Source organism: Arthrobacter sp. StoSoilB19 (assembly GCF_019977275.1).
Lineage (GTDB): Bacteria > Actinomycetota > Actinomycetes > Actinomycetales > Micrococcaceae > Arthrobacter.
Window position 1 is genome coordinate 2,405,354 of record NZ_AP024650.1, and the last position, 113,888, is coordinate 2,519,241.

General features: G+C 66.2%; 109 protein-coding genes, 5 tRNA genes and 1 riboswitch (2 of these 115 running past the window's edge). Of the genes, 41 read left to right on the top strand and 73 right to left on the bottom strand.

From position 1 onward, the window contains the following. From LDO86_RS10990 to LDO86_RS11000, 3 genes are all read right to left on the bottom strand, one after another. On the bottom strand, positions 1-1,472 hold the 5' portion of the coding sequence (locus LDO86_RS10990; RefSeq protein WP_018769393.1) for a cation-transporting P-type ATPase. The gene continues 1,084 nt to the left of window position 1, outside the view; 1,472 of the gene's 2,556 nt are visible here — the first part of the coding sequence; its start codon is at positions 1,470-1,472; the stop codon falls past the left edge of the window. Beyond that, positions 1,469-1,930: a universal stress protein gene (locus tag LDO86_RS10995; RefSeq protein WP_026265787.1), complete on the bottom strand. Its 462-nt coding sequence runs from the start codon at positions 1,928-1,930 to the stop codon at positions 1,469-1,471. The genes LDO86_RS10990 and LDO86_RS10995 overlap by 4 nt, the downstream gene beginning before the upstream one ends. Before the next feature lie 106 nt (positions 1,931-2,036). Beyond that, entirely contained in the window at positions 2,037-3,968 is a 1,932-nt protein-coding gene (locus tag LDO86_RS11000) for a heavy metal translocating P-type ATPase (RefSeq protein WP_018769395.1), read from the bottom strand. Positions 3,969-4,151: 183 nt separating this feature from the next. Here LDO86_RS11000 and LDO86_RS11005 point away from each other — a divergent pair, with 183 nt between their 5' ends. From LDO86_RS11005 to LDO86_RS11015, 3 genes are all read left to right on the top strand, one after another. After that, a complete protein-coding gene (locus LDO86_RS11005; protein ID WP_018769396.1) occupies positions 4,152-4,604 on the top strand; it encodes a flavodoxin domain-containing protein in 453 nt (150 codons plus the stop codon). Positions 4,605-4,621: 17 nt separating this feature from the next. Next, positions 4,622-4,984 (top strand): DUF5655 domain-containing protein, encoded by a 363-nt coding sequence (locus LDO86_RS11010; RefSeq protein WP_018769397.1) that lies wholly within the window; start codon positions 4,622-4,624, stop codon positions 4,982-4,984. A gap of 64 nt (positions 4,985-5,048) precedes the next feature. Continuing rightward, a complete protein-coding gene (locus tag LDO86_RS11015; protein ID WP_018769398.1) occupies positions 5,049-5,519 on the top strand; it encodes a GyrI-like domain-containing protein in 471 nt (156 codons plus the stop codon). 40 nt (positions 5,520-5,559) lie between these two features. Here LDO86_RS11015 and LDO86_RS11020 read toward each other — a convergent pair whose 3' ends face one another. Next, positions 5,560-5,946, bottom strand: a complete 387-nt coding sequence (locus LDO86_RS11020; protein WP_018769399.1) for a hypothetical protein — start codon at positions 5,944-5,946, stop codon at positions 5,560-5,562. Positions 5,947-6,233: 287 nt separating this feature from the next. Between LDO86_RS11020 and LDO86_RS11025 the strand changes: the two genes are divergently transcribed. Further along, a complete protein-coding gene (locus LDO86_RS11025; protein WP_018769400.1) occupies positions 6,234-6,506 on the top strand; it encodes a DUF1508 domain-containing protein in 273 nt (90 codons plus the stop codon). Between the two features lie 33 nt (positions 6,507-6,539). On the opposite strand, the gene LDO86_RS11030 is transcribed toward LDO86_RS11025, so the two are convergent. Continuing rightward, a complete protein-coding gene (locus LDO86_RS11030) occupies positions 6,540-7,997 on the bottom strand; it encodes a DUF5129 domain-containing protein (protein WP_018769401.1) in 1,458 nt (485 codons plus the stop codon). Between the two features lie 26 nt (positions 7,998-8,023). Between LDO86_RS11030 and LDO86_RS11035 the strand changes: the two genes are divergently transcribed. The 6 genes from LDO86_RS11035 (at position 8,024) to LDO86_RS11060 (ending at position 12,763) form a co-directional block, all read left to right on the top strand. Then, positions 8,024-8,971 carry a universal stress protein gene (locus LDO86_RS11035; RefSeq protein ID WP_018769402.1) on the top strand — a complete coding sequence of 316 codons (948 nt, stop codon included), beginning with the start codon at positions 8,024-8,026 and terminating at the stop codon, positions 8,969-8,971. Positions 8,972-9,035: 64 nt separating this feature from the next. Beyond that, entirely contained in the window at positions 9,036-9,560 is a 525-nt protein-coding gene (locus tag LDO86_RS11040; protein WP_018769403.1) for a hypothetical protein, read from the top strand. Then, positions 9,557-9,748, top strand: coding sequence for a hypothetical protein (locus LDO86_RS11045; RefSeq protein WP_018769404.1), 192 nt, complete (start codon positions 9,557-9,559; stop codon positions 9,746-9,748). Before LDO86_RS11040 ends, LDO86_RS11045 begins: the two co-directional genes overlap by 4 nt. Positions 9,749-9,801: 53 nt before the next feature. Further along, a complete protein-coding gene (locus LDO86_RS11050; protein ID WP_224083981.1) occupies positions 9,802-10,671 on the top strand; it encodes an HNH endonuclease in 870 nt (289 codons plus the stop codon). A gap of 30 nt (positions 10,672-10,701) precedes the next feature. Then, positions 10,702-11,787, top strand: coding sequence for an alpha/beta hydrolase (locus LDO86_RS11055; protein WP_224083982.1), 1,086 nt, complete (start codon positions 10,702-10,704; stop codon positions 11,785-11,787). Positions 11,788-11,815: 28 nt separating this feature from the next. Continuing rightward, positions 11,816-12,763, top strand: coding sequence for an alpha/beta hydrolase (locus LDO86_RS11060; RefSeq protein WP_224083983.1), 948 nt, complete (start codon positions 11,816-11,818; stop codon positions 12,761-12,763). A 31-nt stretch (positions 12,764-12,794) separates the two neighbouring features. Here LDO86_RS11060 and LDO86_RS11065 read toward each other — a convergent pair whose 3' ends face one another. After that, entirely contained in the window at positions 12,795-12,947 is a 153-nt protein-coding gene (locus LDO86_RS11065; protein WP_224083984.1) for a hypothetical protein, read from the bottom strand. A 30-nt stretch (positions 12,948-12,977) separates the two neighbouring features. On the opposite strand from LDO86_RS11065, the gene LDO86_RS11070 reads away from it, so the two are divergent. From LDO86_RS11070 to LDO86_RS11085, 4 genes are all read left to right on the top strand, one after another. Continuing rightward, the gene (locus tag LDO86_RS11070; protein ID WP_224083985.1) at positions 12,978-13,682 is read left to right on the top strand and encodes a DUF2087 domain-containing protein; all 705 of its coding nucleotides are present in this window, start codon (positions 12,978-12,980) and stop codon (positions 13,680-13,682) included. A 72-nt stretch (positions 13,683-13,754) separates the two neighbouring features. Beyond that, positions 13,755-14,033: a YciI family protein gene (locus LDO86_RS11075; protein WP_018769410.1), complete on the top strand. Its 279-nt coding sequence runs from the start codon at positions 13,755-13,757 to the stop codon at positions 14,031-14,033. 69 nt (positions 14,034-14,102) lie between these two features. Beyond that, entirely contained in the window at positions 14,103-14,702 is a 600-nt protein-coding gene (locus LDO86_RS11080; RefSeq protein ID WP_018769411.1) for a TMEM175 family protein, read from the top strand. A gap of 158 nt (positions 14,703-14,860) precedes the next feature. Next, positions 14,861-15,424 (top strand): hypothetical protein, encoded by a 564-nt coding sequence (locus tag LDO86_RS11085; RefSeq protein ID WP_224083986.1) that lies wholly within the window; start codon positions 14,861-14,863, stop codon positions 15,422-15,424. Between the two features lie 92 nt (positions 15,425-15,516). Here LDO86_RS11085 and LDO86_RS11090 read toward each other — a convergent pair whose 3' ends face one another. Beyond that, positions 15,517-15,732: a hypothetical protein gene (locus LDO86_RS11090; RefSeq protein ID WP_018769413.1), complete on the bottom strand. Its 216-nt coding sequence runs from the start codon at positions 15,730-15,732 to the stop codon at positions 15,517-15,519. Between the two features lie 262 nt (positions 15,733-15,994). On the opposite strand from LDO86_RS11090, the gene LDO86_RS11095 reads away from it, so the two are divergent. Beyond that, positions 15,995-16,168, top strand: a complete 174-nt coding sequence (locus tag LDO86_RS11095; protein ID WP_018769414.1) for a CsbD family protein — start codon at positions 15,995-15,997, stop codon at positions 16,166-16,168. 283 nt (positions 16,169-16,451) lie between these two features. Further along, positions 16,452-16,628, top strand: a complete 177-nt coding sequence (locus LDO86_RS11100; RefSeq protein ID WP_018769415.1) for a hypothetical protein — start codon at positions 16,452-16,454, stop codon at positions 16,626-16,628. Between the two features lie 126 nt (positions 16,629-16,754). Here LDO86_RS11100 and LDO86_RS11105 read toward each other — a convergent pair whose 3' ends face one another. The 5 genes from LDO86_RS11105 to LDO86_RS11125 all read right to left on the bottom strand — a co-directional run bounded on the left by LDO86_RS11105 (position 16,755) and on the right by LDO86_RS11125 (position 21,508). Next, the gene (locus LDO86_RS11105; protein ID WP_018769416.1) at positions 16,755-17,492 is read right to left on the bottom strand and encodes a PspA/IM30 family protein; all 738 of its coding nucleotides are present in this window, start codon (positions 17,490-17,492) and stop codon (positions 16,755-16,757) included. 93 nt (positions 17,493-17,585) lie between these two features. Then, positions 17,586-18,818, bottom strand: a complete 1,233-nt coding sequence (locus LDO86_RS11110; protein WP_018769417.1) for an ABC transporter permease — start codon at positions 18,816-18,818, stop codon at positions 17,586-17,588. Positions 18,819-18,826: 8 nt separating this feature from the next. Beyond that, entirely contained in the window at positions 18,827-19,759 is a 933-nt protein-coding gene (locus tag LDO86_RS11115) for an ATP-binding cassette domain-containing protein (protein ID WP_026265790.1), read from the bottom strand. 68 nt (positions 19,760-19,827) lie between these two features. Continuing rightward, positions 19,828-20,637 (bottom strand): IclR family transcriptional regulator, encoded by an 810-nt coding sequence (locus LDO86_RS11120; RefSeq protein ID WP_018769419.1) that lies wholly within the window; start codon positions 20,635-20,637, stop codon positions 19,828-19,830. A gap of 37 nt (positions 20,638-20,674) precedes the next feature. Further along, on the bottom strand, positions 20,675-21,508 hold the full coding sequence (locus tag LDO86_RS11125; RefSeq protein WP_082581728.1) for an NAD(P)-dependent oxidoreductase: 834 nt from the start codon (positions 21,506-21,508) through the stop codon (positions 20,675-20,677). A gap of 99 nt (positions 21,509-21,607) precedes the next feature. Between LDO86_RS11125 and LDO86_RS11130 the strand changes: the two genes are divergently transcribed. The 6 genes from LDO86_RS11130 to LDO86_RS11155 all read left to right on the top strand — a co-directional run bounded on the left by LDO86_RS11130 (position 21,608) and on the right by LDO86_RS11155 (position 27,981). Continuing rightward, complete coding sequence (locus LDO86_RS11130) at positions 21,608-22,939, top strand: extracellular solute-binding protein (RefSeq protein ID WP_018769421.1); 1,332 nt, start codon at positions 21,608-21,610, stop codon at positions 22,937-22,939. Continuing rightward, positions 22,936-23,886, top strand: coding sequence for a sugar ABC transporter permease (locus LDO86_RS11135; protein WP_026265792.1), 951 nt, complete (start codon positions 22,936-22,938; stop codon positions 23,884-23,886). Before LDO86_RS11130 ends, LDO86_RS11135 begins: the two co-directional genes overlap by 4 nt. After that, complete coding sequence (locus LDO86_RS11140) at positions 23,883-24,794, top strand: carbohydrate ABC transporter permease (RefSeq protein ID WP_018769423.1); 912 nt, start codon at positions 23,883-23,885, stop codon at positions 24,792-24,794. Before LDO86_RS11135 ends, LDO86_RS11140 begins: the two co-directional genes overlap by 4 nt. A gap of 40 nt (positions 24,795-24,834) precedes the next feature. Beyond that, positions 24,835-26,124: a glucarate dehydratase family protein gene (locus LDO86_RS11145; protein ID WP_018769424.1), complete on the top strand. Its 1,290-nt coding sequence runs from the start codon at positions 24,835-24,837 to the stop codon at positions 26,122-26,124. A gap of 11 nt (positions 26,125-26,135) precedes the next feature. Next, positions 26,136-27,302 (top strand): hypothetical protein, encoded by a 1,167-nt coding sequence (locus tag LDO86_RS11150; protein ID WP_018769425.1) that lies wholly within the window; start codon positions 26,136-26,138, stop codon positions 27,300-27,302. Positions 27,303-27,426: 124 nt separating this feature from the next. Beyond that, positions 27,427-27,981, top strand: a complete 555-nt coding sequence (locus LDO86_RS11155; RefSeq protein ID WP_026265793.1) for a DUF3090 domain-containing protein — start codon at positions 27,427-27,429, stop codon at positions 27,979-27,981. A gap of 30 nt (positions 27,982-28,011) precedes the next feature. On the opposite strand, the gene LDO86_RS11160 is transcribed toward LDO86_RS11155, so the two are convergent. Then, the gene (locus tag LDO86_RS11160) at positions 28,012-28,410 is read right to left on the bottom strand and encodes a DUF4259 domain-containing protein (RefSeq protein WP_018769427.1); all 399 of its coding nucleotides are present in this window, start codon (positions 28,408-28,410) and stop codon (positions 28,012-28,014) included. 173 nt (positions 28,411-28,583) lie between these two features. Here LDO86_RS11160 and LDO86_RS11165 point away from each other — a divergent pair, with 173 nt between their 5' ends. Then, positions 28,584-30,086, top strand: coding sequence for an HNH endonuclease signature motif containing protein (locus tag LDO86_RS11165; protein ID WP_224083987.1), 1,503 nt, complete (start codon positions 28,584-28,586; stop codon positions 30,084-30,086). Between the two features lie 78 nt (positions 30,087-30,164). Here LDO86_RS11165 and nrdF read toward each other — a convergent pair whose 3' ends face one another. The 8 genes from nrdF to LDO86_RS11205 form a co-directional block, all read right to left on the bottom strand. Next, positions 30,165-31,139: a class 1b ribonucleoside-diphosphate reductase subunit beta gene (gene nrdF, locus LDO86_RS11170; RefSeq protein WP_018769429.1), complete on the bottom strand. Its 975-nt coding sequence runs from the start codon at positions 31,137-31,139 to the stop codon at positions 30,165-30,167. Between the two features lie 91 nt (positions 31,140-31,230). Continuing rightward, positions 31,231-33,351, bottom strand: coding sequence for a class 1b ribonucleoside-diphosphate reductase subunit alpha (nrdE, locus tag LDO86_RS11175; RefSeq protein WP_018769430.1), 2,121 nt, complete (start codon positions 33,349-33,351; stop codon positions 31,231-31,233). Between the two features lie 20 nt (positions 33,352-33,371). Next, on the bottom strand, positions 33,372-33,842 hold the full coding sequence (gene nrdI, locus LDO86_RS11180) for a class Ib ribonucleoside-diphosphate reductase assembly flavoprotein NrdI (RefSeq protein ID WP_018769431.1): 471 nt from the start codon (positions 33,840-33,842) through the stop codon (positions 33,372-33,374). 127 nt (positions 33,843-33,969) lie between these two features. Beyond that, on the bottom strand, positions 33,970-34,215 hold the full coding sequence (gene nrdH / locus LDO86_RS11185; protein WP_013601222.1) for a glutaredoxin-like protein NrdH: 246 nt from the start codon (positions 34,213-34,215) through the stop codon (positions 33,970-33,972). A 366-nt stretch (positions 34,216-34,581) separates the two neighbouring features. Next, a complete protein-coding gene (locus LDO86_RS11190; RefSeq protein WP_018769432.1) occupies positions 34,582-35,133 on the bottom strand; it encodes a TspO/MBR family protein in 552 nt (183 codons plus the stop codon). Between the two features lie 37 nt (positions 35,134-35,170). Beyond that, positions 35,171-36,547, bottom strand: coding sequence for a class I SAM-dependent methyltransferase (locus LDO86_RS11195; RefSeq protein ID WP_224083988.1), 1,377 nt, complete (start codon positions 36,545-36,547; stop codon positions 35,171-35,173). Then, the gene (locus LDO86_RS11200; protein WP_224083989.1) at positions 36,544-37,275 is read right to left on the bottom strand and encodes a DUF1365 domain-containing protein; all 732 of its coding nucleotides are present in this window, start codon (positions 37,273-37,275) and stop codon (positions 36,544-36,546) included. The genes LDO86_RS11195 and LDO86_RS11200 overlap by 4 nt, the downstream gene beginning before the upstream one ends. Next, positions 37,272-38,669, bottom strand: coding sequence for an FAD-dependent oxidoreductase (locus tag LDO86_RS11205; RefSeq protein ID WP_224083990.1), 1,398 nt, complete (start codon positions 38,667-38,669; stop codon positions 37,272-37,274). Before LDO86_RS11205 ends, LDO86_RS11200 begins: the two co-directional genes overlap by 4 nt. Positions 38,670-38,765: 96 nt before the next feature. Between LDO86_RS11205 and LDO86_RS11210 the strand changes: the two genes are divergently transcribed. Genes LDO86_RS11210 through LDO86_RS11220 form a run of 3 tightly spaced genes read left to right on the top strand, consistent with a single transcriptional unit; the run spans position 38,766 to position 41,000 of the window. Beyond that, complete coding sequence (locus tag LDO86_RS11210; protein WP_026265795.1) at positions 38,766-39,683, top strand: LysR family transcriptional regulator; 918 nt, start codon at positions 38,766-38,768, stop codon at positions 39,681-39,683. A gap of 45 nt (positions 39,684-39,728) precedes the next feature. Then, entirely contained in the window at positions 39,729-40,235 is a 507-nt protein-coding gene (locus LDO86_RS11215) for a DUF2004 domain-containing protein (RefSeq protein WP_018769437.1), read from the top strand. A 48-nt stretch (positions 40,236-40,283) separates the two neighbouring features. Beyond that, on the top strand, positions 40,284-41,000 hold the full coding sequence (locus LDO86_RS11220; protein WP_224083991.1) for a hypothetical protein: 717 nt from the start codon (positions 40,284-40,286) through the stop codon (positions 40,998-41,000). 27 nt (positions 41,001-41,027) lie between these two features. Here the strand turns inward: LDO86_RS11220 and metE are convergent, their stop codons facing one another. From metE to LDO86_RS11255, 7 genes are all read right to left on the bottom strand, one after another. Beyond that, positions 41,028-43,367: a 5-methyltetrahydropteroyltriglutamate--homocysteine S-methyltransferase gene (metE, locus tag LDO86_RS11225; RefSeq protein ID WP_224083992.1), complete on the bottom strand. Its 2,340-nt coding sequence runs from the start codon at positions 43,365-43,367 to the stop codon at positions 41,028-41,030. Positions 43,368-43,474: 107 nt separating this feature from the next. Then, complete coding sequence (locus LDO86_RS11230; RefSeq protein ID WP_018769440.1) at positions 43,475-44,440, bottom strand: methylenetetrahydrofolate reductase; 966 nt, start codon at positions 44,438-44,440, stop codon at positions 43,475-43,477. 331 nt (positions 44,441-44,771) lie between these two features. Next, entirely contained in the window at positions 44,772-45,488 is a 717-nt protein-coding gene (locus LDO86_RS11235; RefSeq protein ID WP_026265796.1) for a hypothetical protein, read from the bottom strand. Continuing rightward, a complete protein-coding gene (locus LDO86_RS11240; RefSeq protein ID WP_018769442.1) occupies positions 45,485-47,485 on the bottom strand; it encodes a VWA domain-containing protein in 2,001 nt (666 codons plus the stop codon). The genes LDO86_RS11235 and LDO86_RS11240 overlap by 4 nt, the downstream gene beginning before the upstream one ends. Continuing rightward, positions 47,485-47,964 (bottom strand): hypothetical protein, encoded by a 480-nt coding sequence (locus LDO86_RS11245; protein WP_018769443.1) that lies wholly within the window; start codon positions 47,962-47,964, stop codon positions 47,485-47,487. Before LDO86_RS11245 ends, LDO86_RS11240 begins: the two co-directional genes overlap by 1 nt. Next, positions 47,954-48,856: a DUF58 domain-containing protein gene (locus tag LDO86_RS11250; protein ID WP_018769444.1), complete on the bottom strand. Its 903-nt coding sequence runs from the start codon at positions 48,854-48,856 to the stop codon at positions 47,954-47,956. Before LDO86_RS11250 ends, LDO86_RS11245 begins: the two co-directional genes overlap by 11 nt. A gap of 6 nt (positions 48,857-48,862) precedes the next feature. Further along, positions 48,863-49,870 carry a MoxR family ATPase gene (locus LDO86_RS11255; RefSeq protein WP_018769445.1) on the bottom strand — a complete coding sequence of 336 codons (1,008 nt, stop codon included), beginning with the start codon at positions 49,868-49,870 and terminating at the stop codon, positions 48,863-48,865. A 139-nt stretch (positions 49,871-50,009) separates the two neighbouring features. On the opposite strand from LDO86_RS11255, the gene LDO86_RS11260 reads away from it, so the two are divergent. After that, complete coding sequence (locus tag LDO86_RS11260) at positions 50,010-50,213, top strand: hypothetical protein (RefSeq protein ID WP_223991855.1); 204 nt, start codon at positions 50,010-50,012, stop codon at positions 50,211-50,213. On the opposite strand, the gene LDO86_RS11265 is transcribed toward LDO86_RS11260, so the two are convergent. The 6 genes from LDO86_RS11265 to LDO86_RS11290 all read right to left on the bottom strand — a co-directional run bounded on the left by LDO86_RS11265 (position 50,210) and on the right by LDO86_RS11290 (position 57,045). Beyond that, positions 50,210-51,043, bottom strand: a complete 834-nt coding sequence (locus tag LDO86_RS11265) for a carbohydrate ABC transporter permease (protein ID WP_018769447.1) — start codon at positions 51,041-51,043, stop codon at positions 50,210-50,212. The two genes, LDO86_RS11260 and LDO86_RS11265, sit on opposite strands and share 4 nt — an antisense overlap. A gap of 74 nt (positions 51,044-51,117) precedes the next feature. After that, positions 51,118-51,999: a sugar ABC transporter permease gene (locus LDO86_RS11270; protein WP_018769448.1), complete on the bottom strand. Its 882-nt coding sequence runs from the start codon at positions 51,997-51,999 to the stop codon at positions 51,118-51,120. Between the two features lie 2 nt (positions 52,000-52,001). After that, positions 52,002-53,354, bottom strand: a complete 1,353-nt coding sequence (locus LDO86_RS11275) for an extracellular solute-binding protein (RefSeq protein WP_018769449.1) — start codon at positions 53,352-53,354, stop codon at positions 52,002-52,004. 8 nt (positions 53,355-53,362) lie between these two features. Next, positions 53,363-54,565, bottom strand: coding sequence for an ROK family transcriptional regulator (locus LDO86_RS11280; RefSeq protein WP_018769450.1), 1,203 nt, complete (start codon positions 54,563-54,565; stop codon positions 53,363-53,365). Between the two features lie 204 nt (positions 54,566-54,769). Further along, the gene (locus LDO86_RS11285; RefSeq protein ID WP_018769451.1) at positions 54,770-55,912 is read right to left on the bottom strand and encodes a class I SAM-dependent methyltransferase; all 1,143 of its coding nucleotides are present in this window, start codon (positions 55,910-55,912) and stop codon (positions 54,770-54,772) included. 50 nt (positions 55,913-55,962) lie between these two features. Then, positions 55,963-57,045, bottom strand: a complete 1,083-nt coding sequence (locus LDO86_RS11290) for an FAD-dependent oxidoreductase (protein ID WP_018769452.1) — start codon at positions 57,043-57,045, stop codon at positions 55,963-55,965. Between the two features lie 46 nt (positions 57,046-57,091). Here LDO86_RS11290 and LDO86_RS11295 point away from each other — a divergent pair, with 46 nt between their 5' ends. Next, positions 57,092-58,429: a class I SAM-dependent methyltransferase gene (locus LDO86_RS11295; protein WP_018769453.1), complete on the top strand. Its 1,338-nt coding sequence runs from the start codon at positions 57,092-57,094 to the stop codon at positions 58,427-58,429. Positions 58,430-58,528: 99 nt separating this feature from the next. Here the strand turns inward: LDO86_RS11295 and LDO86_RS11300 are convergent, their stop codons facing one another. From LDO86_RS11300 to LDO86_RS11370, 15 genes are all read right to left on the bottom strand, one after another. Further along, entirely contained in the window at positions 58,529-60,205 is a 1,677-nt protein-coding gene (locus LDO86_RS11300; RefSeq protein ID WP_018769454.1) for a sodium:solute symporter, read from the bottom strand. After that, on the bottom strand, positions 60,202-60,573 hold the full coding sequence (locus LDO86_RS11305; RefSeq protein WP_018769455.1) for a DUF3311 domain-containing protein: 372 nt from the start codon (positions 60,571-60,573) through the stop codon (positions 60,202-60,204). The genes LDO86_RS11300 and LDO86_RS11305 overlap by 4 nt, the downstream gene beginning before the upstream one ends. A gap of 225 nt (positions 60,574-60,798) precedes the next feature. Next, a tRNA-Ala gene (locus tag LDO86_RS11310) sits at positions 60,799-60,871 on the bottom strand. Between the two features lie 209 nt (positions 60,872-61,080). Further along, positions 61,081-61,153 (bottom strand) — tRNA-Ala (locus tag LDO86_RS11315). Positions 61,154-61,285: 132 nt separating this feature from the next. After that, positions 61,286-61,687: a ribosome silencing factor gene (rsfS, locus tag LDO86_RS11320; RefSeq protein WP_018769456.1), complete on the bottom strand. Its 402-nt coding sequence runs from the start codon at positions 61,685-61,687 to the stop codon at positions 61,286-61,288. A 38-nt stretch (positions 61,688-61,725) separates the two neighbouring features. Beyond that, positions 61,726-63,015, bottom strand: coding sequence for a hypothetical protein (locus tag LDO86_RS11325; RefSeq protein ID WP_018769457.1), 1,290 nt, complete (start codon positions 63,013-63,015; stop codon positions 61,726-61,728). Positions 63,016-63,022: 7 nt separating this feature from the next. After that, on the bottom strand, positions 63,023-63,640 hold the full coding sequence (gene nadD, locus LDO86_RS11330; protein ID WP_018769458.1) for a nicotinate-nucleotide adenylyltransferase: 618 nt from the start codon (positions 63,638-63,640) through the stop codon (positions 63,023-63,025). Positions 63,641-63,695: 55 nt separating this feature from the next. Continuing rightward, positions 63,696-63,935 (bottom strand): hypothetical protein, encoded by a 240-nt coding sequence (locus LDO86_RS11335; protein WP_018769459.1) that lies wholly within the window; start codon positions 63,933-63,935, stop codon positions 63,696-63,698. A gap of 79 nt (positions 63,936-64,014) precedes the next feature. After that, positions 64,015-65,379 (bottom strand): glutamate-5-semialdehyde dehydrogenase, encoded by a 1,365-nt coding sequence (locus LDO86_RS11340; RefSeq protein ID WP_018769460.1) that lies wholly within the window; start codon positions 65,377-65,379, stop codon positions 64,015-64,017. Positions 65,380-65,405: 26 nt separating this feature from the next. Next, the gene (gene proB, locus LDO86_RS11345; protein WP_018769461.1) at positions 65,406-66,542 is read right to left on the bottom strand and encodes a glutamate 5-kinase; all 1,137 of its coding nucleotides are present in this window, start codon (positions 66,540-66,542) and stop codon (positions 65,406-65,408) included. Positions 66,543-66,546: 4 nt separating this feature from the next. Next, positions 66,547-68,136 carry a GTPase ObgE gene (obgE, locus tag LDO86_RS11350; protein WP_018769462.1) on the bottom strand — a complete coding sequence of 530 codons (1,590 nt, stop codon included), beginning with the start codon at positions 68,134-68,136 and terminating at the stop codon, positions 66,547-66,549. A gap of 119 nt (positions 68,137-68,255) precedes the next feature. After that, complete coding sequence (gene rpmA / locus LDO86_RS11355; RefSeq protein WP_009372867.1) at positions 68,256-68,519, bottom strand: 50S ribosomal protein L27; 264 nt, start codon at positions 68,517-68,519, stop codon at positions 68,256-68,258. 61 nt (positions 68,520-68,580) lie between these two features. Next, on the bottom strand, positions 68,581-68,889 hold the full coding sequence (gene rplU, locus LDO86_RS11360) for a 50S ribosomal protein L21 (RefSeq protein ID WP_003803420.1): 309 nt from the start codon (positions 68,887-68,889) through the stop codon (positions 68,581-68,583). Between the two features lie 263 nt (positions 68,890-69,152). After that, a complete protein-coding gene (thiD, locus tag LDO86_RS11365) occupies positions 69,153-70,673 on the bottom strand; it encodes a bifunctional hydroxymethylpyrimidine kinase/phosphomethylpyrimidine kinase (protein ID WP_018769463.1) in 1,521 nt (506 codons plus the stop codon). A 7-nt stretch (positions 70,674-70,680) separates the two neighbouring features. Then, positions 70,681-70,778, bottom strand: a riboswitch (TPP riboswitch). Positions 70,779-70,926: 148 nt separating this feature from the next. Next, positions 70,927-74,382 carry a ribonuclease E/G gene (locus LDO86_RS11370; RefSeq protein ID WP_018769464.1) on the bottom strand — a complete coding sequence of 1,152 codons (3,456 nt, stop codon included), beginning with the start codon at positions 74,380-74,382 and terminating at the stop codon, positions 70,927-70,929. A 438-nt stretch (positions 74,383-74,820) separates the two neighbouring features. Between LDO86_RS11370 and LDO86_RS11375 the strand changes: the two genes are divergently transcribed. Further along, positions 74,821-75,489: a vitamin K epoxide reductase family protein gene (locus LDO86_RS11375; protein ID WP_018769465.1), complete on the top strand. Its 669-nt coding sequence runs from the start codon at positions 74,821-74,823 to the stop codon at positions 75,487-75,489. A gap of 63 nt (positions 75,490-75,552) precedes the next feature. Here LDO86_RS11375 and ndk read toward each other — a convergent pair whose 3' ends face one another. From ndk to ileS, 4 genes are all read right to left on the bottom strand, one after another. After that, positions 75,553-75,972, bottom strand: coding sequence for a nucleoside-diphosphate kinase (ndk, locus tag LDO86_RS11380; RefSeq protein WP_018769466.1), 420 nt, complete (start codon positions 75,970-75,972; stop codon positions 75,553-75,555). Between the two features lie 65 nt (positions 75,973-76,037). Beyond that, positions 76,038-76,499, bottom strand: coding sequence for a DUF4233 domain-containing protein (locus LDO86_RS11385; protein ID WP_026265799.1), 462 nt, complete (start codon positions 76,497-76,499; stop codon positions 76,038-76,040). A gap of 2 nt (positions 76,500-76,501) precedes the next feature. Next, positions 76,502-77,860 (bottom strand): folylpolyglutamate synthase/dihydrofolate synthase family protein, encoded by a 1,359-nt coding sequence (locus tag LDO86_RS11390; protein ID WP_018769468.1) that lies wholly within the window; start codon positions 77,858-77,860, stop codon positions 76,502-76,504. A 3-nt stretch (positions 77,861-77,863) separates the two neighbouring features. Beyond that, positions 77,864-81,181, bottom strand: coding sequence for an isoleucine--tRNA ligase (ileS, locus tag LDO86_RS11395; protein ID WP_018769469.1), 3,318 nt, complete (start codon positions 81,179-81,181; stop codon positions 77,864-77,866). 454 nt (positions 81,182-81,635) lie between these two features. On the opposite strand from ileS, the gene LDO86_RS11400 reads away from it, so the two are divergent. Further along, positions 81,636-82,670 (top strand): endonuclease/exonuclease/phosphatase family protein, encoded by a 1,035-nt coding sequence (locus tag LDO86_RS11400; protein ID WP_018769470.1) that lies wholly within the window; start codon positions 81,636-81,638, stop codon positions 82,668-82,670. A 36-nt stretch (positions 82,671-82,706) separates the two neighbouring features. Here the strand turns inward: LDO86_RS11400 and LDO86_RS11405 are convergent, their stop codons facing one another. Then, positions 82,707-83,465, bottom strand: a complete 759-nt coding sequence (locus tag LDO86_RS11405) for an SDR family oxidoreductase (protein ID WP_026265800.1) — start codon at positions 83,463-83,465, stop codon at positions 82,707-82,709. An 18-nt stretch (positions 83,466-83,483) separates the two neighbouring features. Further along, complete coding sequence (locus tag LDO86_RS11410) at positions 83,484-83,864, bottom strand: DUF488 domain-containing protein (RefSeq protein WP_018769472.1); 381 nt, start codon at positions 83,862-83,864, stop codon at positions 83,484-83,486. Between the two features lie 72 nt (positions 83,865-83,936). Between LDO86_RS11410 and valS the strand changes: the two genes are divergently transcribed. Then, positions 83,937-86,558 (top strand): valine--tRNA ligase, encoded by a 2,622-nt coding sequence (valS, locus tag LDO86_RS11415; RefSeq protein ID WP_018769473.1) that lies wholly within the window; start codon positions 83,937-83,939, stop codon positions 86,556-86,558. Between the two features lie 360 nt (positions 86,559-86,918). Here valS and LDO86_RS11420 read toward each other — a convergent pair whose 3' ends face one another. The 6 genes from LDO86_RS11420 to LDO86_RS11445 all read right to left on the bottom strand — a co-directional run bounded on the left by LDO86_RS11420 (position 86,919) and on the right by LDO86_RS11445 (position 92,106). After that, on the bottom strand, positions 86,919-87,533 hold the full coding sequence (locus LDO86_RS11420) for a DsbA family protein (protein ID WP_018769474.1): 615 nt from the start codon (positions 87,531-87,533) through the stop codon (positions 86,919-86,921). Between the two features lie 13 nt (positions 87,534-87,546). Further along, complete coding sequence (clpX, locus tag LDO86_RS11425; RefSeq protein ID WP_018769475.1) at positions 87,547-88,827, bottom strand: ATP-dependent Clp protease ATP-binding subunit ClpX; 1,281 nt, start codon at positions 88,825-88,827, stop codon at positions 87,547-87,549. Positions 88,828-89,004: 177 nt separating this feature from the next. Then, complete coding sequence (locus tag LDO86_RS11430) at positions 89,005-89,664, bottom strand: ATP-dependent Clp protease proteolytic subunit (protein ID WP_018769476.1); 660 nt, start codon at positions 89,662-89,664, stop codon at positions 89,005-89,007. Between the two features lie 36 nt (positions 89,665-89,700). Beyond that, positions 89,701-90,324, bottom strand: coding sequence for an ATP-dependent Clp protease proteolytic subunit (locus LDO86_RS11435; RefSeq protein WP_018769477.1), 624 nt, complete (start codon positions 90,322-90,324; stop codon positions 89,701-89,703). Positions 90,325-90,557: 233 nt separating this feature from the next. Further along, positions 90,558-91,952 (bottom strand): trigger factor, encoded by a 1,395-nt coding sequence (gene tig, locus LDO86_RS11440; RefSeq protein WP_018769478.1) that lies wholly within the window; start codon positions 91,950-91,952, stop codon positions 90,558-90,560. Between the two features lie 79 nt (positions 91,953-92,031). After that, a tRNA-Pro gene (locus LDO86_RS11445) sits at positions 92,032-92,106 on the bottom strand. A 131-nt stretch (positions 92,107-92,237) separates the two neighbouring features. Here LDO86_RS11445 and LDO86_RS11450 point away from each other — a divergent pair. Beyond that, positions 92,238-92,311, top strand: a tRNA-Gly gene (locus tag LDO86_RS11450). 51 nt (positions 92,312-92,362) lie between these two features. Here the strand turns inward: LDO86_RS11450 and LDO86_RS11455 are convergent. The 3 genes from LDO86_RS11455 to LDO86_RS11465 form a co-directional block, all read right to left on the bottom strand. Further along, positions 92,363-93,322, bottom strand: a complete 960-nt coding sequence (locus tag LDO86_RS11455; RefSeq protein WP_018769479.1) for a DNA-formamidopyrimidine glycosylase family protein — start codon at positions 93,320-93,322, stop codon at positions 92,363-92,365. Beyond that, complete coding sequence (locus LDO86_RS11460; RefSeq protein WP_018769480.1) at positions 93,322-93,816, bottom strand: ribose-5-phosphate isomerase; 495 nt, start codon at positions 93,814-93,816, stop codon at positions 93,322-93,324. The genes LDO86_RS11455 and LDO86_RS11460 overlap by 1 nt, the downstream gene beginning before the upstream one ends. A 69-nt stretch (positions 93,817-93,885) precedes the next feature. Further along, a complete protein-coding gene (locus LDO86_RS11465; protein ID WP_018769481.1) occupies positions 93,886-94,914 on the bottom strand; it encodes a hypothetical protein in 1,029 nt (342 codons plus the stop codon). 175 nt (positions 94,915-95,089) lie between these two features. Between LDO86_RS11465 and pepN the strand changes: the two genes are divergently transcribed. Beyond that, complete coding sequence (pepN, locus tag LDO86_RS11470) at positions 95,090-97,663, top strand: aminopeptidase N (RefSeq protein WP_018769482.1); 2,574 nt, start codon at positions 95,090-95,092, stop codon at positions 97,661-97,663. Then, positions 97,660-98,133, top strand: coding sequence for an OsmC family protein (locus LDO86_RS11475; protein ID WP_018769483.1), 474 nt, complete (start codon positions 97,660-97,662; stop codon positions 98,131-98,133). The genes pepN and LDO86_RS11475 overlap by 4 nt, the downstream gene beginning before the upstream one ends. Before the next feature lie 17 nt (positions 98,134-98,150). Here the strand turns inward: LDO86_RS11475 and LDO86_RS11480 are convergent, their stop codons facing one another. Then, on the bottom strand, positions 98,151-99,149 hold the full coding sequence (locus tag LDO86_RS11480) for an NAD-dependent epimerase/dehydratase family protein (protein WP_018769484.1): 999 nt from the start codon (positions 99,147-99,149) through the stop codon (positions 98,151-98,153). A gap of 67 nt (positions 99,150-99,216) precedes the next feature. Here LDO86_RS11480 and LDO86_RS11485 point away from each other — a divergent pair, with 67 nt between their 5' ends. Beyond that, entirely contained in the window at positions 99,217-99,900 is a 684-nt protein-coding gene (locus LDO86_RS11485) for a mechanosensitive ion channel domain-containing protein (protein ID WP_018769485.1), read from the top strand. A gap of 82 nt (positions 99,901-99,982) precedes the next feature. Continuing rightward, complete coding sequence (locus LDO86_RS11490; RefSeq protein ID WP_134164761.1) at positions 99,983-100,396, top strand: globin; 414 nt, start codon at positions 99,983-99,985, stop codon at positions 100,394-100,396. Positions 100,397-100,439: 43 nt separating this feature from the next. Here LDO86_RS11490 and LDO86_RS11495 read toward each other — a convergent pair whose 3' ends face one another. After that, positions 100,440-101,099: a hypothetical protein gene (locus LDO86_RS11495; RefSeq protein ID WP_018769487.1), complete on the bottom strand. Its 660-nt coding sequence runs from the start codon at positions 101,097-101,099 to the stop codon at positions 100,440-100,442. Between the two features lie 63 nt (positions 101,100-101,162). Between LDO86_RS11495 and LDO86_RS11500 the strand changes: the two genes are divergently transcribed. Next, positions 101,163-102,083, top strand: a complete 921-nt coding sequence (locus LDO86_RS11500; RefSeq protein ID WP_018769488.1) for an acyl-CoA thioesterase II — start codon at positions 101,163-101,165, stop codon at positions 102,081-102,083. 180 nt (positions 102,084-102,263) lie between these two features. On the opposite strand, the gene ettA is transcribed toward LDO86_RS11500, so the two are convergent. The 3 genes from ettA to LDO86_RS11515 all read right to left on the bottom strand — a co-directional run bounded on the left by ettA (position 102,264) and on the right by LDO86_RS11515 (position 105,343). Further along, entirely contained in the window at positions 102,264-103,946 is a 1,683-nt protein-coding gene (gene ettA, locus LDO86_RS11505; RefSeq protein ID WP_018769489.1) for an energy-dependent translational throttle protein EttA, read from the bottom strand. 61 nt (positions 103,947-104,007) lie between these two features. Continuing rightward, the gene (locus LDO86_RS11510; RefSeq protein WP_018769490.1) at positions 104,008-104,577 is read right to left on the bottom strand and encodes a hypothetical protein; all 570 of its coding nucleotides are present in this window, start codon (positions 104,575-104,577) and stop codon (positions 104,008-104,010) included. Positions 104,578-104,791: 214 nt separating this feature from the next. Then, a complete protein-coding gene (locus LDO86_RS11515) occupies positions 104,792-105,343 on the bottom strand; it encodes a single-stranded DNA-binding protein (protein ID WP_018769491.1) in 552 nt (183 codons plus the stop codon). Positions 105,344-105,549: 206 nt separating this feature from the next. Here LDO86_RS11515 and LDO86_RS11520 point away from each other — a divergent pair. Then, positions 105,550-105,622: transfer RNA gene (locus tag LDO86_RS11520), tRNA-Arg, on the top strand. 49 nt (positions 105,623-105,671) lie between these two features. Here LDO86_RS11520 and LDO86_RS11525 read toward each other — a convergent pair. After that, positions 105,672-106,898, bottom strand: a complete 1,227-nt coding sequence (locus tag LDO86_RS11525; RefSeq protein ID WP_018769492.1) for an ROK family protein — start codon at positions 106,896-106,898, stop codon at positions 105,672-105,674. A gap of 144 nt (positions 106,899-107,042) precedes the next feature. On the opposite strand from LDO86_RS11525, the gene xylA reads away from it, so the two are divergent. Both xylA and xylB read left to right on the top strand, forming a co-directional pair. Continuing rightward, positions 107,043-108,230, top strand: a complete 1,188-nt coding sequence (xylA, locus tag LDO86_RS11530) for a xylose isomerase (RefSeq protein WP_018769493.1) — start codon at positions 107,043-107,045, stop codon at positions 108,228-108,230. 3 nt (positions 108,231-108,233) lie between these two features. Beyond that, positions 108,234-109,667 (top strand): xylulokinase, encoded by a 1,434-nt coding sequence (xylB, locus tag LDO86_RS11535; protein WP_018769494.1) that lies wholly within the window; start codon positions 108,234-108,236, stop codon positions 109,665-109,667. Positions 109,668-109,793: 126 nt separating this feature from the next. On the opposite strand, the gene LDO86_RS11540 is transcribed toward xylB, so the two are convergent. The 3 genes from LDO86_RS11540 to LDO86_RS11550 are packed head-to-tail and all read right to left on the bottom strand — an operon-like array spanning position 109,794 to position 113,013. Beyond that, positions 109,794-110,633: a sugar phosphate isomerase/epimerase family protein gene (locus tag LDO86_RS11540; RefSeq protein ID WP_018769495.1), complete on the bottom strand. Its 840-nt coding sequence runs from the start codon at positions 110,631-110,633 to the stop codon at positions 109,794-109,796. After that, positions 110,630-111,844 (bottom strand): dihydrodipicolinate synthase family protein, encoded by a 1,215-nt coding sequence (locus LDO86_RS11545; protein ID WP_018769496.1) that lies wholly within the window; start codon positions 111,842-111,844, stop codon positions 110,630-110,632. The genes LDO86_RS11540 and LDO86_RS11545 overlap by 4 nt, the downstream gene beginning before the upstream one ends. Next, positions 111,844-113,013: a Gfo/Idh/MocA family oxidoreductase gene (locus LDO86_RS11550; protein ID WP_018769497.1), complete on the bottom strand. Its 1,170-nt coding sequence runs from the start codon at positions 113,011-113,013 to the stop codon at positions 111,844-111,846. Before LDO86_RS11550 ends, LDO86_RS11545 begins: the two co-directional genes overlap by 1 nt. Positions 113,014-113,181: 168 nt before the next feature. Between LDO86_RS11550 and LDO86_RS11555 the strand changes: the two genes are divergently transcribed. Further along, positions 113,182-113,888: the 5' portion of a LacI family DNA-binding transcriptional regulator gene (locus LDO86_RS11555; protein WP_018769498.1), read on the top strand. It continues 379 nt past the right edge of the window; only the first 707 of its 1,086 coding nucleotides appear in the window; the start codon lies at positions 113,182-113,184; the stop codon falls past the right edge of the window.

Genomic DNA, 113,888 nt, shown 5'->3' on the forward strand with positions numbered 1-113,888 from the left:
ATGACGTTGCCCACATCCGGCCGGGGCGGATCCTGCAGTCCGATCAGGCCCAGGAGTTCCATGTCCGTTTCAAGTTCTGCGGCAGGGCTGGTCTGCCAGGTTTCGGGTGCTCCCGCGAGACGCCGCCGTGCCACCGCAATGACGCGCAGGCCACGCGTTGCCATCACCTCTACCTGTTCCTTGACCTGACCCGGCACGGATTCACACAGTGGGAGCACGGTTTCGGGGGCACCCTTGCAAAACAGCTCGGGCCCCACAAGGGCAGACTCCCTGCGCCGCACCGGATCGAACGGCAGCCGGCGCGATGCCGCGGGCCCGGACCCGGCGCCTGTCAGCCGGCGGGCCAGCACGTCCACGGCAGCTTCCATCGGGTCACCCTGTGCACGCCACTGTCCATCGTGCAGCTCGGCCCTGCCCTGTGAAGCGGTGCGGGCGGCGAGCGCCGCCTGGGCCGCCCTGGCCGTTCCCCGGCCCTCGATGTGCGCGTCCGGGTCATACCCCTGGCCCGTCACATGGACGGCCCCTTCCAGGGTGAAGACCTCGACGGCGTTCATTCGGTTCTGCGTCAGGGTCCCGGTTTTGTCGGTGCAGATGAAGGTGGTTGAGCCCAGGGTTTCCACGGCTTCGAGGTTGCGGACCAGGCCGTTGCGGGACGCCATGCGCTGGGCACCCATGGCCAGGGACAGCGTGACAGTGGGCAGGAGCCCTTCCGGGACCAGGGCCACGGCCACGCCGATCGAGAACAGGAAGGAATCCCGCCACTGAAAGCCCACCAGCAGCGACGCCAGGAAGAAGACCGCTGCGATACCCAGCGCCATGCCCGCAGTGACGCGGACAATCCGCCGCAGTTCCAGGGACAGCGGCGTAGGGGGAGGAACCGCTCCGCTGGTGAGGGCGGCAATTCCGGCCAGCCTGGTCCTGGCTCCCGTGGCGGACACGGCGGCCTCTCCGTAGCCGTTAACCAGGAAGGTACCGCCCCACGCCGCGTCACCTGCGGCTTTCGGCACTGGCTCGCTTTCGCCCGTCAGCATGGATTCATCCATTTCGCAGGCCGATGCTGACAGCAGGACCATGTCTGCAGGCACACGGTCACCGGCACTGAGCAGCACCACGTCGTCAACCACCAGCTCGCTGGCGTGGACCTTGCGCACCGTCCCGTCCCGCCGCACCACCACGTCGGCGGGCAGCAGGCCGCGCAGCCTTGCGGCGGCATGCTGGGCGCGTTCCTGCTGGATGTGGGCGAACACCCCGTTGACAATGACGACGACGATGATCGCCACGGCCAGCTGCGGCATGTCCGCAACGAATGCCAGCGCGGCGGCGCACCACAGCATGAGGGCGAAGAAGTGCGTCATCTCCCCCCACAGCTTTCGCCATTGCGGGACGGGTTTCTCTGCCGGGAGCTGGTTGGGGCCCGCCTGCTTCAGGAGTTGCGCTGCCCGTTCGGAGCTCAGGCCCTCCGCAGTCCTCACACAGCGTCCGCCTCCTGGCCCACCAGGAGCACCGGGCAGGTGGAGTGGGCCGCGCATGCCTTGCTCACCGATCCCATGGACGACTTAAGCAGGCCGCCTTCGCCATGCCTTCCAACAACCAGCATCTGCGCGCGGCGGCTCTCCTCCACCAGCACTTTCGCCGGGGGGCCGAACTTGATGGTCACGTCGATGTTTTCGGGCCGTTCCCCGGAGAAGGCCCGGCCCAGGGCATCTTCGACCAGGCGCCCGGCGGCGTCCTCAAGCCTGGCGGTGAACTGCCGGTCCGCCCCTTCCAGGCGGGACATCACCAGGTAGTCCGGCATTCCGACGCATGAAATGACTTCCAGCCGCGTGCCCAGGCGGGCTGCCAGCGTGCCCGCATAGCGCAGGGCTGCGGAGGAGTATTCGGATCCGTCCACACCTACAATGACGGGTTTGGCCCCTGTTTCTGCGTTCATGGACACCACAATCCCGGCTGCGGGCGGCGCTGGGAAGGGCCAAAAGTCATGCCCGGCGGCCACACCACCTCCCGCTCCGGGCAGGCCTGGCGGAAGGAAGCCGGCATCAACCGCGTTGCCGTGCCTCGTCCGCTCCGCGCAATGCCCTGAGTCCGTTCAGGATGGTGGCCAGGTCAACCACCTCCTGCAGGAGGGCACCGGCAACAGCGGGAATGAAACCCGTCATGGCGATGGCCATCAGGATGAGGCTGAGCCCGATCCCAGTCCAGATACTTACCAGGGCCACAGCCACGGTCCGCTTTCCAATGGCCACGGCCAGGGCCACCTTGGACAGGTCATCGAGCATGATCACCACGTCCGCGGACTCGCTGGCCGCGGTGGCCCCCTTGGCACCCATCGCGATCCCAACGTCGGCGGCGGCAAGGACCGGGGCATCGTTGACGCCGTCACCCACCATCAGGACGGGTCGTTCCAGGATGGCCGCAACCGTGTTGACCTTGTCCTCCGGAAGGCATTCGGCCTGGACGTGGCTCATTCCCGCTTCCTCGGCGATGTGGGCAGCCGTCGCGTGGGCATCACCGGTCAGCAGCATGGTGTTCCGCACGCCCAGCCTGTGCAGGCGCGCCAGGGTGTCCACGGCGTTGCGGCGCAACGGGTCCTTCATGATCAGTGCACCCGCGTACTCGCCGTTGACCGCCACGTGGACTGCCAACTGGCCACTCTGGACTGCTGCTTCCCGGTATCCGCTGGCCGAACTGCGGATCAGGGCGGCTTTTCCCACCACCACCTGCTGGCCGTCGCAGACAGCTTCAACCCCGTGCGTGGCGTTTTCGGTCGCCTGCTGCACCTGCAGCAGTTCAATGTTCGCTGCCTTGGCGGCTTCGATCACGGATGCTGCCAGCACGTGGGAGGAATACTGCTCGGCGGAGGCCGCCAGCTGCAGGATCTTCCGGCTGCCAAGGGCTTCCCCCGGGCCCGGCGCCACCTGGATCCCGTCCAGGACCGGGCGGCCGGAGGTGAGTGTTCCAGTCTTGTCGAACACAGCTGTCTGCGCCTTGGCAAGCTGCTCCAGGCTTCTGGTGTTCTTGATGATGATGCCCTTGTGGGCGGCCTGGCTGGTTCCAGCCAGGAATGCCACCGGCGCTGCGATCAGGAGCGGGCACGGGGTGGCCACCACCAGCACCTGGGCAAAGCGGAGCGGCTCACCTGACAGGAACCAGCCGGCCCCGGCCATGGCCAGGGCGAGGAGGGTAAAGGGAACCGCGTAGCGGTCAGCGAGCCGGACTACCGGCGCACGGCTGTTGGACGCTTCCTCCACCAGGGCGATGATCCGGCTGTACTGGGAGTCAGCCGCGGTGGCCGCCGCCCGCATGCGGATGGCGGCCACGCCGTTCACCGAACCACTCAGCAGCAGCTCCCCCTTGCTACGCTCCACCGGCAGGCTCTCCCCCGTCAGCGATGATTCGTCCATGCTTGCTGAATCGGACAGGAGTTCGCCGTCAACAGGTACCAGCTCGGAGGGGCGGACCACCAGCACGTCCCCGGGCACCACCTCGCCTATCGGGGTGTCCTCCAGGACTGTGTCGGCACTTTCCCTGTGGGCAAAGCGGGGAGCCCGGTCCAGCAGGGACCGCAATTCACGCGCGGCGCGTCCCTGGGCAAAGTTTTCCAGTGCCTCCCCGCCGGTGAGCATCAGGATCACCACCAGGGCCGCGAGGTACTCACCCACGGCCACCGTGCTTGCAACCGCCATCAGGGCCAGCAGGTCGATGCCCCAGCGTCCCTCCCGCAATGACCGGACCATGCCGGCCGCCCGCGCCACCACGATGATGGCAGCGTAGGCCGAGGCGAGCACGCGGACCTGCAGTTCCAGCCCAAACTGCAGCAGCACCAGGGCGGCAAGGAGTACCAGGCAGGTCAGCGCGACGACGGGATACCGCCGGAGGAAGCCCCACACCTTCTGCACGGGCGAGCCGACGCGTTCCTCGACCTCAACGTTGCCGGCGGTTGCCGCAGGCGGGACGGCCTGCTTTCTCATTCAGGACACTTTCAACATGGGCGGTAGCGGTCCTCACACATAAAACTGAAGCTATCCTGATGCCGGCAGTACGGCTAGGGCATTAGGCCCCGGCCGGCGGCATGACCTTTGGCCCTGCCCCGCCGGCGGCCCCGGGAGCATGGTTGAGGGGCAACATGCCGCCTATCCGGACCGGGAGCCTCCATGAAAGCCGTCGTCCTCTATGACTCCGCGTATGGAAACACCGAGACCATCGCCGAGGCGATGGCATCGCGCCTGGGGCGGGACGCGGCCGCTGTTCACGTTGACGGTTTTGATGCCGACGCCCTGCACCCGGGTGACCTGCTCGTCGTCGGCAGCCCCATCAACGGCTGGAAGCCGACTGCCCGGATCACCGAAACGCTGGCAGACCTTGGGCGCCGGGGACTGGCCGGGGTGAAGGCAGCAGCCTTCGATACGAGGGTGAAGCTGTTCATCCACGGCGACGCTGCCAGGAAGATGACGAAGGCACTGACGGAGGCAGGTGCCAGCATCGTTGGCGGACCCATGGCTTTCTACGTCAAAGGCAGCGAGGGCCCGCTGGTCGACGGTGAGGCCGAGCGGGCGGCAGCCTGGGCCGCCGGACTTGCGGCCGGGGCGGGCAACGGTACTGCATAGGCGGGGACGCTGTTACTTTGCAGCCGTGGACGGTAGAGCGGTTCTTCGCCGGCGCTCCGGACGCCCTTGGGCTCTACCAGGCAGCGGAGCGGATGGCGGCGGAGCTGGGCCCCCATGAGGTCCGGGTCGGAAAGAGCCAAATCTCGTTCCGCCGGCGCCGGGGCTACGCCTACCTGTGGCGGCCCGGGGTCTACGTGAATTCCCCGGTTCCGCTGGTCCTATCCCTCGCGCTGCCGCGGAACCTGGGCTCGCCGCGCTTCAAGCAGGTCGTCCACCCGGCGAAAGGAACCTGGATGCACCATCTGGAGCTCACGGACAGTTCCCAACTCGATGCCGAGGTCCGCGGTTGGCTGCTCGAAGCGTATGAGGCTGCGGCCTGACTGGCATGCCCTTTAGAGTCCTATGGCCCTTTCACGTTGGCCGCGGGATGGCAAGGCTGGGGGCATGACTGAAAATGGCCAGCAGCCGCGAAAGATCCATGTCACCGAACAACCCGTCGCCGTGGTCCGTGAACGGGTTCCCATGGACGCTCTGACGAGCTTCTTCAGCCGGGCCTTCGGTGCGGTGATGGCCGCGGTGCAAACGCAGGGCGTCAGCCCGGCAGGACCGCCGTTCGCGCTTTACCACGGCATTCCCGGCGCCACGGTGGACGTCGAAGCCGGGTTCCCCGTCGCCGGGAACTTCCAGGGAACAGGCGAGGTGGCCCGCGGCGCGCTTCCCGATACTGACGCGTTCGAGGCCGTCCACACGGGCCCTTACGACACCCTCGGCAGCACGTACGATGCCATCCGCGAACGGATGGAAGCCGAGGGCGCTGCCCCTGCCGACACCATGTGGGAGTACTACCTGACCGATCCGGAGCAGCAGCCGGATCCGGCCACGTGGCAGACCAGGGTCATCTGGCCGGTGGACTGAGTCCGCCAGGGTTTCGGCCGCCCCGGGGCCTGGTCCTGCATTATCTTCCGGGGCCGCGACTGAAGGTGAGGTCCCAGGGCTGCACGCCGCGGCTGGTTTCGGACCACCCGTCGCGGGCCAGCTCCCGGCGGAGCTGGCTGAGGCTGGCCTGCATGCCGGGAGCCCACGCCTCTTCGGGAGGTGTCGGGTTCAGCGGCGGACCGGGAAACGTATCGCTGGCATAGAGCCGGCGTCCGTCCCCGGTCCTGGCCACAAACTGCAGTTGCGTCCGCCCGTACTGTGAGCCCAGCGTGTACAGGATCCGCGCCCACCACTTGCGCGATGCGGCGTCCTCCAGCTCTATCCGGAGCCGCTCCTCGGGACCGGGACCTGCGGATCCGGGAGCTGGTTTGCCTGGGCGGCCAGGTCGAGGTGCATCTGTCGTCATGTCGTCCTCCGGGAACCGCAACCATCGTGAACTACCCAGTCTTCCGCGGCCCGGCTTAATGGGACAGGGCCCTTCGGCACCGAGCTTCGGGGCATCCTGCCATCGGTAGCATCCCCGGAGCCGGCGATCAGGGTCTTTGGTCCCTAATAGCACGCCGCGGTCCTCTGAGATGGTGGTCTGGGCCGGAAGCACCACGCTGGGGTTGTGCATCCGGGTTTGCCGCGCCCGGTGTCGGCCGGCATGCAGCCTCATCAACGGAGGCGGGACGCTAGAGGAGAGCAAGGCTTATGGCAGGTACGTTCGAACTGTTTGTCGATGAAGATTCACAGATCCGGTTCCGGCTTGTGATGCCTGATGGACACGTACTGGCGGTATCCGGACAATTCGCGGACAAACGGGCGGCGGCCGCGGCCATCGAAGAGGTACGGGAATGTGCGGGAACCGGCCTGATCCGGGACATACCTTCACCGCCGCCGAACGTTGCCCGCAGCACCATCCCGCACGCGCGGCACGCGGTCCGGCGCGGGCCGCACAGGCTTGGCTCCCTGGGCGCCGCCTAGGGTGGAGGACGGCGGCGGCCAAAGCCCCGGTCATCAGAAGCTCGAGGAACTGCCCGAACCGGAGAAGCTTCCGCCGCTGCTGCCGTACCCTGTGGTGCTGCCGCCGCCCCTGGCGGAATTGACGCTGCTGACGCCCGTATTGAAGCCGGAGTTGAAGGTAGCCACGGAGAAAAACTGGTACGACGGGTACACCGTGCCCAGGATGCTCGGCTCATAGCTCCGCCGCCTGCGGTGGTCCAGGCCCTCGTGGGCCGTCTGCATCTGCTCGCGCATCAGCCGTGCCTCGCGCTCATTCCTGGCGAATCCCTGAATGACTGTTTCCGCATGGTTCTCCAGCAGCTCCGAGAGCCGCGACCGCGCCTCGTAGAGCCGGTCCAGCGCCTCTTCCGGCGTGATCCGGCCATCTGCCAGTTCCGAGGTCCAGCGTTCAATGTTCCGCAGGCTTTCGTCGCGGAAGGAACGAAGCGCCGAGGCGGTGGCCGAGTCCCCCTGCCCGTGGCGCTTGGCCAGGAGTTGCTCAAGGCCGGCCAGGTCCTTGCGGAACGGGGCAAGCTGCCGGTCCCAGGCGGTAGGCCATGTGTCGGCACGGTTCAACAGGGCGTTGCTGTCGGCGATGACATCATCCAGGGCATCCAGCTCGGCGGCGCTGTCCGCGAACTGGCGGGCAAGCTTGAGGTTTTTCCGCCTGCTGAGGGACCGTTTGGCCAGGGCGTGCACCTGGTTGGAGAGTTCCGTGGCGGCGGCATAGCGGGTCAGGAAGGTGCGGTGCTTCTCCAGGACCCTGCTGCCGTAGCGGGATGATTCGGGGATGGTGCCGGCGTTCAGTTCCGTGACGTCCAGGTCCATGCTGACGTTGGAGTAGCTCCGGTCCCCCCGTTCGATTTGTTTGCGGCAGGCAGCCCTGGTCGCCGCGCGCACCATCAACCACGCCGCTGCCCCAAGGGCCGCAAGTCCCCCGGTGACCCAGGCGGTGATCAGGAATGCGGCGGACCGGTACCAGGGCTGGTTGATGAGTTCGGCGGCACGGCGAATGCCGGCCACAGTACCGTCGGTCCACTGCGCGTCCCGGAACAGGTCCTTTGAGGCCTCCTGGATGTCGCTGCGCTGCTCGAGCGACACTTTCCGGTCCTCCCCCATATAGGTGCCCACGTGGCGGCCCACCGGGTCGAGCGCGAAAATGAACAGTCCATCGGCCCACTTCTGTCCGTCGGCGCTGATCCACTCAGGGTGCCTGGAGCGTGCGAACCTCAGGACCTCTTCATTGAGGTTGTCCTCAGCCTTTCCGTTGTAGGTAAAGACAGCAACACGGGTGGGCTCGTAAAACTGGATCCGTTCGACGGCGGGGACCAGCGTATTCCGGTCAAGCACCCCCGCTGTGTCCTCCACGATGACGACTGACGGGGACACGGCATCACTTGGGGCCGCAACCCCCAGCAGGGAGGCGGCCAGGACAAGCATGATCACCCCAATACGGCGCACCAGGGTGCCCATATGCCTCCCCGCTTCCTAGAATCAGGATGGATTCCTGGAATCAGGATGAAACCAAGGGGCAGGGCCGCCAAAGGGCCGAAGGTCCCGCCGGCGAGGATCGGTCTGATGAGGAGCGCAGCCAGGTGATGCAGGATGCGGGTTCGATTGTGGCCGGCTATGACGGTTCGGATGGAGCCGCGGCAGCCGTCCGGTGGGCGGCGCGCCACGCCCGTGCCACCAACTGCGCGCTTCATGTGGTGCATTGTTCCCTGTGGCAGCTGCTGACCAGGCACCTCGGTCCGGTTCCAGGTGTGTCAGGCAGCGGCCTTGAGCAGTCCGCCCAGGCCGTCCTGGAAGAAGGGGTCTCGCATGCTGCAGCGGAAGTTCCAGGGGTTCAGATCCGCGGCACCCTGCTCCACGGACTACCCGCACAGCTCTTGGCCGAAATTTCCGGCGGCAAGAGGATGCTCGTAGTCGGCAGCCGTGGCCTGGGCGGCTTCCTTGGCCTCCTGGTGGGATCCGTTAGCCTGGAACTGGCGGCCACCGCCACCTGCCCGGTGGCCGTGATCCGGGAGGACACCCATCCTGGCGGACCCGTCGTCGCCGCCGTCGATGCATCAGGTTCCCCCTCGGCACTGGAAGACGCGTGCGCCGTTGCTTCCGGGTGGCACGCACGCCTTACGGTGGTCCACGTCCATCACGAGCCCGCCGGCTACACGCGGCTGGACGGGAAGGAAGCAGCGGCTGATGCCCGGGAAGTTCTCGAATCCGCCGTGGACCGTGCACGAACCCTGGCGCCCAATATCTCCGTTGACGGCAGGATACTCACGGACAGTTCGGTCCCGCACGCCATCCTGCAAGCCGCCTCGGAAGCCCGGATAGTGGTGCTGGGTTCCCAGGGCCGCGGCATCCTCCGGGAGACCATCGGATCAACCGCCCACGCAGTACTGCACCACGCGCACGGGCCGGTCCTCATTTCCCGGCGCGGCGCATGATGGAGAAGGCCGCGGCAGGAGTGTCGGCCGGGCCACAGGCCGTACCTCCTCCTAAGCTGGTTCGGTGACCCCTGTTCCCTCCCCCGGCCCGCTGGACGTCGTCGTCCATTCGGGCCCGGCGGACTGGTGGGTCATCCTTGCCGGGCTTGGACCCCTGGCCGTTCTTATCGCAGCCCTGCTGGCCTTCTACATCAACTGGCGCACGCTTAAGCAACGCACTGCCGCGGACAAGACCGCGCTGGACCAAAAGCGCGAAGCGGACGCCGACGCCCTGCGGCAAAAGACCGAAGCGGACAGCCGGGCGGAATGGTGGCGCCGCACCCAGTGGGCGCTCGACCGGGCGTTGGACCCGGATGCAGGGACAAAGGCGCTGGGCCTGGCGACGCTGGAAGTCCTTGCCAGGAGCGAACTGGCCCGCACGGAGGAACTCGAGTTGTTCGACATCGCCTGGAAGAGTGTGTCCGGGGACGAGAACGGGGACGATGCCGACGCCGGCCCAGGGCAGGAGAGTGCCGTCGTGGACGGCCCGGACAACTTAGGCGAGAATGGAATGACGGATGAAGACAGTGCCAAGGAGGCTGGACCATGAGCGCAGCATCGCCTGAACACCGCCTTGTCCACACTCCCCGAACCGGTACCAAGCCCGCGGGCAAAAAACCCACGCCTGCCGAGCACCGGGTCCAGGTTGCCGCGGCCAGGCTGCGCGTCACGCTTGATGAACGGCTGGGGCGGGAAACGCCCGCCAAGACCAAGGCGCTGGCCAAGGAACCGATCTAAATCCCGCTGCGGGGGCTTGGGGATCGACGGCGAATGGCTGGGTTTGGTGGGCAGTGGCGGCAGTAATTCTTGGCTGCGACACGAACGGGCTGCACCGCTGGGACTACGGAGCCGTCGTCGCGCAGGTGGCGCAGTCCGGCAGGTTCCTGGACCGCTGGCGCGTCGGCTTCTGCCCTGACATCCGCCCGGGGACCGAAGCGTGGCTCCTGGTGCAAGGCGGCAATGATGCAGGCAGCGGCCTCATCGGTCACGGGTCGGTGGCATCGGAGCCCTACCAGGCCGCCGCAGGCGATGATTCCGATGCCAACGACTGGTTCATCGCAGTCGCTTTCGACGCACTGCTCCCGCTGGGCGAGCAAATACGCCCCGGGACCCTGCGGGAGGCCTTTCCCGGTGACCTCTGGGCCAAGGCGAACGGCCCCTCCCTGGTGACCTTGCCGCCGTCGTCCTGGCCTGTTCTGCAACGCTTGTGGAGGGAATACGGGCCCACGACGCCGGATCCCACCGAGGTGGTTGCCGGAACCTTTCCGCCGGGCGGCGTCAGCCATATCCAGGTGAACCGCTTTGAGCGGGACCCCGACGCCCGCCGGGCCTGCCTGGCCTTCCACGGCACGTCGTGCGCCGCCTGCGGCTTCTCCTTTGAGTCCGCTTACGGTGAGGCCGGTACAGGAGCGACAGCCGTGCACCACGTGGTGCCGCCGGCCATGATTGGCAGCGGATACCAGCTTGACCCCATCGCCGACCTCATTCCGCTTTGCCATAACTGCCACGCCGTGGCGCACGGGGCAAACCCGGCGCGGACGGTTTCCGAACTCCGGAGCATCATGTCGGCCGCCGGGCATGTGCGGGGTGAAGTGGTCACTGACCTGGCCCTTCAGGCCCAGGAGGACGCACGGCGGATCCTCGGGGGCGGCAAGACGTAGGGGCCAGCATTCGGGGATAAAATTGCAGGGATGACATTGGCTGCACGTTCCGGGGTGTTTCAGTCGGTCAGGAGCGCCCGGCCCCTGTTGCGCCGCGTACCCGTATGGACATGGCGCGTCCTGATGCGCGCCGTCAGTGCCCGGGAGCAGGCGCGGTTCAACACCGACCCAATCACGGCTGTGGCATATGTGCACGACATTGACTACGTGGGTGATGCCCTCCGCGCCCACCGCCTCGACGTTTTGACACCGCTGCAGCCGGCAGCTGACTCTCCTGGTACAGAGGCTGTGGCGGCGGAGCTGCTTCCCGTCTACGTTTACTTCCATGGTGGCGGGTGGACATCCGGTGACAAGGCAGCCCTGACCAAGTACTGCGCCAACCAGGCAGTGGGCGGGATGGTGGTGGTCAACGTCAACTACCGGCACGCGCCCCGGTTCGCCATGGGGCATGTGCTCGAGGATGCCAATGCCGCCCTGGCGTGGGTTGCCGCCAACATCGAGGGGTACGGCGGGAATCCCAAGAGGCTGATCCTGGGCGGGGACTCGGCCGGCGGACAGATCGCTGCCCTGCTGACCGCAGCCAGCTTGCGTTCCGAACTGGCGGCGCATTATGCCCTGCGGCCGGCAGTTCCCGCGGGACACCTGAAAGGGCTCGTCCAACACTGCAGCGCAGTGGATTTCTCGGTCTTCTTCGACAGCGGATTTGTCCTCAGCCTGAACTTCGTCCGTATGCTATTGCCGCCTGCATCCCGGGCAACGGCCGGTCCGGGAGCACGCAATGGCCGTAAGCGGCCCTCTCCACCACGGACCGTGGCGCGGCTGAGGAGCGCCGCGGGTTTCCTGTCCCCGATCGAGTGGCTGGACGGGACCCATCCGCCCGTGTTCCTCACCACGTCCGAGCGTGACTACTTCTACCGGGCTAACCTGAATTTCATCGAGCGCCTGCAACAACACGACGTTCCAGTGGATGCCCTGATCTACCCTTGGGACAGCCTCAACACCGAACACACCTGGCAACAGGATTACCGTTACCCCGAATCCCAGGAAGTCTACCGGCGCCTTCACGCGTTCGTCCGCGGTGTGGCTGAACGGTCCACCGGTCCTGCCCCTGAATAAATTCAAGGCACTGGACTATGTTGGGACCATGGCAGAGCTGGACCGGAACGGGTACGGGGTCGACCCCGAGGAGTTTGGCTCCGCCCTGGTGGACGCGGCCGCCTTGCTCGATGCGGAGCTGGGGGACGTTGACTGGTTCACTCCACCGCCGGGCGCTGTCCACCGATCCATTGATGTCCCCAGTGGCAGGCTCGCCGCCATGACGCTGGGCAATCCTGGCAATCCCAGCGTTGTGCTGGTGCCCGGAGCAACCGGTTCCAAAGAGGACTTCTCCCTCATGATGCCCGACCTGGCCAATGCCGGTTACTTCGCACTGAGCTACGATCTGGCGGGACAGTACCAGTCAGCGGCAGCGGGCCCCGGGAACCTGGTGCCGCCGCGCAAGCATTATGACTACCGGCTTTTCGTGGACGACTTCCTTGCAGTTCTGGAGACCACTTCCACCCCAGTCCATGTTGTGGGTTATTCCTTCGCGGGAATCATTGCCCAACTCGCCTTTGGGGAGCGGCCGGAGCTCTTCAGGTCCCTCACGTTGCTTAGCTGTCCGCCGGAGCCAGGCCAGAGTTTCAGGGGTGTGGGCCGCATCGGCCGGTTCAGCACGTGGGTGAACGGCCGGGTGGGTGCTGCCTTGCTGATCTGGGGCATCCGGAGCGGCAAGGTGGTGCACGTACCGGAGGGCAGGCGGCGGTTCGTCAACTACCGGTTCCGCTTCACCCGCCGCGCCTCGGTCCGGGACATCTATACGCTCATGCAGAACGTTCCGGATCTTCGGCAAACACTGGCGGAGGCGTCCCTTCCCAAGTTTGTGGCCGTGGGCGAACACGACCTGTGGCCGCTCCGGCTTCACCGCCTCTTCGCCCAGTCAATCCGGGCCCGGATCGGCGTCTACAGGGGTGGCCACAGCCCCAGCGAAACGTCGCCCCACGAATTCAGCCGCGACCTCCTGGCTCTTTATGCCAAGGCCGGGAAGCGGTAACCGACGGCCCGTGCTTGCGCCGCCACTGGGCTCATTCCCGCCGGCGGCGCAACGGAGGCTGGTCCCTGAACTCGACGCGGAACGTGACAAGGGACATCTCGAGCCGGCGTCGGAACGCGGACCAGCTGGCGAAGGGGCGCGCGGATACGCCCACCTTCAGCGTGGGATCGTAAATGACGTCCATGTCCGGCCGGAGTCGGTGTGAGATTCCCTCGTGGCGTTGAAGGCTGGTTTCGGCACGAGGTTATCGCCGGGCAGGGGACGGGAGACCTCGTCGGGCGTTGCGCCCCAGCTGCTTGTCCCCGGCGCCTGGGCTTCCTGGAACCAGGGCTCCGGCGCTACTATCTCCCAGCACGCCGCGACGCAGCGGCGTGGGCCAGCGGTTGAGGGGAGCGTGGACGTGGGCGGAGGCAGGGGAACGAGCGGCCCGCACTGGCGGCGTGTGCTGGCGACGCTTGGCAACAACGATGCCAGGACGGCGTACGCCCAAATCGTGCTTGGAGCTGCGGCGCCAGACGTACTGCCCAACGTGAAGGAACAGCGGCGAAACCGGGCCATCGATAGTCTGCTTGAGTCCGGACTCGTGGAACAGCACGCGCCCGGGCGGCTGGTGGCGGCCCAGACGATTTTTCGCGACCTTCTCGCCCAACAGCCCAAGCGTCAACCACAAATCGGGACAGATCGGTTCATGCGGCTTGGACGCATCGAAAGGTACCCGTCAAACTTGGCGCAACGGCGGGAACTCCTTGCCCGGATCGCGGACGAGGTCATGGCGCCCGGAGAACAACTCACTGAGAGGCAGGTCAACGAACGGCTTCTCAGTTACACGGACGACGTGGTGCTGCTGCGAAGGTACATGGTTGACTTCGGACTGCTGCAGCGAACCCCCTCGGGCTCCTCCTACACCCGCCACGTCTAGTTCCGCCAAGTGGGGTGCTCCTCACCGGATTCCTGCCGTGCCGCAGGTGCAGGAGGTGGTAAGTTCGGCCGCATGGAATGCGTCGTCATCTACACCGTCCGTGAAGGCATCGACCGCTCGCGTGTCATGGAGACGTACCCGCGCCACAAGGCCTACTACGAGGCGTTCCATGCGGAAGGCGGGGGGCTCGTGGCCCTGGGTCCATTCCAAACGGCTGACCCGGAGCTTAGTTCCATGGGCATTTTCACTTCCCGACAGGAGGCCGAGCGTTTCGTCGCTGCAGACCCCTTTATTACCGAGGGACTGGCCGAATGCCGGCTCTTGGAGTGGAACGCTGTACACCTCGGGTAGTGGCGCTCCATGGCGTGTCGCACGCAGCCACATAAGAAGTCGCAGAGTCACCCGAAGGAAGCATGCCCAATGAACAAGAACCGGCTGGAAGCGTTCAGCGACGGTGTCCTGGCGATCATCATCACCATCATGGTGCTGGAACTCCATACCCCGGAGGAACCAACGTGGGAAGGTGTGGCCAGCGTCCTGCCCACCCTCTTCAGCTACCTGTTGAGCTTCGTGTATGTCGGAATCTACTGGAACAACCACCACCACATGATCCATTTGGCGAGCCGCGTTAATGGGGCCATCCTGTGGGCCAACCTCCATCTGTTGTTCTGGCTGTCGCTGTTTCCTTTTACAACTCGATGGATGGATGAGTCCGGCTTCGCGCAGGTCCCTGTGCTGCTGTACGGGATCAACCTGCTGTGCGCAGCAATCGCATACTTCATCCTGGAGCGCCGCCTGATTGCTGCTCAAGGCAAGGACGGGGCCCTCGCCAGTGCTGTCGGCCGGGACTGGAAGGGCAAAGCTTCGCCGCTGATCTATCTCCTTGGCATTGCGCTAACCCCTGTCCAGCCCCTGCTCGGGCTCGCCGTTTACACCATCGTGGCCCTTATCTGGCTGGTGCCGGACCGCAGGGTCGAACACTTTGTAACCCGGTCACATCAGAATGGGGCCCACGATTAGCCCGATGGAGATTGGCGCCAGCATCGATGGCCGCCTCCACCATTGGAGCCTTAATACCTCCGTGGTGCGCCTTGCCGCCGAGAAGACGGCCGGGCCGGGTAGGCGAATTCCGCAGGGTCGTGGTTGATTTGAACCGCGGGCGTCGCCACCATGGAACCGTGGAAACGAAAGGCCTCCGTCGCCGGCTCGCCTTTCCCCTGTGCCTGCTGGTAACGGCAGCCGGCACGGCAGGGTGCTCCTATGACTACCCCGATCCGGCCCACGCCCCGGCAGCCGAAGCTGACCGCACGGCCGCACCTGAACCCTTCCGGATAACAGCATCCGCTACCCGTCCCACTGACCCCCTGGTCCTTCAGCGGGAGGCCAGAAACTACCAGGACCTGGACAGCCTTCTCCTGGCCGTGCCGGGGCCGGTTCTCCTTTTTCAAAAGGGTCCGCTGGACGGCCCCGGCAGGGGCTTTGGCACCACGGAAGAAGTCCCCGCGGCGGGCACGTACACGGTCACTGCTGCGTGCGTTGGTGCTGCCAACGCCAAAGTCTTCATCCGGCAGGAGAATCCCAAGGTCATACTCTGGCCCGTCGAGCTCACAGTGGATTGCCCAGGGTCCACGTCCCAAGTCATCACGCTTCAACAGGGCTACGTTTCAGCACACCTGTCCCTGCCCGCGCCGGGAGACGCACCCTGGACGGGAGCTGTTGCCGGAGTACGGGTGACCGGCTGAGGCTGTCACCCCTGCCCGCCGTCAGCATCCCCGGCCACCCCCGGGCGCCGATCCGTTCGGCCGGAGCGCTGCCCGGTGAGAGCTAAGCCTTGTCAGGCCATGGAGGCGCCTTTTATCTTCGAGCGGATGAAGTCGTGATCCTCACCGGAGACAAGCGCCTGCCCGTGCTGCCCTGTGGCCAGGTCCTCCCCGGTTTCCTTCGAGATCACCGCCGTGATGGTCCTGGGCAGCATCTGGCACCCCGGGTTGTCGATCAGCCATTTCTGCGTGGCAGGGTCAAGGCGGTCCCAACGGTCTTTGAGGTTCATTAGCGGGGCATCTCCGTGCTCGGTCCTGCAGAGCCACAACGCTCTGCAGACAGGCTTCGCCTGTCCCAACGCACCAGTAAACCCCGCCCTTCACCCGGAACACAGGGACCAAAGTCCCCACCTCAGGCGGGGCTTCCGGAACGCCTCCTTGTTGCCCGGCCGGTGCTGCTGTGGATACCCATCACTTGCCAACCCATTGGTAAGCATGCTTATTATGAGCGAAGCCGAATGCGAACGGCTGCCAACCAGAGGAGGAGACACCATGGGACTAGGCGACAAGATTGAAAACGCTGCCGAGAAAGCGGGCGGAAAAGGCAAGGAAGCTGCCGGTAACGCCACGGGCGATGACAGCCTGAAGGCGGAAGGCCAAGCGGACCAGGCCAAGGGCGATGTGAAGCAGGCCGGCGAAAAGGTCAAGGACGCATTCAAGCACTGACACCGTTTACGGGAAGGGCGCGCTCAGCGAACGGGGCGCGCCCTTCGTCGTGTCGGGGTGCACTCCAGCCACCCCTGATTGACCTGCGTGCTCGCCCCCTACGTGTTTGGTGCCGCCTGGCTTGCCCTGTTTATCACGGCCCGCCGGCTCCACTTGGCCAGCCGCGCACCGCCCCGAACCAGGCCGCCCCAGCTCCGACCCATGGGTGGCTTGTACAATCTTTCGGCTCTTCGGTGCGGAGTTGCTTCCGCAACTCCCAGTTGCGCCGTCCTAAACTTTGGCCATGCACCCCTTAGCGGCAATAGGGCTGGTTTTTCTCGCCGGGCTTGCCTGGTTGGGCACCGTCCTGACCCTGCTCGTTGCCTTGGCCAAAGCCCGACGCCGGCTGCCGGCTGACGTCGGGCAGGCAGCCCAGAGCGTGGAGACGCAAGGCTCCGCTGGCAGTGGGGCCATAACGTAAACGGCATGGCACATTGCTGCCGACGGCGACCTGTCGCCGGCCTGACGCGACCGCCCGGTATTACCTGGCGGCCGCGGCCCAGCAGTCAGCCATGCCCCGACGGTGGACCGGCGGGATCCCGGGGCTTCAAGGAGCCTGGGAGTCAATGGCCTTCCGGTCGATGGACTTGAGGGCGGCCAGACGTGCTTCCACTTCGGTCTGCTCTCCGAGGTCTTCCAGGGAGGCGAACTGGGCATCGAGGGATGAGGCTGCGAGTTCCTGCTGGCCGCGAACGGTGGCCTCTTGGCGTCGGATCCGCTCCTCATACCGCCCGATGGCCGACGTCGGATCACCGGCGTCCAGGGATTTGAGGGCATCGTGGATCCGGGACTGCGCGGCCGCCGTCCGGGATCTGGCTACCAGCTCGTTGCGCTTGGCCGTCAGCTCGTGCAGCTTGCCCTTCATCTGGTCGAGCCCACCCTTGAGCTTGTCGACCACTTCGTTCTGGGCCGCAAGCCCGGGTACGGCGTCTTTCACGAGCTTCTCGGCGGCCATCTGCCGCTGCAGGGCAACCTTGGCGAGGTTGTCGAACTTCTGCGCATCGGCGAGGTTGCCGGCGGACCGGAACTCGTCGCCCTTCCTGGACGCGGCCAGAGCCTTGCGGCCCCATTCGTTGGCGTCGGCGACGTTACGTTTGTGGTCCTCCTCCAGCATCCGGAGGTTGCCTATGGTCTGGGCGATCGCGGCCTCGGCTTCGCGGATATTCTCCGAGTAATCCCGGACCATCTGGTCCAGCATTTTCTGCGGATCCTCCGCGGAGTCCAGGAGGGCATTGAGGTTTGCCTTGGCCAACTGGGCCACGCGGGCGAAAATACTCTGCTTCACGGGATTCTTTCTATCAGTAGTGGAATTCGCATCCTATGTGTTCGGCACCGCAGGGGACCAGATTCCCTACGCTATGCCTGCCACCCGCCCCGCCTACTTGGTGGCCAGGTCGTGGCGGCGGAAGGTTCCGGCGATGGAGAGTTTCCGGCCGTATTCGATGGACCCGTACCGGAACAGGTGGACAGCCAGCCGCAGGATAATAAGGCCGACGACGAAGAGTTCGACGATGACGATGGCGGATTCAACTGGGTTCAGGGTGCCGAACCCGTTGCGGAGCAGGGCGGTCACCGGAGCGGTCAGCGGGAAGTAGGTGAAGATCTGCACGACCAGCGCGCCCGGGTTGGAGATGATCAGGCTGAATGTGTAGAAGGGGATAAACATCATGGCCACAAGCGGGCCGAAGACGGTCCCGGCTTCCTTGGCGGTCGGCATGATCGCCCCTATGGCCACCAGGACCCCGGTAAAGACGGCGAATCCACCCAGCGTGAGAAGGGCCCCTGTGATCATGGGGCCGGGTTCGAAGACCAGGGATGACAGGTCCACCTCGGGCAGGGCAAGGCGGTTCCGGAAAAACAGGTAGGCCAATCCGACCGGGGCCAGGAACACCAGGATCTGGACCAGGCCGACGGCGAACAGCGAGATGATCTTGCCGGTGATCAGGGTGGTTGGATTTAGGGTGGTCAGGATCATTTCAGTGACCCGGTTTTCCTTCTCCTCCAAGGTGGAATTCAGCATCTGGTTCGAAAGAAGGATCATCGAAAAATAGAAGATGACCAGGAACAGCAGTGGTGGAATGATCCCGCCGACGCCCGCGGCGGCCTTGCCGTCCTTGAATATTTCGGAGTCAAATTTTACGGTCCCGGTCAGGGCCGCCGTCAGCTGGGGTGAGCCGACTTGATGCTGGGCCGAGACCGCGAGCAGCTGCTTGGCCACGGCCTCGTACTTGTCGTTCTCAAACGTGCCTTTGTCCGCACCGTACACCTTCACCGGCTCTTTGGCCGGATCGGCAGGGTAGGCGAAGTATGCCTCCGAGGCGCCGTCCTTCACGGCAGCGATCGCGGCTTCGGGGCCGCTGGCAGTTGTTCCGCCGGCCAACTCGGCGGCAGACGCCATGATGATTCCAGAGGCGTCCGTGTACATGAAAGCGAACGTCGCACTCTTCTGGGCGGCGGCGCTGTCCTTTGTGCTGGCGTTGGACGCGTACACGAGGGCGAAGATAATGATAAGAATGACCGGCAGCGCCAGGGTTGCGATGACGAAGCCCCGTTTCTTGATGGTCCGGAAGAACTCGAACGCGATCACGGTCCCAAGGTTGTGCTGTCCCAATGCCCTGTTCAGCCTTCCGCCAGTTCGTGCTGTTCGCCGTACACCTTGATGAAGATCTCATCCAGGGAGATCCGGGCCGGCGTGAATGACCGGACCACGGCCCCGGCTTCGACCAGCTCGCGCAGCACCGCGGCCTCACTGGACCCGGGGCGCGGCGCCAGTTCGGCGACCCCGTCCACGTCGTCGACGACGTCGAACAGTGCCGATGCGGGCAACGGTCCGTCGTGGGTGACCCGGTAGACGGTGCCGCCGAACTCTTCCTGGACCTCTTCCACCGTCCCGTAAGCGTGGGAGACTCCGTCTTTGAGCAGGATTACCCGGTCACACAGCCGTTCGACTTCTTCCATCTGGTGGGTGACCATGATGACGGTGGCGCCGGCCCGCTTGTGCTCTTCGATAATGTCCATCAGCAGCCGCCGGTTCACGGGGTCAAAGCCCTTGGTCGGCTCGTCCAAAATAAGCAGTTCGGGATCGTTCATGATCGTCACGCCCAACTGGACCTTTTGCTGTTGGCCGCTGGAGAGCTTGTCCAACCGGGACTTTGCCTTGTCGGCCAGACCCACCCGCTCCAAATAGTGTCCGGACCAGGACCGGGCCGCGGCCTTGGACAGGCCCTTGAGCCGGCCGAAGTAGACCATGACATCCAGGACGTGTTCCTTTTTGTACAGGCCGCGCTCTTCCGGCAGGTATCCGAGACGGGCCCCGTCGCGGGGCTCAAAGGCTTTGCCCCCTATGTGCAGGATCCCCGCGGTGGGCTGGTAGATGCCCAGCAGCGCCCGCAAAGTGGTGGTCTTCCCGGATCCATTGGACCCCAGGAAACCGAACGTCTCCCCCGCGTGCACGTCGAAGGACAGATCCCGGATGACCGTGGTGTCCCCGAAGTCCATCCGGAAGTCCTGAATGTGCACCAGCGGCTCCTGCGCCGTGTCCCCCATCGTCATGGTTTCAGACTAGCGGTTACCGATCTGCTCGTGTCGCGCAAGTGCCCGGTTGGGCTCAGACTCCGGACCTACCGGATCCCCGCGGCACGAAGGGTCCGGGCCAGTTCACCTGCGGCTGAGTGGAGCGTCTCCACGGTTTTCGAGATGACGTCGTCTGTGGCAAGTTCCACCGGCATGGAGCAGCTCATGGCGTCCGTCCCGGGGATGCGGTACGGAACCACCACGCTAACGCAGCAAAGCCCCACCGTGTTTTGCTCCCACTCAATGGCATGGCCCGTCTTCCGGAACTCAGTCAGCTCGGCCTGAAGCGCCTCGAAATCAGGGACGCTGTTCGGGGTCAGCTGGGGATAGGGCCCGCCGCCAAGCCGCTGCCGGACCTCCGTATCCGTGTACTCGGAGAGGATGGCTTTGCCCAGGGCCGTCACTTGGGCCGGAAGCTTGCGCCCTACCCTTGAGGACAGCCGGCGCCGGTCTACAGCCTGCCGGGTTGCAAGATAGATGACGTCGGACCGGTCGATGCGGGCGTAGTGGGTAGTGAAGGTCGTGGCATTGCGGACCTTTTCCAGAATGGCCGAAACGTGTTCCATCACCGGATCCCTGTCCAGGTACGCCGTACCGCACAGCAGGGCATGCGTGCCGATCCTATAGGCGCCCTCCGGTGTTTGCTCGATCCAGTTGAGCTCCAGGAGCGTCAACAGCAGCCAGTGCAGGCTGGAACGGGGATACCCGGTCTGCTTGAAGATCTCGGCGGTGGTGAGCGGCTGCGGAGCGGACGCCAGGAGCTCAAGGATGGCGATGGTCCGCTCTGCGGACTTGACCAGTTTGACGTCGCCGGGCGCGTCCCCCCGCGTGCCGGCCTGTACATCCAGCGGTGCCATTACCGCTCCCCCTTTCGCCGCACCGGACTGCGGCAGCTCATTTCGCGGCCAGGTGCGGGTAGTTGTCCATACCTACCCTATGACCATCGCTGGCCCAAAACCCGCCAAGGAGTCCCGTTTCAGCGTTCCCCCCGGAAGTATCGACCTCATTGGCATAGAGCTCCGCGTCGTCCTGCGGGTCGTAGCCGATGCGCCGTCCTGCCTGGAGGTTCGCCCAGCCGCGGGTGTTGGCCGAGACAGCCCACACCACGTGATGGCCCGGGGCACCGAGGTCGTTCAGCGCCGCCTCCACGAGCCTGAACGAATCCGCCGGGGAAAGCCACGAACCAAGGGTCCTGGCGTTGCCCGGGCGCTGGCCGCCGGTACCTATCCGGGCACTGACCACTTTCATTCCGTACTTGTCCGCATACAGGCTGCCGAGCGCTTCCGCGGCCACTTTGCTGACCCCGTAGTACGTATCGGGCCGCGGCGGAAGTACAGCATCCGCCGCGGCATCAGCAAGGTCGTGGAAGCCCACGGCGTGCGTGGAACTGGCCAGCAATACGCGTTCGACGCCGTTGCGGCGGGCTGCTTCCAGCGTCACCTGGGTGCCGGTGATGTTGGTGGCAACGATTTCCTGCCAGGTCATTTCCCGGTGGAGTCCGCCCAGGTGGACAACCCCGGATGTGGCCCTGAGGGACGTGTTCATGAAATCTGGATCAGTTACGGATCCCACCAGGGCAACCTCGTTGGGACGCAAATTCCGGGCTTCCACCAGGTCCAGCAGCCGGACTTCATATCCGGCATCAGCAAGGTAGGGACGCAGCAACGTGGCCATCATGCCGGCACCACCCGTCATGGCGATCGCCTGTGCTTTCTGTGCTGCCGGCAAGTTTCCTCCAATGGTTGACAGCCTGTGATGCTAATCACACTCTCATGAAGTATGTTTCAGATGATAGCAGATGTTTATATATGTAAAAGGAGAATCAGAGTGGATTCGAAGCTCAAGGCACACTCCCGTGCGGCTCTGGCATTGGCGGTGACCTCAGCCACCCTGCTAACGGGCTGTGGCAGCGGGTCGTCCGCCCCTGCGGCCAAGGATGACGGCCAGCCCATCGAGGTCTGGGCGCGCGCCGGCACCGACGCCTCCACGACCTACGCGGCGCTGTTCAAGGAATTCACGGCAAAGACCGGTATCCCGGTCAACTTCCAGGGGGTGCCGGACCTGGACCAGCAACTACAGACCAGGGCGGCCTCCAAGAAGCTTCCGGATATCGTCATCAACGACTCCGCGGCTCTTGGCAACTACACTTCCCAGGGCTACCTGCAGAAACTGGACAAGTCAGCGGTGGACGGAGGCGACAAGATCTCCGACTCCCTGTGGAATGAGGCAGTGGGCCAGGACGGGGCTACTTACGGGGTCCCGTTCTCTCGCCAGACGATGGTGACCATGATCAGGAAGGACTGGCGCGAGAAGCTGGGTCTCCCCGTTCCCAAGACGCAGGAAGACCTCGCGGCGCTGGCCACCGCATTCGCTACACAGGACCCGGACGGAAATGGCCAGGCAGACACTTTCGGGATGACCGTTCCGGGATCCACCGAACGTGGATACCTGGGTTGGTGGGCCTCATCGTACCTTTGGCAGGACGGCGGCGCCTACCTGAAGGACAACGGCAACGGAAAGTACACCGCTTCCGCCGCAAGCAGTGAAAGCCAGAAAGGCGTCACCTGGATCAAGCAACAGTTCTGCACGCCCGGCAACACGCAGCCGGGCGTACTGACGGCGGCCACCAGCGCTGCGTCACCCTTTTTCCAGACCGGAAAGACCGGGATCATTCTCACCGGCCCCTACAACTTCTCCTCGTTTGATACGGCGCTGGGCAAAGACCGGTACGAAGTCATCGAAACTCCCAAGGGTTCGGTGGACAACACAGTCCTGGCCGAAGGCGAGAACATCTATGTCACTGCCACCAACGGCAAAAAGGACCAGACAAAGCAGGTTATCGACTACCTCGTGTCCGCCGACGGGCAAAAGGCGGGCATGACCGCCGGCAAGCAGCCGATTGTCCGCGTACCCGTCAATTCCGACGTCGATGCTGCCGCCGTCTACAACGATCCCCGGTGGACCGTCGTCCAGGACGCGCTGAAGAACTCGTCAAAGTCCTTCCCCTCGGCCATCAACTTCGTGCCGATCAAGCAGGCAGCCGCCGAATCCCTGAACAAGATCTTCTCGGACTGGGCGGCGGATAACGTGGCGTCCGGCCTTAAGGATCTCGACTCGGCCATCACCAACGAACTGACAAGCCAGAACGCCAAGTCATGACCGCAACACCAACGAAACCGGCAGGTGCCTTGACGGCGGAGCCGGAGTCAGCGCCACCGGCCCCCCGCAGCAAACGCCGCAACGGCAGACAGACCATGGCCATCTGGTTGTTCCTGGTGCCGGCCGCCGTCCTGGGCCTCTACTTCAAATTCATCCCCATGGCCGAAGGCATTCGGCTGAGCTTTTTCAAAGTGCAGCCGTTCCTGGGGGACGTTTTCGTCGGCTTCGACAACTATGTTGGCGTGCTGACGGATGCACGCTTCTTGGAGGCCCTCGGACACACTGTGGTCCTGGGCGTCACCCAGACCCTCGGCGCACTGGTGGTGGGCTTTCTTCTGGCCCTGCTCCTGGAAGGGCAGGCACGGTCACTGTGGATCCTCCGCACCACCATTTTCCTCCCTGTCGTCACGGCGCTGGCTGTGGTGGGCGAAATCTGGCGCCTGTTGTACTTCCCCACACCGGACGGACCCCTCAACAGCATCCTGGGCTGGCTAGGACTCGGCCCGCTGCAGTTCCTCAACGGTACGGACACGGCACTGTGGTCCATCGCCGTCGTCGGCATCTGGAGCGGCGCGCCCTACAACATGGTGATCATCCTCGCCGGGCTCACCGGGGTGGACCGCTCCCTATATGAGTCTGCGGGCGTGGACGGAGCCACGGTCTGGCAGCGACTGCGGTACATCACGCTGCCGGCCCTTCGTCCTTCACTGGTGACCGTCCTGACGTTGGCAGCCATCCGCAGCCTGCGCAGCTTCACGGAAGTGTACGTACTTACCGGAGGCGGCCCGGCCGGCTCAACAGAGGTGTGGATGACCCGCATGTATTCCCTGGGATTCCAGCGGAACGATATTGGCGTGGCCTCTGCCGCGGCAGTCCTGCTCCTGGTGGCCACCCTGCTCCTGACCGTTGGAACCCAGCTCCTGGCCAAAAGGAAGGCAGCACGATGAGCCAGACACTGACCCGAAAGAACTCCCGCACGGCCAGGCCGTCGTCCTCCGCCAGGTTCGACACGGCCCTGGGATGGTCGCCCCGTTTTGGACCCAACATGGTCCTGCGGATGCTGCTCTGCGCACTGGTGTTCTGCATTTTCGCCCTGCCGTTCCTGGCCATCATCTCCGGCGCTTTTGACCGGAACTCCAGCCCGACCGAGATTTCGCTGCTGCCCAAGACATTCACGCTCCAGAACTTCCAGGCAGCACAGCAGCAGGGTCTGTGGGGTTACCTGCTGAACTCCCTGGTGGTGGCCGGCGGAGGGCTCCTGCTCCAAATGACCGTTTCCGTGTTCGCCGCCTACAGCCTCAGCCGCAGGAAATTCCGGGGACAGGCCCTGGTCCTCCTGCTGGTCCTGATGACCATGATGCTCCCCGAGGAGATCATCGGCATCCCCCTGTCCCTGGTGTTGGGTGACCTCCCGCTGCTGGGCATCAGTTTGCGGGGAACCGTCCTTGCCGTCATCCTGCCGGTGGGCATCTGGGGCTTCTCCATCTTCATCATGAGCGAATTCATGAAGGAGATTCCCGCGGAAATCGAGGAGGCTGCCCGGCTTGACGGGGTGGGTGAGTTCCGCATGCTCTTCACCATCATCCTGCCTCTGTGCAAGCCGGCGCTGGGCGTCATCGGGATTTTCGGCTTCATGATGGTCTGGGACCAGTACCTCCTCCCCCTCATCGCGGCCAATGACCCCGGAGACTACACCCTGACCGTGGCGCTGGCGGTACTTCGCAACGACACCACAGTCGGACCCGGCGTGCTGCTGGCGGGTGCCCTGATGGCCATGATTCCCAGCCTCCTGGTGTACCTCTTCCTGCAAAGCTCCATGATCCGCGGCATCACCTCGGGCGCAACCAAGGGCTAGGGAAGGCCCGGCCTCCCCAACCCTCCACGAAAGAATTTCCATGAATATCAGCTCAATTGTTCCTGCCACCGCGGCACCCACCGCGGCAGACCTGACGATCAACGACATCACCATCACACCGATCGCCTTTTCCGATCCACCGCTCCTGAACGCCGTCGGCGTCCACGAGCCCTTGGTCCATAGGGTGGTCATTGAAGTCCGCACCGCCAACGGGCTCCTGGGCCTGGGCGAATGTGCCGGCGGCCAGAGCCGCCTGGACAACCTCGCCGCCGGCGCCAATGCCATCAAGGGCGTCAGTATCTTTGAAACCTCCACAATGGAGCGGCTCATCAACCAGGCGCTGGACCCAAATCTCTCTGCCTTTGAACGGGCTGCCGTCTTCTCCGCCTTCGAAGTCGCTGCCCTGGATATCCAGGGGCATGCAACGGGCAGGACCGTGAGCGAACTGCTCGGCGGCACTGTGCGGGACGAGGTCCCCTTCAGCGCCTACCTCTTCTACAAGTGGGCGGAACACCCTGCTCACGATGGACGCCCGGCCATTTCCGACGGCTGGGGCGAGGCGCTGGATCCGGAGGGCATCGTCCGGCAGGCTCGCCGGATGATCACCGAGTACGGATTCAAATCCATCAAACTCAAGGGCGGCGTCTTTCCACCCGCCCGTGAAATTGAAGCTATCCGGGCTTTGCGTGAAGCGTTCCCGGACCTTCCGCTCCGGCTGGACCCCAACACTGCCTGGACGGTGGAGACCTCGAAATGGGTGGCGGCCGAAACGAGCGGGCTGCTTGAGTACCTGGAAGATCCGACGCCGGGCCTGGAGGGAATGGGCCAGGTCGCGGCTGCTGCCCCCATGCCGCTTGCCACCAATATGTGCGTCGTGGCCTTCGACCACATCAAAAAGAGTGTGGAACTCGATTCCGTCCAGGTAATCCTCGGTGACCATCACTACTGGGGCGGCCTCCGCCACACCCGGGAACTGGGCACCATCTGCGAAACCTTCGGAATAGGATTGTCCATGCATTCCAATTCCCACCTTGGCATCAGCCTTGCTGCCATGGTCCACGTCGCCGCCGCAACGCCTGCCCTGACGTACGCCTGTGATACCCACTATCCCTGGAACGGGCACAACGACGTGGTCAAGCCCGGAGCCCTGAAGTTTGTGGACGGCAGCGTGCCGGTTCCCACCGGCACCGGCCTTGGCGTGGAGCTGAACCGGGAGAAACTGGCTGAACTCCACCAGCAGTACCTGGACGCCCGCATGACGGCGCGGGATGACACGGGCTACATGCAGCGTTTTGTCCCCGACTTCACGGCTGCCCTCCCCCGGTGGTAGGTCCGCAGGTGATGCAGGTTACCGGCTATCTCTATCCGTGGGATGTACTGGGCGACCCGAAGGCGGTGTCATGGGTCAGGGACACCGGCGTTGACCGCGTGGCGCTTGCGGCCGCATACCACTCGGTGCGGGCCGGAACCCCACGGCATCCCACCCGGCGCGTCGTGGACGCCCGGTCGGCAGCCCTCTACGTTCCGGAAGGCGGTGCTTTCGCAGGCCGGCAGCTGATACCCGGCAACGCGAGGGAATGGACCGGGACGGAGAACGGATTCGGCGAGGCCGCAGCGGCATTTCAGGCGGAGGGCCTTCCCGTGGACGCGTGGACGGTGCTGACCCACTCCAGCGCAGTGGGCGGAAACAGCCCCGGCCTCTGCGTACAAAATGCCTTCGACGAGGTCTACAGGTACGCGCTGTGCCCGTCGCAGCCTCAGGTCCGCTCCTACGCTGCGTCCCTGGTGCGCCAAGTCCTGGAGATGGGACAGCCGGATGGGTTGATCCTCGAAGCGGCGGGTCCGCTGGGTTTCAGCCACCAGAACCGGCATGAGAAGACCGAGGGAGCCGAGTACTCAACCTGGGTGCAGGCGCTGTTGTCGCTGTGCTTCTGCGATGCATGCGCCACCGGGTACGAGGCCCGCGGGTTGCCCGCCGCCGGGTATCAAAGCCGGGTCCGCTCTGCCGTCGCGCAGGCCGATGATGCCCGAATGACAGCTGCATTTGCGTCCGGGGCAGCGGCGTTCCTTCCCCTCCTGGAGGTACGGTGGGATGCCACGGCGATGCTGCTGGATGAGTGCTTGGCAGCGATCGAAGCCACCGGCTCCCGCCCCCGGCTGTCGCTGCACGCCACGCCGGACCCCTGGGCCACGGGGCCCTTCGTTCCGGTGGAGGCGCTCCGCAGGAGCAGGCTCTGGGGGCACCGGGGTGACCTCACCGCCGTCGTACCTTGCTGGGGCGAGCCCAGCGAAGGCGCCGTGACGGTCGAAGCCATGTTGGCCGCCGGCTTGCGGGTGGGTGCGTATGTCCTGGCGCTGCCGCCGAAGACGGCCGACGGCGGCAGGCTGGCAAGCGAGTGGCAGGTGCTTTGTGCAGCGGGAGCCAGGGAACTGCACGTGTATCACCTCGGGCTTGCCTCCTCCCGGCGCCTCTCCGCTGTTGCGGGAGGACTGATGAGTCTGCGCTGAGGGTTGGAAGCAGCCGGTGACGGCCATCGCCACGGGCACGATGGCGTCGATTGCCGGCCCCGACCAGGCCGGCGGCGGCGCAGGGAAGACGGCACACTAACCCTCATGTGCCTAAACTACTGACATGCCCACACGTGTTCACGAATTTGCCTGGCCTGACCGGGTCGTCATCGGCACCATTGGTGTTCCGGGGGCGCGAACGTTCTACCTGCAGGTACGTGCAGGTAGGCAAATTGTGAGCATCGCACTGGAGAAGCAGCAGTCTGCCCAGCTCGCCGAAAAGATTGACGAAATCCTCGACGAGCTCATCGCCCTTGACGGCAATCCCTTCAGTGTTCCCACGGGTACTCCCATCGAGCTCGTCGACAATGACCAGCTCGAGGCAGTCCAGGAGCAGTTCAGGGCCGGCGCCATGAGTTTGGGCTGGGACCCGACAACGGCGCAGATTGTGATAGAGGCCTACCCGATCATTGAAGTCGGTGCTGATGAAGACGTCGAATTGCTTGCTGGGAACGCCGCTGACGTGGCCGAAATGTTGCTGGTGCGGATGCCGGTGGGCACCGCCCGCGCATTCGCCAAACGGACCCGGGACGTAGTGGGTGCCGGGCGTCCGGCATGCCCGCTCTGCGGTTATCCCATGGACGCCGACGGGCATACCTGCACTCTTCCTGAAGTCTGATGCCAGGGAGCCTGGACGGTACTGGCGGGTCTACCGCAAAGCTGTCCGCAGCCGTTCCTTGAGGTCTTCAAGTGATTCACGCCATTCCGGTTCGTCAGCGTTGTCCCACAGTTCAGCAAGCTCGGACTTCTCCCCGGCAACCCGTTCAACTGCTTCCAGTGCCATCTCCACGTCTTCGGCGGTGACCTCTGCCCCGCGGGCAGCCACCCAGGTCGCCACGGTCTCCGGGAGATCGCCCAGCGGGTTGCCTTGGCTGGCGGAGGTCACTTCGGCGGCGGCGATAGCGACAGCCCCTTCGGGTGCCTCGACATACCTGTGACCTGCCTTCGCCAACGCCTGGCGCACGACGTCGACCCCTCCGGTCTCCAGCTCGTCCAGCCAGTCCAGCGCGTCGTCGTTCTCAAACGGCAGGTAGCCCCATGCACCCACGTGGTTCCCCTTCCGGTTAACGGCTAGTGGCTCCAATATGCCAGACCGCGCCGTTGCAGGTCATACACGCGGTGGATGCCTGCAAAGCTTTTCGAGAGTGCGTGCTGAAAGTGCGGTTGTTGGCGCGGAGTGGTGGCCCGCAAAATGTCACACCCCCCTTGGATGATGAGTACATGGGAAGCGAAGCGGTGGCAACGGCTTTTGAAGCGATCGACTTCTCGATTGCCCTGCTCCGCGCCGAGGTAGCTGAGTCCCGTAACGGGTTCCCCCAGCACGCCGACCCCCTGGCCGCCGTCGCTGATGGGTGCCTGGACATCCTTGCCGGGATTTCTCGAACCGAGGCCCGGGTCGCTGCGTTGAAGGCGGAGGCAACGGCCAGATACGCGGATTCCGCGCGATCCGCTGCGCCTCCTGACATGCCCGTCCAGGCGCTGGAAATGGCAATAGCGGCCGAGGTGGGCTGCGTACTGGCCATCGGCGATCGGGCTGCGGGCATGCTGTTGGAGCAATCCCATGCTTTGGCGACGTCCTTGCCACTCACCCTGGCAGCACTGCAGGCGGGAACTGTTTCGTGGCAACACGCCACGGTGATGGTGGACGAGACCGCCACCCTTGACCGCGACGCAGCGCGGGCACTTGAGGCGCACTTCCTCGACGCTGACGCGGCCAATTCTGCCCGCGGCTGCCCGGCCGGCGAGATGCCCGCCTTCCGGTTCCGGCGGAAGGCCAGGACTTGGCGCGAACGGCACCACCCGGACAGCATCGAAAAACGCCATGCTAAGGGAGCGCGGGACAGGTGCCTGGAATATGCCCCGGAGCAGGACGGCATGGCGCGGGTGTCTGCCTACCTGCCCGCGGACCAGGCGGCTGCGATCTGGAACCGCATTACTGCCATCGCCCGGGGCCTGCAAGGGCCCCACGAGGACCGGACGCTCACCCAGTTACGGGCAGACGTATTTGCGACGGCAGCCCTGCGAAGCGACAACGGCATCAGCAGCGGCGCGACTAAGGCCGGGGCACCCGGCATCGCCGATGTCCCTACGCCCCGGGCCGAGGTCCTGATCACCGTTCCCGTCTTCTCACTGCTGGGACTGACAGAGGAGCCGGCGATGCTGGACGGGTTCGGACCCATCCCTGCCTCCATGGCCCGGAATCTCCTAACCAATGGAGCGGATTCGTTCCATCGCGTGCTCATAGATCCACGGGACGGGGCCCCGTTGGAAATCGGCCGCACGAGCTACCGGCTGACGAAGGCCATGCGGAACTGGCTACGAATGCGCGACGGCAAATGCCCGTTCCCCGGGTGCAGTAACCAGTCCCTGGACAACGAAGCCGACCACCTCCTGGCCTGGCATCACGGCGGAACCACCGGGATCAGTAACCTGGGACAGCCCTGTCCCCGGCACCACAGACTCAAACACGCCAGCGGCTGGAGACCGACTCCCGCATCAGAGAATGAACCGCCCGGCTGGATTTCACCATCCGGGCGGAAATACAAAAGCGAACATCAGGACTGGGAACCACCTCACTGGCCGTGTTCGTTGGGGCAGCAAGCCACAGAACGGCAACATCCATATCCTCCTATGCCCACCGCGGTGAGGGGGACCGTGGACTATTTTCGGGAACCGCCATCTGCGGGAGAAGCATTCCTTCGTACCTACCTCGATGCCAAATGAACTGCCGGATATGGCAGCAAGGGACCCCGCACAAAACGTGCGGAGTCCCTTGCTGTCGGATCCTGAAAAGAAGAAAGTCTAGAAGTCCCAGTCCTCGTCTTCCGTGTTGACGGCCTTGCCGATGACATAGGACGAACCCGAGCCCGAGAAGAAGTCATGGTTCTCGTCAGCGTTCGGGGACAGGGCCGACAGGATGGCCGGGTTCACGTCGGTGACGGACGCCGGGAACATCGCCTCGTAGCCCAGGTTCATGAGGGCCTTGTTGGCGTTGTAGTGCAGGAACTTCTTGACGTCCTCGGCCAGGCCCACGCCGTCATAAAGGTCGTGGGTGTACTGGACCTCGTTTTCGTACAGCTCGAACAGCAGTTCGAACGTGTAGTCCTTGATCTCCTGGCGGCGTTCCTCGGAGACCTTTTCCAGGCCCTTCTGGAACTTGTAGCCGATGTAGTAACCGTGAACAGCTTCGTCACGGATGATCAGGCGGATCAGGTCGGCGGTGTTCGTCAGCTTGGCGCGGGAGGACCAGTACATGGGCAGGTAGAAGCCCGAGTAGAACAGGAAGCTTTCCAGCAGCGTGGAGGCCACCTTCCGCTTCAGCGGATCGTCACCCTGGTAGTAGTCCATGACGATCTGCGCCTTCTTCTGAAGGTTCTCGTTCTCGGTGGACCAGCGGAATGCCTCGTCGATCTCCTTGGTGGAAGCCAGGGTGGAGAAGATGGAGGAGTAGCTCTTGGCGTGCACTGACTCCATGAAGGCGATGTTCGTGTACACAGCCTCCTCGTGCGGAGTGAGGGCATCCGGAATCAGGGACACCGCACCGACCGTGCCCTGGATGGTGTCCAGCAGGGTCAAGCCGGTAAATACGCGCATGGTGAGCTGCTGCTCGGCCGGCGTCAGCGTGTTCCAGGACTGGACGTCGTTGGACAGCGGCACCTTTTCCGGCAGCCAGAAGTTGTTGACCAGGCGGTTCCAGACGTCGACGTCCTTGTCGTCCTGGATGCGGTTCCAGTTGATGGCCTCGACGTGGCTGAGCAGCTTGACCTTCTCGGTCATGTCATCCCCTATGCGTTGGGTGGGTTTTCTCTAAGTTAAAGCGTACGACGGCGGGCGGGCGCCCGCCGTCGTACTGTCGCGTTGGTTGAAGCTACAGCATGCAGCTGACGCAGCCCTCAACTTCGGTCCCTTCCAGCGCGAGCTGGCGGAGACGGATGTAGTAGATGGTCTTGATGCCCTTCTTCCAGGCGTAGATCTGGGCCTTGTTGATGTCGCGCGTGGTGGCGGTGTCCTTGAAGAACAGCGTCAGGGACAGGCCCTGGTCCACGTGCTGGGTGGCGGCGGCGTAGGTGTCGATGACCTTCTCGTAGCCGATCTCGTACGCATCCTGGTAGTACTCCAGGTTGTCGTTGGTGAGGTACGGCGCCGGGTAGTACACGCGGCCCAGCTTGCCTTCCTTGCGGATCTCAATCTTGGACGCCACCGGGTGGATCGAGGAGGTGGAGTTGTTGATGTAGGAGATCGAGCCCGTCGGCGGCACGGCCTGCAGGTTCTGGTTGTAGATGCCGTGCTCCATGACCGAAGCCTTCAGCGCGCGCCAGTCTTCCTGCGTGGGGATGTGCACGTTCTTGAAGAGCTCGCGGACCTTCTCGGTCTGCGGAACCCATTCCTGCTCCGTGTACTTGTCGAAAAACTCCCCCGACGCGTACTTGGACTTCTCGAAGCCGCCAAACGTCTGGCCGGTTTCGATGGCCAGCAGGTTGGAGGCGCGGACGGCGTGGTACACCACCGAGTAGAAGTAGATGTTGGTGAAGTCCAGGCCCTCTTCAGAGCCGTAGTGGACCCGCTCCCGCGCCAGGTAGCCGTGCAGGTTCATCTGGCCCAGGCCAATCGCGTGGCTCTGGTCGTTGCCCTTGGCGATGGACGGCACCGAGGTGATGTTGGACATGTCCGAGACAGCCGAGAGGGAACGGATGGCCGTCTCGATGGTCAGGCCGAAGTCCGGCGAGTCCATGGTCTTGGCGATGTTCAGTGAACCAAGGTTGCAGGAGATGTCCTTGCCGGTGTCGGCGTAGGACAGGTCATCGTTGTACGTGGTGGGCTGGGAAACCTGGAGGATCTCCGAGCACAGGTTGGACATGATGATCTTGCCGTCGATCGGGTTGGCCCGGTTCACGGTGTCCTCGAACATGATATACGGGTAGCCGGATTCGAACTGGATCTCGGCGAGGGTCTGGAAGAACTCGCGTGCCTTGATCTTGGTCTTCTTGATCCGGGAATCGTCAACCATCTCGTAGTACTTCTCGGTGACCGAGACGTCCGAGAACGGCATGCCATAGACGCGTTCGACGTCATAGGGCGAGAACAGGTACATGTCCTCGTCCTTCTTGGCCAGTTCGAACGTAATGTCCGGAATGACGACGCCCAGGGAGAGGGTCTTGATGCGGATTTTCTCGTCCGCGTTCTCGCGCTTGGTGTCCAGGAACCGGTAGATGTCCGGGTGGTGCGCGTGCAGGTACACGGCGCCGGCACCCTGTCGGGCACCGAGCTGGTTGGCGTAGGAGAAGCTGTCTTCGAGGAGCTTCATCACGGGAATGACGCCGGAGGACTGGTTCTCGATCTGCTTGATGGGCGCGCCCACCTCGCGGATGTTGGTCAGCGCGAAGGCCACTCCGCCGCCGCGCTTGGACAGCTGCAGGGCGGAGTTGATGGAGCGTCCGATCGACTCCATGTTGTCTTCGATGCGGAGAAGGAAGCAGGAGACCAGCTCGCCGCGCTGCTTCTTGCCCGCGTTCAGGAACGTGGGGGTGGCTGGCTGGAAACGGCCTTCGATGATTTCATCCACCATCTGCAGGGCCAGCTGCTCGTTGCCGCGCGCCAGGTGCAGTGCCACCATGCAGACGCGGTCCTCGTAGCGCTCCAGGAAGCGCTTGCCGTCGAACGTCTTCAACGTGTAGGAGGTGTAGAACTTGAAGGCACCCAGGAAGGTCTCGAAGCGGAACTTCTTCTTGTAGGCGCGGTTGAACAGCTCACGGATGAAGTTCATCGTGTACTGGTCCAGCGTCTCGCGCTCGTAGTACTGGTTCTTCACCAGGTAGTCGAGCTTCTCCTCCAGGTCATGGAAGAACACCGTGTTGTTGTTCACGTGCTGCAGGAAGTACTGGTGCGCGGCCTCGCGGTCGGCGCCGAACTGGATTTCGCCGTTGGGACCGTAGAGGTTCAACATGGCGTTCAGCTCGTGATAGCCCAGCCCCTTATACGCGGCGGGCATCTCAGGCTTCTGGGACCTGGTTACTTCTGTGTCTGCGACAGTCGTGTCCAAAACGTGTCCAATCCTTGGTTGACCCGGGTAACGTCTTCCGGCGTTCCCATAAGTTCGAATCGATAGAGGTGGGGTACGTGGCATTTGGCGGCGATGATGTCCCCGGCCATGCAGTAGTTGTCCCCGAAGTTTGTGTTTCCGGCGCCAATCACGCCGCGGAGCAGTTTCCTGTTCTGCGGGTTGTTGAGGAACCGGATGACCTGTTTGGGAACGGACCCCTCTCCCCCGGTGCCACCGTAGGTGGGCACCACCAGCACGAATGGCCGGGTAGCGAGGAGGGGTGCGTCCTTTGGATAGAGCGGGATCCGGGCAACCTCACGGCCTAGCTTCGCGACGAAGCGGCTGGTGTTCTCGGATGCTGATGAAAAGTAGATGAGCTGGCTGCCGGTGCGGACCGGTTCAGCCTGGTCCTGCGACCCGGCCGGCGGGGACACCTCCACGCGCTGAGCCGCGTGGATGGGAACAACCTGGTGAATTGGTAAGGCCTCGCGGTCATGCTGTGCTGCTGGTGCTGCCACGTGAGTCACCTCAGCTGGTTGCTGGTTGCCGGCAGGAGAAGCGGAACTCCTAAGCCACGGAGGAAACGGCGGAAAGTGCCAGTTCCTCGATCTTGTCGGGGCGGAAGCCGGACCAGTGGTCCTGGTCGGTGACCACAACGGGAGCCTGCATGTAGCCAAGTGCCTTCAGTCGCTCGAGTGCCTCGGCGTCCTGGGAGATGTCAACGCTCTGGTAGGTGATGCCCTTCTTGTCGAGCGCGCGGTAGGTGGCGTTGCACTGAACACAAGCAGGCTTCGTGTAAACCGTTACGGTCATTGTCCCTGTCCCCTTAGTTGAAATCTTGCTGGCCCGGTGTCCCCGTCCAGCTGTATGTAGATACTACATGTAGTGCAGACGCCTCTTTGGAACCCCAAGATGATGTATTACAAGTATGTCATTTAATGCACCGTTAATCCACAGGCAGGGGCGGGAAAAATGCCCGGAATCGCGGGTTTTTTGCGGGCTGGGTCCACACCCTGTGGAGTACTTAGCCACATTTAAAGGACCGCGTGTCGCACGGCTGCGGCGTGTCGCGCCCTGTTTCCTTCCGCATGAAAAGGGTCCGTGACCACTACATGTAGTGGTCACGGACCCGGGTTCCGCTCCCTGCGGCGAAGGTGTGTCCAGCTTGCCCGGGGTTTCCTACCGCTTGGCGGAGTTGAGGTTGGCGATGGAGGTGGACAACGCCGTGGCGAAGCCGCACCACGCCGCGTAGGGAGCCAGCGATACCCCGGCCGCACGGTTCAGCCGATAGGTGCGGCGCACCAGATCGGCGCTGCTGGCGGCGAGCAGGGCGGCCTCGGCCGCCGCAAGCCAGGGCCTGCGTGAGCGCCAGAAGAACCAGCTCCACGATGCATTGAGGACCAGGTTGGCAGCCAATGCACTCCGGTAGGCGCGGAGCTCCCGGCGGGAGCCCTTGCCACCCGGGTCGGATGTGCCGGCCGGGGTGGCAGCAGCCCGGTCCAGTTCAGCAGCCCGGTCCAGTTCAGCAGCCCGGTCCAGTGCGACGGCGGACGTCACCGCGAGGTCTGCATACAGGGCCGTCCATACCAGCGGGAAGGCGATGGCCGGCGGCTGCCAGTCAGGCTTGCGCAGCCGCAGGTACCAGCTGCCCTGCGGATCCGTAGCCACTCCGCCCGCGGCGGCTGTGGCAACCGTCGCCGCCGTCGTCCATGCAAGTGTTTTCAGTCTCATGGCCGGAACCTCCGATTCCCCTTGCTTCTGCCGAATGCTATAGCTGCGCCTCCCGGCGGTCCAGCACGATCTGCTGGACATCCAGGTAACCGGACTGGAAACCGGCGCGCGAGTAGCAGAGGTAGAACAGCCACATCCGCTGGAACACTGCATCGAAGCCGAGCTCCCCCACTTCCCGGGACCGGGAAAGGAACCGTTCCTCCCACAGCCGCAAGGTGGCGGCATAGTGGTCACCCATCCCCATGCGCTCCCTTACCCGAAGGGTGGTGTGCTGCTGGGTCACGCTCTCGATGGCACGGACGGACGGCAGGAACCCGCCGGGGAAGATGTACTTGTGCACCCAGGTGTAGGCGTTGCGGGTGGCCAGCATGCGACCGTGCGGCATGGTGATGGCCTGGATGGCCACCTTTCCGCCGGGTGCCAGCACGCGGTCGATGGTCTGGAAATAAATGGGCCAGTACTCGTACCCCACGGCCTCGATCATTTCCACCGAGACCACGGCGTCGTACTCGCCTTCCACCGCCCGGTAGTCCTGCAGGGCAACGGTCACGCGGTCCGCGAATCCGGCATCCTCAATGCGTTCCTGCGCCAGCGCCTGCTGCTCGCTGGACAGCGTGACGCTGTAGACCGTGGCGCCGCGGGCGGCGGCACGCAGGGCAAGCTCGCCCCAGCCGGTGCCGATTTCCAGCAGCCGCGTCCCCTCGCCCACGCCGGCCTTGTCCAGCAGCCGGTCGATCTTGGCCCGCTGGGCCTCGGCCAGGAACTCCCATGCAACGGTGGACAGCGGACCCGCCTTCTCCGGGAACAATGCCGAGGAGTAGCTCATGGTGGAATCCAGGAAGTTGAAGAACAGGTCGTTGGACAGGTCGTAGTGCCGGGAGATGTTGCTGCGGGTGTTTTGTTCGGCGTTGCGTTCCTGGCGGGGTGTCCGGGGCAGGTACAGCGAGCGCAGCTTCTGCAGCGGCATGGGGATCAGCGTGTCCACGGAGGCCGCGAAGACTTCGAGCAGCGCGGCGAGGTCCGAGGCTTCCCAGTCGCCGGCCATGAAGGATTCGCCCAGACCGATCAGGCCGTTGTGTCCGATCCGTGCCTCGAAGGCGTCGGGCCGCAGCATGGTCATCACGGGGGCCTCCGGACCGCCGGTTCCGAGCACGGCCCCGTCCGGATATTCGACGCGGAGCGGCAGCCGCTTGACCGCACCCCTGAACAGCAGGCCCGCTGTCCTGCCGGCCAGTCCGGCTTTCATGCCCGACGGCGGTTGGGCAACACCTGGCCACAGGTCGGGATTGATGATGGCGGGCGACGCCGGCACCCCGGTTGCGCCCCAGGCTGCGGGCACGTGTCCGGCGGATGGTCCGCCGGCCTTGCCTTCGACACGGCCTGCGGTGGTGCCGTTATCGTCCGTCATGGTCATTGAACTGCCTCCTGTGAAGTGTGGGGTGGTCTGGCAACGACGGGCAGGTGTCTTGCCCAGAGTTTAATGCCCTGTATCCGGATCAGGGCGGATACCAGCAGCGGCGCGGCAGGCACCGCGAAAGCCGCCGCCAGGATGTTCGAAACGGTGGCGGGGCGGCGCCGTCCGTCCATGGTGGCCACGAAGGGCCGGTGCCCCTCCCGCTCCAGGATGATTGATACGGCAAGCCTGTCCCCCGGGGCCGGGAGCTTCATCCGGTACTCGCCGTCGACGTCGTTGAAGGGTGACACGTAGAACGCCTTCGGCACCGAGGCCCGCCCGGAGGAATCGGTTCGCAGCAGGTAGCAGTGCCGCTCCCCGTAGGTGTTGTGGACTTCGGCCACCACGCACTGCAGTTCCCCGGTGGAGCGGTAGCACCAGAACAGGGTGAGCGGGTTGAAGACGTAGCCAAAAACCCTGGCACTGGTGAGCATGTGGATGGGTCCGCCGTCGGGCTCCACCCCCTGGGTGCGCAGGTAGCGCTCCACGTTGGCCCGAATGCTTGCGCCGGGATCGCCCAGGTGGTCTCCGGCGCGGAACACTGCCAGCGGCCGGAGCAGGAACGGCAGGCGCGGCATGTGGTCCAGGTCCACGAACCAGCTGTAGCTGCGGTAGGTGAACGCATTCTTCAAGGGGCTGCGCCGGACATGGGAGATGGACGTGCGGAAAATCGAGGCGTCCATGGTCATGCCCGTTCCGTGGACAGCAGTTCCCGCTCCCCCTCGCCGGAGGAGTTGCCCGGTTCATCCGCGCGTGCCTCCGGCCAGGTGCGGCCCAGTTTCTCGGCCGCCCGCACCCCGGAGAGGGCACCGTCCTCATGGAAGCCCCAGCCAAGGTAGGCCCCGGCGTAGGCGATCCGGTTGTTGCTCAGCGCGGCGATGGCCTGCTGGGCCTGGAGGGATTCCGGCGTGTATTGCGGATGTTCGTACACCATGCGCTCCAGCACGGTGGTGCCGGCAATCAGTTCCGACTCCCCCAGGCTCACCAGGTACGGCTTTCCGTCCACGGGATGCAGCCGCTGCAGCCGGGTCAGGTCGTAGCTCACCAGAACCTTGTCGGGTCGCGCGTCGCACGCCGGGAGCCGGTAGTTCCACGACGCCCTGGCGTTGTCCGCGGCAGGCAGGACTGCCGGGTCCCGGTGGAACACGGTGTGGTTCACCGAATACGGCATCCCGCCCAGCGCCTCCTTCTCTTCCGGTGTGGCGTCGGACAGGAACCAGAGAGCCTGCGCGGGATGGGTGGCGACCACAACGGCGTCAAACTCTTCCGGCCCGCTGGCCGTTACGAGCTCCACGCCGTCGGGCAGGCGCCGGATGGCAGTGACGGGCGTGTTGAGCCGGACGTCGGCAAGCGTGGCGGCGAGCTTTTCCACGTACCGGGCAGAGCCGCCGGTGACGGTACGCCACTGCGGCGAACCCTTGATCCCCAGCATGCCGTGGTGGCCCAGGAACGTGAAGAGGTACCGCGCGGGGTAGGCCAGGGCGGTGGTGGGGTCGCAGGACCAGACTGCACTGACCACGGGGGTCATGAAGTGGGAGATGAAGTAAGGGCTGAACTTCTCCCGTTCCAGGAACGCGCCAAGTGTCAGTTCCGGCACCGGCACCTCGCCGCTGACGGCCGACGGCGGCGCGGTCCTGAGCAACTCCCTCGCCTTCCGGTAGAAACGGGTCACCTCCAGCAGCATCAGCAGGTAACGGCCGCGGAGCAGGCTGGAGGGTTTGGCGATGATGCCGCGGGCGCCGTCCCGTGCCCCCGCGTATTCCAGCCCGCAGCCGTCGCAGCGGATCGACATGCTCATCTCGGAGTCCTGGGTCTCGACGCCGAGTTCGGCGAACAACCGCAGCAGTGTGGGATAGGTCCGTTCGTTGTGCACGATGAACCCGGTGTCCACCCCGATGACGCTGCCGTCGGGCTGCGGCATGTCGTGGGTGTGGGCATGGCCTCCCAGCCGTGAGTCCGCCTCGAACAGGGTGACGTCGTCCTGCCTGTTCAGCACGTAGGCGGCCGTCAATCCGGCCACGCCGCTGCCGATCACGGCGACGCGCCGCCGCCCGCCTGGACTTCCTGCTGGGTTAGGTGACAATTCATGCTCCTCTGCTGAACATTTGCCGCTGGGCTGCGTATACAACTGGCTATTCGGTGCCGTGCCGGCTGTGGATGGGTGAAGTACTGTGGGCTGGTGTTAAACCCGGTGCACCTGAAGACCCTCCTTGAAGTCACGCGGCTGGGATCGTTTGCCGCCGCAGCGGCAACGCTCGGCTACACGGCCTCCGCCGTGTCCCAGCAGATGTCGGCTTTGGAGCGGGAAACGGGCACCATCCTGTTCCAGCGTTCGGCGCGCGCCGTGATTCCTACGGAAGCCGCCGTCGTCATGACGCGGCACGCCGCAAAGGTGCTCACGGATATCGAGGCACTGATGGCCGCCGCCTCCAGGACCCAGGCCACGGAAAGCCAGGAACTGCGGCTGGGGATCTTCCCCAGCCTGGCCACGTATGTCCTGCCGCGGATCCTGAAGAACCCGGCGTGGAAGAAACTTGGGATCGACCTGCGGGTGTCCGTGGCTGAACCCGGCCAAACCATCCAGGGGCTGCGTACCGGCGGCGACCTGGACCTGGCCGTGGTGTTCCAGGTGGGCCAGACCGGCTTCGCCTGGCCCAACACCATCAACAGGCAATGGATTGGCGACGACGATTTCCGGGTGGTGCTGCCTGCCGGCTGGGGTTTCCGGGCCGACGCGAAGGTCGCGGCCGACCACCTCTCGGAGATGCCGTGGATCATGCACCATCCCGGCACCAGTGACGCCATGGTGATCGAGCGTCTGTTTGCCGGCTGCAACCTGCACCCCAGGGTGGTGGCGCACAGTGACGATTTCCATGCCAGCCTGGAGATGGCCGCCGCAGGACTGGGAGCCGCTTTGGTTCCGGAACTCGCGCTCCGGAACAAGCCGGCAGGCGTTGTGGTGCTGGACGTCCCGGAGATCCGGCTGGCCCGGAACGTGTTTGCGCTGCTGATCAATGACCGGAAGACGGCACGGGTGCAGCTTTTCGTTGACCTCCTGGCCGAAACCCTTGCCGGGATGCGCACGGCAGTGAATTAGGGCAGAACGCTGGAATGGTCTGCCCTTCGGGTCTATGTTGAGAATATGAACAAGGTAGCGAGCCAGCACTTTGGGGAGATCGAGCTCAACCACGGCATGGATCATCTCTTTGCCGCCAAACATGAGCTGCGTGGCCACCCGCTGGAACTCGACCTGAACATCAACGCCCACGACAACTTCGATGAAGCCGCGCTCCGCAAGGTCGAGTACCGGCTGCGCTTCCTGCCGGAACTGGTGGACGAGGTCCGCGAGATGATCGCTGAGGAACTTGAGCAGGAGGGCACCAGTCCGCAGGAGTATCTGCACTTCCACTGCAACGCCCTCAAGGACGAGCACCTGCACAAGGTTTTCGGTGTCCAGGACCGCAGCCAGCTCACCAACGAGGTCTTCCTCAAGGCCCTCAAACTTGGCCATGTGGGCATTTACCCCGGCCAGCCCGAGCGCTACTTTGTCCTGGATTTCACCCTGGGCGAGCACTTCACGGACGAGGTCCTGGTGGCGTCCGCCGACCAGGACGGCGTGGTGGACGACGAGATCGTCTGGGAGTCCTAGGCCGTCGACCGGTCGACAGCGCCCGGGCACCAAGGAGGGTGGGCGGCCATGGATGTGGTTGATGACAGGCGTGGCATCTGGCGGCTGGCTTCGTCGCTGCTCCTCGCCGGCGTGCTTGTTTCGATTCTCGCCGGCATCCTGCATGCTGAGTCCCACGACGCCAACGACCACGTGGCGTCCTTCACCGCCTATGCGAACAGCGGAATCTGGACCGCCGTGCACCTGGGCCAGTTCGTGGGAATGGCGCTGGTGGGGGCCGGACTTGTTACGTTGGGCACCGCGCTCGGCGTCCAGCGCCGCCCGTTGGCCTGGGCCGCACGGTTTGGTGCTCTGTCCGCCGCTGCTGCAGTTGTGCTCTACGCCGCCCTGCAGGCAGTTGACGGGGTGGCCCTGAAACAGGCGGTGGACGCGTGGGCTGCTGCCCCGGACCCGGAAAAGGCGCCCCGTTTTGCCACAGCTGAAGGCATCCGCTGGCTGGAATGGGGAATGCGCAGCTACCAGAGCATCCTGCTGGGTGCCGCCTTGGTACTGGTTGGTGTTGCTGTGGCCGCAGCCCGCCACGCCTCCCGGATTGTTGGCTACCTCATGGCGCTGTCCGGGCTGGCGTATGTGGCGCAGGGGTGGATCATCGGGGAATCCGGATTTTCGGCAGCCAATTCGTTGCCCACGCTTGTGGGCATTGTGGCCATTGTTGTGGCGGCCGTGTGGCTGGCCGTCAGCGGGTGGCGGATGACGCAGACGACGGCGGCCGGCCACCTGGGGTGACCGGCCGCGGTTGCGTCGTTTCCCGTCTTACTTGGCCGCCTCCAGCAGGCCGGCCCGGACCGTCTGCGTGGCCTTGACCAGGTTGCGCAGGGACTCTTCGGTCTCGGCGTAGCCCCGGGTCTTCAGGCCGCAGTCCGGGTTGACCCACAGCTGGCGGGACGGAACGTGCTTGACGGCGGTGGCCAGCAGCTCGGTGACTTCCTGCTCGCCCGGAACACGCGGCGAGTGGATGTCGTAGACGCCCGGGCCCACACCGCGGCCGAAGCCGTGCGACTCGAGGTCGTGGACAACCTCCATCCTGGAGCGCGCAGCCTCGATGGAGGTGACGTCCGCGTCCAGCCCGTCGATCGCGTCGATGATCACGCCGAACTCGGAGTAGCAGAGGTGGGTGTGGATCTGCGTGGAGTCGGCGACGCCGGCGGTGGCCAGGCGGAAGGAGTCAACGGACCACTTCAAGTAATCCGCCTGGTCCGCCTTGCGCAGCGGGAGCAGTTCGCGCAGGGCGGGCTCGTCCACCTGGATGACCTTGATGCCGGCAGCTTCCAGGTCGGCGATTTCGTCGCGCAGGGCCAGGCCAACCTGGTTGGCGGTCTCGCCGAGGGGCTGGTCGTCGCGGACGAAGGACCAGGCCAGGATGGTGACGGGGCCGGTGAGCATGCCCTTCATCGGCTTGCTGGTCAGGGACTGGGCGTACTTGGCCCACTCAACGGTGATGGGGGCGCTGCGGGTGACGTCGCCCCAGAGGATGGACGGACGCGTACAGCGTGAACCGTAGGACTGCACCCAGCCGTGGACGGTGACGTCGAAGCCTTCGAGGTTCTCGGCGAAGTACTGGACCATGTCGTTGCGCTCCGGTTCGCCGTGCACCAGGACGTCGTAGCCGAGCTCTTCCTGCAGCTCCACCACACGCTTTATTTCGTCCTTCATCAGCTGCGCGTACTGGTCGTCTGTGAGCTCACCCTTGTTGTTCCGGGCGCGCGCCGACCTGATGTCCGAGGTCTGGGGGAAGGAGCCGATGGTGGTGGTGGGCAGGGGCGGCAGGTGCAGTGCTTCCTCCTGCGCCGCATCACGGACCGCATAGTCGGAGCGGGTGAAGTCGGCTGCGGTCAGTGCCTCGGTGCGGGCCCGGACGTCAGCGCGGCGGACGCCCTCTGCGGAGGCGCGGGAAGCGATCACGGCGGTTGCCTGGTCAATGGCGGCCTTGGCGGAAGCGGGGTCGGCCAGGTAGGACGCGAGGGTTTTGACCTCCACGGCCTTCTGGTCCGAGAACGCCAGCCAGCTGCGGAGCTGCTGGGAGAGCTGTGTCTCCTCCTCGACGTCATGGGGAACGTGCTGGGTGGAGGTGGACGTGGAAACGGTGACCCTGCCGGCAGCTGCCGTCAGTTCATCCAGCTTGGCAGCCGAAGCGGCGAGGTCGTTGCGCCAAATGTTGTGGCCGTCCACGACGCCGGCAACCAGGGTTTTGTTGCCCAGCGCGGCGAGTGCCGCTGCGGAGGGGACGGCGCCCTTGAAGACATCGATATGCAGGGCGTCGATGTTGGTGGCGGCGAGGGTCCCAAGCTGTCCGTCGAGGGAACCGTATGGGGTGGAGACGAGGATCTGCGGGCGGTTGGCCGCAGCGGTGAGGACCTCGTAGGCGCGGGCCACGGCTGCTTCGATTTCGACGGCCGGGGTGTCCTGGTCAACCACGAGTGCGGGCTCGTCGAGCTGGATCCAGCCGGCGCCTGCTTCGGCGAGCTTTTCGAGCAGCTGCACGTAGACGGGCAGGATGTCTTCGAGGCGGGACAGCGGCGCGAAGCCGGCGGGGGCGTCGTCGGAAGCTTTGGACAGCAGCAGGTAGGTGACCGGGCCCACGATGTAGGGGCGGGTCTCGATGCCGTTGGCCAGCGCGAAGGCGAACTCGTCAACCTTGGCGGTGGACGCAAGGGTGAACTTGGTCTCCGGGCCGATCTCCGGAACCAGGTAGTGGTAGTTGGTGTCGAACCACTTGGTCATCTCCAGCGGCTGCTGTTCCTTGTTGCCGCGGGCCAGCGTGAAGTAGCCGTCGATGTCCAGCTGGCCCCCGGCGTTGAGGAGCTTGCCGAACCGGGCCGGTACCGCGCCAAGGTGCGCGGTGGTGTCCAGGACCTGGTCGTAGTAGGAGAACGTGCCCGGGACCGCGGCGGCTTCGGTGAGGCCCAGTTCCTGCAGGCGTTTGGCGATGCTGAGCTGGATGTCCTTGGCGGCGGCGTCCAGGGCGCCGGCGTCGATCCTGCCGGCCCAGTAGGCCTCAACGGCCTTCTTCAGTTCGCGGCGGCGGCCGATCCGCGGGTAGCCGAGGAGTGAAGCTGCCGGAAACGGCGTGCGGGCGGTGTTCTGTTCAGTCATGGGGTTACTCCTGATGTCGAGGGCGTGCGCGGATGAACGCAGCACGGATGAACGCGGCGTGTACGAACGCTGCGTGGGTGAAGGAAAGCTGGTGAGGTGGGCGCCGGTCAGCTGGCGAGCTGGCTGCGGGCGATCGATTCGCGGCGGGTGCCGGGACGGCTGCGCCGCGGCAGGGCCAGCTTGTCCAGCACTTCCAAGGCACTCTGGTGCTCGTTGAAGGTGTAGATGTGGATGCCGGGTGCACCCGCATCAAGGGCGGCGTTGGCCAGGTCAACGGTGGCGTCGACACCAATGTGGAGGCGTTCGAGGTCGGAGTCCGCTGCGGCCAGGCGGGCCATCAGTTCCGGGGCGGGTTCCACGCCCGTCAGCTGGCCCAGCCGGTTCAACCGGCGGAGGCTGGTCAGCGGCATGACGCCCGGGATGATCGGGATGGTCACCCCGGCACGGCGGGCCCGGGTGAGGAGGTCGGCGTACTGCCTGGTCTCGAAGAACACCTGGGTGATGGCGAAATCCGCGCCGGACCGCTGCTTGGCAAGCAGCACCTCGACGTCGTGCTCCTCGCTGGGCGACTCCGGATGCCGGGTTGGGTATGCCGCCACGCCCACTGCGATCTTTCCTGCGCACAGCAGGGCCGACCGGCGCTGCTCCACGCGGCGGATGAGTTCGATCAGGTCCTGGGCGTACCGGAGCGAACCCGTGGCCGGGGCGCTGGCGTCCTTGGGAAGGTCTCCGCGGAGGGCGAGGATGCCCCGAACCCCGGTGTCCAGCAGTTCGCCGACGATCGCGGCAAGTTCCTGCGGCGTGTTGCCCACGCAGGTGAGGTGGGCCAGCGGCCGCAGCGTGGTTTCCAGCAGGAGCCGGTTGATGAGTTCGACGGCGGTGTCCCGGTTGGATCCGCTGGCGCCGTACGTGACGGACACGTAGTCCGGTTCAGTGGCTTCCAACTCGCGGATGGTGGTCCAGAGCGTCTCCGCTGCCGCGGGAGAGCGCGGCGGGAACAGCTCATAGGAAAGCGCCACCGGAGCGGTGTCGGAGAGGTTGGGATGTGCGTCAATCAGGCTTGGTGGTGACATTTGCGTCCTTGGCTTTGGGCCATTGGGGGTTCCCTGCCACGAAACAGGACAGGAAACCGGCAATGAATTTGAGTTTGGGGAACACGGAGGGACTCCACGAGGACGCAGCCGCGACTGTTACGCCTTGAATGAAGTAGTCCGTGAGCAAATGTCAGGCCCACATGGGGGCACCCACACCCTCCGGAACGGAGGATCGCTGACACGTTACCGCGGTAACTTGTCTATGACTCTATGGGGCCGGGCGGGGCCGGGACAAGTCGGGGCCGAATTAAGACGCACTTTTACGGGCTGTTTCCTGCGGCGGCAGAATTTTCTTCGCCTTGCGGGGTTCCTACCAAGGGCGGTCCGGCGCCGTGCCAGTGCTGCTGTCCAAGTATTCTTCCCGTTCGCGCCCGCTGTTCCGCTCCCGCTGGGCCTGCCGCGAATTCTCCTGGAGCCGGTCCAGCTGGCTTTGCTGTGCAGCCGCTGACCCGTCCTGCGGGGATTCCTTCCCCGGCGCATCCTCCGGGTCCTCCGGCCGTCCGGCGGCGCCAAGCTTTCCTTCCAGCCGTTCCCGCGCTTCGGCCAACCGCCCGTCCGCTCCTGCTGCCGCGTCCGGGGACAGGCAGCCTTCCGGTGCCTGCCCGGCGGTTGCCAGTGCTTCGTTGAAAAGCGGAACGGCCGACGACGGGTCCCCGGCCTGGAGCCGTTGGTCGCCCAGGCGTTCGGTCACCAGGACAAGGTTCACCAGGACCAGGCATTCATCGCCGGCTCCGTCCGGGACCAGTCCCAGCGCCTGTTCGAACAGGGCCTTCGCCTCCCCATAGTCTCCTGCCAGCACCGCGGCGTCACCGGCAGCGAACGGCGCCTTATGCGGTTCCACCAGGTTGGCCAGGCCAAGGCCCTCTGCTGCGGCATCCACGCCGGGCGCATTCCCTGCCGCAAAACCGGTCGCGGCACGGTCCGCAAGAACATTGAGGCTCAGGAGTTTGGCGGCGACGCACAGCAGCAGCATTACGGGCACCGCCGACCAGAGGAGCAGGCGTTTCCTGCGGACCCTGGCAGTCACCGGTCCCCTCCGCTGCGGCGCATGCGGGGCAACCCGCGCAGCTGCCGGACGATGCCCACCGCCTCCGGCAGGGCCAGCAGGAAGGCGCCGGCGGCGAAGATCCAGTACAGCTCGGCTCCGGCCGCCGTCGGGCCGTCTCCATCCGCACGTTCCACCCTGCCGGGGCGTGCCTGCTGCATCATGTCCCCCACGGGATCGCCGGCGGCGCGGTGGACGTAGGGCACGCCGAGCTGGCCGCCGATGGTCCGCAGCCTCCCCTCGTCGATGACCGACAGTGCGTCACCGCTGGTGCCGGCGCGGTTGTCCTGGACATACGTGCCGCCGTCGTCCTCCTGCCCTGAGTTGTCCTGTCCTTTGTTCTCCTGGCCGTTGTTCTCCTGTCCGGTGATCTCCTGTCCGCTGTTCTCCTGTCCGGTGATCTCCTGTCCGCTGTTCTCCTTCATCCGGCCGCCCGCCGCCGTCCCGTAGCCCAGCACCGCTCCCCCGGCCACCAGGCCGCCGTCGAACGTCATTGCCCCGGGTTCCCTGCCGCTGGTCTGTTCGCCGTCGCCCAGGTAATACACCAGCCGGGGCCGGCCCGGATGGCCGTCCCTGGCGGCGGCCAATTGCTCTGCGAGCACCTGCCTCGCCGCGGTGATGCTGCTGCCTTTGGCGTACGCAGTCACCTGGGGTTCCAGGACATCCGTGATGGTCTCGAGTGCCAGCGTATCCGTGCTGAGGGGCATGCGGACGTGGGCGGTGGTGTCGAACGTGATGACTGAAAAGCGGGCGCCGGGCAACTGCCCGGCGATGGCCATGATGTCCTTCCGGACGCCTTCCAGCCGCGGGCTGCCGTTGCCGTAGTCCTCGGCCACCATGCTGGTGGTGGTGTCCACCACGAAGAACACGTTGAGGTCGGCGGCGGCAGCCTGGACCGATCCGCCGGGCAGGCCGGGCCGCAGGGCGGCCGCCATGATCATCAACACCACGGCGCCCCGCCGCAGCCACCCCCTGCTGCCGCGGCGGCCCGGCTGCAGCCGCCACAGGACTGCGCACAGGGCCAGGGCGGACAACAGCCCAGCAGCCAGCGGCAGGCCAGGTACCTCCGAGAACACAGCACGCGGCGCGCCCTGGATGGCCGCCGTTTCAGTTCTCTCCACGGCGGTGACTATTCCGGCCACGGCAGCAGGGCTGTCCAGGGCGTAATACGAGCCGCCCGTGGACTCCGCTGCCGCCCGGAGCTGGGCACCGGGCTGGCCGGTCCCGCTGCCATAGTCCAGGTCCCCCGGGTTCAGCGCGTGGACGTGCACCGATCGGTCCTTGGCCAGCCGCGCCGCCTGGTCCAGGGTCATGATCGGTTCACCGGAGAGCAAGTTGTCCGTGGCCAGCACCACCGACCGCGAGCGCCGGGGAGCGTTGCTTCCCGCAGCGTCGGAGCCGGGAAAGCTGTTGATGCACGATGCCAGGCCGTCGCCTATCAGTGACGAACCCCTGCCGCTCCATGTGCCGTCGAAGAATCCGGAGCTGCCCTGCATGCCGTCGAACGCGTCCCTCGCGAGGTGGAGCTGCTCCTGGGCGTAGTGGTAGTCGTCGGTCAGTGGAAAGACCTGGATGGCGGTGCTGTCAAAGATGGTCAGGCCGATCCGTTCACCGTCGAACTCCCGTGCCAGGCCGGCAAAGACGTCCGCCACTGCCGCGTCGGCACTGCTCATCGATCCGGAGGTGTCCAGGCAGAGCATGATGTCGCGGTTGTGCTGCTCCGGACGGAGGGTGGACACGTCAAGGGGGCGGGCCGCCGCAACCGCAGTGGAAACCAGCAGCACGCCGCAGGCGGCACCGGCCAGGACCAGCCACCGCCGGTGCCGGCGAAGGGCTGCCTGGTATTCGGGCAGCGCGGTCAGCCTGTCGGCGTGGGCAACCGGCCGCCGTCGTCCGTTGGACAACCGGTTGCTGCGCAAGGCAGCCCATACCGCCGCTCCTGCGGCAGCGGCCGCAACCGGCAGCAGCCACCAGAACATCAGCTCCACGAGCGCACCGCCGCCGAAGCTTTTGCTGCGGACACGCTCACGGACTGCAGCGGACCGGGGCCGAATTCAGCGGGGTACAGAGCTTGGACGACGCCGGCCGCCGCCGGGAGCGGGTGGCGCGCCAAATCGTGGTGCGTCATCCTGGTGGCGTCCACTCCGGTTGCATCGCGGACGAACCCGCGCAGCAGCAGGCTGAGCTGCTGGTGCGCTCCGCGTGCCTCGAGATGCCCGGCCGCCGCTGCCTCCTCCACCTCGTTGATGCGCTGAAGGTAGGCGGCTTTGAGGGCCGGCAGGTCGGTCAGGGCGGACCTGCCGGGCGCGGAGCTGCGCCGCGCTGAGCGTTCCGCCTTGCGGGTGGAGGCAAACACGTAGGCGTACCACCCGGAAACCAGTGCCAGGAGCGCTGCGCCGCACCACAGCCAGGCGGGGCTGTACTGCAGCGGGCCATAGAATCCGGGATCAGCCTGCACGCCGGTGCCTCTCCAGCAGGGCGAAGAGACCCGTGATGACGTCTCCGCTGCCTGCCACCTCCCCCTCAGTAATCCCCGCGGCCCGGAGCATGGCCCTGCGCGCCGCGTCGCGCTCTGCGGTGGCCCTGGTGTAAGCGGCCTTCACCGCGGCGGACGCAGCAGGCTGCCATGGCAGCAGGGCGGAATCGGCCACGCTGCAGTAGTCCACCTCCGCGCTTGGAACCTGACCGGTCAGGGGATATGGTGCCAGGTCTGCGTCCCTGACGGTCAGCCAGAGGATCTCGTGCTGGGCGCGCAGCCTGCGGAGGAGTTGGGCCATGGCATCGTCTGCGGCAATCTCGTCCGCGACGACGAACAGCAGGTGGCGTCCCTTGATGGTGCGCGCCGTGTACTCGAGCTGTTCCTGGATCCGGCTGGGCGCCGCGTCGAGGCTCGTGTGGGAGTCCACGTGCCCCAGCAGCCGCTCCAGGTGGGCCTCGCCGCCCTTTGCGGGCAGGGAACGCGTGGCCGTTGAATCACCGCAGACGAGCCCCACCAGGTCCCCGTGCCGGTGGGCCAGGTAGCCAAGGACCCCCAGGGCGAGCACGGCAATGTCCTTCTTCGCCTCCCCTGACCGGGCCTCCGCCGCCATGTTGCGCCCGGTATCGGTGACCAGGAGGACAGTCTGCCGGCGGACGGCGGCGTAGCGCCTGATCAGGGGTGAGCCGTGGCGCGCGGTGGCCTTCCAGTCAATGTCGCGCACTTCGTCCCCGGGCACATAGCCGCGCAGGTCATCGAAGTCCAGGCTGCGGCCCTTGAACACCGAACCGTATTCGCCGTCGAGCATGCCGCGGGCTTTGCGGTGGGCGAAGATGGCCATCTTCGATTTCACCCGCTGGAGGAGGCCGGCCATAGGGGTTCAGGGAGTCTGGACAGCGGCGACGACCGCGTCGATTACCGATTCCACCGGAACCTGTTGGGCCACCGCGTCAAAGTTCAGGATCAGGCGGTGCCGCAGCACCCGATGGGCCAGCGCCTTGACGTCCTCGGGAATGACGTGGTCGCGGCCGTTCAGCAGTGCCACGGCGCGGGCGGCCTGGCTGAAGGCGATGCTCGCACGGGGGCTGGCGCCGAACTCGATGAACCCGGCGAGCCGGGCGTCAATGTACTGGGCCGCGTTCCGTGTCACGTACACCAGGCCCACAATGTAGTTGATCACCGCCGGGTCAATGTAGATGCGCCTGGTCAGTTCCTGGATCTCCAGGATGGCATCAAGGGAAGCGGCCGCCGCCGGTTTCTGTTCCGGCGTGAAGACGCCGGCGTCGATCCGGGCGATGATCTGCGCCTCTTCCGCAGGACTGGGGTAGTCCAGGACGTCCTTGAGCATGAAGCGGTCCATCTGGGCCTCGGGCAGCTGGTATGTACCCTCGTGCTCGATGGGGTTCTGCGTTGCCAGGACCAGGAACGGCGACGGGAGGCGGTAGTCCTGGCCGCCGATGGACGTCTGGCGTTCCTGCATCGCCTCCAGCATGGCGCTTTGGGTTTTGGCGCTGGACCGGTTGATTTCATCGAGCAGGACGATGTTGGCGTGGACCGGCCCCAGCTGGGTGCGGAACGTTCCCTTGGCGGCGTCGTAGATCTGGGTTCCCACAATGTCGCTGGGCAGCAGGTCCGGGGTGCACTGGATCCGGCGGAATTCGGCGCTGACGGCTTCGGCCAGCGTTTGGGCCGCAGTGGTTTTGGCCAGTCCCGGTACGCTCTCAAGCAGGATGTGGCCGCCGGTCAGCAGGCCCACCAGCAGCGATTCCCGCAGCCGGGACTGGCCCACCACCTTGGCATCGAAACTGCGTGCGACGCCGGCGGCCACCCGCTGCGCCCTGGCCAGCTCCGCAGGCTGGATTCTTGCGGGCACGCTGGTCGAAAGCACTGGATCTCCCCCTGAAGACGGTGATGGGCGCGCGGTCCGGAAGGCCGTGTCCCGCCCGCCATCCTATCCAAGCCCGGCGCCCGGAACCCGGCAATGGGCACCCCTCCCCATGCGGGGTCTGCAGGTCTATCCTTTTGCCATGATCGAGCTTCCAGCCACCTACAAGGAATACCTCGCCGACAAGAGCCAGATGTTCATCGATACGGTCCGGCCTGTCCTGATGCAGTCTGCGGCGGAAAAGCTGCACGGTGTCCGGGTGGTGTACAACCCGGGCTCCACCGGGCACCAGGCCCACCTCGACGACACCCTGCCGTTCGGCGTGGTCTTTGAGGACATCGACTAACCCCTGACTGCGCCCGCAAGGGCCAGCGAGTTGCCGGAGCCGCGTGCCACGAAGACGTAGAGGGCCAGGACCGGGACCGAATAGAGGATCGAGAATGCGGCCAGCTGGCCGTAGGCCACTGCCCCGTGCTGGCCGAAGAAGCTGAAGATCGACACTGCCGCCGGCTGCCGGCCCTCGGACAGCAGGAGTACGAACGGAACGAAGAAGTTCCCCCAAGCCTGGATGAACACAAAGATGAACACCACACCCAGGCCCGGGCGCATGAGCGGAAGCACGATCGATCGCAGGGCGGCCAGCCTGGAGGCGCCGTCCACCCAGGCCGCCTCCTCCAGGGCCAGAGGCACGGCGTCCATGAAGTTCCTGGTCATCCAGATCGCCATCGGCAGGCTGGTGGCGGCCAGGAAAAGCACCGTGGCGGGCAGGGAATCCAGCAGGTGCAGCTGCACGAACAGTCCGTAGACCGGCACCATGATGGCGGTAACGGGAAGGCAGGTGCCAAACAGGATGCCGTACAGGAACGGCTTGTTGAACCTGGACTGGTAGCGGGAGAGCGGGTACGCCGCAAGCACGGCCGCCGCCAGGGTAACCGTTCCGGTCCCCGCGGACAGCAGCAGGCTGTTCCACAGCGGACGAAATAGCAGTTCGGGGGTCAGGACGGCAGCAAAATTGTCCAGGCCGGGCTGCTGCGGAACCCTGGTGCCGTGTCCGGCGGCCGGATCCACGGAACCGAACACCAGCCACAACAACGGCAGCAGGAAGCAGGCGCCAATCAGCACCAGGACCGCGTCCGCCCACGCGTTGCCCCGGGTACGGCCGCGCCTGGGCTGCACTCGGCGTGGACGGCTGGGGCTGGGCTGGCCGGGCTGTTGCTGCGGGAGCCGCCGTCCCGCCCATTTCGGTGCAGTCACGGCTTCTGCTCACTGAGGAGGCGGAGATAGGCTGCGCCAAACACGGCGCCGATCAGGATGAGGACGGACGCTACGGCGGTGCCGTAGCCGATGTCACCGAATTTGAAGGCTTCCTGGTAGGCCAGGACAGGCAGCGTGGTGCTGCCGTTGGCCGGTCCGCCCGCAGTCATGACCCAAATCAGGGTGAAGACAGCCAGGGTCTGCAGGGTAACCAGCATCAGGTTGGTGGCGATGCTGCCGCGGATCACCGGCAGCGTGATGAACGCCAGCCGCTGCCAGGCACCGGCCCCGTCCATGTGCGCGGCCTCGGTCAGCTCTGCCGGGACGCCGTTGAGCGCTGCCCGGTACACCAGCATGGAAAAGGCGGTCCCGCGCCACACGTTTGCCAGGATCACGGCGGCCATGGGCACGGTGTAGAGCCAGTCGGTTTCCCCCGCACCGAAGCGGCCCAGCAATTGGTTAAGCGTGCCGTCGCGGCTGAAGAAGGCATAGGCGGCGAACGCGGCCACGATTTCCGGCAGGACCCAGGCGGCAACGACGGCGGTGCCAACAGTTGCCGAGACGATCGGACGTGCGCGGCGCATGAGGACGGCGAGGGCAAGTCCCAGCACATTCTGGCCCAGGACTGCCGAGCCTGCGACAAACAGGACCGTCAGCGCCAGCGAGAGCGGGAAGACGGGGTCCTCCAGCAGCCGCTGGTAGTTCTCCAGCCCCACCCATTGGGGGTTCCTTGCGTTGCGGCCGGTCAGTCCGGCGTTGGTGAGCGAGGCGTGGAAGGCCCACAGTACCGGGCCGGCCAGGAAGACGAGCAGCAGCAGGACGGCAGGCAGGACGGGCAGGTAGCGGAGCAGCTGCCGTGTCCGGTGGTGGGCCGCCAACGCTACTTCCGGACGGTCTTGTCGCCGCCCACGATGCCGGCCACGGCTGTGTCATAGTCGGCCGCTGCCTGTTCAGGGCTCCTGCTGCCGGTGATCACGGCCTCGGTGGCTTCCTGGACGGCAGCGGAAATCCGCGGATAGTCGGAGGTGGCAGGCCGGAATTTGGTGACGGCCACCAGGCCGGACACGTCCTTCACGAACGGGTTGGCGGACTGGTAGGCGGGGTCGGCGGCCACGTCGGTCCGGACGGCGATCTGTGAGCTGGCCACCGTGAAGGCCAGCGAGTTCTTGGCATTGAGTGCCGTGGTGAGGAAGTTGAAGGCAAGGTCGGGCTGCTTGGTTTCCGCCCCGACGGCAAGGGTCCACCCGCCGGACATGCTGACCGCGCCGGGGGCGCCGCCGTTCTGCGTCGGGAACGGGGCCACGCCCATGTCCTGTTCGTAGCCCGGCCACGCGTAGCTTCCACCGGCCTGCCAGAACGACGGCGCGTAGGAGCCTTCCACGGTTGCCCCGAGCTTTGCTTTCGGGAACCATTCACCGAACACCTTCTTCCAGATGTTCGGGTCCAGCGCCTCGGCCGGGGCCACTGCGAGGTTCTCGCCGTAAAGGGTCTTGAGGAAGGTCAGCGAGTCCTTGAAGCCGGCAGACCCAACGACCCACTTTTTCGAATCCGTGTCATAGAGGCTTGCCCCGGTTCCATAGAGGAGCTCATAGAAGCCCTGCATCACGGTCCCTTCACCTGTGCCCTTGCCGGCATACATGTTGAAGGGGATGACGTCCGGGTTGGATGCCTTGATCTTCCTTGCGGTGTCCAGGATGTCCTGCCAGCTGGACGGGCGCCACGGCAACCCAATGCCGGCGGCCGCAAAGACCTTTTTGTTGTACCAGATGGCCCTGGTGTCGGTGCCCAGCGGCACCGCGTACGTGCCGCCGTCGTCCGCTTTCCCGGCCTCCTTGGCGCCGTCGCTGAACTTGTCCCAGTCACCCCATCCGGCCAGCCGGCTGTCCAGCTTCAGGAGGTACCCGGCGTCCACGTCGGAGCGGACCTTGAAGGTGTCTTCGTAGAAGACGTCCGGAGCAGTGGCAGGCGAGCGAAGGGCCAGGGCCAGCTTTGTGCCGTAGTCGTCGTCGTTCGCCTGGATGGGCTGCAGTTCGATGGTGACGCCCTGGTGTGCGGCTTCGAACTCTTTTTTCGCATCCTGGAACATGGTGTCCAGGGTCTTGAACGAATCCGTTTTCTGGTAGGCCACCTTGATGGTCTTGTTTCCCTCGGCTGGGTTTCCGGGAGTGCAGGCCGCAAGGGCAAGGACCACGGCGGCCAGCAGGGAGACGGTTTTCGATGTCCGGCGAAGCATGCTGTTCCTCAGCTTTCCAGCAGGAGCCGTTGGGCCCGGGGCGCGAGGGTATGTTCCAGGACCAGCGAGGCGGCGCCGATGGCTCCCACGTCCTCCCCGACGCCCGTGCCAACAACCTCGATGGGGTGGATCAGCCTGACGTCGCTGTTGGCATCCAGGAGTGGCGGAATCAGCTCCAGGTAGCGCTCCGCCAGTCCGCTCCAGAAGGGGCCGCCGAAAACGACGCGTTCCACGTCGAGGGTGTTGGTGACAACGGAGACCGCCCGGGCCACCAGGACGGCGGATTTGTCCAGGATGGCAGCGGCGCGTTCGTCCCCGCCGTCGGCGAGTGCGCACAGCCGGGCGAAGCTTTGCTGGACTTCGGCGCCGCTGTTACCCGCGCGGGATCCGTCCAGGATGCCCGCTGCTTCCGCCTCCGCCACCAGGACCTGCGGGATGCAGGAGGATTTCACGCAGCCGCGCAGGCCGCAGTCGCAGGGTGGGCCGTCGGGATCGACGATGATGTGTCCTATCTCCCCGGCGTTGCCGGACGTGCCGCGGACCACTTCGTCGTTCAGGACGATGCCGCAGCCGATGCCTGTGCCCATATACATGAAGACGAAGCTGCCGGCGCCGCTGGGCCCGCCTGCCCATGTCTCCGCCACGGCGGCGCTGGTGACGTCCTTGTCAACGAGTACCGAGTAACCGGTGGCCCCGGCCAGCGCTTCGCGCAGCTCCACCCTGTCCCAGCCGGGCAGCAGTGGTGGATCCACGACCGTGCCGTTGTCCAGGTCGATGGGGCCGGGCGCAGCCACGCCCAGGCCGGCGATGCGGCTGCGGTCTACGCCGGAATCGGCGACAAGCTGGTCGATTTCCGCAGCGATGGTGCTGATCACGGCGGAGGGATCGTTTCCGCCGGGGGTTTTGATCCGCGAGTGCCGGACAACAGCTCCCACGAGGTCCAGCACCACGAACGTGGTGACTGCGGGGTCCAGGTGGACACCAAGGGCGTACATGCCGCCGGGATTGAGGCGGAGGATGGTGCGCGGCTTGCCCGGGCCGGTACCCTCCTTGCCGGCCTCGACAATCAGGTTCTGGTCCAGCAGGCGGCGCGAGATGTTCGAAATGGTCTGCGGGGACAGGCCCACGATCTGGGCCAGTTCAACGCGGCTCAGGCCACCGGACGTCCTGCGGATTGCGTCAAGGATGACGGTGAGGTTGAAATCCCCCATCCTGGGCAAGTTGGTTCCGCGTCTCGGAGAGGATTGGCGGATCTCAGACACTGTGTCCCCTAAACGTCTTCGGCTACCTCGTGATGGTGATGCTTTGAATCGTACGTTAAGGGTGGTCCCCCGCCCATATGCGCGGGCGGCGGCGCGGCGCGGCAGGATCCGCGGTTCCCGGCGGTGGACTCCCGGTGGCCGGGCGCGTTCCAGTCAGAGGGGGCGGCGGGTGCTTCGGGTGACGGTGAACTTGGGGTTCCGCCCCTCCACCACGGTGGGCCCCACGTACCGTTCCAACGCCGGCAGGTAGGCGAGGTGCCGGTTGAAGACCGTCCACAGCTCGCCGCCGGGAGCCAGCACCCGCCCGGCTGCCTGGATCATCTTGAGGCCGGCACCGGCGTGGACGCCCGCACCAACGTGGAAGGGCGGGTTGAGCAGCACGGTGTCCACGGCGGCGTCCGGGAAGGTGCTCAGCGCATCGTCCTGCAGAACGCTGATGCGGTCTGCCATGCCGTTTGCGCGGGCGGTGGCAAGGGCGGACTGCACTGCGGCCGCGGACTGGTCGGTGGCTGTCACGGCGGCTGCCGGGAACTGCCGCGCGTACATCGCGGCAAGGATTCCGGTGCCGCAGCCGAGGTCGACAGCGTGCCGTGCCGGTTTCATCCGGGGCAGGAACGCCAGGAGGAAACGCGTGCCGATGTCCAGCCTGGGGCCGGCAAAGACTGCGCCGTGGGCTGCCACGTCCAGGTCCAGGCCGGCAAGGTGCTCCACCACCGGGAAGCGGGGCGCCGCGGTGGAGGGTTTGGGGCCCGCGGCAAGGAGGACCCGGGACTTTTGCCGTGCGAGCTGCGGCTGCACCGAAACGAAGTACCGTTCAAGGACGGCGTTCATGCCCAGCGACATGTGCTTCACCCGGCCTCCTGCCAGCAGCCGGACGTCCGGTGCGGCATGCAGGGCCACGGCGGCAGCGATTTCTTCCAGTTCCGCGAGGGTTTTGGGGAGCTGCAGCAGGATGGTGTCTGCTCCCGCCAGCAGCTGGTGCCCCAGGGGCAGCTGGACAAACTCCGCCCCGGGCCCGTCCCCCAGTTCGGCCGCGTTGAGCCGCAGTGCCCTTTCCCCTGTGATCAGGTCCTGGTGCACGCGCAGCGACGCCGGGGCAAGCACTGCCGAGGCGCCGAGCGTCAGGGCCCCGTAGCGGTCATTGATCACCGCCACGGTACCGCCGGCCCGCCCCAGCTGCACTGCGGTCTCCAGCAGCAGCCGGTCCGTGGCATCCCAGGCCTGCAGGTTGGGGGCTTCGACATCGGGCCGCCGGCGCAGGACGTTGAAAATGTCCGCCAGGGTGTTTGCTGCCACCGGTGTCCTGCCGCCTTCTGTTGCCTTCGTTCGCCCCGCGTCCCGGGGCATCACCCCCACGTTACCGTTTTCGCCGCCGTCGCCATTCCAGGCAGCTTCAGGATCCCGGTCACTGCCGCGCGGCCCGCACGGTTGGCGCCAATGGTGGACGACGACGGCCCGTAACCTACCAGGTGGACGCGCGGCTCGGCCGCCACCCGGGTTCCGTCCATGGCGATTCCGCCGCCGGGCCCGCGCAGGTGAAGCGGGGCGAGGTGTTCCAGTTCCGCCCTGAAGCCGGTGGCCCACAGGATAACGTCGGCCTTGCGGAGGCTTCCGTCGGCGCGGCGGACGCCGTCCGGTTCGACGGACGTGAACATCGGCTCCCGGTCGAGGGCGCCCCTTCCCCTGGCCGCGCGGAGGGCTGGTGTCCAGATGAGGCCCGTCACGGACACGACGCTTTGCGGCGGAAGTCCCTGCCGGACACGGTCCTCCACGAGCGCCACGGCCTCGTGGCCCGCTGTGGCATCGAACGGCGCGTCGCGCCACACCGGTTCCCTTCGGGTGAACCAGCTGGTGGTGGTGACGCGGGAAATTTCTTCCAGCAGCCCGACGGCGGAAATGCCGCCACCCACCACCACCACATGTTTGCCGCGGAACTCCTCCGCAGAGACGTAGTCGGCGACGTGCAGTTGCCTGCCGCGGAACGAGGACTGGCCCGGGTAAATGGGCCAGAACGGGCGGGTCCACGTACCGGTGGCGTTGATGATGGCCCTGGCCGTCCAGTCCCCGCGTGTGGTTTCGACCCGCAAGTGCCCGGCCGGGTCATCATCTTCGCGCCTGACGGCCCGGACCTTGACGGGCCGGAGAACGGACAGACCCAGCTCAGCCTCGTAGCTTCCGAAGTACCGGGTCAGGAATTCCGAGCTCGGTTCCGCCGGATCCACCTCCGGTTTGGCGATGCCCGGCAGATCGCTGATTCCGTTGACCGTGGCCATGCGGAGGCTCCGCCAGCGGTGCCGCCATGCACCGCCCGGCCCTTCCTCGGCGTCCAGCACGGCATAGTCAATTCCCCGGCGCTGCAGGTGGTAGGCAGCCGAGAGGCCGGCTTGGCCCGCCCCGATGACCACCACGTCGGTTGGGTCAGGACTCACCTGCCCATGATAGTCGCGGAAGCCAACGCGGCCTTAGGGTAGGCGCATGGAAACTGGAGCAGCCGAACGGACAGGAAACGGAAGCACCGGGCACGCTGCCCGGCTGGAAAAGGCCCTGGGGGTGGTGCTGGGGACCGGGCAGATCCCGTTGCGCCTGCGCGCGTGGGACGGCTCGGAAGCGGGACCCGTGGACGCACCCGTCCTGGAGTTCAGGTCCCGAAAGGCCCTGCGCCGCATTCTGTGGTCGCCGGGACAGCTCGGGCTGAGCCGCGCCTACGTGGCAGGTGAAATCGACACCCCGGGGGACATCTTCGCGGCGTTCACGGCATTGAGCTCGGCCGGCAAGTTCGCCGAGCCCGGGCCGTTCCGCCCGCTGACCGCAGGCGAGCTCTGGCTGCTGTTGCGCACCGCGGTCCGGCTCGGCGCCATCGGGCCCAACCCTGCCCCGCCACCGGAGGAGGCGCGCATTGCCAAAAAGGGCAGGATGCATTCCCGCCGCCGGGATTCGGCCGCCATCTCGCATCATTACGACGTCGGCAACGACTTCTACGCCCTGGTGCTGGGACCGTCGATGGTCTATTCCTGCGCGGTATGGGCCGCCGGCGGCGCCGAAGCCCCCGGGAGTGGCCCTGACTCGGGGCTGGACGCCGCTCAGGAGGCCAAGCTGGACCTGGTCTGCCGCAAGCTGGGGCTTCAACCGGGGATGCGGGTGCTGGATGTGGGCTGCGGCTGGGGCAGCTTCGCCCTCCACGCTGCCGCCAGGTACGGCGTCAGCGTAGTGGGCGTGACGCTCTCCAGGGAACAGGCCGCCCTGGCCCGCAAGCGTGCAGCGGACGCCGGCCTGACGGACAAAGTGGACATCCGGGTCCAGGATTACCGGGATGTCAGCGACGGGCCATTCGACGCCATCAGTTCCATCGGCATGTCCGAACACGTCGGGCGCGCCCAGACCCCCGCCTACGCCTCGGCCCTCTACGGGTTGCTCCGGCCCGGCGGGCGGCTGCTGAACCACGCCATCTCCTGGAACGCCGGCCCCACCAGCCCGGACCCGGACTCATTCATTCCCCGGTACGTGTTCCCCGACGGGGAGATGATCAGCCTCGGCGAAATGGTGGCCGCCCTGGAAACGGCGCGGTTCGAAGTCCTCGACGTGGAGGCCCTCCGCCGGCATTACGCGCTCACGCTCCGGGCATGGGTAAGCCGGCTTGAGGAAAACTGGGACGAGGCGGTGAAGCTGGCCGGTGCGGGACGCGCCCGGGTGTGGCGGCTCTACATGGCCAGCAGCGCCATTGGCTTCGAAACCGGGCTGACCGGAGTCAACCAGGTGCTGGTGCGCCGCCCGGGTGGAGAGGAACCGCCGCTGCGGCGCACCGCCTGGATGTGAGCCGTTTTACTCCCGCCAACACTCCACGTACAGCGCCCTCCTGCCGGGACGTAACCCGGCAGGAGGGCGGCCTAATCCCGGGGAGGACCCGGGCTTCCTTCAGGCCACCGGCGGAGGTCCGCCTGGCCGGGTGAAAGGCTGGATTTTCTCGATCTGGACCACCTTCGGGTCTGTCTCGTCGGCGGCGTAATCCGTGGGCCGGGTGAGGTCCTCCCCCGTGCGGACCTTCAGGGCCCGCAGCACCAGGGTCAGGACGGCGGCGACAATCAGGTTCAGCGCGAACGCGGACACCGCGATGTAAACGGTGAAGTCCGTCCCGGGGATGGGGGCCAAAGAGCCGCCAAAATGGGCCTTGGTCGCCGGATTGACCACGTTGTATGCGGAGATTGTTCCGAAGATGATGCCCACCGCCCAGCCGACAAGCAGCGCCCAGCGGTCGAACCACCGGGTGTACAGGCCGGCCACCACGGCCGGGAAGGTCTGCAGGATCCAAATGCCGCCCAGCAGCTGCATGTTGATGGCCGCGGACTGGTCCATGGCGATCACGAAGACCAGCGCGCCCACCTTCACCACCAGCGAGACGATCTTGGAAACCTTCGCCTCTGTCCTGGCATCGACGTCAGGCCGGATGAAGTCGCGGTAGATGTTTCGGGTGAACATGTTTGCCGCCGCAATGGACATGATCGCCGCGGGGACAAGCGCCCCGATGGCGATGGCAGCCAGGGCCACCCCCGCAAACCAGGCCGGGAAATGGTCAAGGAACAGCTGCGGTACCACCAACTGCGGATTGACCGATCCGTCCAGGTCGATGGGCTTGGTGCCCGCCTTGATGGCCACGAAACCCAGCAGGGCCAGGAAACCAAGCATCAGCGAGTACAGGGGCAGGATGGCGGCGTTGCGGCGGATGGTATTGCGGGCCTTGGATGCCAGCACCGCCGTCACGGAGTGGGGATACATGAAGAGCGCCATGGCCGAACCCAGTGCCAGTGACCAGTAGGCGGAGTAGTTGGCAGCACCCGGAATGAAGACCCCTGCGGGCTTTCCGGTGGCCTGGTTCACCGTGCCCAGTTTGGCCTGTGCCGAACTGAAGATGGTGTCCCAGCCGCCGAACTTGATGGGCAGGTAGATGACGGCCACGATCACCGCAAGGTAGATCAGGAGGTCCTTGACGACGGCAATCATCGCCGGCGCGCGGAGTCCCGATGTGTAGGTGTACGCGGCCAGGACCACGAAGGCCAGGATCAGCGGCAGGTCGGTCAGGAGCACATTGCCTGAGCTGCCCAGGCCAAGGACCGTGAGGACGGCCTTGATGCCTACCAGCTGCAGCGCGATGTAGGGCATGGTGGCCACGATGCCCGTGACGGCGACGGCCAGCGAAAGCCAGCGGCTGCCGTAGCGGCCGCCCACGAAGTCCGCTGAGGTGACGTAGCCATGGCGGTGGGACACCGACCACAAACGGCTCATGATGATGAAGATGATCGGATAGAGGACGATGGTGTAGGGCACGGCAAAGAAGCCGCTGACGGCGCCCGTGGCCCACATCGCTGCGGGCACTGCCACGAAGGTGTAGGCGGTGTAGAGGTCCCCGCCCAGCAGGAACCAAGTGATCCAGGTGCCGAATCCGCGGCCGCCCAGGCCCCACTCGTCCAGGCTGTGCAGTCCTTCCACCTCTCCGCTGCGGCGCCATTTGGCGGCCAGGAAGCCCATGACGGCAACAACGACGAACAGCAGCACAACAATGATCAAGGCAATCCAGTTGATCTCGCGCCCGTTCATGGCCGGTCCCCTCCCAACCCGGCATCGGCGGAGGCTGTGCCTGCCCGTGGCGGGCCGCCTGGACGTGCCTCAGCCCGCCGTCGTCGGTCTTCCTTGGTTACCAGCCAATAGGCCGTGCCGGTCAGGATGGCCGAAATGGGCACCCAGAGCAGCTGGTACCAGTAAAAGAACGGCAGCCCGGCCAGCCTGGGCGCATCGAAGGAGTAGAGCTGCGGCATGAGGGGGAAGAGGATGGCGGCGGCCAGGATGATGCCGGCACCGATGTATGGAGCGGGCCTCGCAGGCCCCCGGATCGCGGTATCGCGTGTCAGGCGCGATTCCTCTGGAACAGCATCGCCGTTGTAGCCGGAACCATCTGCGTGGGACATCTGTGACCTCCTCGTCAGCCTGTCCCGCGTCCCCGCTCTTGGGTGAAAGCGGCCGGGCGGCGGGACGATGTGCCCTCAACTTCAGTTGTACCCCGCTTTGACCTGCGCGGGAAGGGTTTTTCCACCGGCTGCAGGTCCCCATCCGGAGAGAAAAGGACCAGGCCCCCAACAACGACGAAAAAGGGAACCAGCACAAATGTGATGGTTCCCTTTTCCGTGTATCGGTGGAGCTGAGGGGACTCGAACCCCTGACCCCCTGCATGCCATGCAGGTGCGCTACCAGCTGCGCCACAGCCCCTTACTCTTGTTCCTTCCGGTTGAATTCGCCGGAGCAACCTGACCAGAGTAATGCACTTTTCCGCTGGACGCCAATCGGCGGTCAACGGCCCCGGAACCGCGCTCCTCCGCCGCGCAGTCCTGCAGGCATTCAGCCGTCGTCAGCTGCGCGGGAACGGCTGGAAACGAAAAAGTCCGCCGGAACCAGGATGGTTCCGGCGGACCCGCCGGTGGAGCTGAGGGGACTCGAACCCCTGACCCCCTGCATGCCATGCAGGTGCGCTACCAGCTGCGCCACAGCCCCGGATTGTTGCTGCTCCAAGGAGCTCTCTCCGGGGTCTCCCCCGAAGCAACTCAAATATCTTAGAACAGCAATTCCGAAAATTCCAAATCGGGAATATTCACTCTCCGCACACGTTCACGGCGCGGGCGCGGCCTACTCGCTGTCGGCTATTGCGCCGGCTTTGGCGGATGCGTCGTCCCCGAGCTGCAGGTCCACCACGGGGCAATCCTTCCAGAGCCGCTCCAGTGCGTAGAACACCCGGTCCTCCTCATGCTGGACGTGGATGACGACGTCGGCGTAGTCCAGCAGGACCCACCGGCCGCCGGAACGGCCCTCGCGGCGCACCGGCCGCAGGTCCTGTTTGGCAAGTTCTTCCTCGATGCCGTCAACGATGGCGTTGACCTGGCGTTCGCTGGGTGCCGAGGCGATGAGGAAGACGTCGGCCAGGGCCAGGCGTTCACTCACGTCCATGGCGACGATGTCCTGCGCAATCTTGTCGGCGGCGGCCTTGGCGGCCGTACGGGCTATTGCAATGGACGATTCTGTTGCAGTCACGGGACTCCTTGTTTGGTGAAAAGTTGATGCCGGTGCGGTCAGCGGGACATGCCGCTGACGATCAGGATGATGCCGGCAATGAGGGCCAGGATCCCGAACGCGAGGATGCAGAACTGAAGGATGCGGTTCCGCCGCGCCCTTGTCAGGCCGGCCGTTGCGGCGTCCAGGGGGTCAAGGCCATGGGCGGCGCGGGCAGGGACGCGGGGAAGATCCTCGAAGAGATCCTCTGAGGGGTTCTCCGTCTGGTTGTCCGGGAGCGATACCCGTTTGGGACGGCTGGCGGCTTTGGCCGCTGCCTCGGCACGGGCTATGACCTGGGACCTGCCGCTGGCGGATTCGGGCGCTGGCGCCTTGGGGCGGTTGGCAGGTTTGCGTTTTCCCGGAACTTTGGTGCCGGGCCTGGTGGTGACCGGGACATGCGAGGTTGCCGGCGGCTTCATCACCGGACGTTCGACGCCGGGCACCTGGACGAACTCGAGCGGCGTCACCATCGCCAGGTTGTTGGCGGTGGACGGGCCGGGCTTGTCTTTGGCGGCGGCTTCCCTGGCCGGGGCGGGAGGATTCCCCGCCTGTTCGGCGAGCTTCTGCCGGGCCATTGCCCTGCGGTTCAGGACCGCGGCCCGCTCCGCCAGGGCGATCTGTTCGGCCAGGATCTCCGGATCGACGGCCTCCGGATCCACAGACGCGATGTGCTCCATTTTGGCGATCTGGTTCCTGGCCTGCGCGGCGATCAGCGCCCGCGCTTCCAGTGCCTGTTCCACCGTCATCCCCTCCGGGGCGCCTCCTGGAGCCGGTGCAGGACGTTCAGCGGCGGCTGCGGGCCCTGGTTTCGCCGGGGCACCAGTTTTTACCGGCGCGCCGGTGTTCGCTGCAGGGGCCGGGGCAGCAGTGTCCGCTCCTGACGACGCGGTGGGGGCGGGCGCAGCGGCTGGTGGCACAATCGGATTGGCGGCCGTCAGTGCCTGCTCTTTGAGTTGCTGCAACCGCAGCTGGCGCCGGGTGGGCGGTCCCCCGGCAGCAAGCTGGCCTTCCTTTTCCTCAAGTTCCTTGATGGTGCGAAGCGCGGCCCGGTCGCGGGCGCGGATCTGGGACGAACGCTGGGTGGGCGTCTGGTCTTCAGGCGTCCGGTCGGCAGGCGTGTCGGCGGGGGCCGGCGGAGTTGTTACTGCGGAGCGGGAGCGGGCCGTCGCATCCTGTCCCGCCGGTGCGGGTGCGCCGTCGGCCGGCCGGTTCGCGGCAGGCGGGCGCTGCCCGGTGGCGGGCGGTTGGGCGTCCCTGGCCTTCCGGAGTTCCCGGCGGCTGCGGATTGGGGGCTGTTCCTGACTCATTGAGAACTCATTCAGTACTGGCTGGTTCGCGTGCTTCGGAAGTTATTTCATCCGCGCTTGCAGGCGGCGGGTCCGAATACAGGCCGTACTTGGCGATGTATTGGACCACCCCGTCGGGGACCAGGTACCAGACCGGGTTGTTCCCTGCCACACGGGCCCGGCAGTCCGTTGACGAAATGGCCATGGCCGGAACTTCCAGGAGGCTGACGTCGTCGCGGCCCATCCCGTCCAGGACGTGCCCGGGACGTGTCACGCCCACGAAGTGGGCCAGCGACCACAGCTCGTCAATGTCCTTCCAGGACAAAATCTGCGCCAGGGCGTCCGCGCCGGTGATGAAGAAAAGGTCGGCATCGGGGCGCTGGGCCCGGAGGTCGCGGAGGGTGTCGATGGTGTAGGTGGGACCCGGACGGTCAACGTCGACACGGCTGACGGTGAAGCGCGGATTGGATGCCGTGGCGATGACGGTCATCAGGTAGCGGTGTTCGGGCTCGCTGACCTGTTTATGGGACTTTTGCCATGGCTGCCCGGTGGGGACGAAGACCACCTCGTCGAGGTCGAACTCCGCCGCGACTTCGCTGGCCGCGACAAGGTGGCCGTGGTGGATGGGATCGAATGTCCCGCCCATCACGCCAAGCCGCAGCCGCCCCCGGGCACCATTGCGGTGCAGGTTGTGGGAAATCTTAGTGGCCCTGCCCGCGATCGTGCTTATTGGGGTGCTGGCGGTGCGGATCGGCGTGCTCGTCCGTGGCGGCGTGGCGGTTGCCCAGGTTGGTGTAGGACCAGGCAATGAACATCAGGACCACCAGGATGCCGAACATGGAAACGCCAAAGACCCACGGTTCGGCCCACAGCGGCGCAAGCTCCTCATGGCCTGATTCACCTGCGGCGGCGACGGACGTGGCAATCTGCTGGAGCAGCATTTTCTCCCCTATGTTCAAGGATTTACGGGCAGCGGAACCTTCCGCTGCTTTCCGGGTTCTGGTCTATGTTACCGCGTTGCTATGCGCGGACCTGGCCTTCGCCCTGGACGATCCACTTGGTGGTGGTGAGCTCGGTCAGGCCCATGGGCCCGCGGGCGTGCAGCTTCTGGGTGGAAATGCCCACCTCGGCACCGAGGCCAAGTTCCCCGCCGTCGGTAAACCGCGTGGAAGCGTTCACGATCACCGCCGCCGAATCCACCTCGGCGATGAACCGTTCAGCGTTGGCAAGGCTGTTGGTGAGGATCGCTTCGGTGTGCCCGGTGGACCAGGTGCGGATATGTTGCACGGCCTCATCGAGGCTGTCCACCATGGCCACGGCCAGGTCAAGGTCCATGTACTCGGTTCCCCAGTCCACATCCGTGGCCGGCTGGGTCTCGATCCCGGGCAGCGCGGCGCTGATGCGCCCGTCCACGTGCAGGCGGACACCGGCGCCACGCAGGGCGGCGGCCACGGCGGGCAGGACGGTTGAGCGCGAATGCACCAGCAGGGTCTCGACCGTATTGCAGACACTGGGCCGCTGGGTCTTGGCGTTGAGCAGGATCTCCACGGCCATGTTTTCGTCGGCGGACTCGTCGAGGAAGATGTGGACGTTCCCCTCCCCCGTTTCGATGACGGGCACGGCGGAGTTGGTCACCACGGTCTGGATCAGGTCGCGGCCGCCGCGGGGAATCAGCACGTCCACCCTGCCGCGGGCCTTCATCAGGACGCTGGCACCGGCGCGGCCGTACTGGTCCACGGTCTGCACGGCGTCGGCCGGAAGGCCCACAGATTCGAGGGCTTCGCGCAGCACCCGGACCAGGACCTGGTTGGTGGCCTCGGCAGCGCTGCCGCCGCGCAGGATGACGGCGTTGCCGCTCTTGAGGGCCAGCCCCGCGATGTCCACGGTGACGTTGGGCCGTGCCTCGTAGATGGCCGCCACGACGCCCATGGGCACGTTGACCTGGCGGAGGCGGAGCCCGTTGGGAAGGGTCTGGCCGCGCACCACATTGCCCACGGGATCCGGGAGGTTGGCCAGGTTCTCGAGGGCGGCCACCAGCCCTGCCACGCGGGCCTCGGTGAGGGTGAGCCGGTCCAGGAGCGCGGCGGAGGTGCCGTTGGCCTTGCCTTTTTCCACATCCATGGCGTTGGCGGTGAGGATGGCCGGCACGTTCTCCTGCAGGGCGGCTCCGACAGCCCGGAGGGCGCGGTCCTTCCAGGCACGGTTGGCAGTGGCCATCCGGCGGGCAGCGTGGCGGGACCGGTCCGCGAGGGCGTGGACAGCCGCTTCAACCTCCGCACCGGAAAGAGGCGCAGCAGCTGATCCCTGTTCTGCCACGGCACCCGGCTGCGCCTGCGCAGCAGTGGTTCCGGAATTTTCAGCAGTGTGGATCAGGGCTTCAGTCATGCTCCAAGTTTAGGCGAGCCCTGGGCTCAGACCAGCACCAGGTCATCAACATGAACAACTTCGCGGTCATAGCCGCTGCCCAGTGCCTCGCCCAGCTCCCGGGTGGAACGCCCCAGCATGCGGGGCAGCTCCTCCGACGAGTAGTTCACCAGGCCGCGGGCCACAACGATGCCGTCGGTTCCTGCCAGTTCCACGGCGTCGCCCGCTTCAAAGTCGCCCTGCACCGCGGAAATCCCCGCCGGCAGCAGGGAGGTGCGGTGGTGCCGCACGGCACGCACCGCCCCCTCGTCCAGGACCAGGCGGCCCTGCACCGAGGCAACGTGCGCCAGCCACAGGAGCCGGACGGGCTTGCGGGAACCGTTGACGGAAAACCACGTGCCCACGTCCTCGCCATTCAGGGCTGCGGCGGCGTTGGACGTGGAGGTCACCAGGGCGTGAATGCCCGAACCTGCTGCCATGCTGGCAGCTTCCACCTTTGTCATCATCCCGCCGGTTCCCACACCGGCCTTGCCCGCTTTGCCGATGGAAACGCCCTCGAGGTCGTGCGCGCCGGTGACCAGGGGGATGCGCTTGGCACCCTGGGCGGGCGGCCCGTCATAGAGGGAGTCGACGTCGGACAGCAGCACCAGTGCGTCGGCGCGCACCAGGTGCGCCACGAGGGCGGCGAGCCGGTCGTTGTCGCCGAAGCGAATTTCGTGGGTGGCCACGGTGTCGTTCTCGTTGACCACGGGGACCACACCGAGGTTCAGCAGCCGGTCCATGGCGCGGAGGGCGTTGGTGTGCTGGCTGCGGCGCATCAGGTCCTCGGCCGTGAGCAGGACCTGGCTGACGGTGACGCCGTGCGCGCCGAAGGCCTGGGTGTACCGGGCCATCAGCAGCCCCTGGCCCACGCTGGCGGCGGCCTGCTGGGTGGCGAGGTCGCGGGGGCGCTTGGCCAGTCCCAGCGGGGCCAGTCCGGCCGCGATGGCGCCGGAGGAGACCAGGATGATCTCGGCGCCCGCGTTGCGCTTGGCCGCGAGTGCGTCCGCCAGGGCGGTCAGGGATTCCTCCGAGATGCCGCCCTTGATGCTGGTCAGAGACGAGGAGCCCACCTTCACGACGATCCGGCGGGCGCCTGCCAGTGCGCTCCTGTCCGCCGTCCGCCCGGCGGGTTCCGCGGTCATGCCCCTAGAGGTCATCGTCCGCTTCCAGTCCGCTCTCCTTCACAGGGTGGGCAGCGCGGCGGCCACTGACGGATTCGGTCCAGATACCGGCTTTCCGTTCCGCCTCGAGCTCGGCCCGGGCGGCGGCCTTGGCGTCACGGCGCTCCTGCTGCTCATCGCGCTTCTGGCTGCGGGTGGGCCGATCCCCAATGTCTGCGAACCGCACATCGGTGCCGCGCGGTGACGCCAGGAGCTCGGCCCCTGCCATCATGGTGGGCTCCCAGTCGAAGACGACACCGTCGTCCCCGCCGATGACCACGGTGTCGCCCGGCTTGGCGCCCTGCTTGAACAGTTCAGTCTCCACGCCGAGCTTGGCGAGCCGGTCCGCAAGGTAGCCGATGGCTTCCTCGTTGGTGAAGTCGGTCTGCTTGACCCAGCGTTCGGGCTTTTCGCCGAGGACGCGGAACAGCGGCTCCAGGTTCTTTTCCTCGCGCCGGATCTTGAAGCCGGCCTCGTTGACGGCGCGGGGACGCAGTACGGCGGGCTGGACCTTGGGCGGTGCGGCAGCGACGGCGTCGCGGGCCGCCTTGACGATCTCCGCCATGGCGAAGCCCAGCTGGCGCAGGCCCTCATGGCTGGTGGCGGACACCTCGAACACGCGGTAGCCGCGGGATTCGAGTTCCGGACGCACGAATTCGGCCATGTCCTTGCCGTCGGGCAGGTCTACCTTGTTCAGGGCCACCAGCCGGGGGCGGTGGTTCAGGGGTACCACTTCGCCGTCCTGGCCTGCGTAGCTCATGTCGACGGCGTACTTCTCCAGCTCGCCCTCGATGATGGCGAGGTCCGACAACGGGTCGCGCTCCGATTCCAGCGTGCCGCAGTCCAGCACGTGCACCAGGGCTGCGCAGCGCTCCACGTGCCGCAGGAAGTGGTGGCCCAGGCCGCGTCCCTCGCTGGCACCTTCGATGAGCCCGGGTACGTCGGCGATGGTGAACCGCACGTCTCCGGCCTGCACGACGCCGAGGTTGGGAACCAGCGTGGTGAACGGGTAGTCAGCGATCTTGGGCCGGGCCGCGGACATCGCCGCGATGAGGCTGGACTTGCCGGCCGACGGGAAACCCACCAGCGCGATGTCGGCGATGGACTTCAGTTCCAGGACGATGTCGCGGGACTCGCCTTCGATGCCCAGCAGCGCAAAGCCGGGGGCGCGGCGCTTTTGCGAGGACAGGGCGGCGTTGCCGAGTCCGCCAATGCCGCCTGCGGCGGCCACGTACTCGGTGCCCTCGCCGACGAGGTCAGCCAGGACGGTGCCGTCCTTGGACTTCACCACGGTGCCGTCCGGGACGGGCAGGATGAGGGTTTCACCGTTTTTGCCGCCGCGCCAGTCACCCATGCCGGGGCCGCCGTTGCTGGCGTGCCGGTGCGGTGCGTGGTGGTAGTCAAGAAGCGTGGTGGTCTGGTGGTCGACGCGGAGGATCACGTCGCCGCCGTTGCCCCCGTTGCCGCCGTCGGGTCCGCCCAGCGGCTTGAACTTCTCGCGGTGGACGGAGACGCACCCATGGCCGCCGGTACCGCCGGATACGTGCAGTACTACCCGGTCTACAAAGCTGGCCACGTGGATCTCCTCAGAAACTGTTTACCTGGCGGCCCAGGGGACGCCACATCGATTGTAATGCGGTTAAAAGAACAGTGGAGCGGACCCTCAGGCCCGCTCCACCGTTTCAGAACTTGTTGTTACTCTGCAGCTGCAGCAGCAACGATGTTGACTACGCGACGACCGCGGCGGGTGCCGAATTCAACGGCGCCCGGGGTCAGGGCGAACAGGGTGTCGTCGCCGCCACGGCCAACGCCGGCGCCCGGGTGGAAGTGGGTGCCACGCTGGCGGACGATGATCTCGCCGGCCGAAACAACCTGGCCGCCGAAGCGCTTGACGCCGAGGTACTGAGCGTTGGAATCGCGACCGTTGCGAGTGGAGCTCGCGCCCTTTTTATGTGCCATCTGAAATGCCTGCCTCTAAATTCTGGGGAATCTGTTGAAATGCCTGAACAGTAACCGGTGGTTACTTGATGCCGGTGATCTTGACCTTGGTCAGTTCCTGGCGGTGACCCTGGCGCTTCTTGTAGCCGGTCTTGTTCTTGAACTTCTGGATGACAATCTTAGGACCACGCAGGTCCTGGAGGATTTCAGCCGTAACAGTTACCTTGGCCAGGTCAGCGGCGGCGGAGGTGACCTTGTCACCATCAACCAGGAGCAGTGCGGGCAGCTCAATGGTGCTGCCGGCTCCACCGGCGACGCGGTTCAGGGTAACGAAGTCTCCAACGGAAACCTTCTCTTGGCGGCCGCCTGCGCGGACAATCGCGTACACCACTTGGGAACTCACTTCTCTCGACGTTTATTACAAAATTTGCGTGCGGAACCGACTTGCTAAAAGCTTGGTTTCTCGCTGTGCCTCAACGCCGTGGGGTCGTAACCCAAGTGTTGGCGTAAGCACCGAAGATCAAGAATACGCTAAATCCATCTTCGGCCGCAAATGAGGCTGGTTCAGGCGGGCCGGCTGTGGTAGTAACCACAGCCCGGCAGGAACCGCCGCAACCGTGCTCCACCATCATAGCCGGGCCCGGCCCGCGGGGGTCAGGAATGCAGCCTCGGCGCGTCGAAGAACTCCACTTCCAGGCGGCAGGACTGCTTGAACGCCGTCACCATCGCCGCCCTCTCATGGTCCGGCGCGGTCCGTCCGGCTGCATCCACGATGGCGATGGCTTTGCGGGTGGCTTCGGCGAAGCCCTCGTCGGCGTACGTCCGGAGCCAGGCCGCGTAGGCATGGCCGTCCGGTTCGCCCGAGGCCAGGAACCGGGCGTGGAGCTTCCCGCCGACTTCGGCGTAGAGCCAGAAGCAGGGAAGCACGGCGGCGGCGAGGACGGCATAGCTGCCCGACGCCGACGCTGCCGTGAGGTGGTCCACGTATGACTTGGTGACCGGGCCCAGGCCCTTCGGGGCCGGGCGGGTGCTGAGCCACGAGCGGTGGAGTTCCGATTCCACCTCAAGGCACTGCTGCGCGGATCCGGCCCAGAAAAGCTGCTCGGCCTCCGAGGGGGCCAGCGCGCTGGCCCGTGCCAGCACCCTGGAGTAGCCGTTCAGGTAGAGGGCATCCTGCGCCAGGTAGTAGGCAAAATCCTTCTCCGGAAGGTCTCCTGACGCCAGGCCGTGGATGAAGTCCAGTGCGTAGATGTCCGCCAGGTCCTGTTGGGCTTCCGACCACAACCGGGCCGCGAAGCCGCCCTCCTCCAGGACCGGCCGCACGTGGTGGAAGTGGTGTACGGGGCCGTTCCCCTGGCCCACCTCCAATTGGCCGGAGTTCTCAAGTGCGCCGGCCAGCCAGGGCTTGACCGTTCGCAGTGATGCCTCCCAATTGCCCAAACGGGCCTGGACTGTTGCCATGGCAGAGGACAGGGAACAGCCCGTCCCGTGGCTGTTCCGCGTGGAAACCCGCTTCCCCTGCACTTCCACCACGTCCGGCCCCAGGAGGCCCGAAGTGTTCACCAGCGCATCCGGGCAGTCGAGGCCTGAAAGGTGGCCACCCTTGACCAGCACGGTGGCTCCGGTGGCTTCCGCCAGGCGCCTGCCCTGGTCCAGCGCGGTGTCCCAGTCCTTCGCCGGCTCCATGCCCAGCAGCAGCGCGAGCTCGGGAAGGTTGGGGGTGATGAGGTGGGCAAGGGGCAGCAGTTCCCGGAGCGCGGCTTCGGCGGATTCCTTCAGCAGCCTGTCGCCGCTGGTGGCCACCATGACGGGGTCCAGGACCACGACGGCGGGACGGGCCTTTTCGAGCCACTGGCGGACAGTGCGGATCACCGACTCGTCGCCCAGCATGCCGATCTTGACGGCGTCGATGCTGATGTCGTCACTGACCGCGTCCAGCTGCTGGGCCAGGAAGCCGGCCGGCGGGACGTGGACGGACTGCACGCCCCGGGTGTTTTGCGCCGTGAGTGCCGTGATCGCGGCCATGCCGTATCCGCCATGGGCGGCAATGCTTTTGAGGTCCGCCTGGATCCCGGCCCCGCCGGACGGGTCGGAGCCTGCAATGGAGAGGACGCGCGGGACATCGCGGCCCCCAGGCAGCGCGGGGGCCACGCCGGACGCTGTGGGCAGGGGCATGGAGAGGGTCGAAGACAACAGACATCCCTTCGCCGGTACTAGCCGGACAGGTTCAACGGGTGTGGATCTCAGCCGGCCTTCTGCGCGGCACCCCGTGTCGGGTTCCAGAGTAGCCGCTGGAGCGTACCCGGCGGAAAGGTGACAGCACCCGCGCATGCAGGAAGTCCCCGCCCGTGGACTGTTCCCCCTGGATTCATGGGGGACAGTCCGCACGACGGGGACTTCCTGGGTGGCGCGTTAACTGCGCCTTGGCTTAGAGCTCCGAGGCGGGGACGCCGACGCCGAGGATGATCGGTTCCCCTGCCGGCTTGCCGGGCTCCGCCGCAGCGGGCTGTGCGTTGGCGGTGTCCGGAACCTTGGCTGCGTGCGAGTGCCCCGCGCCTGTCGCCTGGACGTTCTCGTGGTGCTGGACAGCGGTTTCATTTGCGGCACCTTGGGCCCGGCTGGCAGCGCGGTGGCGCCGCGGCCTGCGTTGCCGGGACTGCTCCAGCGTGTGGTCGGAGTAGTCCTTTTCCGCCGGAGCTTCCACGGCGGCACGCGCCTCCGCTCCCCCGCCGGGCTGCTGTTCGGGCACCGACTGTTTGGGCGCTGACTGTTCGGCCGGCTTCACCGTGCCTGCGGCCTTGGCGGGCGCGTTCTCCACGGGGGAAGCCGGCTGGCCGAGGTGGGCGAAGGCTTCCGCGAGCCGGTCCAGCGTGAGGGCGGGCCTGGGATGCTGGTCCTCAGCGTGCTCCACGAAGGGAAGCGGGACTTCCTCGCCGCCGAAGGTCAGGACAGCTGCGGGGCGTGCCGGGCCATCGGCGTCGTGCTTCTCTTCAACAGGGACCTGCGCCGGCTCGGCGGACGGTGCCTGCCGGGTGGCTGCCACCTCATCGTCATGCAGGTGGGCCGCATGGGCGGCAGCCGCGATGTTCGCCAGGGCAAGCCGGGTGGCCTCTGCCTTGGCGTGCCGCTCTGCGTCTGTGGGGTCCGGCAGGACGGTGTGGACGTGGACAGCAGGCGCCGGGGCAGCCTCGGGCTGCTGGCCGCCGCGTCCCCGCCGCCGTTTGCGCTCGGGACGGACTCCGGGCTGGCCGCCATCGGCCCGCTGCCCTTCGGGGCGGTGGGCTTCCCCGCGGGCTTCGGGGCGGCTGTCGGCGCGCTGGACGTGGTGCTCGGCCGCCACAATGTTGGCGCGGCGGTGCTCCACGGGATCGTCGTGCGTCACTACGCCCCGGCCGGCGCAGGCCTCACACTGCTCGCCGAAGACTTCCAGCAGGCCCGTCCCCATGCGCTTGCGGGTCATCTGGACCAGGCCCAGCGACGTGACCTCGGCAACCTGGTGCTTGGTCCGGTCGCGGCCCAGGCATTCCACCAGGCGGCGCAGGACCAGGTCGCGGTTGGATTCGAGCACCATGTCGATGAAGTCGATCACGATGATGCCGCCGATGTCGCGCAGCCGCAGCTGGCGCACCACTTCCTCGGCAGCTTCCAGGTTGTTCTTGGTGACGGTCTCCTCGAGGTTGCCGCCGCTGCCGGTGAACTTGCCGGTGTTGACGTCCACCACGGTCATGGCCTCGGTGCGGTCGATGACCAGGGAGCCGCCGGAGGGCAGGAACACCTTCCGCTCAAGGGCCTTGTGGATCTGCTCGTCGATGCGCCAGGCGGAGAAGATGTCCTGGTCCTTGGTCCACTTCTCGAGGCGGCCCACCAGGTCCGGCGCCACGTACGTGACGTAGGCCTCGATGGTGTCCCAGGCCTCCTCACCGGAGACGATCAGTTTGGAGAAGTCCTCGTTGAAGACGTCCCGGACCACCTTGATGGTCAGGTCCGGTTCGCCGTACAGCAGCTCCGGGGCCAGGATCTTGGTGGACTGGGACTGGCTTTCGATGCCTTCCCACTGGGCGCGCAGGCGGTTGATGTCGTGCGTCAGTTCCTCTTCCGAGGCACCTTCCGCGGCGGTCCGGACGATGACGCCGGCGTGCTCGGGCAGGCGGTCCTTGAGGATGCGCTTGAGGCGGTTGCGTTCGACGTCGGGCAGCTTGCGGGAGATGCCGGTCATGGAGCCGCCGGGCACGTAGACCAGGTAGCGGCCGGGAAGGGAGATCTGGCTGGTCAGCCGGGCACCCTTGTGGCCGACGGGATCCTTGGTCACCTGGACCAGGACGGTGTCGCCGGATTTGAGCGCGTTCTCGATGCGGCGCTGCTTGCCTTCGAGGTTGACGGCTTCCCAGTTGACCTCACCGGCGTACAGCACGGCGTTGCGGCCACGCCCGATGTCCACGAACGCAGCTTCCATTGACGGCAGCACGTTCTGGACCTTGCCCAGGTAGACGTTGCCAATGAGCGAGTCCTGCTGGGTCTTGGACACGAAATGCTCGGCCAGGACACCGTCTTCAAGGACGGCGATCTGGATTCTGTCGTCGCGCTGGCGGACGATCATCTGCCGGTCCACGGATTCGCGGCGGGCCAGGAACTCGGCCTCGGTGATGACGGTGCGGCGGCGGCCGGTGTCGCGGGATTCGCGGCGGCGCTGCTTCTTGGCCTCAAGGCGGGTGGAGCCCTTGACGCTGGTGACCCGGTTGTTGACCGGCGCTTCACTGACCGCGCGCGGGGCACGGACCCTCGTCACCGTGTTGGGCGGGTCGTCGCCTTCCCCGCCGGTCAGCTCCAGGTCCTGGTCACCGCGCCGGCGGCGACGGCGGCGGCGGGACGTCACGCCGTCCTCGGCTTGTGTGGCGCTGTCCTCGTCGGCCTCGTCCTCGGCGTCAGCCTCGGCGCTGCCACCCTCGATGTCCTCGTCCGCCTTGTCGCCGACGCGGCTGCGGCCCCTGCGGCCGCGGCTGCGGCGACGGCGGCGGCTGGAGGAATCGTCGCCGTCGTCGGTTTCTTCCTCTTCAGGTTCCTCGACGGCGGGTGCTGCGGGACGGACCACGGTACTGAGGTCCGGGGCCTGGAAGAGCACGGATGTGGGCGATGCAGGCTCCAGGAAGAGGGAGCCAAAGGGGCTGGCGGCCGCGGCGGGGGCGGACTGTTCCTTGACCGCAGCGTGCTCTTCCTTGGCCACAGCGGGGGTTTCCCGGGCAGGCCCGGGGGCACCGGCGGCCTCGGCGGCCGCGGCGGGCTCCTGGGGCTGCTCCTGCGCAGGAGCTGCTTCCTGGGCGGCAGCTTCCTCCCGGGCCGGTTCCTGTGCCGGAGCTTCCGGGATTGCTGGTTCTGCAGCGACGGCGTCCGCTGCCGCGGCTTCCGCCGCGGGCGGGGCAGCCGGGGACGCGGCCTTGCGGGTGGCTACCCGACGGCGGCGAACAGGTTTGGTTTCGGCGTCCGCCGTGGCAGCAGGTGCTGCGGCAGCGTCTTCACCGGCCACGGCCGGTGCCGGGGCATCAACGGACGCAGCATCGACGGACACAGCATCAACAGGCGCAGTGCCGGCGGCAGCGGTTGCCTCTGCGTCATCAGCGAAGGCGGGCAGGGGTTCGGGGGCGTCCGCTTTCCTGCGGGCGCGGGTGCGGCGGGCCGGGGCCTTGGGCGCCGCGGCGGCTTCCGCCGACGGCGAGTCGCCGCTTGCTTCAGGGGCGGCTGCCTCCGGCGCCGTGGCCGCTGCATCCGTCACGGCTTCTTCGGTCTTGGGAGCCGTTTTCCGGCGGGTACGTACAGCCCTCTTGGGTGCAGCAGCAGCCTCGGCAGCCGGTGCATCATCGTTAACGGCCAGTTCCTGATCATTGTCCATATGTGGCAACACTCCTGCCCCTGACGTACCGCCACATCCGGCACCCATTGGGGCACATATTGTCAAAACCCGCAGGCGTTGACAGAAGTCACGTGGATACTCCCAGGTTCGCACCGTCATTGGGGTGCGGCAGCCCGTGGGAGCCGGTGGATGTTCTGAAAACCCGTTGTTCTGCGTGCCACAACCAGGTGCCGCCCAATGGAGTGGCGGGAGTGCCGGAAGAATCCGAAGCCTGCCCTGCCCATCATTGGCGGTCTTGGGAACATACCACCGGACCGGAGTCCGAATGTGGATCGGCTTCCAGCCACGTTCATTCTCTCATACCCGCGCCGGATCGCCGCGGAGGCAGGCACTTCCGTTCCCATTCCTGTGTGGCGGCACCAGCCGCCGGCGTTACAATCAGGCTCAGGAGCACCGGACGAAAAGGACGCCACACCCATGCCCAGCATCTCCCCCGTCAGCGCCCATGAAACGGAAAGGGCCACGGATCCGCAGGCCACTGCGGCCGCAGGCGTTCCGCGGATGGCCCGGAACCGGCCCTTCGGCTGGCTGCTGGTCATCACCGGAATCGTGGGCTGGCTTGCCTCCGGAACCCTGGTCCTGGAAAAGCTCGAAGTCCTCAAGGACCCCAACCACACCACCGTCTGCGACGTGAACCCCTGGATCTCCTGCGGCCAGGTCATGCAGACGTGGCAGAGTTCGCTGTTCGGTTTCCCCAACATGTTCATCGGTATCGTCGCGTTCGCCATCACCATAACCGTGGGCATGGCGTTGCTGTCCGGTGCCACGTTCGCGCGGTGGTACTGGATGGGGCTTCAGGTGGGCGTCACGCTCGGCTTCGCCTTCGTGGTGTGGCTGTGGTCCCAGGCCCTGTATTCGATCCACATCCTGTGCCCGTTCTGCATGATCGTCTGGGCGGCCATGATTCCGCTCTTTGTGTGGACCACCATCAGGAACATCACGGCCGGAGTGATCCCAATGCCCGCGGGGGCGGCCCGCGTGCTGGGTGATTCCGGCTGGATCATCACGGCACTGCTGTACGTGGCCGTCGTCGCCACCATCTTCTTCGCGTTCATCCAGGTCTTTGCGGGCACGTCAGGCTTCTGAGCTGCGGACGGCAAAAGGCCCCTGGTTCCGAAGAACCAGGGGCCTTTTGCTGTCCTTGGACTGTCAGCCCTGGAACCAGATCTTGATCTCGCGCTCGGCGGAGTCGGTTGAGTCGGAGCCGTGCACCAGGTTCTGCTGGACCTTCAGGCCCCAGTCCCGGCCGAAGTCGCCGCGAATGGTGCCCGGGGCCGCGGTCGTGGGGTCCGTGGTGCCGGCCAGTGACCGGAACCCTTCAATGACGCGGTGGCCTTCGAAGATGGCCGCCACCACGGGTCCGCTGAGCATGAACTCCACCAGCGGCTCGTAGAACGGCTTGCCTACGTGCTCCTCGTAATGCTGCTCCAGCAGCTCACGGGTGGCGTCGACCTTTTTCAGCTCAACAAGGCTGTAGCCCTTGGCTTCAATGCGGGCCAGGATGGCGCCGGTCAGGTTACGGGCGACGCCGTCGGGCTTGATCAGGACGAGGGTGCGCTCTGTAGTCACAACTGCTCCAATGCGTTCGTGGGGTTTCGGGATAAGTCTACGGGGACTGGCTTACGGGGACTGGTTTACGGGGACTGGGGCTGGGCGGGACCGGCCCCGTCCGGGTGGGCGGCTTCCCATTCGGCCTGTTCGCGTGCCCGCTGCGCAGCCTCGCGGTCCAGCCGGATGCCGGTGCGGATTCCGTACCACCAGGCCGCGGCGAAAAGCCCACCCACCAGGAACATGGCCGGCTCGAAGATGCCTGTGAGGATCAGGACCAGCTGCAGGATCCAGCCCAGGCCGATGCCCCAGGGCCTGTTGAGGACCGCGCAGGCGAAGATCATGACCACGCTGAGTGCGATCCCCACGCCGAGGATCAGTGCCGGCGGAAACTCCCCGCGGCGCAGGCCAAACACCACCAGGGTGGCGAAGAACATGACGAACGCTTCCAGGAGCAGCACCGTGGAAGCGAACATCACCTTGGTGGAGCGGCGCTTCTTGGGCATGCCGGGACGCCACTCGCGCTGGGCCTTGGTCAATCTGGCCACGCCTACGCCTCCGTTTTTCCGAGCAGGATCCGCGCCTCTGCCACCAGGGTGATGGAGCCGGTGACCAGCACGCCGCCGGAAAGGTCGTCATTGGCTTCGGCCCGTTCCACGGCCCATTCGAGTGCGTCGTCCAGCTTTTCGGCGATGTGGACGTTGTCCTCGCCAAATCCCAGGTCGATCGCCAGCTCCGCCAGCTCGGCGGCCGGAACCGCCCGGGGAGAGTTGGACTGGGTGAAGCAGTAATCCACTGCCATGTCGCCCAGCGACTCCCTGATTTCGCGCAGGATCTCCTCCGCGTCCTTCTCCTTGAGCACGCCCACCACCGGAACCAGCCTGGTGAAGGTGAATGCTTCCCGCAGGGCGGCGGCGGAGGCCTTGATGCCGTCGGGGTTGTGGGCGGCGTCCACGATGATGGTGGGTGCGGTCCGCACCACCTCAAGGCGGCCGGGGGACGTGACGGCCGCGAAGCCTTCCTGCAGCACGTCGAGGTCGAGTTCCTTTTCACCGCCGAAGAACGCCTCCAAGGCGGCCACCGCGACGGCAGCGTTCTGTGCTTGGTGGGCGCCGTGCAGTGGCAGCATGAGGTCCGGGTAGCGGCCGGCGATGCCCTGGATAGTCAACACCTGCCCGCCAACAGCCACCGTCCGTGACTCGACACCGAACTCAACGCCCTCGAAGCGGAACGGTACGCCCACCTCCTTGGCCTTCTCCAGCAGCACCTGGGCCGCATCGAGGGGCTGGGCCGCGCTGATGAGGTAGCCGCCGGGCTTGATGATGCCGGCCTTTTCGCGGGCGATGTCCTCCGTGGTGTCGCCCAGGAGGTCGGTATGGTCCAGCGAAATCGGCGTCACCACCGAGACCTGGCCGTCGCCGACGTTGGTGGCATCGGTAATGCCGCCCAAACCCACCTCGATGATGGCCACGTTGACCGGCTGGTCAGCGAAGATGGCGAAGCCCAGGATGGTGAGGCACTCGAAGTACGTCAGTCTCGGCTCCCCCTCGGCTTCGAGTTCCGAGTCCACAATCTGCAGGTAGGGCCTGATTTCGTCCCAGATCCTGACAAACGTCTCGTCGGATACCGGATGGCCGTCGATGCTGATCCGCTCGGTGACCTTGGACAGGTGCGGGCTGGTGTAGCGTCCGGTGCTCAGGCCGTGGGCGCGGAGCACGGACTCGATCATCCTGGATGTGGACGTCTTGCCGTTGGTTCCGGTCACATGGATGATCGGGAACGCCTTGTTGGGCTCGCCCAGCACGTCCATCGCACGGAACAGCGGAGCCAGCCGCGGCTCCATCTTGTTTTCCGGCGCCCGTCCCAGCAGTTCGGCGTACACGCTTTCCACGGAAAATTCGTCGCTCATGTCCTAGGCCTCCACTTTTTCAACCGCAACGGCGGGTTCGGACACGGTGCCCGGCTCTGCCACCAGGTCCACCGTCAGTGTCTCGCCCTTGACCAGTTCGGCGTTGGCCAGCAGGGCATCAACGACGTTCCCGGGAGCGGTGACGGTGGTACGGATGCGGTCGCTCACGTTGAGCCCGGCGTCCTTGCGGGCCTGCTGGATTGCCCGCACCATGTCGCGTGCCAGCCCTTCGGCTTCAAGCTCCGGCGTGACTTCCGTGTTCAGCACGACGAAGCCGCCGCCGGGCAGCACGGCCACAGCCGCGGAAGCACCGCCGGACCCGGCAACCACTGTCTCAAGCGTGTACTCCTGGGGTTCCAGCTGCAGCCCGCCGGCGGTGACCACACCGGCGTCGTCCACCGACCAGTCCCCTGACTTGGACCCCTTGATGGCAACCTGGACGTTCTTGCCCAGGCGCGGCCCGGCAGCGCGGGCGTTGACCACCAGCTTCTGCTGGATCCCGAACTCCTCCGGGGAGGCGGTGGCGGCGTCCAGCAGGCGAACGGAACGGAGGTTCAGTTCATCGGCGACGACGGCGGCGAAACCCTGCAGGGCGTCCGCTCCGGGTGCCACAACCGTCAGCTCCTGCAGCGGCAGGCGGACACGCAGGTTGGCTGCCTTGCGGAGCGAGGAACCGGTGGAGCAGATCTGCTGGATCCGGTCCATGGTTTCCACCAGGGAGGGATTGGCGGGGAAGAGGTCCGCGTCCGGCCAGTCGGCCAGGTGCACGGACCGGCCGCCGGTCAGGCCGCGCCAGATTTCCTCGGAAACCAGCGGCAGCAGCGACGCGGCGGCACGGGTGACGGTCTCCAGGGCAGTGAACAGCGCATCGAAGGCGTCCTGGTCCTCGTCGAAGAACCGCTGGCGGCTGCGGCGGACGTACCAGTTGGTGAGCATGTCCAGGTAGCTGCGCAGCGAGTCGCAGGCGCCGGAGATGTCGTAGGTGTCCAGCTGTGCCGTCATGCTGCGGACGAGGTCGCCCGTGTTGGCCAGCAGGTACTGGTCCAGGGTGTCCCGGTAGCCCTCGTAGCGCAGTTTGGCATCGTAACCGGCGCCACCGTTCGCGGCGTTCGTGTACAGGGTGAAGAAGCTGTACACGTTCCAGAGCGGCAGGATCACCTGGCGGACGCCGTCCCGGATGCCCTGCTCGGTGACGATCAGGTTGCCGCCCCGGAGGATGGGACTGGACATGAGGAACCAGCGCATGGCGTCGGAGCCGTCGCGGTCCAGGACCTCGGAGACGTCCGGGTAGTTGCGCAGGCTCTTGGACATTTTCTGGCCGTCGGATCCAAGCACAATGCCATGGCTGATGACGTTGCGGAACGCCGGCCGGTCAAACAGTGCGGTGGACAGGATGTGCAGCATATAGAACCAGCCGCGGGTCTGGCCGATGTACTCCACGATGAAATCCGCGGGGTTGTGCGTGTTGAACCAGGCTTCGTTTTCGAACGGGTAGTGCACCTGTCCGTAGGGCATGGAGCCGGAGTCGAACCAGACGTCCAGGACGTCCTCGACGCGGCGCATCACGGACTGGCCCTCTTCGGGGGTGCGGGGATCGTCCGGGTTGGGCCTGGTGAGCTCGTCGATGAACGGCCGGTGGAGGTCCACCTCGCCGTCCTTGTTCAGGGGCAGCCGGCCGAAGTCCGCCTCGATCTCGGCCAGGGAACCGTAGACGTCGGTGCGCGGGTATTCGGGATCCGTTGACTGCCACACGGGGATGGGGCTGCCCCAGAAGCGGTTCCGGCTGATGGACCAGTCGCGGGCGTTCTCCAGCCATTTGCCGAACTGGCCATCCTTGACGTTCCCCGGGATCCAGTTGATCTCCTGGTTCAGTTCGGACATCCGGTCCTTGAACTTGGTGACCTCCACATACCAGGAGGACACCGCACGGTAGATCAGCGGGTTGCGGCAGCGCCAGCAGTGCGGGTAGCTGTGCTCGTAGCTGGCCTGCCGGACCAGCCTGCCCTGGGCGCGGAGCACTTGGGTGATGGGCTTGTTGGCCTCGAAGACCTGCAGGCCCGCGATGTCGTGGAGGTCGCCGTGCTTGAACAACGGCAGGAATTTGGCACCCTCGTCCACGGAGAGCACCACGGGAATGCCGGCCTCCTCGCAGACTTTCTGGTCGTCTTCACCGTAGGCGGGCGCCTGGTGCACCACGCCGGTTCCGTCGGTGGTGGTGACGTAGTCAGCCACTACGAACCGCCAGGCGTTCTCCATGCCGTACTTTTCGTTGTCGGCAAAGTCGTCCCAGAGCCGCTGGTATGCCAGGCCTTCCAGTTCGGCGCCGGAGTGGGTGGACACCACGGCGGCTTCCGCGTCCTCGAAGCTGTCGTAGCCGAGGTCCTTGGCGTAGGCGCCCAGGAGGTCCGCCGCGAGCAGGAAGCTGCCCGTGACCGGGGCGTCGGCCGAGGCGGCCTTGATGCCGTTGGGACCGGCGGGCAGCACGGCGTACGTGATGGAAGGCCCGACGGCGAGCGCGGCGTTGGTGGGCAGCGTCCAGGGGGTGGTGGTCCAGGCGAGCGCCTGCACGCCGGCAAGTTTCTTGGACAGTTCCGAATCCCCCGCAAGGATGGGGAAGGTGACGGTGACGGTCTGGTCCTGGCGGTTCTTGTAGACGTCGTCGTCCATTCGCAGCTCATGGTTGGACAGCGGGGTTTCGTCTTTCCAGCAGTACGGCAGCACCCGGTAGCCGTTGTACGTCAGGCCCTTGTCATGCAGCTGCTTGAACGCCCAGAGGACCGACTCCATGTACTCGACATTGAGTGTCTTGTAGTCGTTGTCGAAGTCCACCCACCGGGCCTGCCGGGTGACGTAGCTGCGCCACTCATCGGCGTACTTCATGACGGACGCGCGGCAGGCGTCGTTGAACTTGTCGATGCCCATGGCCTCGATCTGGGTCTTGTCCGTCATCCCCAGCTGTTTCATGGCCTCCAGCTCGGCGGGCAGGCCGTGGGTGTCCCAACCGAAACGGCGTTCCACGCGCTTGCCGCGCTGGGTCTGGTAGCGGCCAACCAAGTCCTTGGCGTAGCCGGTGAGGAGGTGGCCGTAGTGGGGCAGGCCGTTGGCGAACGGCGGGCCGTCGTAGAACACGAATTCGTTGCTGCCCGGCTCCCCGCCGGGGACGTCGGCGCTGCGCTGGTCAATGCTGGCCTGGAAGGTGCCGTCCTGGTCCCAGTACTTCAGGATGCGCTCTTCGATCTCCGGGAACTTCACGGAGGCGGAAACGCCGGCGCTGCCTTTGGAGGAGGTGCTGGAGGCTGAGGCCTTGGGGTAAAACGTCATGTTCGACATCCTGGGTTGAGCGTGGTGAGCCCCCGGCACGGCCGGAGGTTCCGTTCAGGATGCGAGGACGGCTGCCGTGCCGTCCCGAAGACTGCACGCCCACCGCGGTACCACCTCACTTACCGGCGCCGCGTGGTTCCCAAAGGAACACCCGCCGCCCCGGCCACTTCATTACTGCTGTGACGGGCTTACCCGTCCGGTTCTACTGACGCGGGCCCGCCTTGCGGGGCGCGGCCTGCGTGTTCTTCCGGAAGCTCACCGGTGATAGCCGGGTCATAGCCACTGCAGAGTCTACTATCGCCGCGGCATCCAGTGCCATTCCGGGCGCAACGCGGTTCCGGCGGGCAGTGCCGTTCCGCCGGGGTCTGCCGTTCGGGGCGGGCCGGGCCATTTCCGGGCGGTCTTCTCCGTCCGGGGGCTGCCGCCGTCACCGTGCATTGCCTAGACTCGCGTCATGACGGCTTCCGGGCGCCCCGCGGGATGGAGGCGTACGGCCACGGCGTGCAGGTGGCTGTTCATCCCTGCTGCCCTGCCGGTGGCGGCGGTCTCCGCCGTCCGCGCGGTGCCTGCCGACTGGCCGGTACTCGGTGTCCAGCTGGTGGCATTCACGCCCTGGCTCGCCGTTCCCGCCGCCGCGGCGCTGCTCATGGCCTTCGCTGGACGGAGCCGGTGGCAGCAGGTCCTGGCCACGGCACTGGCGGCCTGCCAGGTGTTCTGGCTTTTCCCGCTCGATATCCGCGCACCGGCCGCCGGGGCAACCGCCGGGGCAGCGGCCGGGGCTTCCGGCACGCCGGTCTCCCTGGTTGCCATGAGCATCAACACGGAACTGGGCGGGGCTGATGCCGGCAGCATCGTGGCCCTGGTCCGTGATTTGCATGTAGACCTGTTGGCGGTTGAGGAGTACACACCCGAAATGGCGCGAAAGCTGATGGCGGCCGGACTCGACGACCTGCTCCCCCACCGGGTTGCCCAGGCCCGTGACCGCGCCGCAGGCTCCGCCATCTACTCCTCCTACAACCTGACAGCCACCGGCGTCCTCCCGGACACGCGGTTCGCCATGCCCGTGGCACGCCTTGACCTCGGCAGCGGTGCCGGCCTGCGTGTGGTGGCAGTCCACGCCCTGGCGCCAGTGGGAAAAGGCCTCAGTCATTGGCGCAGCGACCTGGCTGCCGTGGCCAGGGCTGCCGACGGATCCGGTCCCCTGCTGCTGGCGGGAGACTTCAACGCGACCTACGACCACCGGGAATTCCGGGACCTGTTGGCCGGAACGGGCGGCAACCTGCCCCTGGTGGACGTGGCTGCCGCCGTGGGCAGCAGGCTGGTGCCCACGTGGCCCATGCGCGGCTTCCGGCTGCCGGGGATTGCCCTGGACCATCTGGTGACCAGCCCGGACATCAGAGCATCGGATTACTCGGTCCACCGGGTTGGCGGGACGGACCATGCCGCCGTGGCAGCCACCCTGACCGTCGGGGTCTCCCAGTGTTCCTGACCGGTCCAGCCACGGGATGGGCAGACCCCGCCCGGCTCAGCCCTTCCTGACCAGCTTGTGGGTGGCTGCCTGCGCTACCGGCCGGATGACGATCTGGTCCAGGTTGACGTGGTGCGGAACCGTGACGGCATAGCGGACCACGTCGGCCACGTCCTCTGCGGTCAGCGGCTTCTCAACCCCCCGGTAGACCTTGTCCGCCGCCTGCGCGTCCCCCAGGCGGTTGAGCGCGAATTCCTCGGTCTGCACCAGGCCCGGCGCCACCTCGATGACGCGGACGTTGTTCTCCACCTCTTCAAGCCGGAGCGCGTTGGTCATGGCGTGCTGGGCGAACTTCGCGGCGTTGTAGCCGCCGCCGCCCTCGTACGCGTCCAGTCCCGCAGTGGAGGTGAGGTTCAGCACGGTACCTTCGCCGTTGGCGCGCAGCATGGGCAGGAAGGCGCGGGTGAGCTTCATGGTGCCCAGGACGTTGACCCGGTACATCCACTCCCAGTCCTCCGTGCTGGCATCTCCTACCCTGTCGGCGCCGCGGGCGCCGCCGGCAATGTTGATGAGCGTATCGATGCCGCCCGAGTCGGTGACCTGCGCGAGGAGCCGGGACACGTCGTCGTCCTCTGCAATGTCAGCAGGAATCGCCACGGCGCCTGTCCCGCTTTCCAGGGCGGCCAGGCGTTCGGCGCGGCGTGCCACGGCGAAGACCGTCCACCCGTCGGCGCGCAGCGCGCGCACAGTGGCCTCCCCGATTCCGCTGCTTGCTCCGGTCACCAGTGCCGCTTTTTTCTGCATGTCCTTCGTCATGGCACCACCCTAACGGGATCAGCCGGCAGGACGTCCCCGGAGGTAATCAAGCAGGACAAGGGCGTGGTTTGCCTCCGTGTTGCGGGCAGCGTAGAGCAGGGTGATCCTTGGGTGGCCGGCGGCCAGTTCCAGCAGCGTCTCCACCGCCGGATTGGAATCCAGTTCCACCCGGTAGCGTTCGCTGAACTCCGCGAACCGTCCGGGGCGGTGGTTGAAGTCCTTGCGCAGCCCGGTGGACGGGGCCACGTCCTTGAGCCACACATCGATGGCCGCGTTGTCCCTTGACATCCCGCGCGGCCAGAGACGGTCCACCAGCACCCGGCAGCCGTCGTCGTGCGCCGGTGGATCGTAGATGCGCTTGATGCCAAAGGTGCCCCGCTGTTGGACCATACGCCGCATGCTACCCTCCTTCGCATGCGGCCGGGCGGGACCGGTTGGGTGGGATGGAAGCGGGCATGAAAGAATTGCCCAATGGCTGAAGACACGCAGGGTACAGACACGCCCACCACCGCCCCCATCAACGTTCCGGACAAGCCGGCCCTCGAAGGCCTCGAAGCAGCGCTCACCCAGCGCTGGCTGGCCGAGGGAACCTACAAGTTCAACCGCGACACCACCCGGGAGCAGGTCTACTCGATCGACACTCCCCCGCCCACGGCGTCGGGATCCCTGCATGTGGGCCACATGTTCTCCTTCACCCAGACCGACGTGCAGGCGCGCTACATGCGCATGACCGGCAGGAACGTCTTCTACCCCATGGGCTGGGATGACAACGGCCTCCCCACGGAGCGCCGTGTCCAGAACTACTACGGTGTCCGCTGCGATCCCGCCATCCCCTACAACGCCGACTACCGGCCGCCCGCCCAGCCTGCCAAGAACCAGCGCGATTTCGACGTCGTCTCACGCCAGAACTTCATCGAGCTCTGCGAGGAACTGGCTGTCGAGGACGAGAAGGTCTTCGAAAACCTGTTCCAGACCCTGGGCCTGTCCGTCGACTGGGACCTGACGTACCGCACCATCGACGACACCTCCCGCGCCGTATCCCAGCGCGCCTTCCTTGCCAACCTGGCCGCCGGCGACGCGTACATGGCCGAAGCACCCACACTGTGGGACGTCACCTTCCGCACGGCGGTTGCGCAGGCCGAACTGGAGGACCGTGAGGTTCCGGGCGCCTACTACCGGTACCCCTTCTTCACCGAAGACGGGGACAAGGTCTTCATCGAGACCACGCGTCCGGAACTCCTGGCTGCCTGTGCCGCGCTGGTGGCAAACCCCGACGACGAGCGGTACCAGCCGCTGTTCGGCAAGACCGTGAAGTCCCCGCTGTTCGACGTTGAACTCGAGGTCAAGGCCCACCCGCTGGCCAAAGCGGACAAGGGCTCCGGCATCGCCATGGTCTGCACCTTCGGTGACCTGACCGACGTCACCTGGTGGCGGGAACTGCAGCTGCCCACTCGCGCCATCATGGGCCGAGACGGCCGCATCATTGCCGAGACCCCCGACTGGATCACCAGTGAGGCCGGCAGGGAAGCGTACGCCGCGATCGCCGGCAAGACGGCCTTCTCCGCCAAGGAAGCCGTGGTGGAACTGCTCAAGGAAGCGGACCTGCTGGACGGGGAGCCCAAGAAGATCACCCACCCGGTCAACTTCTTCGAGAAGGGCGACAAACCCCTGGAAGTGGTCACGTCCCGCCAGTGGTACATCCGCAATGGCGGCCGCGACGAGGACCGCCGCGAACGCCTGATCGGCCGCGGCAAGGAGATCGACTTCCACCCGTCCTTCATGCGCTCCCGCTACGAGAACTGGATCGCCGGCCTGAACGGTGACTGGCTGGTCTCCCGCCAGCGGTTCTTCGGCGTGCCCATCCCCGTCTGGTACCCGCTCGACGCCCAGGGCAACCCGGAGTACGACAACCCCATCCTGCCCTCCGACGAACTGCTGCCCGTTGACCCCGCGGCTGACGCCGCCCCCGGCTTCGACGAGGCGCAGCGCGACCAGCCCAACGGCTTCACGGGCGATGCCGACGTCCTGGACACGTGGGCCACCTCCTCGCTGACCCCGCAGATCGTTGGCGGCTGGAGCCGCGACGAGGACCTGTTTGCCAAGGTCTACCCGTTCGACCTCCGCCCCCAGGGCCACGACATCATCCGGACCTGGCTCTTCTCGTCGGTGGTCCGCGCCGATGCCCTCCAGAACTGCGCGCCGTGGAAGCACGCTGCCATCTCCGGCTGGATCCTGGACCCGGACCGCAAGAAGATGTCCAAGTCCAAAGGCAACGTGGTGGTCCCCACCGACGTGCTGAACGAGTACGGCTCGGACGCGGTCCGCTACTGGGCTGCCTCCGCACGCCTTGGCGCCGACACCGCCTATGAGATTGCCCAGATGAAGATCGGCCGCCGCCTGGCCATCAAGCTCCTCAATGCCTCCAAGTTCGTGCTGAACCTCGGTGCCACCGAGAACTCGGTGCTGGCCGGCGATCTCTCCGGCCTTTCGAACCCCCTGGACCGTGCCCTGCTGGCCCAACTGGCCGACGTCGTCACCCAGTCCACCAAGGCGTTCGACAACTACGACTACGCCCGCGCCCTGCAGCTCACGGAGACATTCTTCTGGCAGTTCACGGATGACTACGTGGAGCTGATCAAGGACCGCGCCTATGGAGCGGCAGGCGAAGCCGAGCAGGCATCAGTGCTGGCAGCCCTGGCCACCACCCTGGACACCCTGTTGCGCCTCTTCGCCCCGTTCCTGCCCTTCGCCACCGAGGAAGTCTGGAGCTGGTGGCGCAACGGATCGGTGCACCGGGCGGCGTGGCCGGCCGCGCTGGAGATCCCCGGCGGAGACACCACCATGCTGGCAACTGTGGGCGTGGCCCTCAGCGGTGTCCGCAAGGCCAAGTCCGAGGCAAAGGTCAAGCAGCGCACCGAGGTCCTCTCCGCGACGATCACCGCTCCGGAGGCACTGACGGCGCAACTGCAGGCTGGCCTGGCCGACCTGAAGGCGGCGTCCAACGCCCGGCAGATCACGTTGGTGGCGGGCGACGGAGACCTTGCCGTCACGGACGTTGCCCTCGCCGCCAGCGACGAACCCGCCAAGGCCTGACAGCCGGTCTCATCCGAACGGGCCCGTTTCCGGGCAAAGGGGAAGCCCCATCAGCGTTTTGCCGTTGGTGGGGCTTCGACTTTTCGGCCATCTTGTGACGTTATTTCGATGGTCTGGCAGGATCCTCCGAAACTCCAGGTCTTACTACACCGTCACTGGTAGCTTGCACTCAACTTTGCCGATGGCTGCGTCAAATTACATATCACTGGATCTTTGGTTCCTGCGTCCCGCCTCTTTCGAAGTGGGTAAAAACCATTGTTCTCCTGCCCCAAGGCATGCACAAGGGCCCCGCAGGAACTACACGCTGGTAGTTTCTGCGGGGCCCTTGGCGCGGCCAGCCAATGGCAGGCGGCCCGGCGCTTAGTTGAATTCCGGGCTCTCCGTGCGGCTGCGCTTGAGCTCGAAGAAATGCGGATAGGCGGCGATGGTGGTGGTGGCGTCCCAGATCCTGCCAGCTTCTTCGCCGCGGGGGATGCGGGTCAGGACCGGTCCGAAGAACGCCGTTCCGTTGAAAGCGACCACGGGCGTTCCCACGTCCTGGCCCACGAGTGAGATGCCTTCTTCGTGGCTGGCCCGGAGCTGCCGGTCATAGGCGTCGGTGATGGCGGCATCGGCCAGGGAGGCGGGCAGGCCACACTCGGCGAGGGCTTTGGTGATGACCTGTGCGCGGTCCTTTTCCCCCTGGTTGTGGATCAGCGTGCCCATGGCGTCGTAAAGCGGCTTGATGACCTGCGGGCCGTGCCCTTCGCGGGCCGCAATGATCACGCGCACCATGCCCCAGGCGTTGTCCATGGACTCCCGGTAAGCGGGCTCCAGGTCGCGTCCCTCATTCAGGACGGCGAGGCTCATGACGTGCCATTCGGTCTCGATGTCCCGGACGGCCTCCACCTCGCCGAGCCAGCGGCTGGTGACCCATGCGAACGGGCAGAGGGGGTCGAACCAGAAGTCGGCTTTGTTCTTGGCAGGTACAGTCACAGGGTCCTCTCGGTCAGGCAGACTTACGGCGCTTGGCCACGTGCGGAATCATGGTGGGTTCGGCCCCGCGCAGGACCACGTCCTCGGTGATCACCACGCTGGCGACGTCCTCGCGGCTCGGGAGATCGAACATCACGGGAAGCAGGACTTCCTCCAGGATGGCGCGAAGACCGCGTGCACCGGTGCCACGCTCCAGTGCCTGGTCGGCGATGGCTTCCAGGGCGGGCTCGTCAAACACCAGCTCCACGCCGTCGATCTGGAACATCTTCTGGTACTGCTTCACCAGGGCGTTCTTGGGGGTGGACAGGATCTGGATCAGGGCGTCACGGTCAAGGTTGGACACCGTGGTGATCACCGGAAGGCGGCCAATGAACTCCGGGATCAGGCCGAACTTCAGCAGGTCCTCCGGCATGACTTCGCCGTAGGAGTCCACCTTCTTGCTGGCGTCGTTCAGTGGGGCGCCGAAGCCGATGCCCTTGCGGCCGGAGCGGGAACCGATGATCTCCTCCAGGCCGGCGAAGGCGCCGGCCACGATGAACAGGACATTGGTGGTGTCGATCTGGATGAACTCCTGGTGCGGGTGCTTCCGTCCGCCCTGGGGCGGGACAGAGGCAACGGTGCCTTCCAGGATCTTCAGCAGGGCCTGCTGCACGCCCTCACCGGATACGTCACGGGTGATGGAGGGGTTTTCGCTCTTGCGGGAGATTTTGTCGATCTCGTCGATGTAGATGATGCCCTGTTCGGCCTTCTTGACGTCATAGTCTGCGGCCTGGATGAGTTTGAGGAGGATGTTCTCCACGTCTTCACCCACATAGCCGGCCTCGGTCAGGGCGGTGGCGTCCGCGACGGCGAACGGGACGTTCAGGCGCCGGGCGAGGGTCTGGGCCAGGTAGGTCTTGCCGCAGCCGGTGGGGCCGATGAGGAGGATGTTCGACTTGGCGATTTCGACGTCGTCGTGATGCCCGCCGTCCCCCAGGCTTCCGGACTTGGGCGCGTGGCCCGCCTGGATGCGTTTGTAGTGGTTGTAGACCGCGACGGCGAGGGAACGCTTTGCGGGTTCCTGGCCGATGACGTATTCCTGCAGGAAGTCGAAGATTTCGCGCGGCTTGGGCAGTTCAAAGCTGCCGAGGTCTGCCACCTCCGCGAGCTCCTCTTCGATGATTTCGTTGCACAACTCGATGCACTCATCACAGATGTAGACACCGGGCCCGGCAATGAGCTTGCGCACCTGCTTCTGGCTCTTTCCGCAGAAAGAGCACTTCAGCAGATCCGTGCTCTCGCCAATCCGAGCCATATGTGAACCCCTTAGTATCCTGCTGCCAGGCAGCCCTGCACCGTTGCTGAAATCTTCGGCCGGCCCGCGGGGGCCGGTTTGTGACAACATCCACTCTAGGTCACATTCGCCCCCAAGGGTGGAAAGAAAAGGCCGGTGCGGCCAAATGAAGCTGGGCCGCACCGGCTTTCCGTACTGCTACCTCGTGATTGCCTGGGGCTTGATCTTGCGTGAGTCAAGCACCTGGTCGATCAGGCCGTATGCCTGCGCCTCTTCGGCGGTGAGGATCTTGTCGCGCTCGATGTCGTTGTTGACCTGCTCCGACGTGCGGCCGGAGTGGTGGGCCAGCGTGTCTTCGAGCCAGGAGCGCATGCGCATGACCTCGGCCGCCTGGATCTCCAGGTCGGAAGCCTGGCCGCCCTGGCCGCCGGACAGGGCCGGCTGGTGGATCAGGACGCGGGCGTTGGGCAGTGCCAGCCGCTTGCCGGGGGTACCGGCAGCCAACAGGACAGCAGCCGCGCTGGCGGCCTGGCCCAGGCAGACCGTCTGGATCTCGGGACGGATGTACTGCATGGTGTCGTAGATGGCCGTCATGGCCGTGAACGAACCGCCCGGGGAGTTGATGTAGAGGGTGATGTCGCGGTCCGGGTCGGTGGACTCAAGGACCAGCAGCTGGGCCATGATGTCGTCGGCGGAGGCGTCGTCAACCTGCACGCCGAGGAAGATGATGCGGTCCTCGAACAGCTTGGTGTAGGGGTCCTGGCGCTTGAAGCCGTAGGGCGTGCGCTCCTCGAACTGCGGCAGGACGTAGCGGCTGGACGGAAGATTGCCGGCGGACCACCCGAAGTTGTAGTTCATTGTTTTTGCTCCTGATCGAAGTGTTCTGGTTGCCGGTTAGTTCTGGGAGGCTGATTCGCCGGAGGCCCCGTTGGACGTTCCGCCGCCGCCGGATACCGAACCGGCGTGCGCGGCGATCTTGTCGAAGAAACCGTACTCGAGGGCCTCTTTAGCCGTGAACCACTTGTCACGGTCGTTGTCCTTGAGGATGGTCTCAACGGTCTGGCCGGTCTGCTCGGCCGTCAGTTCCGCCATGACCTTCTTCATGTGCAGGATGAGCTCGGCCTGGATCTTGATGTCCGAGGCCGTGCCGCCGATGCCGCCGGAGGGCTGGTGCATCAGGACGCGGGCGTTGGGCGTGGCGTACCGCTTGCCCTTGGTGCCCGAGGAGAGCAGGAACTGTCCCATGGACGCGGCCAGGCCGGTGGCGACGGTCACGACGTCATTGGGGATGAACTGCATGGTGTCGTAGATGGCCATGCCTGCGGTGACGGAGCCGCCGGGCGAGTTGATGTAGAGGTAGATGTCCTTTTCCGGGTTCTCGGCCGAGAGCAGGAGCAGCTGCGAGCAGATCGCGTTGGCGTTGTCATCACGCACCTCCGAGCCCAGCCAGATGATCCGCTCCTTGAGAAGGCGGTTGTAAATGTAGTTGTCCTGGGCTGCAGGATCGACGGTCGCCATCCGGGGGGCCTCTGAGTGCTGTGACATGTTTACTTACCTCTCACTGGTGACGGTGACATCACTGAAAATCACTACTTGGACACTAACCGGTTTCCCCGGCGTTTTGTTCGCGCACTGACGGCTGTTCGCTGACGGCGCACGATCGCCGAACCGGCGCTGCGGGGTTTCGGGTCCAACGCGAACGGCCCCCGGATCGGAAGGATCCAGGGGCCGTTGCTGCGGGTTGTTAAGGACTAGGCCTTGGCGTCTGCCGTGGCGTCCTCGGCGTCGACAACCTCCGCCTCGGCGGCTTCGGTTGCGTCAGCGCCGGCTGCCTCTGCAGCGGGGGCTTCCTCGCCGCCGGGGCGGACGAAGTCGCTGAGGTCAACGGTGTTGCCCTCGGTGTCGGTCACGGTGGCCTGGCCAAGGACGACAGCCAGTGCTTTGCGGCGGCGGACCTCGGAGACCATCATGGGGACCTGGCCGCTCTGGTCGATGATCTGGGCGAACTGGTTGGGATCCATGCCGTACTGGCTGGCGGTGGTGACGATGTAGTCGATCAGCTCGTTCTGGCTGACGTTGACTTCTTCCTTTTCCGCGATGGCGTCAAGGATGATCTCGTTCTGGAAGGCGCGGGCCGTGTTGGCGCGGACCTCTTCGCGGTGCTCCTCGGTGTCGTGCTCGCCTTCGCCGTGGCCGTTGCCCTCCTGGAAGTGGGCTTCGAGCTGCTCCTCGACCACCGAGTCAGGAACAGGAACCTCGACCATTTCGACGAGCTTGTCCAGGACCTTGTCGCGGGCTTCGACGCCCTGCTCAACGATCTTGGAGTCGGCAGCCTGCTTGGCCAGGTCTTCGCGGAGTTCGGCAAGGGTGTCGAATTCGGAGGCGAGCTGGGCGAAGTCGTCGTTCGCTTCCGGCAGTTCGCGTTCCTTGACGGCCTTCACCACAACCTTGACCTGGGCGGCTTCGCCGGCGTGGTCGCCGCCCACCAGGGTGGTGTCGAAGATGGCGTCCTCGTCAGCGCTGAGGCCGGTCACGGCCTCGTCCATGCCCTCAAGCATGGTGCCGGCGCCCACCTGGTAGGACAGGCCGGCGGCGGAGTCGACTTCCTCGCCGTCGATCGTGGCGGTGATGTCGATGGTGAGGAAGTCACCGTCGGCAGCCGGGCGGTCCACGGACTTCAGGGTGCCGAAGCGGCCGCGCAGTTCGTCCAGCGCCTTGTCCACATCAGCTTCGGAGGATTCCGCAGCCGCAACCTGGACCTCGATGCCGGAGTAGTCCGGGAGGTCGATCTCGGGGCGGACGTCAACCTCAGCGGCGAACTTCAGGCCGCCGTCGGTCGATGAGGGATCGGGCACCTCGGTGATTTCCACCTCGGGACGGCTCAGGGGGCGGATGCCGGACTCCTGCACGGCAGCCTGGTACCAGCCGTTGAGGCCGTCGTTGATGGCCGTCTCCAGGACGTAGCCGCGGCCGACGCGCTGGTCGATGAGCTTGGCAGGAACCTTGCCCTTGCGGAACCCGGGAACCTGGATCTGGGACGCAACGGTCTTGTAGGCCGAGTCGATGCTGGGCTTCAGTTCCTCAAAGGGGACCTCAACATTGAGCTTGACCCGCGTGGGGGTGAGGTTCTCGACAGCGCTCTTCACGGTCTAAGTACTCCTGGGTTGTGGGATGGGTTTCTGCAAACGCAATGGATGTCCAGGCCTGACGGTCCTGGCCGCAGAGTCGGGGTGACAGGATTTGAACCTGCGACTTCCTGCTCCCAAAGCAGGCGCTCTAGCCAAGCTGAGCTACACCCCGTAAGTGCACAGGCAAGTCTACGGTGATACGCGTCGCGATTGCACATTTGACACGTAGGCGATGGATTAGGTTTAGTTGTATCCGGCTTGAACAGCCAGCCCGGAGTTTCCGCGAAAAACGGATCTTCCTTCGGGGACGTAGCTTAATGGTAAAGCCTCAGTCTTCCAAACTGATTACGCGGGTTCGATTCCCGTCGTCCCCTCCACAACACGAAGAAGGCCCCTCTCCGGAGGGGCCTTCTTCGTGTTTCGCCTTCCTACTCCCCCGGTTGCTGGCAGTAAGGGCACCAGTAGAGGTTCCGCCCGGCCAGGTCGGCGATGAGCACGATGGTGCGGCAGACGCGGCAGGGCAGGCCGTGCCGCTTGTAGACGAAGTGGGCATCGTCGCGGCCGGGAAAGTGGGCGCTCCTGGGTGGCACCGGCGCGCCGGCCGCGGCGGCTTTGGCGGCGGTGGTGCCGTCAAGCGCCCAGTACTTCGGCGGCGTGGTGATGATCCGCCCGTCCGTCACGCCGTCGCCCATGACGGCCACGATGTCGCGCCACAGCTTGCGGGCATCGTTGTCCGGCAGGGCAGTGCCGGGCAGCCAGGGGTCCAGGCGGCGGCGGAACAGGACTTCCGCCCGGTAGACGTTCCCGACGCCGGCAATCACCTTCTGGTCCATGAGCAGGGCAGCCAGGGGCGTCTTCCGCGCCTGGACGTTGGCAGCAAAGCGCCCGGCATCGCCGCGGAGGTTCCGCAGTGGGTCAGGTCCCAGCCGTGCCAGCACGGCGCGGACTTCCGCCTCGGTGATGGTTTCGCAGGTGGTGGCACCCCGAAGGTCCGCCCAGCCATGGCTCCCGGCGAGCCGCACCCGCACGGCCCCGACGGGCGCCGGCGGACCGGCGTAAGGCGCGCCGCCGTCGTCGTCCCCGTCACCGAAGGCCTCCCGCTCCCCGACGCGCCGGGGGGCACCAATGCTGGAGGCGCCGGCGAAGGTGCGGTCCCCGCCGAAGCTCCAGGCCCCGTACAGTCCAAGGTGGACGTGCAGGACCAGGGCGTTGTCGAAGTGCAGGAACAGGTGTTTGCCGTGCGCCTCGGCGGCAAGCAGGGTATGCCCGTCCAGCAGCGCCGCACCCCCGCTGAACCTGCCCTGGGGACTGGAAACAGCCAGTGCCTCACCGGCGAAGACATCGCCGAACTGCCGGGCGAGCCTGCGGACGGAATGGCCCTCGGGCACTACTCGATGACCTCGCCTGTTGCCTCGTAGACCGCGATTTTTTCGATCCTGCGGACGTGGCGCTCGTCATTGCTGAACGGCTCGGACAGGAACGCCTCGACCAGCGCGGTGGCTTCTTCGAACGTGTGCTGCCGCCCACCCAGGGCAACCACGTTGGCGTTGTTGTGCTCGCGGGCCAGGGTGGCGGTGGAGAGGTTCCATGCGAGGGCCGCGCGGATGCCCTTGACCTTGTTGGCGGCGATCTGCTCGCCGTTGCCGGAGCCGCCCAGCACGATGCCAAGGGCGTGGACGCCTGCCTGCTGGTCGGCAACGACGGCAAGGGCAGCGTTGATGCAGAAGGACGGGTAGTCGTCCTGGGCGTCGTAGACCTGGGGCCCGTGGTCCACCACCTCGTATCCCTTGCCGGTCAGGTGGGACACCAGGTGGGCGCTGAGCTCCATGCCTGCGTGGTCGGTGGCGATGTGGACCCGCGGGTAGGCAGGGGAAGTGGTCACGTGCAAAGTCCGTTCGGTTGTGGGGCTGGCGGGTCGCCGGTGGAGGCCGGAATGACACCGATAAGGATACTAGGACTGCCCGCCCTCCGGGTGCTGGCCCCCGGCCGGCGGCCCTCCGCCGCGCCGGGCCCTCGCGGCCACGCGCGTGAGGACTTCGGCCAGCCGCGCCGCGGAGGCCTGGCTTCCGCCGCTGACGGCCAGGCGCTGGCCGTCAGTCTTGCTCACGACGACGGCGGGCCCGCTGCTGACCAGCATGGCCGCGGTTCCGCCGTGGTGCCGGTAGCCCCACCCGCCATAGTCGGCGGCTTTGACGTCCTCGGCGCTGGCATCGGAGATGGCGCCGGCCGGCACATTCATGACCGGCACCACCCCGGCCAGCAGGACCTTCAGCCCGCGCCGGTCCGCCCGGATGCGGGCAAAGAGGAACGCGGCGCCCACGAGGGCCAGGACAACGAGCAGGATGCCCAGCCACGGCACCACCACGGCGATAAGGGCTGCCGGGAACAGGGAGGCGATGGCGATCATGACAAAGACCGAACTCCTGGCGTGGACCCAGAGCCGGACGGTGTCCAGGGCAAGGTCGGGGTCCAGTTCCCTGGTGATGGCGGCCTGCAGCGCACGGTCGTCATCGGGCGACCATTGCCGGTCGGCTTTGTACACCATGGCCATGGCGACGCCGAGCGACACTGCCGCACCGCTGCCGAGGGCAAGGACGGTCATGTCCACCCGCGACTGCCGGGCGTCGGCCAGCCCGGTTTGGCCGATGAGCCCCGCGGCCAGGGCGGAGGTGATGAAGAGGCTGAGGAACAGCCCGGCCCCCATCATGATCCTGCGCATCATCACCGGCCTGCTGAGGGGCACCGCCTGCAGCAGGACCAGCCATCCAGCGATGACGATGATCGCCGCGCCCACGCCCACGTAGGCGCCGAAAGGCGCAAAGGCGGCACCGCCGTCGTCCGTCCACCGGACGGCGACCGGCTCCGGAAGGTCCGGGCGCAGCAGCGACGCGCAGTAGGCGAAGGCAGCGGCCAGGACGACCGGGAACCCCACGGCGAACCTGAGTGCCTTGGTATCCACCGAATCCAGCAGCTTTCCCATGCAATTAACGCTACCCCTGCGGCCGCCCGGCCAACCGCCCAGGCGGCAACGGCCGGCCGCTGTGAGCTGCGCAACTTGCCAAGGATCCCAAGGATGGAAGAATGCAACACAGTGCCGGACCCGGGACCACCGGCCGGCAGCCGAAAACTTCTCTGGAGGACCTCCTTTGCCAGGCATGAACCTGACGCGCGCCGAAGCCCGTGAGCGCGCCGAACTGATCACCGTCGAGTCCTACGATGTCAGCCTGGACCTGACGCGCGGCGGAGAGGTCTTTGGCAGCACCACCACCGTGAAGTTCACGGCGTCGCCGGGATCGTCCAGCTTCATTGATGCGGTCACCCGCACCGTGCACAGCGTGACCCTGAACGGCCGCAGCCTTGACCCCGCCACCGTGTCCGACGGCGTCCGGATCCAGCTGCCGGACCTGCAGGAGCACAACGAACTGACCGTCGTGGCCGACCTGCCGTACATGAACACGGGTGAGGGCCTGCACCGGTTCGTGGACCCGGTGGACAGCGAGGTCTACCTGTACACGCAGTTCGAGGTTCCGGACTCGCGCAGGATGTTCGCCGTCTTCGAACAGCCGGACCTGAAGGCAACCTTCGCCTTCACTGTCACGGCGCCGTCCCACTGGGACGTTGTCTCCAACTCCCCCACCCCCCACCCCGTGGAGGCGCCTCCCGCGGAAGACGGCACGGCCAGGTCGGTATGGGCGTTCGCGCCCACGCCGCGCCTGTCCTCCTACGTCACGGCCCTGATCGCGGGCCCTTACCAGTCCGTCCGCAGCGAGGTCACCAGCTCGGACGGCCGCATCATCCCCCTTGGTGTCTTCGCCCGGAAGTCGCTGATGCAGTACCTGGATGCGGACAACATCTTCGAACTGACGCGGCAGGGCTTCGGGTTCTTTGAGGCGCAGTTCGGCTGCCCGTACCCGTTCGAGAAATACGACCAGCTGTTCGTTCCGGAGTTCAACGCCGGTGCCATGGAGAATGCCGGTGCCGTGACCATCCTGGAAGGCTACGTCTTCCGCAGCAAGGTCACCGGGGCCCAGATCGAGCGGCGCGCCATCACGGTCCTCCATGAACTCGCCCACATGTGGTTCGGTGACCTGGTGACCATGCGCTGGTGGAACGACCTGTGGCTCAACGAGTCCTTCGCGGAGTACATGTCGCACCTGGCGGCGGTGGAGGCCACGTCCTTCACCAGCGCCTGGACAACGTTCGCTTCCGTGGAGAAGTCGTGGGCCTACCGCCAGGACCAGCTGCCCACCACGCACCCGATCTTCGCCGAGATCAACGACCTCCAGGACGTGGAGGTCAACTTCGACGGCATCACCTATGCCAAGGGCGCCTCGGTGCTGCGGCAGCTGGTGGCCTGGGTTGGCCCCGACCAGTTCATGGCCGGTGTCCGGGAGTATTTCGCCAAGCACTCCTGGCAGAACACTGAACTCCGCGACCTGCTGGTGGAGCTCGAAAAGGCCAGCGGCCGCGACCTGGATGACTGGGGCCGGCAGTGGCTGGAGACCGCAGGCGTCAACACACTGAGCCCGGAGCTGGACGTGGATGCGGACGGGAAGCTGCGTTCCTTCGCCATCCTGCAGTCCGCGGTCCCGGAATGGCCCACTATCCGCCCGCACCGCCTGGCCGTGGGCTTCTACAACCTGGACAGCGCCGGAAAGCTCGAGCGGGTGCACCGCGAAGAGCTGGATGTGGACGGTGACCGCACAGAGGTGCCGGGAGTGGCCGGCATGGACCAGCCGGACCTGATCCTTATCAATGACGACGACCTGGCGTATGCCAAGGTACGGCTGGATCCCAAGTCGCTGGCCACCGCCACCGCCCACCTCAAGGATTTTGGCGGCAGCCTGCCCCGGACCCTGGTCTGGAATTCTGCATGGGACGCTGCCCGTGACGGCGAAACGCCGGCCCGGAAGTACGTGGAGCTGATCCTGTCCAACGTCGCGGCGGAAACGGACTCCTCCGTGATCCTGGTCCAGCTCCGCCAGCTGGCCACCACCCTCAATTTCTATGTGGCCGAGGAACACCGCGAAGCCACAGCGGTTGCGGCGGTGGACCGGCTGTGGGACCTGGCCTCGGACGTCCCGGGCGGCTCCGATGCGCAGCTGCAGTTCATCAAGTCCTTTGCCCTCCTGGCCCGCAGTGCGTCCCAGCTGGACCGGGTGGCCGGCCTCCTGGACGGGTCGGTTGTCCTGGACGGGCTGGCGGTGGACCAGGACCTGCGCTGGGAGCTCGTGGAGTCCCTGGTGGCCGGAGGCCGGATGGGACAGGAAGGCATCGACGCCGAGCTGGAGCGGGACAACACCTCCAGCGGACAGAATGCTGCGGCCCTGGCCAAGGCCGCCATCCCCACCCCGGAGGCGAAGGCCGCGGCCTGGGAATCGATCGTGGTCAAGGGGGAGCTGTCCAATGCGCTGCAGGGATCGGCCGTAACGGGCTTCATGCGCGTGCTGGACCGTTCGCTGCTGGAACCGTACGCCGAAAAGTACTTCGCGGCTGTGCCGGGCATCGTGGCCACCCGGACCCACGCACTCGCCCAGCAGATCGTCGTCGGCCTCTACCCGGCGCTGCTGACCACGCAGGCCACCATTGACCGGACGGACGCATTCCTGGCGTCGCTGCCGGCGGAAAGCGCCGCGCTGCGGCGGATGATGCTGGAGAACCGCGACGGCGTTTCCCGCGCCCTGCGTGCCCGCGCCGCCGACGTGCTTCCGGACGGCAGTCCCCAGTGAGTCTTGATGAACACCGGTATTCACTGGCAGTCCAGTGGACCGGCAACCGGGGGGACGGCACCTCGTCCTACCGGGGCTACTCACGGGACCACGACGTGCTCATCCCCGGCCTGCCGGTCCTCAAAGGCTCGGCGGATCCGACGTTCCATGGGGACCGCGGGCGCTACAACCCCGAGCAGCTCCTGCTGGCCGCGCTGGCGCAGTGCCACATGCTGTCCTACCTGCACGTGGCGGTGAAGAACGGGGTGGTGGTCACGGACTACCGGGACGAGGCCACCGGGCTGATGCGGCTCAACAGGGACGGCAGCGGGCAGTTCGAGCGGGTGGTCCTGCACCCGCGCGTGACGGTGGCCGACGCCGGACAGGCCGAACTGGCGGCCGGCCTCCACCAAGAGGCGAACCGGCTCTGCTTCATTGCCCGCAGCGTGAATTTTCCGGTGGAGCACCAGCCGGTGACGGTGGCGGGTTAGGCCCTGCCGGATCCGCGTCAGGCCCGGCTTTCGCCCTGGAGCATCGCCACCAGGCGCTGTTCCGTTGCCGGTGAGAGGCCTGCTTTCCGCTGCCGGTCCAGTCCGCGGAGGCGTTCATCGGCCAACGTGGCGGCCAGCGTTTCCTGCCAGGGCCGCAGGACCATTCCCGCGGCCCTGGCAGCCTGGTTGCTGCGGGCCATGAAGCCGTCGTGGCCGGGCGGAAGCCAGAGCGGAAGGGAGTCCGGCCCGGACCAGTAGTTCACGCCCTGGTCCACCAGCCACTCCCCGCCGGCGGTAATCGTGGTGCTGCTGGAGGCGGACGCTTCGTGGCAGGCGCTGATGAGTTCCGCAAACGGCACCTGGTCACCAAGGGCGTTCAAGGTTCCGCTGATCCCCTTCCCCGCGGCGAGCAGGATCCAGGCCGCAAGGTCCCGGACATCCATGACCTGCGTGGGGTTCTCCCCGATGTCCGGAACCAGCACAGGTCCGGAGTTCCTGGCAATGCGGGCGGGCCAATAGCCGTAGCGGTCGGTGGGGTCGCCGGGGCCGCTGAGCAGGCCTGCCCGGCACAGGTGGGCCTTGCCGGCAGCGGCCTCCAGGGTCGCTTCTTCGATGGCCACCTTTGACTCGCCGTAGGTTTCCGGCGTGGACTGCACCCCCGGCGGCAGCGCCGGCAGCAGCGCCGCGTCTTCCGCCGCTCCCGGGACGGAATGGCCGGCGTAGGCCGAGCAGCTGGAAACAAAGGTCCAGTGCCCGGCCCTGCCGGCAAGGCCGGCGAGAGCCTGCCGGGCGGGCCCGGGGTCCCGGGCCACCTCGATCACGGCATCCCAGTCGCCCACCAGGCCCGAATATGCAGCCGGTCCCGTCGCGCGGTCCGCCCTGACCCAGTGGGCGCCCGGCGGCGGCTCACCCGATATTCCCCGCGCCAGGCACGTCACGTCATGCCCCGCGGCAACCGCCTGCCCGGCGATTTCCCTGGAGAGGAAGGCGGTTCCGCCGAGGATGAGAATGCGCATGGCCCCACGCTACGGGGGCTAGTGTTGAAAGAGAACCAAGCAATATCCCAAGGAGCTACTTCCACCCATGGTCAGCATGTTGTCCATCCTTCCCAACGCCACAACACAGCCCGATGGCGTGAGCGTCCCGGGCATCGTCATCAGCCTGGGCATCGGCGTCGCCGTCTGGCTCGTGGCCACGTTCGTCATTTCGCGCATCACCAAACGGGTGGCGGCGGGAAGCAACTTTTTCAAGAAGCCCACGTTTAGGTGGGCGGCCCCGGCCTTCCGGGCCCTGGACCACGAACGGCGCGTGCAGCGCGCGGAAACCATCGGCTCGCTGCTGAACAGCATTGTGGGCGTGCTGGTGGTGGTCATCACCGGCATGTACGTCCTGCAGAACCTGGACATCAACATCGCCCCGCTGCTCACCAGCGTGGGTATCCTGGGTGTGGCCATCGGCTTCGGCGCCCAGCAGCTGATCCGCGACTTCCTGGCCGGGATTTTCATTACCATTGAAGACCAGTACGGAATCGGTGACGTCATCGAAACCAGCGAAGTGGTGGGCGTAGTGGAGTCCATGGGTCTGCGGATCACCCGCGTCCGCTCCGACGACGGCGCCATTTGGTACCTGCGCAACGGTGAGATCCTCCGCGTGGGCAACCGCTCGCAGGGACGGTACGTTCCGCTGCACGAGTCCGACGACGGGACCACCGACCAGGGGTCGGCCCATGTTGAGACGAAGAAGACTGACCAGAAAGCCGGGGAATAGCATGTCGCTTCCGATTGAACCGCGCCCTGTTGAGCCCCAACCTGCCAAAGCAGGACCGGACCGGCAGCAGCGGCCCCAGTTGATGCAGAACGATCCCTTCAGCAAGCCGGCCTACACAGACAGCTTTTACGATGCGGTGGGCGGCCACGAGACCTTCGTTAAGCTCATCGATGTCTTTTACGACGGCGTTGCCACCGATCCGCTGCTGCGGCCCATGTACCCCGAGGAGGACCTTGCCCCGGCAAAACGCCGGTTCCTGATGTTCCTTGAGCAGTACTGGGGCGGGCCCACAACGTATGGCGAGGAGCGCGGCCACCCGCGCCTGCGCATGCGGCACATGCCGTTCAAGGTGACCCACGAGGCGAAGGACCGGTGGTTGTTCCACATGCGCACCGCCGTAGACGCCCTGGAACTGCCGCCGCTCTACGAAGGCACGCTGTGGGAGTACATGGAGCGGGCGGCGCTGTCCATGGTGAACAGCGCTTCCGAGGCCTGACGCCTGCCGACCGGAACCTGGAAGGGGCCCGGGCCGCCTTCAGCTACAGCAGGCCGCTGCCGGTCCGCGCCAGCACATGGCCGCGCGGACCGGTCAGCCGGAACCAGCGGCCGGCGCGGTAGAGCTTCTGGTCGCCGTCGGCGAGGAAGCCCAGGGCGAACGCTGCGAAGGCCGCTCCGGCGGGCAGGCCTGACGCGTCCAGTTCCCGTCCCCAGACAGCCGCCCGGGCGTTGTTGACAATCAGGGCACCCGGTTTGTCCGGCACGATGCCCGCCACCTCCGCCATGCCTGCTTCGGCCGCCGCCTTCAGGCCGGCGTCGCTGACAGCGCCCAGCAGCTCCCATCCGCCCCTTGGGGCGCCCACTCCTGTCCAGGATTCGGTGACGGTGCTGGGCGGAACCGGCAATTCGACGTCGTCCTCCCCTGCGCGTGCCAGCCGGTCCAGGACGGCAGACAGGGCAACAGTGACATCTGTTCCGGACGGTTCGGCGAGCGCCATGGTCCGCAGGCCCAGGATGGTGGGGGTGGCTTCGCCCAGGAGCCTGGGCCGCAGGACGCACACGTACGCGGCCAGGACGGAACCGGCTGCCTGCAGCCGGATGGCGCCGTCATCGATGGCTTTGGCCCTGGTGGCAAACGTCTTCAGGTCGGCGAGATCCCGGGGATCGGCGAAACGGAAGGACGAGGTGAGAAGTTCAGACACACCTAAACACTACCGGCTGCGCTCCGGTTGAGTGGCTCCCCGGGCGCCGTCTAGAGTCGGACCATGACTGAAGCCGAAGCCGGACTCCTGGCCCCGCCAAGCGGAGACCCCACCTCATCACTGATCGAACTGCTGGACCTCGGTGAACTTGAGGGCGCCCGGACGGACGAGGACATCTTCCTGGGGCCCTCACAGCGGCAGCCACACCACAGGGTGTTCGGCGGACAGGTGCTGGCGCAGTCACTCGTGGCGTCCATTCGAACGGTGGATCCTGAACGGTTTGTGCATTCCATGCACGGCTACTTCCTGCGGCCCGGTGACGCCAACAAGCCCATTACCTTTGGTGTGCAGCGGCTGCGTGACGGCCGGTCGTTTTCCGCCCGGCGCGTCCACGCCTACCAGGACGGTGTTCCCATCCTGTCCATGATTGCCTCTTTCCAGGGTGAGGACGAAGGGATCGAGCACGCGTCGGCGATGCCGGCGGGCATCCCGGACCCAGAATCGCTGCCCAGCACGGCGGACCTGCTGGGCAAGTTCGACCATCCTGTGGCCCGGCACTGGGCGTATGAGCGGCCTTTCGACATCCGGCACGTCGATCCGCCGCTGTACGTTACCGCGACCGGCCCGCGGGAGGCCCGCAACGTGGTCTGGATGAAGACGTTCGGGCCGATGCCCGACAACTCCAACCTGCACCGCGCCGCCCTGGCCTACGCCAGCGACTACACCCTGCTCGAATCCATCCTTCGGCGGCACGGCCTCAGCTGGATCACCCCGGGCATGAATGTTGCCAGCCTTGACCACGCGATGTGGTGGCACCGCCCGGCGCGCGTGGATGAATGGCTGCTCTACGTCCAGGAGTCCCCCAGCGCGCAGGGCGCACGCGGCCTGGCCACCGGCAAAATCTTCAACCGGGACGGCCAGCACGTGGCTTCCGTGGCGCAGGAGGGCATGGTGCGCGTTCCCGCCGAGGCGTCGCACACGTAGGATCCACACACGTAGGATCCACACACGTAGGATCAGCATGCCCCTGCGATCCGGCGCTGGTGCGCCGGGCATGGGAAAGGCCGGCATCCGGGAGCAATTCACAGCCCGGGTTGCCGGCCTTCCCTTTTCCTGCAAACGGGCCCGCAGGCGTCCTGTTGACGAGCCCTTGGGCCCGGCAGGTCAGTCGCGGGTCAGGCGCCGGTGGGTGACGCGGTGCGGCTTGGCCGCGTCGGGGCCCAGCCGCTGGACCTTGTTCTCCTCGTAGGATTCGAAGTTGCCCTCGAACCAGTACCACTTGGAGGGGTTCTCGTCGTCACCTTCGTAGGCAAGGATGTGCGTGGCCACGCGGTCCAGGAACCAGCGGTCGTGCGAGACCACCACGGCGCAGCCGGGGAACTCGAGCAACGCGTTTTCCAGGCTGCTGAGGGTTTCGACATCGAGGTCGTTGGTGGGCTCGTCGAGGAGCAGCAGGTTTCCGCCCTGCTTCAGGGTCAGTGCCAGGTTCAGGCGGTTTCGCTCACCACCTGACAGGACACCTGCCTTCTTCTGCTGGTCCGGGCCCTTGAAACCGAAAGCGGCCACATAGGCACGGGACGGCATCTCAACATTGCCCACCTGGATGAAGTCGAGTCCGTCGGAGACAACCTCCCACAGGGTCTTGTTGGGGTCGATGCCGCCGCGGCTCTGGTCAGCGTAGGAAATCTTGACCGAGTCACCGATCTTGAGCTCGCCGCCGTCCAGCGGTTCCAGGCCGACGATGGTCTTGAAGAGGGTGGACTTGCCCACACCGTTGGGGCCGATGACCCCCACGATGCCGTTGCGGGGCAGGGTGAAGGACAGCCCATCGATCAGGACACGCTCATCGAAGCCCTTCTGGAGGTTCCTGGCCTCCAGGACCAGGCCACCCAGGCGGGGTCCCGGCGGGATCTGGATTTCCTCGAAGTCAAGCTTGCGGGTGCGGTCGGCCTCGGCGGCCATTTCCTCGTAACGGGCCAGGCGGGCTTTGGACTTGGTCTGGCGGCCCTTGGCGTTGGACCGGACCCACTCGAGTTCCTCGGAGAGGCGCTTGGCCTGCTTGGCGTCCTTCTTGCCCTGGATCTCGAGGCGGGCGCGCTTCTTCTCCAGGTAGGTGGAGTAGTTGCCTTCGTACGGGTAGAGGTGGCCGCGGTCCACTTCCGCGATCCATTCCGCCACGTGGTCCAGGAAGTACCGGTCGTGGGTGACGGCGAGGACGGCGCCGGGGTAGCTGGAGAGGTGCTGCTCGAGCCAAAGCACGCTTTCGGCGTCCAGGTGGTTGGTGGGTTCGTCGAGGAGCAGCAGGTCGGGCTTCTGCAGGAGGAGCTTGCAGAGTGCCACGCGGCGCCGCTCACCGCCGGAAAGGTTGGTGACATCGGCATCGGCCGGCGGGCACCGGAGGGCGTCCATGGCCTGTTCCAGCTGGGAATCGAGGTCCCAGGCGTCGGCGGCGTCGATGGCCTCCTGCAGCTTGCCCATCTCTTCGAGGAGGGTGTCATAGTCAGCATCGGGGCTGGCCATTTCCTCGGAGATTTCGTTGAAGCGCTGGATCTTGCCGTAGATCTCGCCAACGCCTTCCTGGACGTTGCCCAGGACAGTCTTTTCTTCGTTAAGCGGCGGTTCCTGGAGCAGGATGCCCACGCTGTAGCCGGGGCTGAGCCTGGCCTCGCCGTTGGAGGGCGTGTCCAGCCCGGCCATGATTTTGAGGATGGTGGACTTACCGGCACCGTTTGGGCCCACAACACCAATCTTGGCGCCCGGGAAGAAGGACATGCTTACGTCATCAAGAATGAGTTTTTCGCCAACGGCCTTGCGGGCCTTGGTCATTGTGTAGATAAATTCCGCCATGGTCTCAAATCTAGTGGGTTGGCGGGCAGATCTCACATTTGCGGCGGACAGCTCAGCCGGATCAGGAGCCCACGAAGCATTTGCCGCTGGCAAGTACCGGAAGGACTGTGACGGTCACCGCACCTTCGCGAACCTGCCCGATGACGCAGTCCTTGCCCTGCAGCACGGCGGCTTCGATGGCGTCCGCCTCCAGCCCGGTGGGTGTGCGGCTTTGCGAGACCTGAAGCGCGGCCGGCGCGATGCCGGCCCCGGTCAGGGCGTCGCTGACCTGGGCAGTGGCAGGTTTCGGCGTTCCCGTGGCCAGTTTGGTCAGGGTATCCGTAACCGTCCGTTTCACCGTTTCGGTGGCGGCGGCAGCTGCGGCCGAAACCGCGCCGCCGGACGTGTTGGCCAGCGGTTCCCCGCCGGCATTACTGCCCGGCGTCGCGGAGTCCTTGGCCTGGACCGGTTGTCCGTCCGCACCGGGACCGGCAGCCGGGGCCGCCGGTGAGGGCTGGTTGCCGCTGCCACCGGCTGCAGGTCCGGTTCCGGACGGAGCAGCGGTGCACCCGGACAGGAGGCAGGCCAGCACTGCACATGCCAGGGCTGCGCCGGCGCGGTTGTACTGCCGTTTACGGGGGATGGGACGCATGGTGTCATTCTGCCATGGGTGATGGGACGGCCCGGCCCGGAAAACGGGCAGTGCACCAGAGCTCCCCTGGGACGCAGTGTCCGTCAAGGGCCTGCGGATGTGGGATGTTGGCGGGCGGACGGGTGTTGGCGGGCGGACGGAGGGCGGCCGGGGGGTGCCGCCATTCCGTCCGCCCGGGACTGGATGGGCAACGCTGATACCTGATACGTGGTTCCTAGATTTCGGCGAGTTCCCCCGTTTCCAGGTCAAGGGAGGCGAGACCGCCGTCGCTGTCCTCAATGACGACGGCGGGGTGGCCGGGATCCCCGGGGTGTTCATCTTCGCGGTCCTCCGGCTCGTCCGGGTCCTGGTCCAGCCCGGGGACGTCATCGGGGGCCGGCGGCTGCTCCACGAGGGAGAGCGCCGGCCTGGAAGCGGTGCGGATAAAGTTTGCCGACCCAAAGGAGAGGTCGTGCCCCACGGCATCGGCGTCAATGATGGCGGAGTGGTACACCCGCCCGTCCTTTTCCCACGTGCGGATCTTCAGTTTGCCCACCACGATGACCGGCTGGCCCTTCCTGATGCTGCACCCCAGGGTTCCCGCCAGCTGGCGGTAGCCCTGCACGGTGAACCAGTTGGTGTGCCCGTCGCCCCAGGTCCTGGATTCGCGGTCGAAGCGGCGGGTGGTGGAACCGATGCGGAAGGAAGCTGTTGCCACTCCCCCTGGCGTGGTGGAACTGGTTATCTCGGTGGCCACGAAGCCCCGGATGGTGATGGTTTCGCTCATGTCTACGTCCTGTCTGGATGGTGGCGCCTTTAGCAGGCATGACCAGCATCGCGCCGGACCACGTCGGGCAGGAGGGACGGGTTTGCCTATGTGGACAACGTCCGGGGGAAAGGCCGGTGTGGAGGATGAGTGGCGGCTGGATGACACCGCCGGCAGCCGGGCAATGTAAACTTTTTGAGGCGCCGGCCTGCAGGCCGGAAGCCAACGCCTCAGTAGCTCAGGGGATAGAGCAGCGGCCTTCTAATCCGCCGGTCGGGGGTTCGATTCCCTCCTGGGGCACCGCAGTGGATGGCGCCCCGGTCTTCGGACCGGGGCGTTGTGCGTGGCGCTACGCGTGCAGCCGGTGCGGCGCTTCCATCAGGGAGCGGATCACGCTTCCGGCTGCCCCCAAAAGGGCGCCCGACTCGCCAACGGCGGACATCGTCACCTGGCTGGATGCATATTTCCCTGGCGCATATTTGTCCAGGCTCGCCAGCAACGGGGCACGCAGCCATGGTTCGAGGACCGCGAAGTGGCCCCCAAGGACCACAGATTCGATGTTGACCACCCGCGCCGTCGAGGCGAGTGCTATCCCCAGGCAGCGTCCCGCACGTTCGACGGCGGAAACAGCCCGGGGCTCCCCGGCCCGCAGCGCCTGCAGCAGGGCGGACATGTCCGCGGAGCGGGAACCCCGGTCCAGGGCCAGGCCGGCCGCGGCAAAAATGGCGTCCTGGCCGGCAACGGTCTCCAGGCAGCCGGTCCCGCCGCATGAACAATGCCCGCCGTCGGGGTCAACCACAATGTGCCCCACCTCGCCCGCGTGGCCGTGCGGACCGGTGAATAGCTCTGATCCGATGACTATCCCGCCACCGACGCCCACCTCGCCGGAGACGAAGAGGAAGTCCGACGCCCCGTCCGGCCGGTGCCGCAGTTCGGCGAGGGCTGCGGCGTTGGCTTCATTGAACAGCGCCACCCCAAGGGGAGCTTCGGGCAGCAGCGCCTCCAGGTCCAGGTCCGCATTGACCCAGCCCAGGTTCGGAGCGGTGAGCACCCGCGCCAGGGCCGGGTCAACGAGCCCGGGCACGGCAAGTCCGCCACCCAGGACCTCGACGCCGTGCTCCCCCGCCGTGCTCCTGACCCGGGCGGCCAGGGCTGCGAGCGCGGACAGCACCGGCCCGTCCGGGCTGTTGCGGTTGTCGCGTTCCTCTTCCTCCCGGACGAGGACGGTTCCGGCGAGGTCCACCACTGCCGCGGAGATGTAGTCGACGTTGATTTCCATCCCCATGACCGCCCGGCTGGGGCTGAGTTCCAGACCCACGCCGGGACGGCCCCGCCCCTGCGGGTTGAGGCCGATTTCGCGGACGATCCCTGCGTCAAGGAGGTCCAGCACCAGGCTGGACACTGATGCCTTGGTCAGTCCGGTGGCTCCGGCCAGCTGGGCGCGGCTGGGATGGACGCCTGGCGGAAACTCGGCGATTGCGCCAAGGACCAGTGCCAGGTTGCTGCGCCGGACATCCGCCACGCTTCCGGGGGCAGCGCCTCCGGGTCCCGCCACTGCAGGCGCCGGCATCACCATCACAAACCTCCCCGTCCAAGTTCCGACAGATTTTCCGGCTGTTTTCCAGCCGGGACTCTTGACCCAACCCTACGACGGCTCATATAGTTCAGGCAATAAACTAAAGCTTCGCACCTCCGCGGAGCCCGATCGCAAGGACGCATCATGACTCTTACGCCCACCCCCGCCGACAAATTCACTTTTGGTCTCTGGACCGTCGGCTGGACCGGCGCCGATCCGTTCGGCGTCGCCACCCGTGCCGCGCTGGACCCGGTGGAGGCCGTGCACCGCCTGGCAGAACTGGGCGCGTACGGCATCACGTTCCACGACAACGACCTTGTCCCGTTTGATGCCTCCGCCTCGGAGCGGGACCTGATCCTGAAGAACTTCCGCGCGGCCCTGTCCGAGACCGGGCTGAAAGTTCCCATGGTGACCACCAACCTGTTCAGCCACCCTGTCTTCAAGGACGGCGGCTTCACCTCGAATGACCGCTCGATCCGCCGCTTCGCCCTCTCCAAGGTCCTGCGCAACATCGACCTCGCCGCCGAACTCGGCGCCGAAACCTTTGTCATGTGGGGCGGCCGGGAAGGCAGCGAATACGACGGCTCCAAGGACCTGGCCGCCGCCCTGGACCGGATGAAGGAAGGCGTGGACACCGCCGCCGGCTACATCAAGGACAAGGGCTACAACCTGCGGATCGCGCTCGAGCCCAAGCCCAACGAACCCCGCGGCGACATCTTCCTGCCCACCGTGGGCCACGGCCTGGCCTTCATCGCCCAGCTCGAGCACGGCGACATCGTGGGCCTGAACCCCGAAACCGGCCACGAGCAAATGGCCGGACTGAACTTCACCCACGGCATCGCCCAGGCCCTGTGGGCCGGCAAGCTCTTCCACATCGACCTCAACGGCCAGCGCGGCATCAAGTACGACCAGGACCTCGTCTTCGGACACGGGGACCTGACCAGCGCCTTCTTCACCGTGGACCTGCTCGAGAACGGCTTCCCCGGCGGCGGCCCTACCTATGACGGCCCCCGGCACTTCGACTACAAGCCCTCCCGCACCGATGGCTACGACGGCGTGTGGGAGTCGGCCAAGGCCAACATGTCCATGTACCTGCTGCTGAAGGAACGCGCCCTGGCCTTCCGCGCCGACCCGCAGGTACAGGAAGCCCTCAAGACCTCCGGCGTCTTCGAACTCGGCGAACCCACCCTCAAGGCCGGCGAAACCACCGCCGACCTGCTGGCCGACGCCGCAGCATTCCAGGACTTCGACGCCGACAAGGCAGCCGAACGCTCCTTTGCCTTCGTGCGCCTCAACCAGCTCGCCATCGAACACCTCCTCGGCGCCCACTAGGCCATGGTGCTCGTCGCAGGCATCGACAGCTCCACCCAGTCCTGCAAGGTGGTGATCCGCGACGCGGATACCGGAGCACTCGTCCGCCAGGGCCGGGCCACGCACCCTGCCGGCAGCGAGGTTCATCCGGACCATTGGTGGACTGCCCTTCAAAAGGCGGCGGCCGACGCCGGCGGGCTGGATGACGTCAGCGCCGTCTCGGTGGGCGGGCAGCAGCACGGCATGGTCTGCCTGGACAGCGACGGTGCCGTCATCCGCCCGGCGCTGCTGTGGAACGACACCCGCAGCGCCGGCGCGGCCGTGGAGCTCATCAAGGATGCCGGCGGCGGCGATCCCGCCGCCGGCGCCGAGTATTGGGCCCGCACCACCGGAACTGTCCCCGTTGCTTCCCTCACGGTGACCAAGCTGCACTGGCTGGCGGAAAACGAACCGGAGAATGCGGCAAAGGTGGCCGCTGTCTGCCTTCCGCACGACTGGCTGACGTGGCGGCTCGCCGGCTTCGGCCCGGGCAGCGGCGCCGAAGGGCTTGCCGCCTTGGCCACAGACCGCTCCGACGCATCAGGCACGGGGTACTACTCGACGGCGGAGGACAACTACCTTCCGGACGTCCTGTCCGCGGCGCTCGGCCACGTTCCTGCCGTCCCCAGGGTTCTTGGCCCGTTGGAGGCGGCCGGGCGGACTCCCGCAGGCAGCGTCCTGGCAGCGGGTGCCGGGGACAACGCGGCCGCCGCGCTTGGCGCAGGGGCGGGGTTGGGCGACGTCGTGATGTCCCTGGGCACATCCGGCACCGTTTTCGCCGTCTCGGAAACACCGGCGGCAGATCCGTCCGGACTGGTGGCGGGGTTTGCCGACGCTGCCGGGCACTACCTGCCGCTGGTCTGCACCTTGAACGCCACCCGGGTCTTTGATGCCACGGCGGCGCTGCTGGGCGTGGACCTGCCGGAGTTCAACCGGCTGGCCCTGTCTGCCGGTTCCGGCGCCGGAGGGCTCACCCTGGTGCCCTACCTTGACGGGGAACGGACACCCAACCTGCCGGACGCCACGGGTACCCTGCACGGCATCACCCGTGCCAACTACACCCCGGCCAACCTGGCGCGCGCCGCCGTCGAAGGCGTGGTCTGCTCCCTGGCCGACGGCCTGGCGGCGCTGCAGGCCCAGGGCGTGTCTGCCCGCCGGATCCTCCTGGTGGGCGGGGGCGCCCAATCCACCGCCGTGCAGGAAGTCGCAGCGGCCCTGCTGGGAACACCCGTCACAGTGCCGGAGCCGGGTGAGTATGTTGCCGACGGCGCGGCACGCCAGGCAGCGGCGGCCCTCACCGGACGTTTCCCTGCATGGGCTGCTGGCGCCGTCAACCTTCCACCGGGGAAGGACGACGGCGGCGTGCTGGCCCGGTACCGGCGGTTCGCCTCGCTGTATACCCAGGGCAGCAACAGGTAACAAAGAAACAAAGGGACCCGGACCCGCGGTGGGCATCCACCGCCGGTCCGGGTCCTTTCCATGTGGGGCGCAGGCTCCTGCCAGTCATGTTGGGAACGTGGCAGGAGCCCGCGGTCTTGGGTCAGGTCAGGCGTACGGGAGGACGAGCTCCGCGTAGCGCTCCTTTACTGAGGCCAGGACGGTATTGCCGTCCGTGTCCCAGATCTCCTGATTGAAGATTTCCACTTCGATGTCGCCGGTGTACCCGGCATCCCGCACCCAGGTGCCGATGGTGGCAAAGTCCACCACGCCGTCGCCCATGTAGCCTCGGGACAGCAGCGGATCGGCGGCGATGGGCATGTTGAAGTCACACACCTGGTAGGAGGCGATGCGGCTCTCCCGGCCGGCCCGCTCGATCTGCGCCTTCAGTTCCGGGTCCCACCAGACGTGGAAGGTATCGACGGCGACCCCCACCGTTGAGGCGTCGAAGGGCGCTGCGAGGTCCAGCGCCTGGCCCAGGGTGGAGATGAGCGCGCGGTCAGCCGCATACATCGGGTGCAGCGGTTCCAGGACCAGGCGTACGCCGTTTTCCTGCGCAAACGGAACCAGGTCGGCGAGCCGGTCGGCGACGCGCTGGCGGGCTGCCACCACGTCCTTCTCCCCCGGGGCCAGGCCGCCGACCACCAGGAAGAGCTCCCTGGTGTCCAGTGCCACGGCTTCCAGGATGGCTGCCTTGTTGTCCGCGAGCGCGGCCGCCTGGCCCTCTGGATCGGGGGCGGTGAGGAATCCGCCGCGGCACAGCGAGGAGACACGCAGCCCGGCGTCCTTGATCAGGCGGGCGGCCTTGTCCAGGCCGGCCTCCTCCACCCGGTCCCGCCACGGTCCGATGGCGGGGATCCCGGCGTTGACGCAGCCCTCGACGACCTGGGCGAGCGTCCACTTCTTGGTGGTGGCACTGTTGATGGAGAGGCGGGAGAAGTCGCTCATACTCCCACCCCGTTGATCCGCAGGTAGTCCGACATCCGAAAGGCTGCCAGCGCCGGGTCCCTGAGCAGGCCGGCCTGGTCGGCGAGTTCGAAGGTCCTGGCCAGGTGGCATACGGAGCGGCCGGAGTGCAGGCCGCCCACCATCTGGAAGCCGGGCTGCTTGCCGTTGAGCCAGGACATGAACGCGATGCCGGTCTTGTAGTAGAACGTGGGGGCGCTGAAGATGTGCTTGCCCAGTTCGCGGGTGGAGTCCAGGATCTCCCGCGCCTTCGCCGGGTTGCCGGCGTCATAGTTCTGCAGGGCCACCGAGGCGGCGGGATAGATCGCCGCGAAGATGCCCAGCAGGGCGTCCGAGTGGTGGCTGCCGTCGCCGTCGATCAGTTCGGGGTAGTTGAAGTCGTCCCCGGTGTAGAGGCGGACACCCTCGGGCAGTGCCGCCCGCAGGGCAATTTCGTGGCCGGCATCCAGCAGCGAGACCTTGACGCCGTCCACCTTGTCCGCGTGGTCCCTGATGAGGCCCAGGAAGGTTTCGGTGGCGGTTGCGACGTCGTCCGAGCCCCAGTAGCCGGCGAGCGCGGGATCGAACATGGTGCCCAGCCAGTGCAGGATGACCGGCTGGTCCACTTCCTGCAGCAGGGTGGAGTACACCCGCAGGTAGTCCTCCGGGCCGCCGGCGACCCTGGCCAGGGCCCGGGAGGCCATCAGGATGACCTTGGGTCCGGCCTCGGCAACCACGGCAATCTGCTCGCGGTAGGCCTCGAGCACCGCCTGGATGCCTGCTTCGCCGGTGGGCAGTGCAGCGGTGTCCAGCTGGTCGGTTCCGGCGCCGCAGGAGACGAGGTCACGGACGGACTTGCCGGCGGTGGCCGGGTTGTTGGCGGAAACCACGGATGCGGCTTCCACTCCCGTGCGCTTGATGAGCTGCTGCGTCGCTGCCCAGTCCAGGCCCATGCCGCGCTGGGCTGTGTCCATGGCATCGGCGACGCCCAGACCGTAGGACCACAGTTCGTGGCGGTACGCCATGGTGGCGTCCCAGTCCAGGCGGGCGGGGGCACCGGGCGTATTGTCCGCCAGCACCTCGGGGATGACGTGGGCGGCCGCATAGGCGCGCCGTGCAGTCAGGGGCGCAGTGGGCCGGGCCCAGGCGGCGCCGCCCTGAAGGCGGTACTCCCTGGTTCCGCCGTCTTCGGAGGGAAGGATGAGGGACGTCATTAGAGGGTGATCTCCGGGATATCGATGGTGCGGCGTTCGCCGCTGGACTGCAGGCCAAGTTCGGCGAGCTGGACGCCGCGGGCGGCGGACAGCAGGCCGAAGCGGTGCTCGCGGCCGGCCACGACGTCGCGGAGGAACTCTTCCCACTGCAGTTTGAAGCCGTTGTCCAGGTCGGCGTTGGCGGGAACTTCCTGCCACTGGTCCCGGAAGGATTCGGTGACGGGCAGGTCCGGGTTCCATACGGGCTTGGGGGTGTGTGCGCGCTGCTGGGCGACACACTTATTCAGGCCGGCGACGGCGGAACCGTGCGTGCCGTCCACCTGGAATTCCACCAGTTCGTCGCGGTACACGCGCACTGCCCAGGAGGAGTTGATCTGGCCGATGACTTCGTCTCCGGCCGGAGTCTCGAGTTCGAAGATGCCGTAGGAGGCGTCGTCGGCGGTGGCCTTGTATTCCTTGCCGGCCTCGTCCCAGCGGGTGGGGATGTGGGTGGCCGTCTTGGCGTTGACGCTCTTGACCTTGCCGATGATGCCCTCAAGGACGTAGTTCCAGTGGCAGAACATGTCCGTGGTCATGCCACCGCCGTCCTCCTTGCGGTAGTTCCAGGACGGACGCTGGGCTGACTGGATGTCGCCTTCGAAGACCCAGTAACCGAACTCGCCGCGGATGGAAAGGATGCGGCCGAAGAAGCCTTCATCCACCAGGCGGCGGAGCTTGACCAGGCCGGGCAGGTACAGCTTGTCGTGGACAACACCGGCAGTGACGCCGGCTTCCTTGCCGACGCGCGCCAGTTCAATGGCCTCCTCCAGCGTTTCCGCCGTGGGCTTCTCCGTGAAGATGTGCTTGCCGGCCAGCATGGCCTTCTTCAGGGTGGCGGCGCGGAGGCTGGTCATCGAGGCGTCGAACACGACGTCGACAGTGGGGTCGCTGATCACGGCGTCCAGGTCGGTGGACCATTCGGAGACCTTGTGCTTTTCCGCCAGCTCGCGGATCTTGGCCTCGTTGCGGCCCACCAGGATGGGTTCAACCTGGACCCTGGTTCCGTCCTCGAGGGTGAAGCCGCCGGCATCGCGGATGGGCAGGATGGAGCGCAGCAGGTGCTGGCGGTAGCCCATCCGGCCGGTAATGCCGTTCATGGCGATGCGGATCGTTTTGGTTTCGTAGCCCATGTGTCCTCCACGGTGAGTGAGCAATGTACTGAAGTTGTCTGGGAAAGCGCGTTCCCGCTGCTTCAATAATGCACGGCGCGCTTTCCGTTGGCAAGCGCTTTCCGGAAGCAGTTTGAACTGTCATAATGTGCTTAGCCTTTGAGCCCGTACCGACCACCAGGAGATGCAGTGGCTGCAAGTACCCTTACCGAGGTGGCCCGCCTGGCCGGCGTCTCGCCCGCCACCGCTTCCCGCGTGCTGAATGGCTCGGCCCGTAAACCGGGCAAGGACATTGCCGACCGCGTCCGGCAGGCAGCTGAATCGCTGGGCTATATCCCCAACGCCCAGGCGCAGGGCCTGGCGAAATCCAGCTCCGGCCTGATCGGCCTGATTGTGCATGACATTGCCGACCCCTATTTCGCGGCCATCGCCAGGGGCGTGCAGGAAGCCGCCCGGGAACAACGCAAAATGGTGCTGCTCGCCACCACCGGAGGCGGCCCGGCCGAAGAGAAGGAAGCAGTGGCCGCCTTCGCGGCGCGGCGCGCGGACTCCATTGTGATCGCCGGTTCCCGTTCCTGCCGGGAAGAGGACCGGGAGGGCAACGCCGAACTGGCTGCCGAACTTGACCGCTACTGCCGCAACGGCGGCCGGGTTGCCGTGGTGGGACATCCCGTCGTGGGTGCAACCGCTCCGGAGGGGTACCACGTGGTGAAAGTCCCCAACCAGGAGCTGGCCGGGCAGCTCGCCGCCGGGCTTGCGGAAGGCTGGGACGGCGACTTCGTGATCATCGGCGGCCCTGAGGGCCTCCTGACGTCCGACGACCGTGTCCGCGGCTTCCAGGAAGGGTTGGAGCGCGCCGGGCGGCGGCCGGCAGAGGTGCTCCGCACGGCCTTCAA

Coding starts and splice junctions, on each gene's coding strand:
- nadD (WP_018769458.1), bottom strand. CDS start 63,640: ATGGGCGGGACATTCGATCCCATCCACCACGGCCACCTTGTCGCGGCC.
- LDO86_RS11340 (WP_018769460.1), bottom strand. CDS start 65,379: ATGACTGAAGCCCTGATCCACACTGCTGAAAATTCCGGAACCACTGCT.
- proB (WP_018769461.1), bottom strand. CDS start 66,542: ATGACCGCGGAACCCGCCGGGCGGACGGCGGACAGGAGCGCACTGGCA.
- LDO86_RS11140 (WP_018769423.1), top strand. CDS start 23,883: ATGAGCCAGACACTGACCCGAAAGAACTCCCGCACGGCCAGGCCGTCG.
- nrdF (WP_018769429.1), bottom strand. CDS start 31,139: ATGACCGAGAAGGTCAAGCTGCTCAGCCACGTCGAGGCCATCAACTGG.
- LDO86_RS11195 (WP_224083988.1), bottom strand. CDS start 36,547: ATGACCATGACGGACGATAACGGCACCACCGCAGGCCGTGTCGAAGGC.
- nrdH (WP_013601222.1), bottom strand. CDS start 34,215: ATGACCGTAACGGTTTACACGAAGCCTGCTTGTGTTCAGTGCAACGCC.
- LDO86_RS11430 (WP_018769476.1), bottom strand. CDS start 89,664: ATGAACTACAACTTCGGGTGGTCCGCCGGCAATCTTCCGTCCAGCCGC.
- LDO86_RS11065 (WP_224083984.1), bottom strand. CDS start 12,947: ATGGACGTCATTTACGATCCCACGCTGAAGGTGGGCGTATCCGCGCGC.
- LDO86_RS11500 (WP_018769488.1), top strand. CDS start 101,163: ATGACTGAAGCCGAAGCCGGACTCCTGGCCCCGCCAAGCGGAGACCCC.
- LDO86_RS11080 (WP_018769411.1), top strand. CDS start 14,103: ATGAACAAGAACCGGCTGGAAGCGTTCAGCGACGGTGTCCTGGCGATC.
- LDO86_RS11045 (WP_018769404.1), top strand. CDS start 9,557: ATGAGCGCAGCATCGCCTGAACACCGCCTTGTCCACACTCCCCGAACC.
- LDO86_RS11055 (WP_224083982.1), top strand. CDS start 10,702: ATGACATTGGCTGCACGTTCCGGGGTGTTTCAGTCGGTCAGGAGCGCC.
- LDO86_RS11485 (WP_018769485.1), top strand. CDS start 99,217: ATGGTCAGCATGTTGTCCATCCTTCCCAACGCCACAACACAGCCCGAT.
- LDO86_RS11295 (WP_018769453.1), top strand. CDS start 57,092: ATGGAAACTGGAGCAGCCGAACGGACAGGAAACGGAAGCACCGGGCAC.
- LDO86_RS11015 (WP_018769398.1), top strand. CDS start 5,049: ATGACTGAAAATGGCCAGCAGCCGCGAAAGATCCATGTCACCGAACAA.
- LDO86_RS11155 (WP_026265793.1), top strand. CDS start 27,427: ATGCCCACACGTGTTCACGAATTTGCCTGGCCTGACCGGGTCGTCATC.
- LDO86_RS11275 (WP_018769449.1), bottom strand. CDS start 53,354: ATGCTTCGCCGGACATCGAAAACCGTCTCCCTGCTGGCCGCCGTGGTC.
- ettA (WP_018769489.1), bottom strand. CDS start 103,946: ATGGCGGAATTTATCTACACAATGACCAAGGCCCGCAAGGCCGTTGGC.
- LDO86_RS11405 (WP_026265800.1), bottom strand. CDS start 83,465: ATGACGAAGGACATGCAGAAAAAAGCGGCACTGGTGACCGGAGCAAGC.
- thiD (WP_018769463.1), bottom strand. CDS start 70,673: ATGCCCCTGCCCACAGCGTCCGGCGTGGCCCCCGCGCTGCCTGGGGGC.
- clpX (WP_018769475.1), bottom strand. CDS start 88,827: ATGGCTCGGATTGGCGAGAGCACGGATCTGCTGAAGTGCTCTTTCTGC.
- LDO86_RS11095 (WP_018769414.1), top strand. CDS start 15,995: ATGGGACTAGGCGACAAGATTGAAAACGCTGCCGAGAAAGCGGGCGGA.
- LDO86_RS11280 (WP_018769450.1), bottom strand. CDS start 54,565: ATGGGGGATTTCAACCTCACCGTCATCCTTGACGCAATCCGCAGGACG.
- metE (WP_224083992.1), bottom strand. CDS start 43,367: ATGACTGAACAGAACACCGCCCGCACGCCGTTTCCGGCAGCTTCACTC.
- LDO86_RS11325 (WP_018769457.1), bottom strand. CDS start 63,015: ATGAGTCAGGAACAGCCCCCAATCCGCAGCCGCCGGGAACTCCGGAAG.
- LDO86_RS11025 (WP_018769400.1), top strand. CDS start 6,234: ATGGCAGGTACGTTCGAACTGTTTGTCGATGAAGATTCACAGATCCGG.
- LDO86_RS11525 (WP_018769492.1), bottom strand. CDS start 106,898: ATGGTGATGCCGGCGCCTGCAGTGGCGGGACCCGGAGGCGCTGCCCCC.
- LDO86_RS11480 (WP_018769484.1), bottom strand. CDS start 99,149: ATGCGCATTCTCATCCTCGGCGGAACCGCCTTCCTCTCCAGGGAAATC.
- LDO86_RS11370 (WP_018769464.1), bottom strand. CDS start 74,382: ATGGACAATGATCAGGAACTGGCCGTTAACGATGATGCACCGGCTGCC.
- LDO86_RS11490 (WP_134164761.1), top strand. CDS start 99,983: ATGCAGAACGATCCCTTCAGCAAGCCGGCCTACACAGACAGCTTTTAC.
- LDO86_RS11465 (WP_018769481.1), bottom strand. CDS start 94,914: ATGGGAAAGCTGCTGGATTCGGTGGATACCAAGGCACTCAGGTTCGCC.
- LDO86_RS11540 (WP_018769495.1), bottom strand. CDS start 110,633: ATGAGCGACTTCTCCCGCCTCTCCATCAACAGTGCCACCACCAAGAAG.
- LDO86_RS11150 (WP_018769425.1), top strand. CDS start 26,136: ATGCAGGTTACCGGCTATCTCTATCCGTGGGATGTACTGGGCGACCCG.
- LDO86_RS11545 (WP_018769496.1), bottom strand. CDS start 111,844: ATGACGTCCCTCATCCTTCCCTCCGAAGACGGCGGAACCAGGGAGTAC.
- LDO86_RS11375 (WP_018769465.1), top strand. CDS start 74,821: ATGCCCAGCATCTCCCCCGTCAGCGCCCATGAAACGGAAAGGGCCACG.
- LDO86_RS11190 (WP_018769432.1), bottom strand. CDS start 35,133: ATGAGACTGAAAACACTTGCATGGACGACGGCGGCGACGGTTGCCACA.
- LDO86_RS11390 (WP_018769468.1), bottom strand. CDS start 77,860: ATGAGCGACGAATTTTCCGTGGAAAGCGTGTACGCCGAACTGCTGGGA.
- pepN (WP_018769482.1), top strand. CDS start 95,090: ATGAACCTGACGCGCGCCGAAGCCCGTGAGCGCGCCGAACTGATCACC.
- LDO86_RS11145 (WP_018769424.1), top strand. CDS start 24,835: ATGAATATCAGCTCAATTGTTCCTGCCACCGCGGCACCCACCGCGGCA.
- LDO86_RS11020 (WP_018769399.1), bottom strand. CDS start 5,946: ATGACGACAGATGCACCTCGACCTGGCCGCCCAGGCAAACCAGCTCCC.
- LDO86_RS11435 (WP_018769477.1), bottom strand. CDS start 90,324: ATGGCGACCGTCGATCCTGCAGCCCAGGACAACTACATTTACAACCGC.
- rpmA (WP_009372867.1), bottom strand. CDS start 68,519: ATGGCACATAAAAAGGGCGCGAGCTCCACTCGCAACGGTCGCGATTCC.
- LDO86_RS11060 (WP_224083983.1), top strand. CDS start 11,816: ATGGCAGAGCTGGACCGGAACGGGTACGGGGTCGACCCCGAGGAGTTT.
- LDO86_RS11135 (WP_026265792.1), top strand. CDS start 22,936: ATGACCGCAACACCAACGAAACCGGCAGGTGCCTTGACGGCGGAGCCG.
- LDO86_RS11075 (WP_018769410.1), top strand. CDS start 13,755: ATGGAATGCGTCGTCATCTACACCGTCCGTGAAGGCATCGACCGCTCG.
- ileS (WP_018769469.1), bottom strand. CDS start 81,181: ATGACGTTTTACCCCAAGGCCTCAGCCTCCAGCACCTCCTCCAAAGGC.
- LDO86_RS11260 (WP_223991855.1), top strand. CDS start 50,010: ATGATCGAGCTTCCAGCCACCTACAAGGAATACCTCGCCGACAAGAGC.
- LDO86_RS11115 (WP_026265790.1), bottom strand. CDS start 19,759: ATGACGATGGGGGACACGGCGCAGGAGCCGCTGGTGCACATTCAGGAC.
- LDO86_RS11215 (WP_018769437.1), top strand. CDS start 39,729: ATGAACAAGGTAGCGAGCCAGCACTTTGGGGAGATCGAGCTCAACCAC.
- xylB (WP_018769494.1), top strand. CDS start 108,234: ATGGTGCTCGTCGCAGGCATCGACAGCTCCACCCAGTCCTGCAAGGTG.
- xylA (WP_018769493.1), top strand. CDS start 107,043: ATGACTCTTACGCCCACCCCCGCCGACAAATTCACTTTTGGTCTCTGG.
- LDO86_RS11550 (WP_018769497.1), bottom strand. CDS start 113,013: ATGGGCTACGAAACCAAAACGATCCGCATCGCCATGAACGGCATTACC.
- LDO86_RS11005 (WP_018769396.1), top strand. CDS start 4,152: ATGAAAGCCGTCGTCCTCTATGACTCCGCGTATGGAAACACCGAGACC.
- LDO86_RS11335 (WP_018769459.1), bottom strand. CDS start 63,935: ATGCTGCTCCAGCAGATTGCCACGTCCGTCGCCGCCGCAGGTGAATCA.
- LDO86_RS11230 (WP_018769440.1), bottom strand. CDS start 44,440: ATGTCACCACCAAGCCTGATTGACGCACATCCCAACCTCTCCGACACC.
- LDO86_RS10995 (WP_026265787.1), bottom strand. CDS start 1,930: ATGAACGCAGAAACAGGGGCCAAACCCGTCATTGTAGGTGTGGACGGA.
- LDO86_RS11030 (WP_018769401.1), bottom strand. CDS start 7,997: ATGGGCACCCTGGTGCGCCGTATTGGGGTGATCATGCTTGTCCTGGCC.
- LDO86_RS11300 (WP_018769454.1), bottom strand. CDS start 60,205: ATGAACGGGCGCGAGATCAACTGGATTGCCTTGATCATTGTTGTGCTG.
- LDO86_RS11240 (WP_018769442.1), bottom strand. CDS start 47,485: ATGTTCTGGTGGCTGCTGCCGGTTGCGGCCGCTGCCGCAGGAGCGGCG.
- LDO86_RS11000 (WP_018769395.1), bottom strand. CDS start 3,968: ATGAGAAAGCAGGCCGTCCCGCCTGCGGCAACCGCCGGCAACGTTGAG.
- LDO86_RS11100 (WP_018769415.1), top strand. CDS start 16,452: ATGCACCCCTTAGCGGCAATAGGGCTGGTTTTTCTCGCCGGGCTTGCC.
- LDO86_RS11220 (WP_224083991.1), top strand. CDS start 40,284: ATGGATGTGGTTGATGACAGGCGTGGCATCTGGCGGCTGGCTTCGTCG.
- LDO86_RS11200 (WP_224083989.1), bottom strand. CDS start 37,275: ATGACCATGGACGCCTCGATTTTCCGCACGTCCATCTCCCATGTCCGG.
- valS (WP_018769473.1), top strand. CDS start 83,937: ATGGCTGAAGACACGCAGGGTACAGACACGCCCACCACCGCCCCCATC.
- LDO86_RS11305 (WP_018769455.1), bottom strand. CDS start 60,573: ATGTCCCACGCAGATGGTTCCGGCTACAACGGCGATGCTGTTCCAGAG.
- LDO86_RS11515 (WP_018769491.1), bottom strand. CDS start 105,343: ATGAGCGAAACCATCACCATCCGGGGCTTCGTGGCCACCGAGATAACC.
- LDO86_RS11250 (WP_018769444.1), bottom strand. CDS start 48,856: ATGGCCGGCCTCCTCCAGCGGGTGAAATCGAAGATGGCCATCTTCGCC.
- LDO86_RS11410 (WP_018769472.1), bottom strand. CDS start 83,864: ATGCGGCGTATGGTCCAACAGCGGGGCACCTTTGGCATCAAGCGCATC.
- LDO86_RS11400 (WP_018769470.1), top strand. CDS start 81,636: ATGACGGCTTCCGGGCGCCCCGCGGGATGGAGGCGTACGGCCACGGCG.
- LDO86_RS11510 (WP_018769490.1), bottom strand. CDS start 104,577: ATGCGTCCCATCCCCCGTAAACGGCAGTACAACCGCGCCGGCGCAGCC.
- LDO86_RS11120 (WP_018769419.1), bottom strand. CDS start 20,637: ATGGCACCGCTGGATGTACAGGCCGGCACGCGGGGGGACGCGCCCGGC.
- nrdE (WP_018769430.1), bottom strand. CDS start 33,351: ATGCCCGCCGCGTATAAGGGGCTGGGCTATCACGAGCTGAACGCCATG.
- LDO86_RS11165 (WP_224083987.1), top strand. CDS start 28,584: ATGGGAAGCGAAGCGGTGGCAACGGCTTTTGAAGCGATCGACTTCTCG.
- LDO86_RS11035 (WP_018769402.1), top strand. CDS start 8,024: ATGGATTCCTGGAATCAGGATGAAACCAAGGGGCAGGGCCGCCAAAGG.
- LDO86_RS11090 (WP_018769413.1), bottom strand. CDS start 15,732: ATGAACCTCAAAGACCGTTGGGACCGCCTTGACCCTGCCACGCAGAAA.